107 protein-coding genes, 2 tRNA genes, 1 other RNA gene and 1 pseudogene (1 of these 111 cut by a window edge) are annotated in these 111429 nt (G+C 70.4%); 33 read left to right on the top strand and 78 right to left on the bottom strand.

Going from position 1 to position 111429, the window contains the following annotated elements:
• Positions 1 to 686, top strand: partial view of a sulfatase-like hydrolase/transferase gene (locus ACFV9T_RS06195; protein ID WP_385437012.1) — the final stretch only. Its footprint begins 1303 nt before the window's first position; the window shows 686 of its 1989 coding nt (coding positions 1304-1989); its start codon lies beyond the left edge, outside the window; the stop codon is at positions 684 to 686.
• Between the two features lie 22 nt (positions 687 to 708).
• Here ACFV9T_RS06195 and ACFV9T_RS06190 read toward each other — a convergent pair whose 3' ends face one another.
• The 5 genes from ACFV9T_RS06190 to ACFV9T_RS06170 all read right to left on the bottom strand — a co-directional run bounded on the left by ACFV9T_RS06190 (position 709) and on the right by ACFV9T_RS06170 (position 5092).
• A complete protein-coding gene (locus ACFV9T_RS06190; protein ID WP_385437011.1) occupies positions 709 to 1575 on the bottom strand; it encodes a fumarylacetoacetate hydrolase family protein in 867 nt (288 codons plus the stop codon).
• Between the two features lie 119 nt (positions 1576 to 1694).
• Complete coding sequence (locus ACFV9T_RS06185; protein ID WP_385437010.1) at positions 1695 to 2393, bottom strand: YidC/Oxa1 family membrane protein insertase; 699 nt, start codon at positions 2391 to 2393, stop codon at positions 1695 to 1697.
• 117 nt (positions 2394 to 2510) lie between these two features.
• Entirely contained in the window at positions 2511 to 2831 is a 321-nt protein-coding gene (locus ACFV9T_RS06180) for a DUF6412 domain-containing protein (protein ID WP_385437008.1), read from the bottom strand.
• Positions 2832 to 2879: 48 nt separating this feature from the next.
• Positions 2880 to 3659: a class E sortase gene (locus tag ACFV9T_RS06175; protein WP_385437006.1), complete on the bottom strand. Its 780-nt coding sequence runs from the start codon at positions 3657 to 3659 to the stop codon at positions 2880 to 2882.
• A gap of 86 nt (positions 3660 to 3745) precedes the next feature.
• Positions 3746 to 5092 carry a DUF445 domain-containing protein gene (locus ACFV9T_RS06170; RefSeq protein ID WP_385437004.1) on the bottom strand — a complete coding sequence of 449 codons (1347 nt, stop codon included), beginning with the start codon at positions 5090 to 5092 and terminating at the stop codon, positions 3746 to 3748.
• 275 nt (positions 5093 to 5367) lie between these two features.
• Between ACFV9T_RS06170 and ACFV9T_RS06165 the strand changes: the two genes are divergently transcribed.
• Positions 5368 to 6675, top strand: a complete 1308-nt coding sequence (locus ACFV9T_RS06165) for an SGNH/GDSL hydrolase family protein (RefSeq protein WP_385437002.1) — start codon at positions 5368 to 5370, stop codon at positions 6673 to 6675.
• A gap of 18 nt (positions 6676 to 6693) precedes the next feature.
• Here the strand turns inward: ACFV9T_RS06165 and ACFV9T_RS06160 are convergent, their stop codons facing one another.
• The 4 genes from ACFV9T_RS06160 to ACFV9T_RS06145 form a co-directional block, all read right to left on the bottom strand.
• Positions 6694 to 7446: a DUF1707 domain-containing protein gene (locus ACFV9T_RS06160; protein ID WP_385437000.1), complete on the bottom strand. Its 753-nt coding sequence runs from the start codon at positions 7444 to 7446 to the stop codon at positions 6694 to 6696.
• Between the two features lie 66 nt (positions 7447 to 7512).
• The gene (locus ACFV9T_RS06155) at positions 7513 to 8559 is read right to left on the bottom strand and encodes an ATP-binding cassette domain-containing protein (RefSeq protein ID WP_385436999.1); all 1047 of its coding nucleotides are present in this window, start codon (positions 8557 to 8559) and stop codon (positions 7513 to 7515) included.
• Positions 8560 to 8572: 13 nt separating this feature from the next.
• Positions 8573 to 9337: an ABC transporter permease gene (locus ACFV9T_RS06150; RefSeq protein WP_385437132.1), complete on the bottom strand. Its 765-nt coding sequence runs from the start codon at positions 9335 to 9337 to the stop codon at positions 8573 to 8575.
• An 88-nt stretch (positions 9338 to 9425) separates the two neighbouring features.
• Positions 9426 to 10226, bottom strand: coding sequence for an ABC transporter permease (locus tag ACFV9T_RS06145; RefSeq protein ID WP_385436998.1), 801 nt, complete (start codon positions 10224 to 10226; stop codon positions 9426 to 9428).
• Positions 10227 to 10506: 280 nt separating this feature from the next.
• Between ACFV9T_RS06145 and ACFV9T_RS06140 the strand changes: the two genes are divergently transcribed.
• Positions 10507 to 12798: a transglycosylase domain-containing protein gene (locus ACFV9T_RS06140; RefSeq protein WP_385436997.1), complete on the top strand. Its 2292-nt coding sequence runs from the start codon at positions 10507 to 10509 to the stop codon at positions 12796 to 12798.
• 70 nt (positions 12799 to 12868) lie between these two features.
• Here ACFV9T_RS06140 and ACFV9T_RS06135 read toward each other — a convergent pair whose 3' ends face one another.
• Together ACFV9T_RS06135 and ACFV9T_RS06130 are read right to left on the bottom strand one after the other, a co-directional pair.
• Positions 12869 to 13171: a GroES family chaperonin gene (locus tag ACFV9T_RS06135; protein ID WP_385437131.1), complete on the bottom strand. Its 303-nt coding sequence runs from the start codon at positions 13169 to 13171 to the stop codon at positions 12869 to 12871.
• Positions 13172 to 13258: 87 nt separating this feature from the next.
• Positions 13259 to 13618, bottom strand: a complete 360-nt coding sequence (locus ACFV9T_RS06130; RefSeq protein ID WP_385436995.1) for a DUF3618 domain-containing protein — start codon at positions 13616 to 13618, stop codon at positions 13259 to 13261.
• 187 nt (positions 13619 to 13805) lie between these two features.
• Here ACFV9T_RS06130 and bcp point away from each other — a divergent pair, with 187 nt between their 5' ends.
• A complete protein-coding gene (bcp, locus tag ACFV9T_RS06125) occupies positions 13806 to 14273 on the top strand; it encodes a thioredoxin-dependent thiol peroxidase (protein ID WP_385436993.1) in 468 nt (155 codons plus the stop codon).
• 118 nt (positions 14274 to 14391) lie between these two features.
• Here the strand turns inward: bcp and ACFV9T_RS06120 are convergent, their stop codons facing one another.
• The 6 genes from ACFV9T_RS06120 to ACFV9T_RS06095 all read right to left on the bottom strand — a co-directional run bounded on the left by ACFV9T_RS06120 (position 14392) and on the right by ACFV9T_RS06095 (position 20594).
• A complete protein-coding gene (locus ACFV9T_RS06120; RefSeq protein ID WP_385436992.1) occupies positions 14392 to 14838 on the bottom strand; it encodes a hypothetical protein in 447 nt (148 codons plus the stop codon).
• Positions 14839 to 15444: 606 nt separating this feature from the next.
• Complete coding sequence (locus ACFV9T_RS06115) at positions 15445 to 15888, bottom strand: hypothetical protein (protein WP_385436991.1); 444 nt, start codon at positions 15886 to 15888, stop codon at positions 15445 to 15447.
• A gap of 73 nt (positions 15889 to 15961) precedes the next feature.
• Complete coding sequence (locus ACFV9T_RS06110) at positions 15962 to 17212, bottom strand: helix-turn-helix domain-containing protein (protein WP_385436989.1); 1251 nt, start codon at positions 17210 to 17212, stop codon at positions 15962 to 15964.
• Between the two features lie 460 nt (positions 17213 to 17672).
• Complete coding sequence (locus tag ACFV9T_RS06105; RefSeq protein WP_385436988.1) at positions 17673 to 19415, bottom strand: ABC-three component system protein; 1743 nt, start codon at positions 19413 to 19415, stop codon at positions 17673 to 17675.
• Positions 19393 to 19659, bottom strand: a complete 267-nt coding sequence (locus ACFV9T_RS06100; RefSeq protein WP_385436986.1) for an ABC-three component system middle component 6 — start codon at positions 19657 to 19659, stop codon at positions 19393 to 19395. The genes ACFV9T_RS06105 and ACFV9T_RS06100 overlap by 23 nt, the downstream gene beginning before the upstream one ends.
• On the bottom strand, positions 19656 to 20594 hold the full coding sequence (locus tag ACFV9T_RS06095) for an ABC-three component system protein (RefSeq protein WP_385436985.1): 939 nt from the start codon (positions 20592 to 20594) through the stop codon (positions 19656 to 19658). Before ACFV9T_RS06095 ends, ACFV9T_RS06100 begins: the two co-directional genes overlap by 4 nt.
• Positions 20595 to 20890: 296 nt before the next feature.
• Between ACFV9T_RS06095 and ACFV9T_RS06090 the strand changes: the two genes are divergently transcribed.
• From ACFV9T_RS06090 to ACFV9T_RS06070, 5 genes and pseudogenes are all read left to right on the top strand, one after another.
• Complete coding sequence (locus ACFV9T_RS06090; RefSeq protein ID WP_385436984.1) at positions 20891 to 21007, top strand: CPCC family cysteine-rich protein; 117 nt, start codon at positions 20891 to 20893, stop codon at positions 21005 to 21007.
• Positions 21008 to 21025: 18 nt separating this feature from the next.
• Positions 21026 to 21181, top strand: a pseudogene (locus ACFV9T_RS06085) (CPCC family cysteine-rich protein); the annotation flags it as partial.
• 801 nt (positions 21182 to 21982) lie between these two features.
• The gene (locus ACFV9T_RS06080) at positions 21983 to 22660 is read left to right on the top strand and encodes an HNH endonuclease signature motif containing protein (protein WP_385436983.1); all 678 of its coding nucleotides are present in this window, start codon (positions 21983 to 21985) and stop codon (positions 22658 to 22660) included.
• Positions 22657 to 23400, top strand: coding sequence for an HNH endonuclease (locus tag ACFV9T_RS06075; RefSeq protein ID WP_385436981.1), 744 nt, complete (start codon positions 22657 to 22659; stop codon positions 23398 to 23400). The genes ACFV9T_RS06080 and ACFV9T_RS06075 overlap by 4 nt, the downstream gene beginning before the upstream one ends.
• A tRNA-Leu gene (locus tag ACFV9T_RS06070) sits at positions 23366 to 23449 on the top strand. The genes ACFV9T_RS06075 and ACFV9T_RS06070 overlap by 35 nt, the downstream gene beginning before the upstream one ends.
• Positions 23450 to 23513: 64 nt before the next feature.
• On the opposite strand, the gene rdgB is transcribed toward ACFV9T_RS06070, so the two are convergent.
• From rdgB to ACFV9T_RS06050, 4 genes are all read right to left on the bottom strand, one after another.
• On the bottom strand, positions 23514 to 24155 hold the full coding sequence (gene rdgB, locus ACFV9T_RS06065; RefSeq protein WP_385436979.1) for an RdgB/HAM1 family non-canonical purine NTP pyrophosphatase: 642 nt from the start codon (positions 24153 to 24155) through the stop codon (positions 23514 to 23516).
• A gap of 13 nt (positions 24156 to 24168) precedes the next feature.
• On the bottom strand, positions 24169 to 24579 hold the full coding sequence (locus ACFV9T_RS06060) for a hypothetical protein (RefSeq protein ID WP_385436978.1): 411 nt from the start codon (positions 24577 to 24579) through the stop codon (positions 24169 to 24171).
• A gap of 57 nt (positions 24580 to 24636) precedes the next feature.
• Positions 24637 to 25362: a ribonuclease PH gene (rph, locus tag ACFV9T_RS06055; RefSeq protein ID WP_385436977.1), complete on the bottom strand. Its 726-nt coding sequence runs from the start codon at positions 25360 to 25362 to the stop codon at positions 24637 to 24639.
• Positions 25363 to 25461: 99 nt separating this feature from the next.
• Positions 25462 to 25770, bottom strand: coding sequence for a glucose PTS transporter subunit EIIB (locus ACFV9T_RS06050; protein WP_385436976.1), 309 nt, complete (start codon positions 25768 to 25770; stop codon positions 25462 to 25464).
• Between the two features lie 180 nt (positions 25771 to 25950).
• Here ACFV9T_RS06050 and ACFV9T_RS06045 point away from each other — a divergent pair, with 180 nt between their 5' ends.
• A complete protein-coding gene (locus ACFV9T_RS06045; RefSeq protein ID WP_385436975.1) occupies positions 25951 to 27201 on the top strand; it encodes a PTS transporter subunit EIIC in 1251 nt (416 codons plus the stop codon).
• A gap of 82 nt (positions 27202 to 27283) precedes the next feature.
• Here the strand turns inward: ACFV9T_RS06045 and ACFV9T_RS06040 are convergent, their stop codons facing one another.
• The 8 genes from ACFV9T_RS06040 to clpS all read right to left on the bottom strand — a co-directional run bounded on the left by ACFV9T_RS06040 (position 27284) and on the right by clpS (position 32934).
• Positions 27284 to 28036: an MBL fold metallo-hydrolase gene (locus tag ACFV9T_RS06040; protein ID WP_385436973.1), complete on the bottom strand. Its 753-nt coding sequence runs from the start codon at positions 28034 to 28036 to the stop codon at positions 27284 to 27286.
• A 216-nt stretch (positions 28037 to 28252) separates the two neighbouring features.
• Complete coding sequence (locus tag ACFV9T_RS06035) at positions 28253 to 29203, bottom strand: PLP-dependent cysteine synthase family protein (protein ID WP_385436972.1); 951 nt, start codon at positions 29201 to 29203, stop codon at positions 28253 to 28255.
• On the bottom strand, positions 29203 to 29481 hold the full coding sequence (locus ACFV9T_RS06030; protein ID WP_385436970.1) for a MoaD/ThiS family protein: 279 nt from the start codon (positions 29479 to 29481) through the stop codon (positions 29203 to 29205). Before ACFV9T_RS06030 ends, ACFV9T_RS06035 begins: the two co-directional genes overlap by 1 nt.
• Before the next feature lie 146 nt (positions 29482 to 29627).
• Positions 29628 to 29744 (bottom strand): putative leader peptide, encoded by a 117-nt coding sequence (locus ACFV9T_RS06025; RefSeq protein ID WP_385436969.1) that lies wholly within the window; start codon positions 29742 to 29744, stop codon positions 29628 to 29630.
• 91 nt (positions 29745 to 29835) lie between these two features.
• Positions 29836 to 30258 carry a Mov34/MPN/PAD-1 family protein gene (locus tag ACFV9T_RS06020; RefSeq protein ID WP_385436967.1) on the bottom strand — a complete coding sequence of 141 codons (423 nt, stop codon included), beginning with the start codon at positions 30256 to 30258 and terminating at the stop codon, positions 29836 to 29838.
• Positions 30259 to 30378: 120 nt separating this feature from the next.
• Entirely contained in the window at positions 30379 to 31785 is a 1407-nt protein-coding gene (locus tag ACFV9T_RS06015) for an amino acid permease (RefSeq protein WP_385436966.1), read from the bottom strand.
• Between the two features lie 232 nt (positions 31786 to 32017).
• Positions 32018 to 32623, bottom strand: coding sequence for a DUF2017 domain-containing protein (locus ACFV9T_RS06010; protein ID WP_385436965.1), 606 nt, complete (start codon positions 32621 to 32623; stop codon positions 32018 to 32020).
• Positions 32623 to 32934, bottom strand: a complete 312-nt coding sequence (gene clpS / locus ACFV9T_RS06005) for an ATP-dependent Clp protease adapter ClpS (protein WP_385437129.1) — start codon at positions 32932 to 32934, stop codon at positions 32623 to 32625. Before clpS ends, ACFV9T_RS06010 begins: the two co-directional genes overlap by 1 nt.
• A gap of 82 nt (positions 32935 to 33016) precedes the next feature.
• Between clpS and ACFV9T_RS06000 the strand changes: the two genes are divergently transcribed.
• Together ACFV9T_RS06000 and ACFV9T_RS05995 are read left to right on the top strand one after the other, a co-directional pair.
• The gene (locus tag ACFV9T_RS06000) at positions 33017 to 34351 is read left to right on the top strand and encodes a nicotinate phosphoribosyltransferase (RefSeq protein WP_385436963.1); all 1335 of its coding nucleotides are present in this window, start codon (positions 33017 to 33019) and stop codon (positions 34349 to 34351) included.
• A gap of 85 nt (positions 34352 to 34436) precedes the next feature.
• Positions 34437 to 35021, top strand: coding sequence for an isochorismatase family protein (locus ACFV9T_RS05995; protein WP_385436962.1), 585 nt, complete (start codon positions 34437 to 34439; stop codon positions 35019 to 35021).
• A gap of 91 nt (positions 35022 to 35112) precedes the next feature.
• On the opposite strand, the gene ACFV9T_RS05990 is transcribed toward ACFV9T_RS05995, so the two are convergent.
• Positions 35113 to 35424 (bottom strand): hypothetical protein, encoded by a 312-nt coding sequence (locus tag ACFV9T_RS05990; RefSeq protein WP_385436961.1) that lies wholly within the window; start codon positions 35422 to 35424, stop codon positions 35113 to 35115.
• Between the two features lie 112 nt (positions 35425 to 35536).
• Positions 35537 to 37924: an immune inhibitor A domain-containing protein gene (locus tag ACFV9T_RS05985; protein WP_385436959.1), complete on the bottom strand. Its 2388-nt coding sequence runs from the start codon at positions 37922 to 37924 to the stop codon at positions 35537 to 35539.
• A gap of 249 nt (positions 37925 to 38173) precedes the next feature.
• Between ACFV9T_RS05985 and ACFV9T_RS05980 the strand changes: the two genes are divergently transcribed.
• Positions 38174 to 38437, top strand: coding sequence for a hypothetical protein (locus ACFV9T_RS05980; protein ID WP_385436958.1), 264 nt, complete (start codon positions 38174 to 38176; stop codon positions 38435 to 38437).
• Here ACFV9T_RS05980 and ACFV9T_RS05975 read toward each other — a convergent pair.
• The 5 genes from ACFV9T_RS05975 to ACFV9T_RS05955 form a co-directional block, all read right to left on the bottom strand.
• The gene (locus ACFV9T_RS05975) at positions 38423 to 38929 is read right to left on the bottom strand and encodes an RDD family protein (RefSeq protein ID WP_385436957.1); all 507 of its coding nucleotides are present in this window, start codon (positions 38927 to 38929) and stop codon (positions 38423 to 38425) included. The two genes, ACFV9T_RS05980 and ACFV9T_RS05975, sit on opposite strands and share 15 nt — an antisense overlap.
• A 71-nt stretch (positions 38930 to 39000) precedes the next feature.
• Positions 39001 to 39582: an RDD family protein gene (locus tag ACFV9T_RS05970; protein ID WP_385436955.1), complete on the bottom strand. Its 582-nt coding sequence runs from the start codon at positions 39580 to 39582 to the stop codon at positions 39001 to 39003.
• Positions 39583 to 39691: 109 nt separating this feature from the next.
• Positions 39692 to 41317, bottom strand: a complete 1626-nt coding sequence (locus ACFV9T_RS05965) for an RDD family protein (protein WP_385436954.1) — start codon at positions 41315 to 41317, stop codon at positions 39692 to 39694.
• A 194-nt stretch (positions 41318 to 41511) separates the two neighbouring features.
• Positions 41512 to 42879 (bottom strand): FAD-binding oxidoreductase, encoded by a 1368-nt coding sequence (locus ACFV9T_RS05960; RefSeq protein ID WP_385436953.1) that lies wholly within the window; start codon positions 42877 to 42879, stop codon positions 41512 to 41514.
• Between the two features lie 68 nt (positions 42880 to 42947).
• Complete coding sequence (locus ACFV9T_RS05955; protein ID WP_385436951.1) at positions 42948 to 44012, bottom strand: teichoic acid biosynthesis protein C; 1065 nt, start codon at positions 44010 to 44012, stop codon at positions 42948 to 42950.
• 266 nt (positions 44013 to 44278) lie between these two features.
• Between ACFV9T_RS05955 and ACFV9T_RS05950 the strand changes: the two genes are divergently transcribed.
• Entirely contained in the window at positions 44279 to 45529 is a 1251-nt protein-coding gene (locus ACFV9T_RS05950; protein ID WP_385436949.1) for a mannosyltransferase family protein, read from the top strand.
• A 23-nt stretch (positions 45530 to 45552) separates the two neighbouring features.
• On the opposite strand, the gene hppD is transcribed toward ACFV9T_RS05950, so the two are convergent.
• Positions 45553 to 46698 (bottom strand): 4-hydroxyphenylpyruvate dioxygenase, encoded by a 1146-nt coding sequence (gene hppD, locus ACFV9T_RS05945; RefSeq protein ID WP_385436947.1) that lies wholly within the window; start codon positions 46696 to 46698, stop codon positions 45553 to 45555.
• 126 nt (positions 46699 to 46824) lie between these two features.
• Between hppD and ACFV9T_RS05940 the strand changes: the two genes are divergently transcribed.
• Positions 46825 to 47292 (top strand): Lrp/AsnC family transcriptional regulator, encoded by a 468-nt coding sequence (locus tag ACFV9T_RS05940; RefSeq protein ID WP_385436945.1) that lies wholly within the window; start codon positions 46825 to 46827, stop codon positions 47290 to 47292.
• Between the two features lies 1 nt (position 47293).
• The gene (locus ACFV9T_RS05935; protein ID WP_385436943.1) at positions 47294 to 47683 is read left to right on the top strand and encodes a hypothetical protein; all 390 of its coding nucleotides are present in this window, start codon (positions 47294 to 47296) and stop codon (positions 47681 to 47683) included.
• A 124-nt stretch (positions 47684 to 47807) separates the two neighbouring features.
• On the opposite strand, the gene ACFV9T_RS05930 is transcribed toward ACFV9T_RS05935, so the two are convergent.
• The 9 genes from ACFV9T_RS05930 to ACFV9T_RS05890 all read right to left on the bottom strand — a co-directional run bounded on the left by ACFV9T_RS05930 (position 47808) and on the right by ACFV9T_RS05890 (position 56388).
• On the bottom strand, positions 47808 to 48608 hold the full coding sequence (locus ACFV9T_RS05930; RefSeq protein WP_385436941.1) for a S16 family serine protease: 801 nt from the start codon (positions 48606 to 48608) through the stop codon (positions 47808 to 47810).
• A gap of 79 nt (positions 48609 to 48687) precedes the next feature.
• Positions 48688 to 49329 carry an IclR family transcriptional regulator gene (locus tag ACFV9T_RS05925; protein WP_385436940.1) on the bottom strand — a complete coding sequence of 214 codons (642 nt, stop codon included), beginning with the start codon at positions 49327 to 49329 and terminating at the stop codon, positions 48688 to 48690.
• A 255-nt stretch (positions 49330 to 49584) separates the two neighbouring features.
• Entirely contained in the window at positions 49585 to 51381 is a 1797-nt protein-coding gene (locus tag ACFV9T_RS05920; protein ID WP_385436938.1) for a DEAD/DEAH box helicase, read from the bottom strand.
• Between the two features lie 114 nt (positions 51382 to 51495).
• Positions 51496 to 51870 carry a type II toxin-antitoxin system death-on-curing family toxin gene (locus ACFV9T_RS05915; protein WP_385436937.1) on the bottom strand — a complete coding sequence of 125 codons (375 nt, stop codon included), beginning with the start codon at positions 51868 to 51870 and terminating at the stop codon, positions 51496 to 51498.
• The gene (locus ACFV9T_RS05910) at positions 51870 to 52067 is read right to left on the bottom strand and encodes an Arc family DNA-binding protein (protein WP_385436936.1); all 198 of its coding nucleotides are present in this window, start codon (positions 52065 to 52067) and stop codon (positions 51870 to 51872) included. Before ACFV9T_RS05910 ends, ACFV9T_RS05915 begins: the two co-directional genes overlap by 1 nt.
• Before the next feature lie 33 nt (positions 52068 to 52100).
• Positions 52101 to 53570 carry an MFS transporter gene (locus tag ACFV9T_RS05905; RefSeq protein ID WP_385436935.1) on the bottom strand — a complete coding sequence of 490 codons (1470 nt, stop codon included), beginning with the start codon at positions 53568 to 53570 and terminating at the stop codon, positions 52101 to 52103.
• 96 nt (positions 53571 to 53666) lie between these two features.
• The gene (locus ACFV9T_RS05900; RefSeq protein ID WP_385436934.1) at positions 53667 to 54773 is read right to left on the bottom strand and encodes a YeiH family protein; all 1107 of its coding nucleotides are present in this window, start codon (positions 54771 to 54773) and stop codon (positions 53667 to 53669) included.
• Between the two features lie 37 nt (positions 54774 to 54810).
• Positions 54811 to 55371: a cysteine dioxygenase gene (locus tag ACFV9T_RS05895; RefSeq protein ID WP_385436933.1), complete on the bottom strand. Its 561-nt coding sequence runs from the start codon at positions 55369 to 55371 to the stop codon at positions 54811 to 54813.
• Between the two features lie 111 nt (positions 55372 to 55482).
• The gene (locus ACFV9T_RS05890; protein ID WP_385436932.1) at positions 55483 to 56388 is read right to left on the bottom strand and encodes a LysR family transcriptional regulator; all 906 of its coding nucleotides are present in this window, start codon (positions 56386 to 56388) and stop codon (positions 55483 to 55485) included.
• A gap of 161 nt (positions 56389 to 56549) precedes the next feature.
• Here ACFV9T_RS05890 and ACFV9T_RS05885 point away from each other — a divergent pair, with 161 nt between their 5' ends.
• The 4 genes from ACFV9T_RS05885 (at position 56550) to ACFV9T_RS05870 (ending at position 62811) form a co-directional block, all read left to right on the top strand.
• Positions 56550 to 57434 carry an alpha/beta fold hydrolase gene (locus ACFV9T_RS05885; protein ID WP_385436931.1) on the top strand — a complete coding sequence of 295 codons (885 nt, stop codon included), beginning with the start codon at positions 56550 to 56552 and terminating at the stop codon, positions 57432 to 57434.
• A gap of 116 nt (positions 57435 to 57550) precedes the next feature.
• A tRNA-Cys gene (locus ACFV9T_RS05880) sits at positions 57551 to 57625 on the top strand.
• A gap of 315 nt (positions 57626 to 57940) precedes the next feature.
• Entirely contained in the window at positions 57941 to 61957 is a 4017-nt protein-coding gene (locus ACFV9T_RS05875; protein WP_385436930.1) for an amino acid adenylation domain-containing protein, read from the top strand.
• 86 nt (positions 61958 to 62043) lie between these two features.
• Positions 62044 to 62811 (top strand): sulfite exporter TauE/SafE family protein, encoded by a 768-nt coding sequence (locus ACFV9T_RS05870; RefSeq protein WP_385436928.1) that lies wholly within the window; start codon positions 62044 to 62046, stop codon positions 62809 to 62811.
• Between the two features lies 1 nt (position 62812).
• Here the strand turns inward: ACFV9T_RS05870 and ACFV9T_RS05865 are convergent, their stop codons facing one another.
• From ACFV9T_RS05865 to ACFV9T_RS05790, 16 genes are all read right to left on the bottom strand, one after another.
• Positions 62813 to 63574 (bottom strand): SDR family NAD(P)-dependent oxidoreductase, encoded by a 762-nt coding sequence (locus ACFV9T_RS05865; RefSeq protein WP_385436927.1) that lies wholly within the window; start codon positions 63572 to 63574, stop codon positions 62813 to 62815.
• A 41-nt stretch (positions 63575 to 63615) separates the two neighbouring features.
• Positions 63616 to 64005 carry a DUF3592 domain-containing protein gene (locus tag ACFV9T_RS05860; RefSeq protein ID WP_385436925.1) on the bottom strand — a complete coding sequence of 130 codons (390 nt, stop codon included), beginning with the start codon at positions 64003 to 64005 and terminating at the stop codon, positions 63616 to 63618.
• 64 nt (positions 64006 to 64069) lie between these two features.
• A complete protein-coding gene (locus ACFV9T_RS05855) occupies positions 64070 to 65020 on the bottom strand; it encodes a GNAT family N-acetyltransferase (RefSeq protein WP_385436924.1) in 951 nt (316 codons plus the stop codon).
• A 10-nt stretch (positions 65021 to 65030) separates the two neighbouring features.
• Positions 65031 to 67352, bottom strand: coding sequence for a xanthine dehydrogenase family protein molybdopterin-binding subunit (locus tag ACFV9T_RS05850; protein WP_385436923.1), 2322 nt, complete (start codon positions 67350 to 67352; stop codon positions 65031 to 65033).
• Positions 67349 to 69403 (bottom strand): 2Fe-2S iron-sulfur cluster-binding protein, encoded by a 2055-nt coding sequence (locus ACFV9T_RS05845; RefSeq protein ID WP_385436922.1) that lies wholly within the window; start codon positions 69401 to 69403, stop codon positions 67349 to 67351. The genes ACFV9T_RS05850 and ACFV9T_RS05845 overlap by 4 nt, the downstream gene beginning before the upstream one ends.
• Positions 69400 to 70299, bottom strand: a complete 900-nt coding sequence (locus ACFV9T_RS05840) for an FAD binding domain-containing protein (protein WP_385436921.1) — start codon at positions 70297 to 70299, stop codon at positions 69400 to 69402. Before ACFV9T_RS05840 ends, ACFV9T_RS05845 begins: the two co-directional genes overlap by 4 nt.
• A 275-nt stretch (positions 70300 to 70574) precedes the next feature.
• Positions 70575 to 72248, bottom strand: a complete 1674-nt coding sequence (locus tag ACFV9T_RS05835; protein ID WP_385436920.1) for a beta-N-acetylhexosaminidase — start codon at positions 72246 to 72248, stop codon at positions 70575 to 70577.
• Positions 72249 to 72506: 258 nt separating this feature from the next.
• A complete protein-coding gene (locus tag ACFV9T_RS05830) occupies positions 72507 to 73751 on the bottom strand; it encodes a hypothetical protein (RefSeq protein ID WP_385436919.1) in 1245 nt (414 codons plus the stop codon).
• A gap of 716 nt (positions 73752 to 74467) precedes the next feature.
• Positions 74468 to 75535, bottom strand: coding sequence for a glycoside hydrolase family 19 protein (locus tag ACFV9T_RS05825; protein ID WP_385437128.1), 1068 nt, complete (start codon positions 75533 to 75535; stop codon positions 74468 to 74470).
• 227 nt (positions 75536 to 75762) lie between these two features.
• Positions 75763 to 76713 carry a hypothetical protein gene (locus ACFV9T_RS05820; RefSeq protein ID WP_385436918.1) on the bottom strand — a complete coding sequence of 317 codons (951 nt, stop codon included), beginning with the start codon at positions 76711 to 76713 and terminating at the stop codon, positions 75763 to 75765.
• 75 nt (positions 76714 to 76788) lie between these two features.
• On the bottom strand, positions 76789 to 77658 hold the full coding sequence (locus ACFV9T_RS05815) for a carbohydrate ABC transporter permease (protein ID WP_385436917.1): 870 nt from the start codon (positions 77656 to 77658) through the stop codon (positions 76789 to 76791).
• Positions 77655 to 78641, bottom strand: coding sequence for a carbohydrate ABC transporter permease (locus ACFV9T_RS05810; protein ID WP_385436916.1), 987 nt, complete (start codon positions 78639 to 78641; stop codon positions 77655 to 77657). Before ACFV9T_RS05810 ends, ACFV9T_RS05815 begins: the two co-directional genes overlap by 4 nt.
• Positions 78638 to 79966, bottom strand: a complete 1329-nt coding sequence (locus tag ACFV9T_RS05805; protein ID WP_385436914.1) for an extracellular solute-binding protein — start codon at positions 79964 to 79966, stop codon at positions 78638 to 78640. Before ACFV9T_RS05805 ends, ACFV9T_RS05810 begins: the two co-directional genes overlap by 4 nt.
• Positions 79967 to 80146: 180 nt before the next feature.
• Positions 80147 to 80584 carry a hypothetical protein gene (locus tag ACFV9T_RS05800; protein WP_385436913.1) on the bottom strand — a complete coding sequence of 146 codons (438 nt, stop codon included), beginning with the start codon at positions 80582 to 80584 and terminating at the stop codon, positions 80147 to 80149.
• A gap of 145 nt (positions 80585 to 80729) precedes the next feature.
• Positions 80730 to 81026 (bottom strand): DUF3039 domain-containing protein, encoded by a 297-nt coding sequence (locus ACFV9T_RS05795; RefSeq protein ID WP_079152402.1) that lies wholly within the window; start codon positions 81024 to 81026, stop codon positions 80730 to 80732.
• A 15-nt stretch (positions 81027 to 81041) separates the two neighbouring features.
• Complete coding sequence (locus ACFV9T_RS05790; protein WP_385436911.1) at positions 81042 to 82232, bottom strand: MFS transporter; 1191 nt, start codon at positions 82230 to 82232, stop codon at positions 81042 to 81044.
• Between the two features lie 99 nt (positions 82233 to 82331).
• Here ACFV9T_RS05790 and ACFV9T_RS05785 point away from each other — a divergent pair, with 99 nt between their 5' ends.
• Positions 82332 to 83231, top strand: a complete 900-nt coding sequence (locus tag ACFV9T_RS05785) for a LysR family transcriptional regulator (RefSeq protein ID WP_385436910.1) — start codon at positions 82332 to 82334, stop codon at positions 83229 to 83231.
• A 9-nt stretch (positions 83232 to 83240) separates the two neighbouring features.
• Here ACFV9T_RS05785 and ACFV9T_RS05780 read toward each other — a convergent pair whose 3' ends face one another.
• On the bottom strand, positions 83241 to 83831 hold the full coding sequence (locus tag ACFV9T_RS05780) for a YqgE/AlgH family protein (RefSeq protein ID WP_385436909.1): 591 nt from the start codon (positions 83829 to 83831) through the stop codon (positions 83241 to 83243).
• A gap of 240 nt (positions 83832 to 84071) precedes the next feature.
• Here ACFV9T_RS05780 and murA point away from each other — a divergent pair, with 240 nt between their 5' ends.
• Positions 84072 to 85415: a UDP-N-acetylglucosamine 1-carboxyvinyltransferase gene (gene murA / locus ACFV9T_RS05775; RefSeq protein WP_385436907.1), complete on the top strand. Its 1344-nt coding sequence runs from the start codon at positions 84072 to 84074 to the stop codon at positions 85413 to 85415.
• 206 nt (positions 85416 to 85621) lie between these two features.
• Here the strand turns inward: murA and ACFV9T_RS05770 are convergent, their stop codons facing one another.
• Both ACFV9T_RS05770 and ACFV9T_RS05765 read right to left on the bottom strand, forming a co-directional pair.
• Positions 85622 to 85903: an HU family DNA-binding protein gene (locus ACFV9T_RS05770; RefSeq protein ID WP_009717479.1), complete on the bottom strand. Its 282-nt coding sequence runs from the start codon at positions 85901 to 85903 to the stop codon at positions 85622 to 85624.
• A gap of 255 nt (positions 85904 to 86158) precedes the next feature.
• On the bottom strand, positions 86159 to 87580 hold the full coding sequence (locus tag ACFV9T_RS05765; protein ID WP_385436906.1) for an NAD-dependent malic enzyme: 1422 nt from the start codon (positions 87578 to 87580) through the stop codon (positions 86159 to 86161).
• 284 nt (positions 87581 to 87864) lie between these two features.
• Between ACFV9T_RS05765 and ACFV9T_RS05760 the strand changes: the two genes are divergently transcribed.
• Complete coding sequence (locus ACFV9T_RS05760) at positions 87865 to 88071, top strand: cold-shock protein (protein WP_009717477.1); 207 nt, start codon at positions 87865 to 87867, stop codon at positions 88069 to 88071.
• A 209-nt stretch (positions 88072 to 88280) separates the two neighbouring features.
• Here ACFV9T_RS05760 and ACFV9T_RS05755 read toward each other — a convergent pair whose 3' ends face one another.
• The 6 genes from ACFV9T_RS05755 to ACFV9T_RS05730 all read right to left on the bottom strand — a co-directional run bounded on the left by ACFV9T_RS05755 (position 88281) and on the right by ACFV9T_RS05730 (position 95964).
• Complete coding sequence (locus ACFV9T_RS05755; protein ID WP_385436905.1) at positions 88281 to 90752, bottom strand: HelD family protein; 2472 nt, start codon at positions 90750 to 90752, stop codon at positions 88281 to 88283.
• 76 nt (positions 90753 to 90828) lie between these two features.
• Positions 90829 to 91599: an anti-sigma factor family protein gene (locus ACFV9T_RS05750; RefSeq protein WP_385436904.1), complete on the bottom strand. Its 771-nt coding sequence runs from the start codon at positions 91597 to 91599 to the stop codon at positions 90829 to 90831.
• Complete coding sequence (locus ACFV9T_RS05745) at positions 91596 to 92117, bottom strand: sigma-70 family RNA polymerase sigma factor (RefSeq protein WP_385436903.1); 522 nt, start codon at positions 92115 to 92117, stop codon at positions 91596 to 91598. The genes ACFV9T_RS05750 and ACFV9T_RS05745 overlap by 4 nt, the downstream gene beginning before the upstream one ends.
• 232 nt (positions 92118 to 92349) lie before the next feature.
• Positions 92350 to 92967: a CGNR zinc finger domain-containing protein gene (locus ACFV9T_RS05740; protein WP_385436902.1), complete on the bottom strand. Its 618-nt coding sequence runs from the start codon at positions 92965 to 92967 to the stop codon at positions 92350 to 92352.
• A gap of 270 nt (positions 92968 to 93237) precedes the next feature.
• Complete coding sequence (locus ACFV9T_RS05735) at positions 93238 to 94392, bottom strand: uroporphyrinogen-III synthase (protein ID WP_385436900.1); 1155 nt, start codon at positions 94390 to 94392, stop codon at positions 93238 to 93240.
• Positions 94393 to 94563: 171 nt separating this feature from the next.
• On the bottom strand, positions 94564 to 95964 hold the full coding sequence (locus tag ACFV9T_RS05730; RefSeq protein ID WP_385436899.1) for a nitrate/nitrite transporter: 1401 nt from the start codon (positions 95962 to 95964) through the stop codon (positions 94564 to 94566).
• 197 nt (positions 95965 to 96161) lie between these two features.
• Here ACFV9T_RS05730 and ACFV9T_RS05725 point away from each other — a divergent pair, with 197 nt between their 5' ends.
• The 7 genes from ACFV9T_RS05725 (at position 96162) to yicI (ending at position 102570) form a co-directional block, all read left to right on the top strand.
• Positions 96162 to 96434, top strand: a complete 273-nt coding sequence (locus ACFV9T_RS05725) for a hypothetical protein (protein WP_385436897.1) — start codon at positions 96162 to 96164, stop codon at positions 96432 to 96434.
• A complete protein-coding gene (locus ACFV9T_RS05720) occupies positions 96431 to 96787 on the top strand; it encodes a hypothetical protein (protein ID WP_385436896.1) in 357 nt (118 codons plus the stop codon). Before ACFV9T_RS05725 ends, ACFV9T_RS05720 begins: the two co-directional genes overlap by 4 nt.
• Positions 96784 to 97035, top strand: a complete 252-nt coding sequence (locus ACFV9T_RS05715; RefSeq protein ID WP_385436894.1) for a hypothetical protein — start codon at positions 96784 to 96786, stop codon at positions 97033 to 97035. Before ACFV9T_RS05720 ends, ACFV9T_RS05715 begins: the two co-directional genes overlap by 4 nt.
• A gap of 194 nt (positions 97036 to 97229) precedes the next feature.
• Positions 97230 to 98546: an extracellular solute-binding protein gene (locus ACFV9T_RS05710; RefSeq protein WP_385436892.1), complete on the top strand. Its 1317-nt coding sequence runs from the start codon at positions 97230 to 97232 to the stop codon at positions 98544 to 98546.
• Positions 98543 to 99442 carry a carbohydrate ABC transporter permease gene (locus ACFV9T_RS05705; RefSeq protein WP_385436890.1) on the top strand — a complete coding sequence of 300 codons (900 nt, stop codon included), beginning with the start codon at positions 98543 to 98545 and terminating at the stop codon, positions 99440 to 99442. Before ACFV9T_RS05710 ends, ACFV9T_RS05705 begins: the two co-directional genes overlap by 4 nt.
• Positions 99439 to 100260: a carbohydrate ABC transporter permease gene (locus tag ACFV9T_RS05700; protein ID WP_385436889.1), complete on the top strand. Its 822-nt coding sequence runs from the start codon at positions 99439 to 99441 to the stop codon at positions 100258 to 100260. Before ACFV9T_RS05705 ends, ACFV9T_RS05700 begins: the two co-directional genes overlap by 4 nt.
• A 24-nt stretch (positions 100261 to 100284) precedes the next feature.
• Positions 100285 to 102570 carry an alpha-xylosidase gene (yicI, locus tag ACFV9T_RS05695; protein ID WP_385436887.1) on the top strand — a complete coding sequence of 762 codons (2286 nt, stop codon included), beginning with the start codon at positions 100285 to 100287 and terminating at the stop codon, positions 102568 to 102570.
• Here the strand turns inward: yicI and dacB are convergent.
• On the bottom strand, positions 102551 to 104104 hold the full coding sequence (gene dacB / locus ACFV9T_RS05690; protein WP_385436886.1) for a D-alanyl-D-alanine carboxypeptidase/D-alanyl-D-alanine-endopeptidase: 1554 nt from the start codon (positions 104102 to 104104) through the stop codon (positions 102551 to 102553). The genes yicI and dacB overlap by 20 nt on opposite strands.
• Positions 104105 to 104180: 76 nt before the next feature.
• Here dacB and ACFV9T_RS05685 point away from each other — a divergent pair, with 76 nt between their 5' ends.
• The gene (locus tag ACFV9T_RS05685) at positions 104181 to 104588 is read left to right on the top strand and encodes a DUF3592 domain-containing protein (RefSeq protein ID WP_385436885.1); all 408 of its coding nucleotides are present in this window, start codon (positions 104181 to 104183) and stop codon (positions 104586 to 104588) included.
• A 440-nt stretch (positions 104589 to 105028) separates the two neighbouring features.
• Here the strand turns inward: ACFV9T_RS05685 and ACFV9T_RS05680 are convergent, their stop codons facing one another.
• A complete protein-coding gene (locus ACFV9T_RS05680) occupies positions 105029 to 105682 on the bottom strand; it encodes a TetR/AcrR family transcriptional regulator (RefSeq protein ID WP_385436883.1) in 654 nt (217 codons plus the stop codon).
• Between the two features lie 99 nt (positions 105683 to 105781).
• Here ACFV9T_RS05680 and ACFV9T_RS05675 point away from each other — a divergent pair, with 99 nt between their 5' ends.
• Positions 105782 to 106708: a zinc-binding dehydrogenase gene (locus ACFV9T_RS05675; protein ID WP_385436882.1), complete on the top strand. Its 927-nt coding sequence runs from the start codon at positions 105782 to 105784 to the stop codon at positions 106706 to 106708.
• A gap of 41 nt (positions 106709 to 106749) precedes the next feature.
• The gene (locus ACFV9T_RS05670; RefSeq protein ID WP_385436880.1) at positions 106750 to 107451 is read left to right on the top strand and encodes a VOC family protein; all 702 of its coding nucleotides are present in this window, start codon (positions 106750 to 106752) and stop codon (positions 107449 to 107451) included.
• A 58-nt stretch (positions 107452 to 107509) separates the two neighbouring features.
• Here the strand turns inward: ACFV9T_RS05670 and ssrA are convergent.
• The 5 genes from ssrA to ftsE all read right to left on the bottom strand — a co-directional run bounded on the left by ssrA (position 107510) and on the right by ftsE (position 111384).
• Positions 107510 to 107880: a transfer-messenger RNA gene (gene ssrA / locus ACFV9T_RS05665) on the bottom strand.
• Between the two features lie 106 nt (positions 107881 to 107986).
• Complete coding sequence (smpB, locus tag ACFV9T_RS05660) at positions 107987 to 108472, bottom strand: SsrA-binding protein SmpB (protein ID WP_385436879.1); 486 nt, start codon at positions 108470 to 108472, stop codon at positions 107987 to 107989.
• 18 nt (positions 108473 to 108490) lie between these two features.
• Positions 108491 to 109705: a S41 family peptidase gene (locus ACFV9T_RS05655; protein WP_385436878.1), complete on the bottom strand. Its 1215-nt coding sequence runs from the start codon at positions 109703 to 109705 to the stop codon at positions 108491 to 108493.
• 68 nt (positions 109706 to 109773) lie between these two features.
• On the bottom strand, positions 109774 to 110685 hold the full coding sequence (ftsX, locus tag ACFV9T_RS05650; protein WP_385436877.1) for a permease-like cell division protein FtsX: 912 nt from the start codon (positions 110683 to 110685) through the stop codon (positions 109774 to 109776).
• Positions 110686 to 110694: 9 nt separating this feature from the next.
• Entirely contained in the window at positions 110695 to 111384 is a 690-nt protein-coding gene (gene ftsE / locus ACFV9T_RS05645) for a cell division ATP-binding protein FtsE (RefSeq protein WP_201857601.1), read from the bottom strand.
• Positions 111385 to 111429: the final 45 nt, after the last annotated feature.

Here is a 111429-nt window from a genome sequence, read left to right as displayed (position 1 = left end):
CCTGGCGGACGGTCGGCATCATGCCGGGCGTCCAGAAGAACTGGCCGGAGGGCACGTTCTACGGCCTCGACCACGTCTACGACTCGCGCGAACTGGGCTACAAGGGGCCGAAGTTCAGCTGGTCGACCATGCCCGACCAGTACGCGCTGAAGGCGTTCGAGCAGCTGGAGCACGGCAAGAAGCACGACAAGCCGCTGATGTCGCAGATCATCCTGACCTCCAGCCACCAGCCCTGGGCGCCCATCCCGAAGACCATCCCGTGGAGCAAGGTCGGGAACGGCTCGGTCTACAAGGGCATCCAGAAGGCGGGCAAGTCGCCCGAGGACGTGTTCACCGACTCGACCCAGGTGAAGCAGGAGTACGGCAAGTCCGTCCAGTACTCGGTGAACAGCCTCATCGACTACGTGATCAAGTACGGCAGCAAGGACACCGTGCTCGTCTTCCTCGGCGACCACCAGCCGCTCGCCCGGGTCAGCGGCAACAACGCGAGCCGGGACGTGCCGATCTCGATCGTCGCCCGTGACCCGAAGGTGCTGGACCGGATCGCCGACTGGAAGTGGGCAGACGGCCTGATGCCCCGCGCGGACACCCCGGTGTGGAAGATGAACAGCTTCCGCGACCGCTTCTTCAAGGCGTACGGCTCGACGCCGAGCGCCAAGACCAAGGTGCCCACGTCATCTAAGTAGCGGGCGGGCGCCGCCTCCGGCGTCAGGCGTCCTTGAACTCCTGGCGCTGGCGGCCCAGTCCGTCGATCTCCAGCTCCACCACGTCCCCGGCCCGCAGATACGGCTTGGGCTCGGGGCGGCCCATGGCGACGCCCGCCGGGGTGCCGGTGTTGATGACGTCGCCCGGGTAGAGGGTCATGAACTGGCTGAGGTAGCGGACCACCTCGGCGACGCCGAAGATCTGCTCGGCCGTCGTGCCGTTCTGCTTGATCTCGCCGTTGACCCACAGCCGCAGGCCGAGGGCCTGCGGGTCCGGGACCTCGTCGGCGGTGACCAGCCAGGGGCCCAGCGGGTTGAACGTCTCGCAGTTCTTGCCCTTGTCCCACTGGCCGCCGCGCTCGATCTGGAAGGCGCGCTCGGAGACGTCGTGCGCGACCGCGTAGCCCGCGACGGCGGCGAGGGCCGCCTCGTCGGAGTCGAGGTAGCGGGCGGTGCGGCCGATGACGATGGCCAGCTCCACCTCCCAGTCCGTCTTCAGGCTGCCGCGCGGGACCAGCACCGTGTCATCGGGGCCGATGACGGTGTCGGGCGCCTTCATGAAGACGATCGGCTCCTCCGGGAGCGGGGCGCCGGTCTCGGCCGCGTGGTCGTGGTAGTTCAGCCCGATGCACACGATCTTGCCGATACGGCCCAGCGGCGGGCCGACCCGTACGCCGCCGTCCTGGATCACCGGCAGCGCGTCGGCGCCCTCGGCCGAGGCCGCCGCGCGGATGCGGGCGAGGGCCGCCTCGTCGGCGAGCAGGGCCCCGTCGATGTCCGGGACCAGGCCGGACAGGTCGCGGAGGGTGCCGTTCTGGTCGAGGAGGGCCGGGCGTTCCGCCCCGGCCGGTCCGACGCGCAGCAGCTTCATCCTCACAACTCCCTGGGCTCAGGACGGTGGGCAGGGGCGACTCCATGGCCTCTGGCCGCTCGATCCTCCATGAGCCCCTTCCACCCCGCAAGACCCCGTTCACGGACTGGACCGGGGCCTCACCGGCCGCGGAGCAGCAGGGCCCGCTCCACCGCGGTCCAGGTGGTGGTGGTCGCGAGGTAGAGCGCGGCCGCGAGGGGCACCACGGCGGCGGTGAGGAGCGTGCCGAACGAGAGCAGCGGCAGCACCCGCGCCAGCCCGGCCGCCCCGGGGGCCCCGGGGACCGCCGCCACGGGAGCCGCGTCGCGGGCCGCCTTGCGAGCCCGCAGGTACGTCCAGGTCGCGACGGCCGCGATCAGCGCGAACAGGCCGAGGTAGACCAGCCCCTGCTGACCCACGAGCGCCCCGCCCCAGCGGCCGTCGAGCGGCGCTCCGGCCAGCGTGTGGTCGAGCAGGTCCCCGGCGCCGCTGCCGGTGGAGAACACGTGGTACATGACGAAGAAGACCGGGAGCTGGATCAGGGTCGGCAGGCAGCCCGCCAGCGGGGACGCGCCCTCCTTCGTCTGCAGGTCGGCCATCGCGCGGCGCAGCCGCTCGGGGTCGTTCTTGTGCTTGCGGCTCAGTTCGGCGATCTTCGGCGCCAGCGCGGCACGGGCCTTCTCACCGCGCGCCGCCGCCCGGGCGAGCGGATGGAGCGCGGCCCGGACGCACAGGGTGAACAGGACGATCGCGGCGGCCGTCGCCGAGGCGCCGAACAGCGGATCGAGCCGGTCGGCCAGGGTGGTCAGCAGGGTGCCGAGGGATGCGAAAACAGACATGGGAGCCCTCCACGGGTCTCGTCACGGAGAAGAACAGATCGGCGTGACGAGCCGCGTGGGCGCGGCGGAGTGCAGCGGGCACTGCGGGTACTGCGGCGATGCTGCGGGTGCGTGCGCCTACGCGGCCGTCGGAAGGCGACGGCCGGGCGCCCGGGGCCTGGGGCGGCCCGCGGCATCGGGGTCCCGCTGCGGCAGGAACGCGGTGCGGCGCTCCCGGTCCCGTATCGCGGTGCGTATGCGCCCCGGGGGCGCGGGCACCCGGGCCCGGGCGGCGAGCACCGCGCAGGTCAGCAGCGCGGCCGCGACGGCGGCGGTGGCAGCGGTGGTGGCGGCGAGGGCGACGGCGCTGATCAGCCCGGTCTGGGTGAGCAGGGTGCCGGTCAGCAGGAAGAGGAGCACGCCCAGGTGCATACGCAGCGTCTCGACGCGATGGACCATCCGGCTTCCCCCCTTGTTCCGCCGCTTCTCAACTCGGCTGCCTTCAGTCTAGGGGGCACCTCCGACAACGCGCGGTGCGGCCAGCGTCAGCCGGGCCCACACCACCAACCGGTAGCGGGAGGTGTATTCGGGGGTGCAGGTGGTCAGCGTGAGATACGAGCCGGGCTCGGTGAAGCGGTAGCGCGGATGCGCCGAGCTGTACGGCACCTTCGCGATCACCGTGCCGTCGGAGGGCGAGGTGCGCGGCAGGGTGCGCTCGACCACGTACGTATAGCGGGCGTGGTACGTCTCGACGCTCACCTTGTCCCCGGGGCGCAGCTCATCGAGGTGGCGGAACGGTTCGCCGTGGGTATTGCGGTGGCCCGCGAGCCCGACGTTGCCGAGCTGGCCCGGCTGGGCGGTTCCCGGGTAGTGGCCCACGTACCCCCGGTTGAGCACCTTGGACTTGCTGATGCCCTCGGCGATGGGGGCGGTGAGCCCGATGCGCGGGATGCGGAGCACCGCGTACGTCTGGTCGCGGCGCGGGGCCCCGTCGCGCAGGGTCACGGTCACCTCCGCGTCACCCTTCTTACGGGACGTAGCACCCGCATCCCCGGATTCCGTAGGGCGGCGCTCCGTACCGTCCGTACTGGACGAGGCCGTCACCGAGGGCTCCTCGGCGCTCCACCGCCGCTCCAGCTCCACCACCTGGCGCTTCGCGCCCTGCCGCGCCTCCCGGTTGGTCCACCACAGCTGATGGACGACCAGCAGGAGCACGACGAGCCCGATGGTGACGGCGACCTCGCCGCCGGTCCACAGCACCCGGGCCAGTAAACGTCGTCGCCGCACACCGACCTCCCCACCCAGGCCACCGGGAGGGGCACCATAGGCCCTGCGGCGCGCACCTGCCAGAGACGCGCGCCCACGAGCGTCGACTAACCGCCGCCCAGCGCCCGCGAGACGGTGTAGATGACCAGCCCGGCGAGCGCGCCCACCACCGTGCCGTTGATCCGGATGAACTGCAGATCGCGGCCGATATGGGCCTCGATCTTCCGGGAGGTGTGCTCCGCGTCCCAGCCCGCGACCGTCTCGCTGATCAGCGAGGTGATCTCGTTCCGATAGGTCGTCACCACATAGACGGCCGCGTCCTCCAGCCAGCCGTCGACCTTGCCCCGCATCCGAGCGTCCGTCACCATCCGCTGGCCCAGCGACAGGATCGCCGCGCGGGCCCGCAGCCGCAGCTCGCTGCGCTCGTCCTCGGCCGCCGCGACGATCATCGACCGCACCGCGGCCCAGGTGGAGGCGATCAGGTCCTGCACCTCACCGCGGCCCAGCACCTCGCCCTTGAGCCGCTCGACCCGGTTCCGGGTCTCGGAGTCCGACTGGAGGTCCCCGGCGAAGTCGGACAGGAAGCGGTCCACGGCGCCGCGCGCCGGATGGTCCGGCATGTCACGCATCTCACGGACGAACCGCAGCAGTTCCCGGTAGACGCGCTCGCCGACCTTGCGGTCCACGAACCGCGGCGTCCAGCCGGGCGCGCCGCCGGTCACCGCGCCCATCACCGACTCGTTGTGCTCGACCAGCCAGTCGTGGGCGTGGACGCACACCAGGTCGACGGCCCGGCGGTGGCCGCCGTCCGCGACGATCCGCTCCAGCAGCTTGCCGAGCCCCGGCGCGATCTCCTGGGCGTTCGCGCGCCGCGTGATGGCCTCGCCGACCACCGCCTGTACGTCGGAGTCGCGCAGCACGGTGAGCGCGCCGCGCAGCGCGGTGGCCAACTCGGCCGTCACCCGGTCGGCGTGCGCGGGTTCGGCCAGCCAGGTGCCGAGGCGGCTGCCGATGCCGACGGCGCGCAGCCGCAGCCGTACGACATCGCCGGACAGGAAGTTCTCGCCGACGAAGTCGCCCAAAGTCGACCCGAGCTGGTCCTTCTTCGTCGGGATGATCGCGGTGTGCGGGATGGGCAGCCCCATCGGCCGCCGGAACAGGGCGGTGACCGCGAACCAGTCGGCCAGCGCGCCGACCATGCCCGCCTCGGCGGCCGCCGCCACATACCCGGCCCAGCCCCCGGCGCCGGAGTTCTGCGCCCACTTGGCGAGCGCGTACACCAGCGCGACGGCGAGCAGCATGCCCGTGGCGATCGTCTTCATCCGGCGCACTCCGCGCCGCCGCTCCTCGTCGAGCGGGGTGTCCGCGAACGCGACGACGCCACCGGCCGCCGCTCGCGCGCCGGGCGGCGGCGACCCTTCAGGCCCCGTTTCCTCCGTCGTTGTCCGGTTCATACGCTCCACCCGGTCGAGCCGTCCCCACTGCATTGTCTCGTTCCTGTCTCACTCGCTCTCTGAGTGGAACGAACGGCGAGTTCCCGTCGTCTGTCTGGGGGAGCGACCCCGTCCAACCGGGGGCAGGCCGACAGGCGGACCTCTGTCCGGACATGGGATCATGGAGGACCGACCGGACCGCATCGGCGAAGCACCCTCGCTCGCCGTTCCCGTTCACTTTCGGAGCCTCGGGCTCCGGCTGCCCGAGGAGAACTCCGCCCATGAGTGTGCCCCCTATGCCCAGACGCACGGCCTATGCCGTGTTCGCTGCGCTGGCGGCTGTGGTGGTCCTCGTCTCGACCGCGATATTCGTCGGAGTGGGCGGCCGGGACCGGAATGTGAACGAGTCCGCGCAGGGTACCCGTAACTCCGCGGCCCCGGCCTCGTCGGGGTCCTGGGTGGGCACCTGGTCGGCGTCCGCCGCGGCGGCGGAGCCGAACACGCTCCGCGGCCTCTCCGGCATGTCCCTGCGGAACGTCGTCCACACCAGCATCGGCGGCACCGGCGCCCGCATCCAGCTCTCCAACCTGTACAGCGCCCACCCGCTGACGATCACGCATGCCTCGCTGGCGCTGGCGGCCGCACCCAGCAACCCGACGGCCGCGGCCGACACCATGCGGCGGCTCACCTTCGACAACCGCCCCTGGGTGACCATCCCGCCCGGCCAGGCCACCACCAGCGACCCGGTGCGCATGAACATCCCGGCCGCCGCCGACCTGCTGGTCACCACCTACGCCCCGCAGGCGTCGGGCTCGGTGACGTACCATCCGCACGCCCGCCAGACCTCGTACCTGGCGCGCGGCGACCGTACGGAGGACACGGCGGGCGCCGCGTACACCGAACAGACCCCGTTCTGGCGCTACCTGAGCGGCGTGGACGTGTGGTCGAAGGAGTCGCAGGGCGCGGTCGCGGTGCTCGGCGACTCGATCACCGACGGCATCACCTCCACCGCCGGGGCCAACCGCCGCTGGACCGACGTCCTCTCCGAGCGGCTGCGCACCGAGCCGGGAGCACCCCGCCTCGGCGTGCTCAACCAGGGCATCAGCGGCAACCGGGTGCTGAGCGACGGCACCCAGTTCCCGCCGAACAACCCGAGCGGGCTGTCCCGCTTCACCCGTGACGTGCTGGACCGTACGAACGTCAAGGCCGTCATCATCGAGCTGGGCGTCAACGACATCCTGCGCATCCCCCATCAGACCGATCCGAACAAGATCGTGGACGGGCTGCGGCGGCTGACCGAGCAGGCGCACGCCCGGGGCCTGCGGGTCATAGGGGCCACCCTGTCGCCGTTCTACGGGCACCGCGGCTACACCCCGCTGCTGGACTCCGTGCGCGAGCGGGTCAACGCCGAGATCCGGTCCGGGAAGGTCTTCGACGAGGTCGTGGACTTCGACAAGGCGCTGCGCGACCCGGCCAGCCCGCTGCGGCTGCGCCCGGCGTACGACTCGGGCGACCATCTGCACCCGAGCGACGAGGGCTACCGGGCGATGGCGCACGCGCTCCCCCTCGACTACCTCCGGGGGAGCGCGGCCGCCGAGCTGTGACGGGCCCCTGAGAGTCGGCTAGTGGCCGAGGTCGTGCCTGCGGGCGCGGCGCTCGGCCCGCTGGTCCTCCAGCTCCGCACGGCGCGCACGGCGCTCGGCGCGCAGCTCTTCCCGGTGCGCCTCCTTCTCCCGGCGGCGCTCCGCCTTGAGCCGCTTCTGCTCCTCCTTGCGGAGCTTGCGCTCGACGCTGACCCCGCCGAACATCGCCAGGCCCGTGATGGTCACCCGTGGGCCGGTGGGGTCGCCATCGGCCGACCCCCGGTGGTCGAAACCGCCCATGATGCCGATGCCGCTGACATGCGTCTCCAGGTCCGGCGGCACGATGACCTCGATCCCGCCCATGAACGCGAAACAGCGGATCACGATCTCGCGGTCCTCGAAGCGGGCCTCGCGCAGATCGATCTCGCCGCCGCCCATGAGGGTGAAGGCGGTGAAATTGCGGGGCGCGGTCCAGGTGCCCTTGCGCCCGAAGCCGCCCATGATCGCGACGGCCATCCGCGACGTCGGGGCGCCGCCGATCCGCCCGGCCCAGCCCTCCCGGTCGGCGAGCCCCGTGGCGTCCGCTGAGCGAGGCTCCGGGACGGCCACCGCACCGGTCGCCGCGCCGGTCGCCGGGAGGTCGCGGATGAGGGGCTCCAGCTGGGCGTGGGTGCGCGCCTTGTAGGCCGCGTCCAGCCGCTCCTCGAACTCCTCCATGTCCAGGCGGCCTTCGGCGACGGCGTCCCTCAGCACCTCGGCGATGCGCTCGCGCTCGGCGTCGGAGGCACGCATCTGGGACCCGCCCGGAAGATCGGGGGCCGCTCCCTGGGAAGATCCCTCAAAAGTCATACGGACAGACTAATGCGGACCGACCGCCCTGACCGCCCCCCGCGCGGCCTCCCCCTCGGCCTCGTCAGCGGGACCGTCGGGGCCGTTGTCGGGGAACAGCATGCGGGCGATGACATCCTCGATCTCCGGCTCCCGCACCGACAGGTCCACCAGCGGATATCCGTCCGCCACCGCCGCGACCAGGGGCGCCGCGCTGGCGGCGGCCGGGAACGCCAGCCACTGCCGAGGCCCCTCGACCCGTACGGTCCGCGCGCCGGGGACGTCGATCGGCGACAGCTCCCGCTCCAGGTCCACGACCAGGGTGCGTTCACTCCCGCCCACCGCGTGCAGCCCGTCCAGCCCGCCGTCGTAGACCAAGCGGCCATGGTCGATGACCATCACCCGCTTGCACAGCTGTTCGATATCGGTCAGATCGTGGGTGGTCAGCAGCACGGTGGTGCCCTGCTCCGCGTTCACCTCGCGCAGGAAGCCCCGTACCTTCGCCTTGCTGACCACGTCAAGACCGATCGTCGGCTCGTCCAGATACAGCACCTCGGGATCGTGCAGCAGGGCGGCCGCGATGTCGCCGCGCATCCGCTGGCCGAGGGAGAGCTGACGGACCGGCACGTCCAGCAGGTCTCCGAGGTCCAGCAGTTCGACACAGCGGTCGAGGTTCCGCCGGAAGCGGTCGTCGGGAATCCGGTACATCCGCCGCACCAGCGCGTACGAGTCGCGCAGCGGCAGGTCCCACCACAGGGTGGTCCGCTGCCCGAAGACCACCCCGATGCGGCGCGCGAGCCGCGTCCGCTCCCGCGAGGGGTCGATCCCGGCGACCCGCAGGCGGCCGCCGCTGGGCACCAGGATCCCGGTCAGCATCTTGATCGTGGTGGACTTCCCGGCGCCGTTCGGGCCGATGTAGCCGACCATCTCGCCGCGCGGCACCCGGAAGCTGATGCCGTCCACCGCACGTACCTCGCGCCGCTCCCGGCGCAGCAGCCCGGCCCGGCGCCGTACCTCGAACACCTTCTCGATGTCGTCGAGTTCGATGAAGCCGTCCGTCTCACTCATGTCACTCATGGCGCTCCCCTCCTCAGCTTCCCGTGCTCTGATACGCCCGCAGCCCCGCCCGCCAGGCCAGCCCCGCGAGCGCCGCGCAGCCGCACGCGACCAGCGGCGCGGCGAAGCCGATCCAGCCCGGCAGCCCCAGCGGGTTCGGGCGGCCCAGGACGTACAGCGCGGGCAGCCAGTTGACGAAGGCCAGCGGGACCACGAACGTGACGCCGCGCAGCAGTTCGTCGGCGAAGACCGTCGGCGGGTACTGGAGCATCGTCGTCCCGCCGTACGTGAACGAGTTCTGCACCTCCGAGGCGTCCTTGGCCCAGAACTGGAAGGCCCCGCCCAGCACGAACACCGCGCCGAAGATCACCGCCCCGCTCAGCAGCATCAACGGCACCAGCAGCACCCGGTCGGCCGTCCAGCCGATGTCCAGCCGGGTCAGCGACCAGCCGAGCAGCAGCCCGCCCTGGGTGATCCGGCCCAGCCTGCGCAGCGCGAAGCGGTCGGCGGCGACCTGGGCGAGGATCGGCACCGGCCGCACCAGCAGGGTGTCCAGCGTGCCGTCGCGGATGCGCCGACCGACCCGCTCCATGCTGCCGAGCGCCAGATCGGCCAGCCCGAAGGCGGTACTGGACGTGCCGTACAGGAAGGCGACCTCGGCGAGGGTGAAGCCGCCGAGGGTATCGATGTGCGAGAACATCAGCGCGATCGCGGCGAAGTCCAGCGCGGTCACGGCGAAGTTCCCGAACGCCATGATCAGGAACGAGGTGCGGTACGTCATCGTGGAGCGCACCCACATGCCGACGATCAGCACATAGGCGCGCAGCCCGTCGTACGCCCGGAAGCGGGCCCGGGGCTCGGCCACCCTGTCCAACGAGCGTCCGGGCTCACCCACCCTGCACCACCACCTTCCGGGTCGCGACCGACTGCAGCGCCCGCCCGGCCGCGAACAGCACCACCGCCCACCCCGCCTGGAAGGCCAGCGCCCCCGCCACCGCGACCCCCTCGTGGCGCCCCAGGAAGACGTCCGCGGGCACCTGGAGCATCGCCGCCCACGGCAGCGCCCCGGCGATCTCGCCGAGCCGCCCCGGGAACACGTTCAGCGGCAGCACCATCCCGGAGAAGAACATGGACAGCAGCCCGCTGATCAGGGTCAGTCCGGACCCGTCCAGCAGCCAGAACGCGGCCAGCGCCACCAGATAGCGCACCGCGAACCCCACACACACCGCGAGCCCCACCGACAGCAGGAACCACAGCCACGTCAACGGGGAGCCGGGCAGGGTGAGTTCGAAGGCCAGCGCGCCGCACACCATGGGCACGATGCCGCGCCCCAGCAGCTGGAAGGCGGCCCGGCCGAGGTCCGAGGCCAGCCACCACAGCTGGAGGTCGGCCGGGCGGTAGAGGTCGACGGCGATGTCGCCGGACCGGATGCGCTCCTGCAGCTCGTCCTGGAAGCCGCCGCCGAACAGCGCGACGGTCGCCAGCAGCGCCTGGCCGAGCCAGACGAAGGTGAGGGCCTGGGAGAGGTCGTACCCGCCGAGATGCGGCCGCATCTCCCACAGCGCGGCGTACGTGTACGCGACGATGAAGCCGAAAACGGTGTTGGTGAACACCCCGGCCACGGTGGCCACCCGGTACGTCGCGTAGCGTTTGAAAGCACTCACCGCGACGGCCGCGTAGAGCCGCATCAGCCTGTCTCCCCCTCCCCCGTCCGCACCGCGCCCAAAGGCACCAAAGCTTGGGAGCCTAGTCCGCGGGCAGGTGATAGAGCCAGGCATTTTTCACTGGATGGTGTGAGGGGAATCACCCGTTCGGCCGGTCACAGACCAGTCACGGGTGCGTGCCTCGTCCCTGGCCCGGAACGGATGATGCGACAGTGTTTTATGGGGCGTACGACGCGAATCGCCCGACCATGCAAGATTCCGCCGCGGCGCAACCCTCGACGGCGGCCGAGGAGTCTCAGGAGACATGAGCGACGAGCCCCAACTGATCGACGGCGGCGCGGCCGGCGCGGACGACCCGAGCAGCCGCAACGGCTCCGGCAAGGGCGGCACCGCGGGCAGAAACGGCCGCCCCCGCCGCACCGGCTGGCGCCGCCTGCTCCCCACCTGGCGGATGGTGCTCGGCGGCTCGCTGCTGTTCCTCGTACTCGTCGCGGGCGCCCTGGTGAGCGGCTACCTGCTCGTCGACATCCCCGCGGCCAACAAGGCCGCCATCGCCCAGAGCAATGTCTTCCTGTACTCCGACGGCTCCCCGCTCGCCCGCGAGGGCAAGGTCAACCGGGAGAACGTGCAGCTCAGCCAGGTGCCCAAGCGGACCCAGCACGCGGTGCTGGCCGCCGAGGACCGGGACTTCTACTCCGAGTCGGCGATCAACCCCGAGGCGATGGTCCGCGCCGCCTGGAACACCGCCACCGGCAAGGGCAAGCAGTCCGGCTCGACGATCACCCAGCAGTACGTGAAGAACTACTACCTGGACCAGGAACAGACGGTCACCCGCAAGGGCAAGGAGTTCTTCATCGCGATCAAGCTGGACCGCGAGGTGAGCAAGGACAAGATCCTCGAGGGCTACCTCAACACCAGCTACTTCGGCCGCAACGCCTACGGCATCCAGGCCGCCGCCCAGGCCTACTACGGCAAGAGCATCGACAAGCTGGACACCGCCGAGAGCGCCTATCTGGCCACCCTGCTCAACGCCCCCAGCGCGTACGACATCATCGCCCACCCGCAGAACAAGCCGCGGGCCGAGGCGCGCTGGAACTACGTCCTCGACGGCATGGTCAAGAAGCACTGGCTCAGCCGCGCCGAGCGCGCCAAGATGACCTTCCCGGCCCCCACCGAGTCCAAGGCCCCCTCCGGCATGTCCGGCCAGCGCGGCTACCTCGTCGAAGCGGTCGAGGACTACCTGACCAGCAACGGCATCATCGACGAGCAGACCCTGGCCCGGGGCGGCTACCGGATCACCACCACGATCGACAAGGGCAAGCAGGACGCCTTCACGAAGGCCGTCCGCAACCGGCTGATGGACAAGCTGAGCGACGACCGCAAGGTCGACCAGTACGTCCGGGCGGGCGGCGCCTCGATCGACCCCAAGACGGGGAAGGTGGTCGCCCTCTACGGCGGGATCGACTACACCCAGCAGTTCGTCAACAACGCGACGCGCCGTGACTACCAAGTGGGATCCACTTTCAAGCCATTCGTCTTCACCTCGGCGGTGGCCAACGAGTCCACCACCCAGGACGGCCAGACGATCACCCCGGACACCCTCTACAACGGCGACAACAAGCGCGAAGTGATCGGCCCGGACGGCCCCACCGGCTACTCGCCCGCCAACGAGGACGACGTCGACTACGGCGACATCGACGTCACCACGGCCACCGACAAGTCGGTGAACTCGGTGTACGCGCAGATGGCCGAGGACGTCGGCCCCGCCAAGGTCCGGCGGACCGCCCTCGACCTCGGCATCCCCAAGGCCACCCCCGACCTCCACGCCTCCCCGTCCATCGCGCTCGGCCCCGCCACCGCCAGCGTGCTCGACATGACCGAGGCCTACGCGACCCTCGCCAACCACGGCAAGCACGGGCAGTACAGCCTGGTCGCCGAGATGACCAAGGACGGGGAGCAGGTCAAGCTGCCCGACCGGGAACAGCGGCAGGCCATCCCCCGGACCGCCGCCGACACCACCACCTCGATACTGCAGAGCGTCGTCGAGGGCGGCACCGGCACCGCGGCCCAGGGCGCCGAGCGCCCGGCGGCGGGCAAGACCGGCACCGCGGAGGAGGACAAGGCGGCCTGGTTCGCGGGCTACACCCCGGACCTGGCGACCGTCGTGGCCGTCATGGGCCAGGACTCGAACACCGGCGTCCAGAAGCCGCTGTACGGGGCCACCGGGCTGGACCGGATCAACGGCGGCGGCTACCCCGCCGAGATCTGGGCCGACTACGTCTCCGGGGCACTGGACGGCAAGCCCCCGGCCGAGTTCGACCTGAAGCTGGAGGACGGCATCGGCACGCCCGAGCTGCCGCCCGTCCCCTCTCAGGCCCCGCCGTCCGCCCCGACCATCCCCACCACCCCGCCCAGCACGGCGCCCACGGCCCCGACCCAGCCGCCGACGTTCCCGACGGACAACCCGCCGACCGCGCCCACCATCGAGCCCCCGCAGACCCAGCCCACGGACGTCCCGACCGGCCCGCCGACCGACGGCGGCCCCGGCGGGCCGGGTGATCCGGGCGGCGACATAGGAGGCCCGGAGGGCGGCTGAAGCAGCCTGACGTAAAGAAGAGTGGGTGGGGTCGGTATCGTCACCACCCACTCTTCTTTTACATCTACCCCTACAGGTACAACCCCGTGGCGTCCTCCGCACCCTCCAGCCGCTCGGCGGCGACGGCGTGCAGATCGCGTTCGCGCATCAGCAGATAGGCGACCCCGCGGACCTCCACCTCGGCCCGCTCCTCCGGGTCGTAGAGCACCCGGTCGCCCGGCTCCACGGTCCGCACGCTCTGCCCGACGGCGACCACCTCGGCCCAGGACAGCCGCTTGCCGACCGCCGCGGTCGCGGGGATGACGATACCGCCGGTGGACCGGCGCTCACCCTCCGGAATGTCGGTACGGACCAGCACACGGTCGTGCAGCATCCGGATGGGCAGCTTGTCATGGGACGTGTTCGCACTCACGGTCAAGACCGTACCCGCCCGAACGGCGTACCGATGCCACAGGCCGCCTTACTTACGGCGCTTGCAGCTCCTGCGGCCGCCGCTCCTACTGCCACCACCCCGCGTGGACGACACGGCCAGCAGCCCGACCAGCCCCACCACAACGAGCGCGACCGGCACGATCCGCTCCATCCGCGGCGCCCCGTCCTCGGTGACCAGCTGGCCGCGCACATTGGTGACCACCCGGTTCGCGGACACATACGCCCGCCCCGCCGTCCGGTCCACCGCCGACGCCGCCTTCGCCTTGGCGTCGCCCATGATCGTCTTCGGATGCACCCGCACCCCGATCTCGTCGAGCGTCACGGCGAGCTCCTGCCGCCTCCGGGCGATGTCCGCCTCGATCTGCGCAGGATTCCTGGCATCCGACACCGCGCTGCCTCCGTCGTCGTCCCGATGATTCCTGGTGAACAGTCTGTCAGCTTCCCCCCTCCCCCGCCCCACGGCACCCCCGGCGAGGATGCTGGCTAATGTCGTCACGTAACGCCTGCCGCTAACACCTGCCGTTACGGAACGCCTGCCGTTACGAACACCCGAAGCCACGAGGAGCACCCAGACCATGAGCGAGCGACTGCAGCCCGGCGACACCGCCCCCGCCTTCACCCTCCCCGACGCGGACGGCAAGCAGGTCTCCCTCGCCGACCACGCGGGCCGCAAGGTCATCGTCTACTTCTACCCCGCCGCCCTCACCCCCGGCTGCACCAAGCAGGCCTGCGACTTCACCGACCAGCTCGAATTCCTCACCGGCCACGGCTACGACGTCATCGGTGTCTCCCCCGACAAGCCGGAGAAGCTCGCCAAGTTCCGCGACCAGGAATCCCTCAAGGTCACCCTGCTGGCCGACCCCTCCAAGGAGACTCTGGAGGCCTACGGCGCCTTCGGCGAGAAGAAGCTCTACGGCAAGACGGTCACGGGCGTCATCCGCTCCACCGTCATCGTCGACGAACAGGGCAAGGTCGAACGCGCCCTCTACAACGTGAAGGCCACCGGCCACGTAGCCAAAATCATCAAGGACCTCGGCCTCTGAACACCTGGCCCGGCCCCGGGCTTCTCGCCCGGGGCCGTTTGCGTGAGCGGACGAAGAGTTGCCGGTCCACCACGGCAGCCGCCACACACGCGAAGGGCCCTGATCACGCCACCCTCGATCAGTCGAGGTTTCCGGTGTCCTTGAGGTGCTCCATGAACGCGGCGGCAATCCGCGGGCGGGTCGCCTCTGGAACGAGAGTGTCCGGCAGCTCGGCTTCCAGACCCCATTCCGTGTTGAAGGCGACGGCCACGCCCGTCGGCACCACATTGTTCGAGAGCCAGATGGCGAAGGCGGCCGCTGTGTGAACAGTGCAGTCCATGACGGACACGCCCTCTGGGGAGAGCAGTGCCATGCCCTCCAGCTCTTCGTCGTCCAGGGTGATCCCGAAGTGCATGGACGATCCGCTGACCGGACCGTCGGAGCCGTCGTCGACGCGGATGAACTCCTCGGGGTTGCGCTCGCGCAGCAGGGTCTCCAGGCCCTCGTAGGTCAGGCCCCAGCTATGCCCCTCCGGCGGACTGAAGATGTACATGGTGCGGAGTTCGGCGATCTCTTCCGGTTCCATCGTGGCGCTGTGCTTCCTGTGCGGCGAAGCAGCGGTGGTCAGGGTACGTAGCGGGCGTGGCCTTTGGACGCGTCAGGGAGGCCTTCTCACGTCTGGATACCGCATCGCTAGATGAGCACGACGGTGCAGCGCCCGGCCAAGCCCTCCGCCGGGGCCGGAGCCCCGTCACCTGCAGCCGACCGCAGGCAGGGGGCAGCCGCTGTCGACATGTCCGGACGAGGGCCCGGACATCAGCGCCCGCCCGGTCACGGTGCCGTGGCGCGTGCCGCGCATCGGGCAGCATCGTGCAGGCGCTCACCGTCCGGACATCGCTGGCTGGTGCGGCAGTCGGGGCAGACCAAGGCATGGTCGAGGAACCGGCTCCAAGGCGTCCGGTCTATGACGGGCTCTCGGCGAGCCTTCCTCCAGAAGCTCTTCACGGCTGCCGCCACACGGGATCGCGTCGGGCGAGAAGGCTGCCGTCGAACGGGTCCCGCTGCTGCGGAAAACTGGGCGCGCAGTCAGGGCAGGCATAAACCGTCCCCCCACCGCCGCTCGCGCCGTACCCGATCGCGACCACGACCGGCTGCCCGGTGGTCGTCTGGCAACGGGCGCAGACCTGAGGCATCACCGGGCCGTCGCCCCCTCGACGGACTCGGCGCCGATAGCCCGCACCAGGGCCTCGCGAAGCCGCCCGGGGTCGGTCAGGTACCGGTCGGGACCCACGGGCACGCGCCAGTGCAGACGCGGACCGCCCCTCCAGTGCGCGGGCGGTACGCCGACGTACGTAACCTCGGCGCCCTGCGCGCCCAAGGCATGGATCCCCTCACGGATGCGTCGCCAGTCCTGGGCATGCCCCGCCGGGATGAGCCAGTACATCAATCCGTAGTCGGCGATGACGGCGCCGGACGCGTCGCCGAGTAACTCCAGCGCCCGTTCGCCGATCTCAGCGGGCGCGCGCAGGACGTCCCAGTGAAGGCCGACCTTGACCATCTCGACGTCACTGCCACGCGGCGGCGTCCATGGAGCGGGTGTTCTGTGTTGCGTCTGCACGGGGCCTCCCGGCGTCATCGGTGATCAGGTGATGACCGACCGTAAGAGCGCCGGGAGCAGGGCAGGGGCAGGAATCCTGCCCCTCGAACATTCAGGCGGCCAATACGCCAATCTTCACGGCGAGTTCGGCGGCGCGGCGGCGATGCGTTGGGAACTTCGACTCGGTCTCTTCCAAGATGATGCGGCGGGCGTAGCCGTTGTACCGGATCGTCTCCGGCGCAGCCTCGTACGCCTTGTCCAGCGTCGCCAGCGCGGCCTCCGGCTGCCCGTCCAGCTGGTAGCCCCGGGCTTCCTCGATCCGGTGCCGGGCTCGCCGCGGCCGCGAGGGAATCGTCCTGGCGTCCGCCTTCGCGGCCTGCCGTACGGACTCCCCGCCCGCGTGCAGCTCGACGGCGACCGTGACCGCGTGCGCCCCCATGACGGCCCGGGAGAACGAGGTCGCCGGGTGGTAGTAGTCGGCGGGCAGTCGCTTGGCCATCTTGCGGGCGATGTCCCAGCGGTGCCAGGCGGTGCCCGTGTCCCCGCGACGGGCGGCGGTGTACCCGGCCTCGAACTGCAGGGCGCCAGCGATGGCGCGTACGTCGTCCGACGCGTCCGGCAACAGCGGGGTCAGGTGATGCAGCGTCTTGAGGGTGACCGCGTCGGCCGCATCGAAATGGGCGGGCCCGCTGTCGCGGTGGGCCTGCGCGGTGAGCCAGGCGGCAAGGCCGATGGCGTGCGGGTTCTCGCTCTCCTGGGCGGCGACCATGCCGCGCTCGGCCGCGCGCCACAGGAGGGCGGAGTCGGGCTGGTAGGCAAGGAAGAACTGGCTGAGGCCATAGACCTCGGCAAGCACGGCCTGCGCCGCACGCCGCTCGGGGGCCCGGTCGGCCTGGCGGACGGCGAGCTGCGCATCCCGGATGAGGCCCGGCAGGAGACCACCGATCACCTCACGGTGGTTGGGCGCGGAATGGCGCGCGGACCAAGCGCTTGCGAGGCGAGCGCTCAGGTGCGCGGCCGAAGGCGCTTCGCGATCGGTGGCGAAGGGGAAGTCGTCGATCGCGTCCCGCACGGCAGGCAGCTTGGCGTGGCCGGGGCCGATGAAGAGGTCGACGGGCATGGTCTGATCCCCCGTGAGTTCACCGAGGTTACGAACACGCAGCACCTCGGCGACACGCAGGATCATGGGCAGCCCCGGGGTGTGGAGCGTGCCGTTCTCCACCTGCTTCACCCAGCTCGGAGACTTACCGAGCAGACCGGCGAGAACGGTACGGCTCATGCCTCGACGCGTACGGAAGACCTGCATGCGCTGACCGAAGACCAGCGGGTGATCCATCGGGTCCGGAGTGACATCAGATGGCATGACCTTGCCCCTCTCTGTGCCCAGCTCGTCACCGCCAGGGTATGGGCCAAGGCCCCTGTCATGTGAGGCCGTTCACCCGCAGGCCCAACGAAAGCCCCGAAGACAACAAGGAGACACAGCCCAGCACCAAGAGCCGAGCTACAACCGTCCCCACAGGTTCAAGGCGTCTCGCTCCGCTCCCCGCACGCGGCCCAGCCCCCGCCCGTGCCGCGCACACAGCGATCAGCCACCTGATGTCAGAGAAGGAGTACGTCGTGGCCGGGGCGGTCGACCCCACGGCCTTCCCCAGCCACTTGGGGCGAGCCTCGAAGATCACGGCCCCAACGTCGCGCTTTACCGGGCAGATCCACAGACTGCCCGACGCGTCGGAAGCCTACGGGGCCATGATCACTCGCCCCAAAGCAGCCCCAGCCCAAACCCGTTCCACCGACCTCCGCGAGCGAGCAACTGCCGTATTAACTCAGAAGCGGAATCCGAAAAGGCCACCATCTTCCAAATCATCCGTCAGACGTGGTTCGCGCACAAATGGAGAAGCGTCGAACCCCAAACGAACGGCCTTAGCAAGATCGTCGGAGTTGATCGTCGCAATATACTGCATTCCCTCCTCTGCGCTCACCTCGACAGCTAGCGCAAAAGCCTTAGCCAATTGCCGCTCGTCAACACCATCGAAGAGATGACTATCATGCACAAGGAAATCCGGGCCACGTCCGTGCCGATGCGCTAGAACAGAAATTGCGAGATCGAAACAGAAAATCACCATGTTCCCGATCCCGCGACTATTGTCGCTGCGAATGTACGGCGTGATTTGGAGATTTTCGCGACCCGCCTCAATGCGCAGGTAGGCCTCTCGCTCGCCGTACAACTCTCGCGCAAACCTGGAGAATAGCAGAGTTGCCTCTGCTTGCTGCTCACGTCGCTCATTAAGATCAGTTGCGACAGCCTGCTGTTGTTGCAAACGTTGGGCGGTGATTTGCCGCGCGCTTGCTTCCAGTGCTTGAGCTGCCTCGTATCTGTGGCGCAGCGCCTCGACGTTCGCCTGTTCGCGAGCCAGAGCCTGCTGAAGGGCCGTCAGCGCTTCGAGAGCGCCACCTTCATTCAACATACGCAAAAGCTGAGCTTGCTGCTCGCCAATCCTAGCTCGCTCATCCCGCCGTTCAGCCAATCGACTTGTTAGGGTCTCGATTTCAGCTTCAAGGAATACACGGCGGTTGCGCACCACAGATTGATGAAAGGTTTGGACATCGTCAAATCGTCGCCTAACCTGATCTCCCAGCAGAACACCTAGTTCACGGTAAGCCGATTCCAGGTAATCCACTGCAACATCACTGGCCTCCGTGACAGCCTGCTGCAACTCTTCGAGGTTGCTTTGGTCAATGACGTCTTCCTGCGCAAGCTGCTTAATTCGTCGAGCTAGTCCGTCCGCTTCCTGCTTGACACGCTCGTACTCTGGCACCACTTGGAAATTTGAAATCTGGCCTTCCAGGCGGCGCAATTGTGCTTCAGCGAGGGTGATCTGACCGCGCAGGTCTGCTGTTGAACCAACAATACGCCCCCAGACCGGATCATTGACTGCCTTACGCAGCTGCGTACGGGTAGCCTTCTGCGCGGCAAGTCTGCGATATTCATCCGCAAGCTGATAATCCAGACCCAGAAGATAGGCCAGGTTAGTTGCTGCGTCAGCTTTCCTCTGCTTGGAAAAACTCTCGGTTGGTTGATTGAAGCCATGCGCGGATGCCCGCCTCGCCAAGAAGGACAACATGGTGCGACCACTCACGCCAGAAGCATCTGCGCGGACACCAAAGAGATCCTTCTCGATCAGCTTGTTCCACTCATCAAGCGAGACTTCTGCCGAGCCCTCGACCGGGAAGATCTCCTCTTGCCTACGAGGACGAACGTCCGGATCAAGGTGTACTACGTTAGGCCGACTGGCCTTGCGTCCCACAGCAAGGACGCCATGACCGGGCCAATCCATATTCAGCCAGAAGTTTACATTTCGAAGATTCTTGTCACTTACTAGAGACCGCTTGTCTACGCGTGCACCTAGAAGGAAGTGGATAAGCTCAATAAGACTCGATTTACCAGCACTATTGCGACTGTCAGTCTCAGCAGAGGAAGTCCTTTTTTCGGCCACGATCAAGTTCATTCCGCTGACGAACGATGCGGTTTTGAACCGCGGGTCATCAGCGGTGAGCTGATGCAGCATGGATCCTCCTCGGTACAAGCAAGTCCTGGCGAAGCTCCACCACGCCCAAGCTAAACAGCATATCCAAAGCCAGCACGAACCATTCGAACGACACCGCAGAAAAGTGTTCATTCTCAATCCGCCACGCCTTGAGTCGCGCCCAGGCCTGACTCACAGTGCGCGGCTCTTCAAGTTGCATGAGGATCTGCGCCCCCACTGCCAATAGGCAACGGTCGGGGGAAATTCCTTTCGTGGGAGTAATCATGCAGATTCCTCGAGGATGTGCGAAGTCCATCCCGGCGGAGGGACTTCGAAGATGTCACACCGGTCGAAGAAATGGGCTAGAACTACCCACGCTGCCCGATGCACCTTGGGATGCTGTCGTTCGTTCCCGAGCACGTACATTTCCAGTTGCCAGAGTACCTCCTCAGGTTGTTCCCACTCCACTTTCAGTTGCTCGTAATAAACCCGGAATCCCTCTGCAACCTCGTCATGTTCGACCTCGCGCAATGATCCGGAATAAAAGGCCTCGACGAGATGGGCCTGCCGCCTACCCTTCTGCAAGTCTTCTCGGGCCTCTTCATCCAGGCGGTTATAATCCATCTTGGTCGGCGGCACGCCCTCCAAAGGCATCAAGGGATCAGATTTCGTTCTGAGTTCCCTCAGATGCTTCAGCAAGGGGGCAAGGTCATCCATTCCAATGCCATACACCACGGGGCGTACGGGAATCTCGCAGTCGAGGACATCTTCCGCAGACTCAAGGTCTAACCGCATAAATTCTTGCCAGAGATGCCGGATCCCCATCTGTTCGAATGCCAGAGCAGGATTCGCACTCTTCGCGTCAGCCAGAAGTGTCGTTATCTCCGGATGCATGCCCTTGCGATCGTTATGAACGAAGACAAATACGTCGAATTGCCCTGACCGCTTTTCCTTGGCTTTCTTTAAATCCGAATTGAACTTAGCCTTGACGTCAGCCGCATTGAAGGCTTGAGGCGCGAAACTGGCGTACAATTTCCTACCGTGAAGCCTTAGTCCGTCCGCCCCCTGATCTCCCAAATTTCCGTGAGTGCGCACGTCCAGAAAATCGCGATAGCGTGCGCACATCAAATCGTGGAAAAAATCCTCGAACGCGGCCCCGGCCAGCTCACCCATACGTTCAAGAAATCGAACACGCGCGAACAGTCGTTGTTCGTGACTCATCCTCATGCGGCCCCCTCACCCCTACACATAACGGTATCTCTTCGTGATACCCGCTGGAACCAGCTACGCACAACTTGTCACGAGCTGAGGTCACCTCACTCGGCTGCGGCCCCAGCCCGGCATCCGAGGAAGCCATTCCCTCTGTGCCCTGTGTGCGACTCGCTCGGGTGGCCCGACATGACGCTGAGCGTGACTCAGGCACCCTTCCTTGGCGATGTCATCGCAACACGCGTTGGTCCGCACTTCGGCGTCTATGAGGTCGCGGTCGGCGGCCCGCAGCAGGGCAGGATGCCGTCGTGGTTACTCCGTTCTTCGACGTCCACGGGAAGGCCGAGAACGGCCCGTACCGTTGTCCCTGCTGCGGCTTCGTGACGCTCGACGAGCGTGGCAACTACGAGATCGGTCAGGTCTGATATTGAGAGGACGACGGGCAGGACGATCACGATGCCGATGAGGTTCGAGGTGGTCCCAATCGCGGGCTGAGCCTCACCGAAGCGCGACGGAACTTCCATGCGATGGGGGCCTGTGACGAGCGGTGCATACAGTTGGTACGTGCCCCTCTGCCGGAGGAACACCCTTCGATCTGACATCACCAGCTGACATCGACGTCGCTGGACGGCGATGGATCAGGGCGGTCGCAGGTTTGCCGTCCGCTTCCGAGGGTGTCCTGCAGATGATGTGCGCGTACGCGTCGTCTGGGTGCGGGTGGTGGAGGCGTGACCGGCTCCACGGGCTGCTCCGCGGAAGGCCCGATTCGCCGGAACTTACGGGGGTGTGGTCGTTCTGCCGACCTTGCCGGACGCCGTGTCCGCCTTGTCTTCCCGAGGGGTGGGGAATATCAGGTGGGTGGCCAGGACGATGACGCCCAGGGACCCCCATGCCAGGCCATGATGAAGCCACCGCATGCCGCCCTCCCAGTCCTGCGGAGGGCCGAAGCCAGCCAGAGCGTAACTATGCTGCCGACCAGCGCACTTGCTACGCCAGCCATGCGACGTATTACAGGTCTCATGATCCCAGGATCTCCGGTAGCCCTCCAACTCACAATCGCTAAAGCGGCGAGTTCGGACCGCTCGGCTTGGGGGCAGTGCCGTCGCCCGCGTTCGCGCCGTGCCCGGTCGCGACCACGACCGGCGGCCCGGTAGTCGTTCGGCAACGGGCGAAGTCCTGAACGCTCACCGGGCCGTCGCCCCCTCGGCGGGCTCAACGGCGATCGCCCGCACCAGGGCCTCGCGGAGCCGTCCGGGGTCGGTTAGGCGCCAGTGCAGGCGTGGACGCCCCTCCGGTGTGCAGGCGACAGCGGACATGGGCAGCCCGGCACGTAACCGGTGGGCGAGTGATTCGTTACTCAGTGCGAGGATGCGACATGCAGTCGCATAGGGGAGGGAAGCGTGCCAGTTAGCCCGTATACGCGAGAACGCCTTGCCGAAGTCGCAGCAGCCTCGACGACGCTGTCGGAGGCCTTGGCCAAGCTCGGGGTCGCTCCCGAGAGCACGACCCGCCGCTATATCCACGGGCGCATGAAGAGAATGGGCATCGACACGTCGCACTTCGAACGAGAGGGCGGCCGCTGGACAAGGGAGATCCTCGAACCCGCCGTGGCCGCATCGACAAGCGTGTACGACGTGCTGCGGTACCTCGGCATCGAATTGGTGGGTGGCCATCACACCAACATCAGTCGTCGGATCAAGGCATACGGCATCGATACGTCGCACTTTGTCTCGCAGCGCCGCACCGACGCGATGAAGGACAACCGTCGACGCCGCAGTCCGGCAGAGTTGCTGGTGGAGATGGCCCCCGCTCATGCGCGCCGCGTGCCCAGCGAGCGGCTGAAGCGGGCGATGCTGACGCTCGGCGTGATCGAGCGCTGCGTGCTGTGCGGAACCGGACCACGCTGGCGTGGCGGCCGACTGCCGCTTGAGGTGGACCACATCGATGGCGACTGGCGCAACAACCGCCCCGCCAACCTGCGTATCCTCTGCCCGAACTGCCACTCGGTGACGGACAGCTACCGAGGGCGCGGCAAGGGGCGGCGGCCTCGCACCACCCATGTCGGCGCAGCTGCATGAGCCATCGTGTCCACTACACGCGGGAGCTCCTGGCCGAGGCCGCCGAGAGTTGCTCCGACATGGACCAAGTCATCGCCTTCTTCGGCACTCGGCCCTACGGTCGCCTGCGTCGCTACCTCTACCAGCGTTTCGATCACTTCGGCATCGACATCTCCCACTTCGCGCCTCTCAGACGCCGCAGTACCAAGACACGTCCGGCGGGGGAGGAACTTCGCCGTGCCGTCGCCGAATCCACATCCATAGCGGGCGCCTTGCGGCAGCTCAACCGGCCGGACAACATGCGCTCACGGGCCCTGTTCCGCCTCTGGACGGCCGAGGAAGGCATCGACACCGCACACTTCCTGGGGCAAGCACACCAACGCGGAAAGCCCGGCACAACGCCCCGGAAGACACCCGAGCAGATCCTGGTCAAGCACAGCGGCCAGCAGCGCACGAGGACAGTGCTGCTGCGGCGAGCCCTCAGCGACATCGGCGTGCCCGAGCGGTGCGTGGAATGCGGGACAGGCCCCCTCTGGCACGGGCGGCCGATGACGTTGGAGGTGGATCACATCAACGGCGACTGGAGCGACGATCGACCCGAGAACCTCCGACTGCTCTGTCCGAACTGCCACGCGGCCACGAATACCTGGTGCCGGGGCGGCCGTCGCGCAGCGTCGATGCGAAGTGACCGTTCCGATGTCAGCCCGCTACCATGGTCGGAAGCGAGCGGCGGTGGCGCAACGGCGACGCAGCAGACTTAGGATCTGTGGCCCGTGACAGGGCTTGAGGGTTCGAATCCCTTCCGCCGCACCGCATACGGCCTGCGATTCATGACTCGAATCGCAGGCCGTTATACGTAGCCGCAGCGCGGCAGCTACCCCAGCAGTTCGCGCACCACCGGGGCCATTGCGCGGAAGGCCTCGCCTCGGTGGCTGATGGCGTTCTTCTCGTCGGGGGTGAGTTCGGCGCAGGTGCGGGTGTCGCCGTGGGGTTGGAGGATCGGGTCGTAGCCGAAGCCGCCGCCGCCCGTGGGGGCGTGGCGGAGGGTGCCGGTGAGGCGGCCGGAGACGACGCGTTCGGTGCCGTCGGGGAGGGCAAGGGCCGCGGCGCATTCGAAGTGGGCCGTGCGGTGCTCGTCGGGGACGTCGCGGAGCTGGCCGAGCAGCAGGTCGAGGTTGGCGCGGTCGTCGCCGTGGCGGCCGGACCAGCGGGCGGAGAAGATGCCGGGGGCGCCGCCCAGGACGTCGACGCACAGGCCCGAGTCGTCGGCGATGGCCGGGTGGCCGGTGGCCTGGGCCAGGGCGTGGGCCTTGAGGAGGGCGTTCTCGGCGAAGGTGACGCCGGTCTCCTTGACGTCCGGGACCTCCGGATAGGCGTCGGCGCCGACGAGTTCGACGTCGAGCCCGGCGTCGCCCAGGATCGAGCGCAGCTCGGTGATCTTGTACGCGTTGCGGGTGGCCAGGATCAGGCGGCGGGGGTGTGCGCTGTCCGCCGCTGCGGAGTGCTGTTGCTGCATGGATGCGATTACATCAGGGTGTGCAGACCTTGGTCAGTTCGCCGGTGGCGTCCTTGACCGGGGTCAGGTCGGGGCGGTTGCCGTTGTCGACGGAGGTCTGGACGTTGTCCAGGGCCTTTTGGAGGTGGTCGACGGCCTTGCCGACGTCCGTGTTGTCGGTGCGGTCGCCGACCTTGTCGATGTCCTTGTCGAGGGCGTCGAGGACCTTGTCGGCCTCGGTGGGGTCGAGGGCGGCGCCGGTGACGGCGTCCTGGAGGTTGTCCACGTCGTTGGATATCTCGACCGCGAGCCGGCCGCAGTCGAGCGCCTTGTCCACGGCGTCGCAGCCGGTGGTGAGCGGGATCAGGATGGCTGCTGCGGCGAGCGTGGCCATGGCGGTGAAACGGTGACGGTGGCGGTCGCGGTGGGTTTGGCGCGGCGTCATGGACGGTCCCCCTGGGGTCGGATGCGGGCGCGCGGATCGCGCGCGCCCGTCATCTGACTAAACGCCAAGCGCCGCCCGCTGGTTGCCCGCCAGGTCGACACAGCCGCCGACGGCGAGGTCGAGCAGGCTGTTCAGCTCCTCGCGGGCGAAGGGCTCGCCCTCCGCGGTGCCCTGGACCTCGACGAAGCGGCCGTCGCCGGTGCAGACGACGTTCATGTCGGTTTCGGCGCGTACGTCTTCCTCGTAGCAGAGGTCGAGCAGCGGGACGCCGCCGACGATGCCGACGCTGACGGCCGAGACGGTGCCGGTGAGCGGCTGGCGCCCGGCCTTGATCAGCTTCTTGCCCTGGGCCCAGGTGATGGCGTCGGCGAGGGCGACGTAGGCGCCGGTGATGGCAGCGGTGCGGGTGCCGCCGTCGGCCTGGAGGACGTCGCAGTCGAGGACGACGGTGTTCTCGCCGAGGGCCTTGTAGTCGATGACGGCGCGCAGCGAGCGGCCGATGAGGCGGGAGATCTCGTGGGTGCGGCCGCCGATCTTGCCGCGGACGGATTCGCGGTCGCCGCGGCTGTTGGTGGCGCGCGGGAGCATCGCGTACTCGGCGGTGACCCAGCCCTCGCCGCTGCCCTTGCGCCAGCGCGGGACACCCTCGGTGACGCTCGCGGTGCACAGGACGCGGGTGTCACCGAAGGAGACGAGGACGGAGCCCTCGGCGTGCTTGCTCCATCCGCGTTCGATGGTCACGGGGCGGAGCTGGTCGGGCGTACGGCCGTCGATACGAGACATGGGATGAGCCTATCGGGAACCCGGGAGGCCCCGTTCCGGTGTGGAAGGGGCCGGGCCGCACGGCCATAGAACTGCGCGCGTCCGCGCGGGCGCGCGTGCCTACATCAGGTCTTCGATCTCGGCCGCGATGGGGTCGGCGTCCGTGCCGATGACGACCTGGATCGCGCTGCCCATCTTCACCACGCCATGGGCGCCGGTGGCCTTCAGGGCGGCCTCGTCGACCAGGGAGGGGTCCTTGACCTCGGTGCGGAGACGGGTGATGCAGCCCTCGACCTCGACGATGTTGTCGATGCCGCCGAGCCCCGCGACGATCTTCTCAGCCTTGCTGGCCATGTCCACTCCCTGTTGTCCTGAGCTGTCCTGTGTTGTCCTGTTGTCTCGGCCCTTCCGGATACCGGGTGAACGCATCCCTACGGTAACCACGCGGGCCCGGCAGCGCAGGATCGCCAGTGGTTCAGACCACATCGGAATGAAAGATTCCTTTATCCGATCCTCACGTGCTACAACAGGTCTACACCACATGTGGTGTAGACCATATCGCGGGCCGTCCCCAGTATCCCGAGCGCCCGCCTCACCAGGAGGAATCCGATGAGTACGGCCACCGCCTCGGCGGCGCCCGCCCAGAAGAGGGGCGCCGGTCTGATCAAGGGTATGCAGAAGATCGGACGCAGTCTCCAGCTGCCCGTCGCCGCCCTGCCCGCCGCGGGCATCCTGAGCCGACTGGGCCAGGACGACGTCTTCGGCAAGGCGGGGCTCGGCTGGAACAAACTCGCGGAGATCTTCGCCCACGCGGGCGGTGCGCTCTTCGACAACCTCGCCCTGCTGTTCTGCCTCGGCGTCGCCATCGGCTTCGCGAAGAAGTCGGACGGCACGACGGCGTTCGCGGCCCTGGTCGGGTTCCTCGTCTACAAGAACGTCCTGACCGGCTTCGTCAGCGACGTCACCGGCAAGCCGCAGGACCCGGGCGTCCTCGGCGGCATCGTGGTCGGCATCACCGCCGCCGTGCTGTGGGAGAAGTACCACCGCACCCGGCTGCCGGACTGGCTGGGCTTCTTCAGCGGCCGCCGCTTCATCCCGATCCTGATGTCCTTCGCGGGCGTGCTGTACGGCGTCGCCTTCGGCTATCTCTGGGGGCCGATCGGCGACGGGCTGAACAGCTTCTCCGAGTGGCTCTCGGCCAACGGCGCGATCGGCTCCGGGATCTTCGGCCTGGTCAACCGGCTGCTGATCCCCGTCGGCATGCACATGCTGCTGAACTCGTTCGCCTGGTTCCAGTTCGGTGACTTCAACTCCGGCGGGCAGACCTGGCACGGCGACATCGCGCGCTACTTCCACGACGACCCGTCGGCCGGAATGTTCATGACCGGCTTCTTCCCGATCATGATGTTCGCCCTCCCCGCAGCCGGTCTCGCGATCGCGCACTGCGCGCGCCCGGAGCGCCGCAAGGCCGTGATGGGCATGATGCTCTCGGTCTCGCTGACCGCCTTCGTGACCGGGGTGACGGAGCCGATCGAGTTCTCGTTCATGTTCATCGCGCCGGTGCTGTACGGGATCCACGCCGTGCTGACCGGTGTGTCCATGGCGCTGACCTGGGCGCTCGGCATACGCAGCGGCTTCACGTTCTCGGGCGGGCTCTTCGACTATCTGCTGGGGTGGTCGCACAGCGAGCAGGCCTGGATGATCATCCCGATCGGACTGGCCTTCGCCGTCGTCTACTACGTGGTGTTCCGCTTCGTGATCACGAAGTTCAACATCCCGACCCCGGGCCGCGAACCCGAGGACACCCTCGACGACGCGGCCGCGGTGGATACGGCCAAGGGCGCCGCCGCCAAGAAGTAAGGCCTACGGGCATACGACGGGACGGGCCGGATCTGCGGGGGCAGATCCGGCCCGTCCTCGTATCAGCGCCTGAGAAGAAAGCTCAGACCTCGTAGACCGCGCCCGCGCGCGCCAGGGTCACCGGGCCGTCGAAGACGGCCTCGGCGTCGCGCTGGTTGAGGTGCGGGTCGGTCCACGGCGGGATGTGGGTGAGGACCAGCGCAGCGGCGCCCGCGCTCCGGGCGTGCTCACCGGCCTGGCGGCCGTTGAGGTGCAGCTCGGGGATGTCTTCCTTGCCGTGGGTGAAGGCCGCCTCGCAGAGGAAGAGGTCGGCGCCCTGAGCGAGGTCGGTCAGGGCCTCGCAGGGGCCGGTGTCACCGGAGTAGACCAGGGTGCGGCCGCCGTGTTCGATACGGAAGCCGAAGGCCTCCACGGGGTGGCAGACCCGGGCGGTACGGATCGTGAAGGGGCCCAGTTCGAAGGTGCCCGGGGTCAGCGTGCGGAAGTCGAAGACCTCCTGCATCGACTTCTCGTCGGGCACGTCGTCGTACGCCTGGACCAGGCGGCGTTCGGTGTCCTCGGGCCCGTAGACCGGGATCGCCTCGGCGCGGCCTCCGTCGTGCCGGTAGTAGCGGGCGACGAAGTAGGCGCACATGTCGATGCAGTGGTCGGGGTGGAGGTGGGAGAGGATCACGGCGTCGAGGTCGTAGAGACCGCAGTGGCGCTGCAGCTCGCCAAGGGCGCCATTGCCCATGTCGAGGAGCAGCCGGAAGCCGTCGGCCTCTACGAGGTAGCTCGAACAGGCCGATTCCGCGGACGGGAACGACCCCGAGCATCCGACGACGGTGAGCTTCATGGAGCAGGAACCTCCTTGAGGGGTCCCCCCATGCCGAGGGCCATGGGCGAGGCGGCGGGTGCGGGGTCATACGGGGTGCCCACGAGCGTAAGGCGCTAAAGCCCTGGTAGCTCCTCCACGGGCCCGCGTTGTGGGCGGAATCACCAGGACGGAGCCCCGGGCAGCCCCGTATTCCCCGCTCCCGCGCCGCGCGGGAGCCGTACGGCCGGACAGGGCCTACGCCCAGAGCTGGCCGTGCAGCGTCTCGACCGCCTCCTCGGTGGTGGCCGCGGTGTAGACGCCGGTCGACAGGTACTTCCAGCCACCGTCCGCGACGACAAAGACGATGTCAGCGCTCTCCCCGGCCTTGACGGCCTTGCGTGCGACGCCGAGGGCCGCGTGCAGCGCGGCGCCGGTGGAGACACCCGCGAAGATGCCCTCCTGGGCGAGGAGTTCACGGGTACGGGCCACCGCGTCCTCCGAGCCGACGGAGAAGCGGGTGGTGAGGACGGACTCGTCGTACAGCTCGGGGATGAAGCCCTCATCCAGGTTGCGCAGCCCGTATACGACGTCGTCGTAGCGCGGCTCCGCGGCGACGATCTGCACCCCGGGCTTGTTCTCGCGCAGGAAGCGGCCGACGCCCATCAGGGTGCCGGTGGTGCCGAGCCCGGCGACGAAGTGGGTGACGGAGGGCAGGTCGGCCAGGATCTCAGGGCCGGTGGTGGCGTAGTGGGCGCCCGCGTTGTCCGGGTTCCCGTACTGGTAGAGCATCACCCAGTCGGGGTGCTCGGCGCTCAGTTCCTTGGCCACCCGGACGGCGGTGTTGGAGCCGCCCGCGGCGGGCGAGGAGATGATCTCCGCGCCCCACATGGCGAGCAGCTGGCGCCGCTCCTCGCTGGTGTTCTCCGGCATAACGCACACGATGCGGTAGCCCTTGAGCTTGGCCGCCATGGCGAGCGAGATACCGGTGTTGCCGGAGGTCGGCTCCAGGATGGTGCAGCCGGGCGTCAACCGGCCGTCCTTCTCGGCCTGTTCGATCATATGGAGCGCGGGGCGGTCCTTGATCGAGCCGGTCGGGTTGCGGTCCTCCAGCTTCGCCCAGACCCGGACCTCCGGGGAGGGCGAGAGCCGTGGCAGCCGGACGAGCGGCGTATTGCCGACGGCTGCCAGGGGGCTGTCGTAGCGCATCAGTACATTCCGCCCGCGACGGCCGGGAGGATCGTCACGCTGTCGCCGTCCGAGAGCTTGGTGGTGATGCCGTCGAGGAAGCGGACGTCCTCGTCGTTCAGGTAGACGTTGACGAAGCGGCGCAGCTCGCCTCCGTCGACCAGGCGCTCCTGGATGCCGGTGTGCCGGGACTCCAGGTCGGCGAACAGCTCGGCGAGCGTGGTCCCGCTGCCCTCGACCGCCTTCTGGCCGTCGGTGTAGGTGCGGAGGATGGTCGGGATGCGGACCTCGATGGCCATTCTCAATCTCCTGTGGGAGGGCGGGGTGGACTTCCGGACCATGATCGGGCCGGGTGGGCGTCGTCGAAGGACTGTCGTCGAAGGACTTCGAGCTTCGGGCTTCGCTTGCGGGCTTGCGGGCGGGCTTCGGCGCCGGAGACGCGCGCTCAGACGGCCTCGGCGCCGCGCGGACACATCGCGCTGGCGAGCCGGCACAGGTCGACGTGGAGCCGCGCCACGAGCAGCATGCCCGGCGCCTTCTCGCTCACGTCATCGAAAACCATGAACTCATCGTATCGATTCCCGATCCGCCCCCCGGAAGCTCATCCCGTGATACGGACGGGTAACACCCACGATGCGAGACGACATCAGGGGTCAACCCGGGATGATCTCGACTTCTTCCTCGGTGACCTCACCGTCGATGATCCGGTACGAGCGGAACTGGAAGGGTCCCTCTTCGTTGCCGCAGTCGGCGGTGGACACGAGGACGTAGTGGGCGCCGGGCTCATTGGCGTAGGTGATGTCCGTACGCGAGGGGTACGCCTCGGTGGCGGTGTGCGAGTGATAGATCACGACCGGCTCTTCATCGCGGTCGTCCATCTCGCGGTAGAGCTTGAGCAGATCGGTCGAGTCGAACTCGTAGAACGTGGGGGAACGGGCCGCGTTCAGCATCGGGATGAACCGCTCGGGGCGGCCGCTTCCGGCCGGGCCCGCGATGACGCCGCATGCCTCGTCGGGGTGGTCGGCCCGGGCGTGCGCGACGATCTGGTCGTGGAGGACCTGGGTGATGGTCAGCATGGACCACACAATAGGAGGCGGGCTCCGGACGTCGGTCCGGAGCCCGCCTGCTGAGACGACGCGCCCAAGGGGCGGAAGGGGTCAGTCCCGGGCGTCAGGCCCAGGCGCCAGACCCAGGCATCAGTCCCGGGCGTACTCGACCTCGCGCTCCTCGGCGGCGACCTGCGGCGTGCGGTTCTTGAGCACGAACCAGCCGATCACCAGGAACACGGCCCAGACGGCCCCGACGTACAGCGAGATCCGGGCGTCCTTGTCGTACGCGATCAGACCGGTGACGCCGATGAGGAAGATCAGCGCCACCCAGCTGAAGGCCGAACCGCCGGGCGCCGGGAAGGACGAGGCGGGCAGCCGCCCGGCCACGACGGCGCGGCGGTAGCGGATGTGGCTGACGAGGATCATCGCCCAGGCCCAGATCCCGGCCGCGGTGGCCACCGAGGTGACGTAGAGGAAGACCTTGTCCGGGACGGTGTAGTTCAGCACCACGCCGATGCCCATGAGGAAGGCGGAGAGGGCGATACCGGCGAACGGGGTCTTACGGGCGTTGAGCTTGCCGAAGACGCTCGGCGCCTCGCTGTTGGAGGCCAGGTCGCGCAGCATCCGGCCGGTGGAGTACATGCCGGAGTTGCACGAGGACAGGGCCGCGGTGAGGACGACGAAGTTGACGATGCCCGCCGCGAAGGGGATGCCGATCACCGAGAAGGCGTGCACGAAGGGGCTCTCGCCCGCGGAGAACTCGGTCCACTTCACGACGGAGAGGATGACGAGCAGGGCGCCGACGTAGAAGACGATGATGCGGAACGGCAGGGTGTTGATCGCCTTGGGCAGGGTCTTCTCGGGGTCCTCGGACTCGCCCGCGGTGACGCCGACCAGCTCGACGGCGAGGTAGGCGAACATGACGCCCTGGAGCGTCATCAGGCTGTCGCCTATGCCATTCGGGAAGAAGCCGCCGTGCGACCAGAGGTTGGAGGCGGCCGCGGTGTCTCCGGCCTCCGAGAAGCCGAGGGTCAGCACGCCGAGACCGATGACGATCATGCCGATGATCGCGGTGACCTTGACCATCGAGAACCAGAACTCGACCTCGCCGAAGATCTTCACCGAGATCAGGTTGACGCCGAAGAGCACGACCAGGAAGACCAGGGCGCTGACCCACTGCGGGATCGACGGGAACCAGAAGTGGATATAGATGGCCGCGGCGGTCAGCTCGGCCATGCCGGTGACGACCCACATGAGCCAGTAGGTCCAGCCGGTCACATAACCGAAGAACGGCCCCAGGAACTCACGGGCGTACTCCGCGAAGGAGCCCGAGACAGGGCGGTACAGGAGCAGCTCTCCGAGCGCTCGCATGATGAAGAAGATGACGACGCCCGCGAGGGCGTACATCAGGATGATGCTGGGGCCGGCCTTGGCGATGTTCGCCCCGGCTCCCATGAACAGACCGACACCGATGGCACCGCCGATGGCGATCATCTGTACCTGTCGGCTGCCCAAGCCGCGCTCATAGCCTTCTTCAGGCGCCGCTGAGGTCATGTGATGTGCCTTTCTCCCTGTGCGGCTGGCGATCGTGAAGATTTATCACGAGAGCAACGCTGATCGACTCAGCCGACTGTGAGGCACGCCACAGGGAGAACTGGACAAATGTTGTCACGTACAACAAAGCGAGTGATCGCAGTGATGCGATCGTTATCCGGAGTTGAGCACTCTCTAAACGAACACTCAGTGATCAGAGAGAGTGATCAGAGAGGGGGATAAGGGATGGCGATCAGAGAAGAGTCTCGATCAGCGTCTCCTGCAGCCCGCCGAGCCAGAAGTACGCCATCACCATCGGCTTGCGCGGATCGGAGTCGGGCAGCCCGAGCAGCTCGCCGCCGTCGTCATCGTCGGTGACCTCCAAACGGGTCCCGATCGCCAGCCGCAGGTCGTTGAGGGCGCCGAGCCACTGCCGGGACTTCTGCGGGGGCAGCTCCAGCACCGCCGGTTCCTTGGCAGCCGCACCAGAAGAGAGCGAGTCCAGGTCGCGCACCATCGCCAGGGCGTCATCGCGCTTGCGGGCCCGCAGGTCGTTCTCGGTGTACCGGCGGAACTCGGCCGAGGCGGCCCGCGCCTCCTTCTCCGCGTCCCCCTCCAGCTTCTCGTCCGGCGCCCCGTAGGCGTCCGGGAACAGCCGGGCCAGCACCGGGTCGCTCGGCGGCCTGGTGGGCCCCTCGGCGAACAGCGCGTCCAGCGGGTCCTCGGCCCCGGCGGGCTGGTCGCCCGGCCCGATCAGCTCCGCGAGCTGCACGGCGAGGCTGCGCAGGATGGAGATCTCCACCTCGTCCAGGGCGACGGCGGCACCGCCGCCCGGCAGCGGCTCGAAACGTCCCGACATCAGCGCTCCTGCGTGAGCGTCGCCCACAGCCCGTACCCGTGCATCGCCTGCACGTCGCGCTCCATCTCCTCGCGGCTGCCGCTGGAGACGATCGCGCGCCCCTTGTGATGAACGTCGAGCATCAGCTTGTGCGCCTTGTCCTTGGAGTAGCCGAAGTAGCTCTGGAACACGTACGTGACATAGCTCATGAGATTGACGGGGTCATTGTGGACCACCGTCACCCAGGGAACGTCCGGCTCAGGCACCTCCATCGGCGCCTCGCTGGATTCTGGACGTTCGATCTCCACCGGACTGACACTCACACCCCCAATGCTGCCACCCGGTAGGGCCGGTCGCCTAAACCGGCACCCAGATCTCGTCACTCTGACGAGTATGCGAGGTAACATCATCAACATGGACACTGCGGACTTGGGACTGCCGGTGGACGTGCCATCGACTGCCCTGTTCACCGACCGGTACGAACTCACCATGCTGCAGGCCGCGCTGCGGGCGGGCACCGCCGACCGCCGCTCGGTCTTCGAGGTCTTCACCCGGCGCCTGCCCGAGGGGCGGCGCTACGGCGTCGTCGCGGGCACCGGGCGGGTCCTCGACGCCGTCGAGAACTTCCGCTTCGACGGCGGCGTCCTGGACTTCCTCGCGCAGCACCGGATCGTGGACGAGCCGACGCTCGCCTGGCTCGCCGACTTCCGGTTCCGCGGCGACATCTGGGGCTACCCGGAGGGTGAGGTCTACTTCCCCGGCTCGCCGATCATGCGGGTGGAGGGCACGTTCGCCGAGGCCGTGCTGCTGGAGACGGTGATCCTCTCCATCCTCAACCACGACTCGGCGGTCGCCGCCGCCGCGTCCCGGATGTCCGTCGCCGCGGGCGGCCGTCCGCTGATCGAGATGGGCGCGCGCCGCACCCATGAGCTGGCCGCCGTGGCCGCCGCGCGGGCCGCGTACGTCGGCGGTTTCGCCACCACCTCGGACCTCGCGGCCGGATTCCGCTACAACATCCCCACCGTCGGTACCAGCGCCCACGCCTTCACCCTGCTGCACGACAACGAGCGCGACGCCTTCACCGCCCAGGTCGCCTCGCTCGGCAGCGACACCACCCTGCTGGTGGACACCTTCGACGTCGCCGAGGCGGTGCGCACCGCGGTGGAGATCGCGGGTACGGAGCTGGGCGCCGTCCGGATCGACTCCGGCGATCTGCTGCTGCTGGCCCACCGGGTGCGGCAGCAGCTGGACGACCTGGGCGCCAAGGGCACGAAGATCGTGGTCACCAGCGATCTGGACGAGTACGCGATCGCCTCGCTCGCCGCGGCCCCGGTGGACGCGTACGGGGTCGGCACCCGGCTGGTGACCGGCAGCGGCCATCCGACCTGCTCGATGGTCTACAAGCTGGTCGCCCGCGCCCAGTCCGACGCGGCCGACGCGCCGCTGGTGCCGGTGGCGAAGAAGTCAATGGGCGCGAAGACCTCGATCGGTGGCCGCAAGTGGGCCGCCCGGCGGCCGGACGCGGACGGGGTGGCCGAGGCCGAGGTGATCGGCAGCGGCCCCGTCCCGGAGGCCCTGGCGGAGCACATGCTGCAGATCGAGCTGGTGCGCGGCGGCGAGATCGTGGCCCGGGAGCCGCTGGACGCGGCGCGCGACCGCCATGCGGCGGCGCGGGCGGGGCTGCCCCTGTCGGCGACACAGCTGTCGCAGGGCGATCCGGTGCTGCCGACGGAGTACTCCCAGGCGTGAGGGGTACGTCCATGACGACCATGGCGTCGATTGCCGCCGCCGCTACTGCTGTGACCACCACGGGCCGAGCCGGAAGGCGTGCGCGATGCACCGGGCACTGATCGTCGTCGACATCCAGAACGACTTCTGTGAGGGCGGAAGCCTCGCGGTGACGGGCGGCGCGGACATCGCCGCCGCCATCACCGACTACATCGGGGAGGCGTCGCCCGGTTACCGCCACATCGTGGCCAGCCGCGACCGCCACATCGACCCGGGCGATCACTTCTCCGAGCACCCGGACTACGAGCGCACCTGGCCGCCGCACTGTGTCGCGGGCACGGAGGGGGTCGGCTTCCACCCGAATTTCGCGCCCGCGGTGGCGTCGGGCGCGATCGACGCGGTCTTCGACAAGGGCGCGTACGCCGCGGCGTACAGCGGCTTCGAGGGCGTCGACGAGCACGGGACGACGCTGGCGGCGTGGCTGCGGGAGCGGGCCGTGACGGAGGTGGACGTGGTCGGGATCGCCACCGACCACTGCGTACGGGCCACCGCGCTGGACGCGCGGCGCGAGGGGTTCGTGACCCACGTGCTGCTCGGGCTGACCGTGGGCGTGGCCCCCGTGACCACCCAGCGGGCCCTGGAGGAGTTGCGGGACGCGGGCGTCCGGCTGAGCGGGCAGCCGGTGGGCTGAGAAACGGCTGAGAAGCGACGGGGAAACGGCTGAGAAGCGCTCCGGGGCCCGGTCCGCGGTGGACCGGGCCCCGGAGGCGTTCAGACGTCCGTCAGGCGGTCGCCTTGGGCCGCAGCAGGGCGGCGATGGGGTGCCACAGCTCGCCGCCGATGTCGGGGGACGTGCGCCAGATGAGGCCGTCGGGGTGGTGGAGCACCGCCGTCACCTCGTCGGGCGTCGGTGGCGCGCTGTTGCCGCGCAGATACACGGCGCGAAGCCCCAGGTTGCGCAGCCTGGTCAGGGCGCGCGCCCGGTTCGCGGCGTGGACCAGGACGCGGACGCCGCCCTCGCCCAGCGGGCGGGGCAGGGTCAGTGCCACCACCACATTGCCACCCGGCAGCTTCGTGAATCCTCCATCAGCCATACGGTTCATGTCCCCCGTGAGACGTCGTGTCAATAAGAAGGTCTAGGTGCATCTAAACGCGAACGGCCGTCGCCCGCTAGTGGGTGACGGCCGTCACGGCTTTGACCTGCGGCTATGACGAGGGACCCACCTGGACGGTCATCGTCTGGCCGTCCGGGCGCTCCCGGAGGATCGAGATCCGGGTGTTGGTGTCAGCAACCTGGACCCCGGCGGTGGGGTTCGACTTGTCCCAGTACGTACCCTTGCGGTCGTCGAAGACCGGTACGCCCCGCTTGCCCTTGATCTTCGCGGCCTTCCCGTCCTTGTGGATCGTGAAGCCGTCGGCCCGGTACCAGCTGAAGGTCGAGTCGTACGCCTGGATGCGGTTGCGCATCAGCGTGCCGTCCGCCCACTTCTCCGGCGCGGCGTGCGCGTCGACCGGGAGGATCAGACCGGAGCCGGGGTGGACGCCGACGTTGTTGTCCGGCTGCGAGGTGTCCCACTGCCAGATCAGCAGACCGTTCTGGTACGGGAAGTGCTCGACCCAGGACGGCCGGGTGGAGGCCCAGCCGAAGTTGTACGGGCCGGTCTTCAGGGTCTTGTCGTAGCTGACGTACTGGCGGTTCTCGGCGAGGTAGTACTGCGGGTAGTCCTTGGTGAAGGACTTGCCGACGCGCGAGAAGCCGTCCGCCGTCCAGCCGTTGTCGTCGCCCTCGGCGCCATCGGTGACGACGGGCTTGCCGTCCGCGGTCAGGGAGATGGCGTCGGCGGTGAAGCCCTTCTGCGCGACCCCGCTGTCCGTCTGGTAGCGGAAGCGGAGGTCGATCTTCTTGCCCGCGTAGGCGTCCAGCGGGAAGGAGAGCTTCTTGTACGCCCCGGAGACGCCGGTCAGCGCGGGCTTGTCGCCCGCGTCGCGCGGGATGGCCTTGCCGTCCGCGGTGCCGTCGACCGGCGTCCAGTTGGCGCCGCCGTCCGTGGAGACCTCGGTGTAGAGGTAGTCGAAGTTCTCCTCGATGTCCCACCAGCCCTGGAGGTCCAGGCTCGCCTTGGCCGCGCCCGTGAGGTCGACGGACCGGGTGAGGGTGTTCTTCAGGTCGTCGCCCATCCCGGACCACCACTGCTTGGTGCCCTCGGCGGGCGCGGTGATCTCGGTGGTGACGGCCTTGTCGGGGAGGCTGACGACCAGCGCCTGCTTGTTCTTGGTGTTGTACTCGGCGACCCCGAGGGTGTGCCGGGACTTCGTACCGGCCTTCGCGGTGCCGTAGTTGAGCCAGCCGAGCTGGAGCTTGTCCCAGGCGTTCATGTCGCCGGGGAGGTCGCCGATGGAGTCCTTCCCGGTGCCCAGCCAGGAGCCCGCGGACATCAACGACCAGTAGCCGACGGACGATTCGCCCTTGCCCGTGGTGTCGTACTCGTCGGGCAGGCCGAGGTCGTGGCCGTACTCGTGGGCGAAGACGCCGAGGCCGCCGTTCTCCGGCTGCATGGTGTAGTCGCCGACCCAGATGCCGGTGTCGCCGATCTGGGTGCCGCCCGCCTTGTTGGCGCCGGGCCCTGTGCTGCCCGCGTCGCTGCCGTACGCGTACCAGCGGTGCGCCCAGATCGCGTTCTCGCCCTCGGCGCCGCCGCCCGCGGACTCGTCCTCACCGGCGTGCACGATCTGGAAGTGGTCGATGTAGCCGTCGGACTCGTTGAAGTTGCCGTCGCCGTCGAAGTCGTAGCGGTCCCACTGGTCGTACTGGGCCAGGTCCGCCTTGATCTGCGCGTCGGTACGGCCCGCCGCCTTCTGGTCCTTCGCCCACTGGTTGACGCCGTCGCGTATCAGGTCCCAGGCGTTGGCGCAGTTGGTGTCGCCGCAGTAGTTGGAGCCGTAACGGGCCTCGTTCCAGTCGACCTTGACCCAGTCGGAGACCTCGCCGTCTACCGAGTAGCGGCCCGAGGACTGCTTCTCGTAGTACTTCTTCAGCGACTCCTTGCCCTTGGCCTCGGAGAAGTACAGGTCCTGGAAGTGCTTCCGGTTGTAGTCCTTCTGCCAGGCGGTGCTGTTGTCCTGGGCGCGGTCCGGCTCGGCGATCGTGTTGTGCGCCGGGCCCGGGTCGCCGCCGTACTTCTTCACCGGCGGCTCGGGGCCGTCGGCGCCGTCCGGGTCGTACATCGTGGTGTCGTCGACCTTGTCGCCGAACTCCACGAGCACGGTGAAGATCTTGTCGGTCTTCTCCCGGGCCAGCTCGACGTACTTGCCCTTGCCGAGCTTCACCACCTCCGACGCGCCGCGCCGGGTGGTCTCCTTGTCCCCGGATATGACCTGGCGCAGCGCGTCCTGACGCTGCGCCTCCCGCTGCTTGCTGAACGGGCCCTGCAGATCGTGCTCGACGTCCGTCTTCGCGGGCGCCGGGTCATGGCGTTCGACACGCGTAGATGGTGCGTCCGCCTGGGCGACGCCCGTTGACAGCGCGGCCGCGCCGAGCGCGGCCACCACCGTGGCGACCGCGGCCGATCTGGCCGCCCTCCGTTGGCTGTTCACTTGTTCCTCCCCTTCCACACACCGGTGCCGCACATTTGACCGGAGTGGCAGGAGAAAAGACAGTCCTTGACTTTGCATGTGACGGGTCAGTACATGACTCCGTGCGCCCCCGTGCTCCTCCCCCGTGGGTGAGGTCACGCTTAGTCCCGCTCCCCATCGGGCATCCAGGACCGTAGAGTCATTTTGACGGCGCACATCAGCCGGACTCATACCCCCGCATATCGATGCCCCCTGAGGACGGATCCCGCCATGCCGCGTCCGACTTCTGCCCAGCTCGCCTACGGATCGGCCACCGTCGTCCTGTCGACACTGGCCATGCTGCTGCTCTCCGAAACCCGCTCGGGGCTCGGGGTGGGCATGGTGACCGTGGCCGGTCTCGCGCTCGGGCTGCTGGTAGCCCTCACCGTGCCGGTGTCCCGTCCGTCCCGTTCCCGCCGCCCGGTGCGCGGTCACCGCCCGCTGGCGGGGTCCGCGGTGGCCGAGCCGACGCGGGAGCACTCACTGCACGGCTGAGACCACGACCGTCCGCGCGACCTTGTCGTGCAGGCAGCGCTGGAACGGCTTGTCCCACAGCAGTGAGACGGCGTTGACCACCCAGAACAGGGTGCCGACGAGCACCGGGATCAGCAGTCCCGGCAGGGTGTAGACCGCCGCGCGCACCCAGCCCTGGCCGCCCGGAATGTTCCCGTCCGAGAGCATGGCCACCCGGATGCGCATCGCCTTCTTGCCAAGCGTCTGACCGCTGCGCGCCAGCATGGCGCCCTCATAGCCGAAATAGACCGCCATGGTGATGAGCAGCCCGCCCATCACCTTGCCCAGGTCCTGCTCACCCGGGTGCTCCATGCCGTACTGGAGCGCACCCGTCATGCCGAGCGCCACGGTCCAGATGGCGCCGAGCACGAGGCCGTCGATCAGCCGGGCGACGAAACGCTGGCCGGGCGTGGCCAGCGGGGGCATCCCCGCGAGGTCGGGGTACGGGGGCGACGACAGCTGGTCGGGGCTCATGCCCCCGATTACATCAGCAGCCCTCCGGACCGCTCGCGGCGGGCCGAGGGCTCAGAGGGGGTCCGGCGGCGTCACGGCTCGGCCGAGACGACGACCGTTTTGGCCGCCTTGTCGTGCAGACACTGCCTATACGGCCGGTCCCAGGTGCACCACAAGACGTTGACCAGCCAGAAGACAGCGCCGCAGCAGGGCACGATCTCGGGCAGCGCGTACACGGCGGCGCGCACCCAGCCGGGCCCGCCCGCCGGGGTCTCGCCGGTCTCCAGGATGGCCACCCGGATCTTCATGGCCTTCTTGCCGAGGGTCTGGCCGTAGCGGGTCAGCATCAGCCCCTCGTAGACGAAGTAGACCAGGACGTAGACGAGCGTGAACACGGACGAGCGGGCGTCGCTGCCGTCGCCCATCGGGTAGTAGGTGCCCAGGATCAGCGCCATGATCACGCCGATCGGGATGCCGATGATCAGCCCGTCGAGGATCCGGGCGGCGAGGCGGCGGCCGAGGTGGGCGAGCGGGGGCATGCCCGCGAGCGGGTCGTCGCCGCCGTCGTGGTCGCCGTAGGGGGAGCCGTTCGCCCGGGGCGGCGGCTGCTGCTTGGCGAACGGATCCCGGTCGCGGGGCTCGTCCCCGGATGGCGGCGGCTGGTCGGTGCTCATCCCCCGAGTCGACCGCCGATCGGGGACAACCGCATCCGGCACGCCCCATTCGGGCGATCCGGATGCCCCCTTTGGGGCTCGCTTCGGGTCCGGATCGCCCCGGGGCGGCTCAGTCGGCCGTCGCGACGAACGTGCGGGCGGCCTTGTCGTGCCAGCACTGCCGCCAGGGGCGGTCGAACAGGCACCAGACCACGTTCACCACGCCGATCACCAGCACGCCCAGCACCCCGTACACCAGCCAGCGGCGCAGGGCGGAGCCGAACGACGGGGTGTCGTGCTCCTCGATGTCCAGGACCCGCACCCCGCACAGCTTCTTGCCGAGCGTACGGCCCCACAGGGACGTCGGCAGCGCCTCCAGGAGGACCCCGGCGAGCAGCAGCACGCCCAGCACGATGGCGAGATAGCCGCTGGTGGTGCCGTCGAGCAGATAGACGGTCACGGTCTCGCCGGACTGCTTGGCCGCCTCCACCTTCTCGTCGATGTGGTCGGTGGCCTTCCCCCACAGCGGGAACCCGGCCGCCCCGGTGATGGCGAGCAGCACGACCATGTCGATCAGCCGGGCGGCGAAGCGGCGGCCGAGCCCGGCGGGCCGCCCCTCGGCCTGGGCGGCCGCGAGGAACGGGTTGTCGACCGGCGGCTTCCAGGGGATGACGCTCTCGGGCGCGCCCTGCTGGGGCTGCTGCGGCTGATGCGGCTGTTGTGGCTGCTGGGGCTGCTGGGGCTGCTGGGGCTGCTGGGCGAGCTGGTGCACCTGCTGCTGCCAGCCGCCGGGGGCGCCGCCGGGGGACGGCTGGGCCGGGATGCCGCCGTAGGGCTGCTGCGGCGGGGATTGCTGCTGCTGGGGCGGCTGCGGAGGCTGGTGCTGCTGAGGCTGGTGTTGCTGGGGCTGGGGCGGCTGCTGGGGGCCTTGCGGGGCGTCGCGGTCGAGCGTACGGAACGTCATCGTGCCCTCGTCGCGGCCGGTCGGCCGCAGCGCGCGCATCGCCATCGTGCCCTCGGGCTGCTCCGGGGCGCTGGGTACGGCGGGGAGGGCGTGGGTGGCGCGATCCTTGCGGTCGCCCGTGGCGCCCGTACCGCCCGTACCGCCCATGCCGTCGCCGCGCATGGTCAGCGTGCCCTGGTCGCGACCGCCTTCACCACGGCCACTCCCGACGCCACCGGTCTCGCCGTCCGCCGCGCCGCGCGGGTCGGGCAGCCCCGCCCGTGGGTCGTCCGGCTCCGGGGAGCCCCAGGAGATCCGGCGGTCCGGCTCACCGCCGAACCCGGCCTGGTGGGACGCGTCGGCCTGCCAGGCGGTCCCGGCGCCGGGGCGGGTGCCGTGCAGCCGCTGCGGATCGTCCCAGTCCACCGGGGCGGCCATGCCGCCGGGCGGCACCGGCTCGGTGCCCATGACGCCGCCCGGGGCGGGGTCGTGGACGGCGGAGTCCCGTACGTCCATCTCGGCACGGGCCCGCAGCTCGGGCAGGGCCCCGCCGGTCTCCGGCGCGGGCAGCGCCTGTGGGTCCTCGTCCAGGAACATCGGGCCGGTCTCGTCCGGCACCGGCGCGGTGACCTGGGTGTGGGTGACCCCGGGCGGCGCGGCGGGCATGGCCTCGCCCTCCGCCGGAGCAGGCCGACTCGTCCCGGGCACCCATGCGGCGCCGTTCCAATACCGGATGTAGTTGGGAATGGACGGATCCGGATAAAAACCAGGAATGGAGCTGCCGTCAGCGGATCCTGAGGAAGGGGCGCTCATGATCTCCGATGTCCCGTATCTGTGCTCGCCGTGCTGCTGTACTGCTGTCCTGCGCTGCCGCAGTGCAACCCGGAGCGCGATGTCAAGGTCTATCAGACGGGCCCGCGGCCCGTATCTACTGTGTCACCGGCCCGTGCCGTTTTGGCGGGCAATGAGGGAAGCCATGACAGCGGGCATCCCGGGGCGCTATGCCCCTAGAAGAGCTTTCCCGGGTTGAGCAGTCCCAAGGGGTCGAAGACCTGCTTGATGCCCTTCTGCAACTCCACCCCCACCGGTCCCAGTTCACGCGCGAGCCATTCCCGCTTCAGCACGCCCACCCCGTGCTCCCCCGTGATCGTGCCGCCGAGCGCCAGCCCCAGCGCCATGATCTCGTCGAACGATTCGCGCGCCCGCCGCGACTCGTCCTCGTCCGCGGGGTCGAAGCAGACCGTCGGATGGGTGTTGCCGTCGCCCGCGTGGGCCACGACGCCGATGGTGAGGGCGTACTTCTCGGCGATGGCGGCCGTGCCGTCGATCATCTCGGCGAGGCGGGAGCGCGGCACGCACACGTCGTCGATCATCGTGACACCCTTGACCGCCTCCAGCGCGGTCAGGGTCATGCGGCGGGCCTGGAGCAGCAGATCGGACTCGGCCGCGTCCTCCGCCGGGACCACCTCGGTCGCCCCGGCGGCCGTGCACAGCTCGCCCACGGCGGCCAGGTCGGACGCGGGGTCCGGGGTGTCGAAGGCGGCCATCAGCAGGGCCTCGGTGGACTCGGGGAGGCCCATGCCGCCCAGGGCGTTGACCGCGCGCACGCTCGTACGGTCCATCAGCTCCAGCAGCGACGGCACATGGCCGCGCTCCATGATGCGGCAGATCGCGTCGCACGCGGCCGCGGTGGAGGGGAACTCGGCGGCCAGGACGAGCTGTTCGGGCGGGGCGGGCTTGAGCGCGAGGACGGCCCGTACGACGATGCCGAGGCTCCCCTCGGAGCCGACGAAGAGGCGGGTCAGGTCGTAGCCCGCGACGCCCTTGGCGGTGCGGCGGCCGGTGGACAGCAGCCGCCCGTCGGCGAGGACGACGTCCAGGCCGAGGACGTACTCGGCGGTCACGCCGTACTTCACGCAGCACAGCCCGCCCGACGCCGTGCCGATGTTGCCGCCGATGGTGCACTGCTCCCAGCTGCTGGGGTCCGGGGGGTAGTACAGCCCCTTCTCCAGCACCGCGCGCGACAGCGTCGCGTTGACCACGCCCGGTTCGACGACCGCGATCCGGTCGACCGGGTTGATCTCCAGGATGCGGTCCATCTTGATCAGGGACAGCACGACGCAGCCGTCGGACGCGTTGGCCGCGCCCGACAGGCCGGTGCGCGCGCCCTGGGGGACGACGGGGACTCGCAGCGCCGTGGCCGTACGGCACACGTGCTGCACCTGCTCGACTGTGCGCGGGAGGACGACCACGGCGGGCGCGCCCGCGTCGCAGAAGCTCGCCATGTCGTTGGCGTACGCCGCCGTGACATCGGGGTCGGTCAGCACCGCCTCCTCGGGGAGGCCCTCCCGCAACGACTCGATGAGGTCGGTCATACGTCCAGGCTCGCACTCGGCGGGGCGCCAGGGAAGATCGGCGCGGCGAGTGGGTTATCGCGCTCCGGTCACTGCGGCTTGTAGTAGACGCTCAGTTCGCGGGCGCCGGACGCGCCGGACGCGAAGCCCATGCACAGCCTGCGGGGGCTGGTGAGCTGGACGGCCATGCCCTCGGGCTCGCGGTAGCCGAGCGAGTATCCGGCCTCGGTGCGGGAGCGCTGGACCAGCTGGCCGGTGCGCAGATCGACGCACGAGACATGGGCGTTGCCGTGGCCGGAGGGCGGGTTGGAGCCGTCCTCGTCGGTGTAGTTGGTGCCGGTGAGCTGGTACACGTAGTCGCCGAGCAGCGTGAAGCCCTGGAAGACCTCGCCCTCCTCGATCCCGGCCTGGGCTATGTCGTCGTACACCGCGGTGTAGTCGCCCGCGGTGACCGCGGCGAGGCTCATCAGCCGGTAGCGGACCTGGTCGCCCTGGCGGTAGCGCAGCAGCAGCCGCTTGTTGAGCATGTCGACGGCGGGCTGGTTGCTGGTCGAGCCGGGCACCGGGCGGTGGGTGGCCAGGCCGGACGAGCCGCTGTCGAGGACGGCGCCGTCCTTGAAGGCGAAGCGGCTGATGGCGCGCCCGTAGCCGGAGTCGGGGTTGGCGTCCGACTCGGCCCACAGATAGGCGGTGGCGCCGACCGGCTCACAGCCGATGGAGACGCCGTGGCCGAAGCCTCTGACGTACATGTGGCCGAGCTTGGTGCCGGTGAGGGACAGCTTCGTGACGCACATGTCGCCGCGCTTGGCCCGGTCGGCGCCGGAGACGGGGGCGGATTCGCCGCTGAGCCGGAGGCCGCCCTGCATCATCTGGATCGTGTAGAGGTGGCCGTTGGCGTCGTCGAACGCGAAGGACTGCAGCACGGTGTTGTTGTGCGGTGCCTTCTCGCGGATCAGCTGCGTGGAGGGCACCGAGAGGTCGAACCGGCCACCGGCGGCTTCAGCGACCCCTGTTTCGGCCTGAGCGACCTGAGCGGCCTCGGCTTCGGTGGGCCGTACCGCGAACGCCCCGAGCGCTCCCGCGGCGGCCGCGCCACCGGCCAGGGCGAACCTGCGCCTCGTCAACCGACCCGTCTGGTACTTGTCCGTCTGCATGCGAACTCAACAACTCCCAAGAGAACACACCGTGTTGGGGTGAACAGGAAATGCCGAGAGTGTAGACGGTGGGATTCTCCAACCGAGCTGGTGTTCCATTTTTCTGGCACGAGCGGCGCATTGTGTGCTGTATCACTCCGATTCTTCCCGGTTGGGTAACCCGAATGTCGTACCGCAGGTGAATATAGGAGCGACGACGTGACGTACCCACCCGAGACGACGTCTCCCCCAGGAGGCAGCCTCACGTCTACGCGAAAGATCCCTGTATGTCAGTCGCACCTCCCGAGCCACGCCACCCCGCACCCCGCCGCCCCGCGTGGGCCGCCGCGGCGCGGGAGCGGCCCGCGCCGCGCCTGTCCGCCAAGCTGCGCGACCGGCTGCCCGGCTGGCTGGGGCCGGGCGACCGCGAGGTGCTGTGGCTGTATCTGCTGACCCGGATATCCATCTGGATCACGGCCTACTGCGTCCGCTGGATGTTCCCCGGTGACGGCCGCGCGCACGAGCCCTCCCGCCTCCTCGAACCCTTCGAGCGGTGGGACTGGGGGCACTACCTCCACATAGCGCGCGACGGCTACTTCCCCGGGGAGAGCGGGCCCTGGGACAAGAAGTGGGACAGCCGGGAGGCGTTCTTCCCCGGCTTCCCGCTGCTGCTGCGCGCCCTGCACACCGTCATCCCGAGCTGGGGCGCGGCGGGGCTGCTGATCTCCTTCGTCGGCGGGGCCGTCGGGGTCGTGGCGCTCGCCCGGATCGCCCGGCTGCGGCTGCCCGGCACGGACGGCGACCGGCGCACCGTCCTGTTCTTCCTGCTCTCCCCGTGCGCGGTCTTCCTGGCCGTCGGCTACACCGAGGCGCTCTTCCTCGCGTTCGCCCTGCCCGGCTGGCTCGCCGCCCAGCGGCAGCGGTGGGCCGCCGCCGCGCTGCTGACCGCGCTGGCCACGACCGTGCGGATCAGCGGCCTCTTCCTGGCCGCCGCCATCGCCGTCCACTTCGCCCTCACCGCCGTACGCACCCGTGGGCACTGGCGGTCACTGCCGTGGCTGGCGCTGCCCGCGCTGCCCCCGGCCTTATACGGCTGGTATCTGCAGGCTCACACCGGCGACTGGATGGCCTGGAAGCACGCCCAGGAGCGCGGCTGGTCGCGCACGTTCGAGACCCCGTGGAAGAGCTGGTCCCAGACCTGGGACGCGGCCTTCGGCGGCGGCCAGTCCACCGGGTTCGCCGCCATGTTCCAGGCCGAGCTGGTGGCCATGGTCCTCGGGCTCGTCCTGCTCGGCGTGCTGCTGTGGCGGCGGCGGTGGGCCGAGGCCGCCTACATCGCCCTCACGCTGTGGGCGCTGGGCACCTCGTACTGGTTCATGTCCATCCCCCGCTCCACCCTGCTGTGGTGGCCGCTGTGGATCGGGCTGGCGGGGTGGAGCGTGCGTTGGCCGCAGGTCAGGACGGTCTACCTCTGTCTTGTGGCGCCCTTGAGCACCGTCCTGACCCTCACCTTCCTGTCGGGGCGGTGGGCGGGATGATCAGCGGGGTGATCAGATGTTGATCAGAGGTTGCCGCGCTTTTCCTGCTCGCGCTCGATCGCCTCGAACAGCGCCTTGAAGTTCCCCTTGCCGAATCCCATGGACCCGTGCCGCTCGATCATCTCGAAGAAGACCGTCGGCCGGTCCTGCACCGGCTTGGTGAAGATCTGCAGCAGGTACCCGTCCTCGTCCCGGTCCGCCAGGATCTTCAGCTCGCGCAGGGTCTCGATGGGCACCCGGGTGTCCCCGACCCACTCCCCCAGGGTCTCGTAGTACGAGTCGGGCGTGTCCAGGAACTGGACGCCCGCGGCGCGCATCGCGCGGACCGTCGCCACGATGTCGTTCGTGGCGAGGGCGATGTGCTGGACGCCCGGGCCGCCGTAGAACTCCAGGTACTCGTCGATCTGCGACTTCTTCTTCCCCACCGCGGGCTCGTTCAGGGGGAACTTGACCTTCCGGGTGCCGTCCGCGACGACCTTCGACATCAGGGCGGAGTACTCGGTGGCGATGTCGTCGCCGACGAACTCCTTCATGTTGGTGAAGCCCATGACCTTGTTGTAGAAGGCCACCCACTCGTCCATGTGGCCCAGTTCGACATTGCCGACGCAGTGGTCGATGGCCTGGAACAGCCGCTTCTCCGGCGCCTGGACGATCGGCGCGGCGGCGACGTACCCCGGCAGGTACGGGCCGTCGTAGCCGGAGCGCTCCACGAAGGTGTGGCGGGTGTCGCCGTACGTACGGATCGACGCGAGCACCACCGTTCCGTGCTCGTCCTTGACGTCGTGCGGCTCCTCGATCCCGGTGGCGCCGTGCTCGACCGCGTACGCGTACGCGGCCCGCGCGTCCGGGACCTCGACGGCGAGGTCGATCACGCCGTCGCCGTGCTCGGCCACGTGGTCGGCGAGGAAGTGACCCCAGGGGCCGGACGGCTTGATGACGGAAGTGAACACGAAGCGGGCGCTGCCCGAGACGAGGACGTAACTGGCGGTCTCCCGGCTGCCGTTCTCCGGTCCGGAGTAGGCGACGAGCTTCATGCCGAAGGCGGTGGCGTAGAAGTGGGCGGCCTGCTTGGCGTTGCCGACGGCGAAGACGACCGCATCCATGCCCTTCACCGGGAAGGGGTCTGCCTGCCGCGCGGTGGTCGGGGTGGGGTTCAGGATCTCAGTCATGGGGGCAGCGTCTCTCCGGGACTCAGGGTGCGCAACAGTTGCGGAAATCGCTGCGCAGGTTGCATAGCCATGCCTCGAATCAGGGCAGCATTCTGCACAGAGTGACCACCATCACAGGGAGGCCCCATGGGGATCGACGCGCTCGACGCCCGCCTGATCGAACTGCTCGCCCGGGAGCCCCGCATCGGCGTCCTGGAGGCCTCCCGCCGCCTCGGCGTCGCCCGCGGCACGGCCCAGGCACGGCTGGACCGGCTGCGCACCCAGGGCGTGATCCGCGGCTTCGGCCCGGACGTCGACCCGGCGGCGCTGGGCTACCCGGTCACGGCCTTCGCCACCCTGGAGATCAAACAGGGCCAGGGCCCGGACGTCCGCACCCACCTGGCGAGCGTCCCCGAGGTCCTGGAGCTGCACACCACGACGGGCGAGGGCGACATGCTCTGCCGCCTGGTCGCCCGCTCGAACGCGGACCTCCAGCGGGTGATCGACCGCGTCGTGGGCATCGAGGGCATCGTGCGCGCGTCGACGGCGATCGTCATGGAAAACCCGGTCCCGCTCCGGATCATCCCCTTGGTACAGCAGGCCGCCGAGGATTGACGTGCATGATCTGACCGGCCCGGGGGGCGTGCGGCAGCTGGCCGCGTATGGGTTCGTCGCGGACGACCCGGAGCGCGGCAAGGGGCGGGAGCGGTGGTGGAAGGCGGCGCACGGTACGACGAAGCTGGCCACCGACGAGCTGCTGCGCCACCCCGACCCGTCCGTGCGCGGCGCGATGAACACCCTGCTGCACGAATGGCCCGCGGAGTGGCGCGCGAACGCGGACATCAGCGACTACATGCTGCGCCTGACGCCGGAGCTTGCCCGGGAAATGCTCGACAAGGTGCACGAAGTGATCGAGAGCTACCGCGAGAAGGGGGTCGGCCCGGACGCCGAGCACTCCGCCCGGTACCGCGTCCATCTGCACGGCTTCCCGCGCGACGAGGACTGACCCAAGACCCGACCCTTGGGGGAGAGCGTATGCACGGCGACCACGTCCACCACGTACTGCACCACTTACGCGCCGAGCAGCTGCGGCTCGCGACGCCGCGTGTACCCCACGTACCGCGCTTCGATTAGCAGCTCGGGACCGCGCCGCCCGACTGGAGGTTGTTCAGGGCCTTCACGGCGCCGTCGAGGGTGGTCACGGGGATCAGCCGCAGGCCCTTCGGCTGCTCGGTCTCGGCGTCCTTACACTCGTCCTTGGGGACCAGGAAGACCGTCGCGCCGTCCCGCTTGGCGGCCTGGGTCTTGAGGGGGACGCCGCCCACCGGGCCGACCTTGCCGCGGGCGTCGATCGTGCCGGTGCCCGCGATCGTGCGGCCGCCGGTCAGGTCGCCGCCGCGGCCGTCGCCGTCCAGCTTGTCGACGATGCCGAGGGAGAACAGCAGCCCGGCGCTGGGGCCGCCCACGTCCGCGAGGCGCAGCTTCACCTTGACGTCGCCCGGCGACCTGTTGAGGTAGCCGAGGGCGGCGCTGGTGGCCGTGTTCTGGGACTTCCGCATCTCGTCGGCGTTGTGCTTCTCGATGTCCTTGGTCGTGTCGCCCACGTACACCGCCTCGCGCGGCAGCACCGCGCGGTCGGTGCGGAACCAGCTGCTGACCACGTCGCCCAGCCGGACCTTGGCCTCCGGGCCGGTCGCCGCGATCGTCGTCATCCGCAGCTGGCCCTTGGTCTTACGGGTGTCGCTCCCCGAGACGGTGATCACCTGCTTGCCGCCGTCCGCCCCGAGGACGTTCACGGTGGTGCCCGGCTGGGCCACGGTGAACGGCAGGGGGGCGAGCGCGGCGACCGCGAGCAGGGCGATGACGAGCACGGCGCAGACGGCGAGGATCCGGGCGCGGGGGGAGGCGGCGCGGAGGGAGACGGCAGGCATGGGAATGAATTTAGTTGACCGGCGGGACGGCCGACGCGCCGCCCTGGTCAGCCCCCGTCACCGCAGGGCGCCCGCCCCGTCACCGCAGGGCGTCCGCGACCTCCCGGGCCGCGTCCACGACCCGCGGGCCGACCCGCTCCGGCACCGCGTCGCACAGCATGACCACGCCCACGCTGCCCTCGATCCCGGTCACCCCGACCAGCGGGGCGGCCGCGCCGCTCGCGCCCGCCTCCAGCTCACCGTGGGTGAGCGCGTACCCGGGGTCGTCGGGGCGGCCCGCGCGGGCGGCGAGGATCGCGCGCCCGGCGGCGCCCCGGTCCAGCGGATGGCGGAAACCGGGCCGGTAGGCGACGTGGTAGTCGGTCCAGGTCGGCTCGACGACGGCGACGGCCAGCGCCTCGGTGCCGTCGACCAGGGTGAGGTGGGCGGTGGCGCCGATGTCCTCGGCGAGGGACCGCAGCGCGGGCAGCGCCACCTCCCGCACCAGCGGATGCACCTGGCGGCCGAGCTGCAGCACCCCGAGCCCGACCCGGGCCCGGCCGCCGATGTCCCGGCGGACCAGGGAGTGCTGTTCGAGGGTGGCCAGCAGCCGGTAGACCACGGTGCGGTTGACGCCGAGCTTGGTGGACAGCTCGGTCACGGTCAGCCCGTGGTCGGTGTCGGCGAGCAGCTTCAGGACGCGCAGTCCCCGGTCCAGCGTCTGGGAGGTCTCCGCGGTCACGACGCCCCCTCCTCGGTGATGGGTGGCGGCTCTCCGCGAGGGTGCTCCGCCGGTCGCGGTGGTACGCAACGGCTGCACTCCGGGGCGACGCTGCCACGGGGCGTGTGCGTGCACGAACGGTAGCGAGCGGGTCCGCTCAGCGGAAGACTTTGTCCAGAATCCGAGCAGATCCCTCGCTCACCGCGTCACCGCAGGTGCGCAGCCGCGATCGCGTCACCCCGCGTGCGTCACCGCGCGTGCGTCACCGCGTCCGCGTCACCGCATCCGGGTGGCCCACTCCTGCACCTTCTTGATCCGCTCCCGGAGCTGCCCCGCCGTCGCCTCCGCGCTCGGCGGCCCGCCGCAGGTCCGGCGCAGCTCGGTGTGGATCACGCCGTGCGGTTTGCCGCTCTGGTGGACGTACGCCCCCACCAGCGTGTTCAGCTGCTTCCGCAGCTCCAGCAGCTCCTTGTGGGTGACCACGGGACGCCGCTCGGCGGGCATCTCCAGCAGATCCGCTTCCGCGTCCGGCTTCTTGCGGCTGTGCGCGATCTGCTTGGCCTGCCGCTTCTGGAGCAGCATCTGCACCTGGTCGGGTTCGAGGAGCCCGGGGATGCCGAGGTAGTCCTGCTCCTCCTCGCTGCCCGGGTGCGCCTGCATGCCGAACTCGGCGCCGTCGTACAGCACCCGGTCGAAGACCGCGTCCGACTCCAGCGCCTCGAAGGGCAGCGCCTCCTGGTCGCCGGTGTCCTCGTCCTGCTGCTTCTCGGCCTCCGCGAGGAGCTTGTCCTCCTCAGCGTACGGGTCCTCCTCCTCGCCGTCCTTCTTCGGCTTGTCGAGGACGTGGTCGCGCTCGACCTCCATCTCGTTGGCGAAGCCGAGCAGGTTCGGGATGGTGGGCAGGAAGACGGACGCGGTCTCGCCGCGCCGCCGCGACCGTACGAAACGGCCGACGGCCTGGGCGAAGAACAGCGGCGTGGAGATCGTCGTCGCGTACACCCCGACCGCGAGGCGCGGCACGTCCACGCCCTCCGACACCATGCGGACCGCGACCATCCAGCGGTCGTCGGAGTGGGTAAAGTCCTCGATGCGCTGCGAGGCGGCGTCCTCGTCGGACAGCACCAGGGTGGGCTTGGAGCCGGTGATCTCGCGGATGAGCTTGGCGTACGCGCGCGCCGAGTCCTGGTCGGAGGCGATGACGAGGGCACCCGCGTCCGGGATGGCCTTGCGGACCTCGGACAGCCGGTTGTCGGCGGCGCGCAGCACGTTGGGCATCCAGTCGCCGCGCGGGTCGAGCGCGGTGCGCCACGCCTGGGAGACCGCGTCCTTGGTCATCGGCTCGCCGAGCCGCGCCTCGATCTCGTCGCCCGCCTTGGTGCGCCAGCGCATGTTGCCGCTGTAGGAGAGGAAGATGACGGGCCGCACGACGCCGTCGTTCAGCGCGTTGCCGTAGCCGTACGTGTAGTCGGCGGAGGAGCGGCGGATGCCGTCGTTGCCCTCTTCGTAGGTGACGAAGGGGATGGGGTTGGTGTCCGACCGGAAGGGGGTGCCGGTGAGCGCGAGCCGCCGGGTCGCGGGCTCGAACGCCTCCAGGCAGGCCTCGCCCCACGAGCGGGAGTCACCAGCGTGGTGGATCTCGTCGAGGATGACGAGCGTCTTGCGCTGCTCGCTCCGGTTGCGGTGCAGCATGGGCCGCACGCCGACGCCCGCGTAGGTCACGGCGACGCCGTGGTACTCCTTGCCCACCGGGCCCGCGCTGTACTCCGGGTCCAGCTTGATCCCGATGCGGGCCGCGGCCTCCGCCCACTGCTTCTTCAGATGCTCGGTGGGCGCGACGACGGTGATCTGCTGGATGACGTGGTGGTGCATCAGCCAGGAGGCGAGCGTCAGCGCGAACGTCGTCTTACCGGCGCCGGGGGTCGCGACCGCGAGGAAGTCCCGTGGCTGCTCCTCGATGTACTTGTCCAACGCGCCCTGCTGCCAGGCGCGCAGCTTGCTCGCGGTACCCCAGGGCGCCCGTCCGGGGAAGGCGGGCGAGAGGTGATGGCTGGTGGAGGCGGCAGTAGTACTCACGGTCTCCGTCGCGGGCTGACTCGGCGGGGTCGATGGGGAACCGCGTCAGCCTACCGGTGCCGCCCGTCACGCTTCGGGGGTACGCCCCGATCCCACCCACGGGTGGGATCAGGCTCACACCCGGACCGCGAAGCGGGGCAGCTGCTCCACGATCTTGGGCACGTCCAGCTCGCCCTGGCAGACGCCGAGCACGAACCGCTCCGCGTCGTCGACGTCGAAGTCCGCGCTGAGCGGGTGTCCGTTGACGTGCAGGAAGACCCAGGTCGCGTACCACGCGAGGCGCTTGTTGCCGTCCACCAGGCCGTGGTTACGGGCCAGCGACTCCATCAGTGCCGCCGCCTTCTGCCATACGTCCGGGTAGGCGTCCTGGCCGAAAACACTGGCCTGCGGGCGAGCCAGCGCGGATTCCAGCAGCCCGTAGTCGCGCACCTCGTCGGTCCCGAGCCGCTCGGCGAGGTTCAGCAGCTCGGGCAACGTGAGGTAGTGCATCAGGCGAGCCTCCGGTTCAGCTCTTCGCTGACCTTCAGCACATGGGCCGCGGCCTCGTTGAAGAGCCGCGAGTGCTCGTTGATCGCCGCGATCACCGCATCGTGCGCGAACGACTGCATGCTCCGGCCTTCCGCCTCGGCGCGCTTGCGCAAGGCGTCCAGCTCTTCGTCGGTAAAGCGTAGATTCAGGGCAGCCATGAACCCGATGGTACCGCGTGGTACCACACGGTGCTACCGCGATACGGGCTGCGGCCGCAGGCGCGTGGTCAGCCAGGCGCCTGCCAGGGCCACCGTGGCCATCGCGGCGTAGACGGCGGCGAAGGCCGTGGGGTGGGAGGTCGTCGCGGCGTGGGCTGTCCCGGCGTGGGTGGGGGCTGTCGCGGCGCCGCCGAAGGCTACGAAGAGGACGCCGCTCAGCCCGACCAGGGTGATGTTGCCGAGCGCGTCGGAGGCCTGCAGCGAGGAGGAGTTGCTGCCCGCCTCCTCGGGCCGGGACAGCGTCAGCATCAGGACGCTCGCGCTGGAGATGGTGATCCCCATCCCGTAGCCGCCGACCGCCCACGCGACGGCGACGGTCCACACCGGGACGGCGTCGGCGAGCGCCAGCGGAACCAGGGCGATGGACACGGCGATCAGCAGCATGCCCAGCCCCATCAGCCGTTCCCGGTACGGCTCCAGGCGGGGGCGGCTCTGGGTGTACGAGCCGAGCGCCCAGGTCAGCCCGCCGCCCGTGAGGGCCAGTCCGGCGGCGGTCGCGGACAGGCCGCGCTGGGTGACCAGCATCAGCGGAACGAAGCTCTCCGCACCCAGGAAGGACCCCGCCGCGACCCCGCGCAGCAGCACCACCGACGGCAGCCCACGGGCGGCGCGGAAGGTGCCCGGGGGGAGCAGCCGCAGCACGCACGGGACGAGCAGCGCGAGCCCGGCGGCGGCCGGGAGGAGGGAGGGCCAGGCCAGGTCCTGGGCCGCGTACTGGAGCAGCCCGGCTCCGGCCGCGACGGCCAGCGCGAGCAGGATGCGGCGGCGGTTCATGGCCGGGGAGCGGCCGCCGGGCGGCAGGGTGCGCAGGGCCGGGAGCATCACCGTGAGCGGCAGCAGCACCAGCAGCGGGATGGACAGGAACACCCAGCGCCACCCGGCCTGTTCGGTGATGGCCCCGGCGACGACCGGCCCGACGATGACGGGCAGCACCCACGCGGCGGAGAAGGAGGCCAGCACGGCGGGCTGGAGCCGCCGTGGAAAGGCCCTCCCGACGACGACGTACAGGGCGACGATCACCAGACCGCCGCCGATGCCCTGGACGGCGCGCCCGCCCACGAACATCCACATCCGCTGCGCCGTCCCCGCCACCACCAGCCCCGCGCCGAACGCCACGATGCCGGTGAACAGCGGCGGCAGCGGCCCCTTGCGGTCGCACCACTCCCCCGACAGCGCCATCGCGAACAGGCTCGCGGTGAAGTAGGCGGAGAAGGCGTACGCGTACAGGGCGACGCCGTCCAGCGCGCGGGCCGCGACCGGCATGGCGGTGTTGACCGCGCTCGCCTCGAAGGCGATGAGGGAGACGACGGCGATGATGCCGAGGGTCAGCGCGCGGTAGCGGCGGCCGAGGATGGTGTCGTCCCCGGGGTCCGTGCCCGTGTCCGGCTCGGGTGCGCGGGAGGAAGTGCCGCGTACGGCATCAGAGGGGTCGAGAGCGGTCATGGCGGTCAGAGTAAGAGCCGTCGGGCGGGGTGGCACCTGTCTGAGGTCGGGTATTCGCCTCGGCCATGAGGCGTACGCCGCAAGGTCCCGGCCGCGTCACGTGGTGAGCAGGACGCCCGCGTACGAGACCCCCGCGATCACTCCCCACGCGCACAGCCCCAGCGCCGCGACCCGGCCGCCGGTGCGAGTGAGGGAGGGCAGGTGGACCGCGCTGCCGAGGCCGAATAGGGCGGCGGCGAGCAGGAGTTCCTGCCCGGTGGCGGCGGCGTCGAGCGCGGCGGCGGACGGCAGGCCGGTGCTGCGCAGCACGACCATGGCGAGGAACCCGGCCACGAAGAGCGGCACCAGCGGAGGCCGCTTGGCCGCCGTCCGGGCCGCCGACGTACGGGCACGGGCCCGCGCCCGCGAACGTACGGACACGGCCAGCGCGGCGACGAGCGGGGCGAGCAGCGCCACCCGCATCAGCTTGACCAGCACCGCGTCCTTCAGCGCCGCGGGCCCGGCGGTCTGCGCGGCCGCCACGACCTGGCCCACGTCGTGCACGCTCGCGCCCACCCAGCGGCCGAACTGGGCGTCGCCCAGCCCCAGCGGCTGCTGGAGCAGGGGCAGTACGGCGATGGCGAGCGTGCCGCACAGCGTCACGAGCGCGACCGAGGTGGCCACGTCCCTCTCGTCGCTCTCGGACACCTCGCTGACCGCGCCGATCGCGGACGCGCCGCAGATCGAATAGCCGGTGGCGATCAGCAGCGGCTGGTCACCGGGCAGCCCCATCCGGCGCCCGAGCCACCAGGTGCCGCCGAAGGTGGCGGCGACCACGCAGAACACCATCGCGACGGTGGCCCAGCCGAGGCCGAGGACGTCGTTCAGGCTGAGCTTCAGGCCGAGCAGCACGATGCCGAGCCGCATCAGCCGCTTCCCGGCGAGGGAGAGCCCGGCCCGGCAGCGGCCCCGTACGAGCCCCCGGGCGCCGGGCAGATGGGCCGCGCCGATGCCGAGCACGACGGCGGCGGTGAGCAGGGGGACGGCGGGCACGGCCCGGTGGACCAGCCACGCGGCCGCGACCCCGCAGGCGGCCAGCCCGAGCCCGTACGCGGTGGCCGGTATGCGCTGCCGTAGCCGCTGCCGTATCCGCTGCCGGGGAGCCGCGATCGTCGCGGCGGGCGTCCCGGCGGGTGCCCCGGCGGGTGCCCCGGTCACCGCCATGCCGTCACCGCCGTCGCGCGTATGACGGAGGCCCCGGTCACAGGTCGTCCACCGCGGGGGCCTCGTACACCCGCCGCACGCTGCTGCCCAGCCGCACGATGTCGGCGCCGTAGACGTGGATCGAGATCGCCTTGGTGCCGCAGGCGTTCCACACCCTGTGGATATCTCCGGGCGGCGCGAAGCCGCAGACCGCGCCCTGCGGGTTGATCACGTCCTCGACGGCGACCAGCCGCGAGGTGGGGCCGTCCGGGACGAGGCGGTAGCGGCGTTCATGCTCCTCGCCCTCGTGAACACCGGTGACGCACCAGGACACATGGTCGTGCACGCCGGTGCGCTGGCCGGGCAGCCACACCAGGGCGACGACGGAGAAGCTGCCGTCGGGCTCGGCGTGCAGGACGTGCTGACGGTAGTGATCGGGGTCGCCCTCGCGCTGGGCGGGGGTGAGCAGATCGGGCACGCCGAGGTAGGGGGCGAGGCGTTCGCCCACCAGATAGGCGGTCACATCGGGCGGCAGGCCGCGTCCGACGGCCTCGCGGACGCCGTCGACGAAGGCGCCGAGGGGGGCCGTGACACGAGAGGACGGATACGCGGTGGTCATATCGGCAGCGTGCGGACGGACCGTCCATCACGTCCAACGACAGATTGTTGGGCGGGGGTCAACCTCCGCTTATAGGTGTGCCGTTGTGCAGACTCTCGTACGAAGGGGGCGTCAGCAGCCGACCCGATTCCCCGCCACGGTCCGCAGCTCCTCCAGCACCCGCGCCGTCGCCGGGATCTCCAGGTGCTCCCGCAGCACATACGCCGAGACGTGGCGCCGCGACGCCGGATCGAGGGCGCGCCCGGTGACCTTCTGGTGGCACAGGAAGGACAGCACCAGACCCGGCATCATCGCGACGCCGAGCCCGGCCGCGACCATGCTCTGCACCACCAGGTTGTCGTCGGTGGTGAAGGCGATGTCGGGCGCGAAGCCCTGCTCGGCGCATTCGTGCAGGAAGTTGGCGCGGCAGCGCAGGCATCCGGCGATCCACCGCTCCCCGCTCAGCTCGGCGAGCTTGACCGCGCGCCGCCGGGCCAGCGGGTGCCCGGTCGGCAGCAGGACGGTCAGCTGGTCCTCCATCAGCGGGATCTCGACCAGGTCGGGGGGCGTCTCCTCGCGCAGCCCGGGATAGGTGAAGGCGAGGGTGATGTCGCATTCGCCGCGCACGACGCGGTCGAGCGAGTCCGGCGGCTCGCCCTCCAGCAGGTCGACCCGCACCCCGGGGTGGGCGGCGGCGAGCCGGGCCATGGCCTCGGGGATGAGGGTGGCGTTGGCGCTGGGGAAGGCGCACACCCGCACCCGTCCGGCGCGCAGCCGGGTGATGGCGTTCATCTGGGCCTGGGCGGCGGAGATGGAGGAGAGGATGGTGTCGGCGTGCCGGGCGAGCGTCTCGCCCGCCTCGGTGAGCCGCATCCCCCGGCCGACGCGGATGAACAGCGGGCTGCCCACGCTGCGTTCGAGCGCCTTCATCTGCTGCGTTATGGCGGGCTGCGTATAGCCGAGGGCGCGGGCGGCGGCCGAATAGGAACCGGCGCGGACCACCTCGTGGAACGTCCTGATGTGCCGTGAATCGAACACACGAGCATCATAGAGGGAAACCATAAGCGCGTTTTGGGGGAACGGAACATCACCCCTCCCGACGCTTTGAGTCACCCCAGATGAGTCACCCCGGCCCACCCGCCCCACCCGATATCCCACGTCACGCTGCCGATGCCCCACTGATCAGGCAGGCTGGCCTTATGCCGCACTACACGTCGTACGACCAAACGGAGCTGGCCTACCGCGTCCTGGAGGCCCGCGACGGGTCCGCGCGGCCGCCGCTCATCTGCCTGGCGGGCGGGCCCGGGCGGGACGCCGCGTACCTCGGCGACCTCGGCGGTCTCGACGCGAACCGCACCCTGGTCATCCCCGACAGCCGTGGCACCGGGGACTCACCACCCGCCGCCGACCCGAGCGGCTACGCGTTCCCGGGCCTTGCCGAGGACCTGGAGGCGCTCCGCCGCCACCTCGGGCTCACCCGCTTCGCGCTGCTCGCCCACGACGCGGCGGCGGCCACGGCCCAGGCGTACGCGGCGGCCCACCCGGAACACCTCAGCCATCTCGTCCTGGTCTGCCCGGGCGCGCGGATGCAGGGCGAACTGCCCGAGGACGCCCGGGAGATCTTCGAGTCGCGCGCCGACGAACCGTGGTGGCAGGAGGCGTACGTGGCGATCCAGATGCTGCCCGACACCACCGACCTCGCCGAGGTGCGGGAGCTGCTGCTGAAGGCCGCCCCGATGGCGTACGGCCGCTGGGAGGAGCCGCAGCGGGCGCACGCGGCGGCCGAGGGCGAGCAGCTGGGCCCGGTGCCGCGCGCGGGCTTCTGGCAGGGCGTGGACGAGGCGGGCCGCCGCGCGGTGCTGGCGCGGCTGCGCGAGGTGCCGTGCCCGGTGCTGGTGATCACCGGCGACCGGGACGCGGTGACCGGCGTACGGGCCGGGGAACTGGTCGCCGAGTCGTTCCCGGCCGGGCGCGCCCGGCCACTGCACGGCGTGGGCCACTACCCCTGGGTGGACGAACCGGAGCTGTTCCATCCGGTGGTGGAGGATTTCCTGGAACACCCGCACGCACCGGGCCGCCCCTGAGAACCGCCGCGCAGGAGCAACTATGAACGGCGTATGTCAGTCGTATGGCAGCGCCCGCCGAACCGTTGATGCCCCCGGAACCCCTGCCTAAGGTCGTATGCAACGAGCACGACATTGGCCGTGTGCCCGAGTGGTTCAGGGGCTCGCCTGCAAAGCGAGTTACGTGGGTTCGAATCCCGCCACGGCCTCCACAGCGCCCCGCGCTCCCGCACTCCCCCGGGCCGCTCTCCCCACTGTCCGGTCTCTCCCCTCGTGAACTACCGGACACCCTCTGGACACATTGGCCTTACGAGGCGCATGCTCAGAATCGCGAACGGCGTTCACGCAACTGGTCACCTGACCTTTTTCACATTCTCCCCACTAAATGGTCTCCGACCCCCCGCAGTGAGCGCGTTTTCGGCGCATAGGCTCCTTGAGGTGCCTGCAGTCCCCGACGGAGAACCCGCCGTGACTGAACAGGCACCCTTTGTTTCGACCTGCGATCCTGTGTTCCGTCTGGGGGAAATGTGCAGCCCGCCGTACCGGCCACCCGTCTGCCACTGTCGACCGGCCAGAGCGAGATCTGGTTCATTCAGCAGCTGGAGCCGCCGGAGAGCACGACGTTCAAGGTCGGCGAGTACCTTGAGATTCAAGGCCCCATAGACGCCGAGATATTCGAGAGGGCGCTGCGTCGGACGATCGCGGAAGCCGAGCCGTACAACATCCGGGTCGGCGAGGACGACGGAGTGCCCTGGCAGGTCCTCGACCCGGTGACCGACTGGGACTTCCCGGTCCTCGACCTGAGCGGCGAGCGCGATCCGCACACCGCCGCCGTCCGCTGGATGAAGCACGACCTGTCCACCAAGCTGGAGTTGGACGACCACCCGCTGTTCTCGTTCGCCCTGCTCAAGCTGAGCGACGACTGCTTCTACTGGTACCAGGGCAGCCACCACATCGTCTCGGACGCGGGCAGCGCCGCCCTGCTGGGCCGTCGCGCCGCCGAGATCTACACCGCGCTGAGCGAAGGCGGCGACCCGGCCGCCGGAGAAGCCGGGGAAACCGTCTTCGGGTCCCTCCGGACGCTGCTCGACCGGGACGCGGAATACCGGTCGTCGGAGGATTTCGCCAAGGACCGCGCGTACTGGACGGAACACTTCGCGGATTCCCCGGAACCGGCCCGGCTTTCCGGCCGCCCCGGCGACGACCTCTCCAGCGTGCTGCGCGAGACCGCGTACCTGACCGAGGCGGAAGCGGTCGAGCTGCGGGCCGCGGCGCGTAAATACGCGACCCACTGGTCGGCGATGATTATCGCGGCGACCGCCACCTATCTGCATCGATTGACCGGTAAATCGGACATCATTCTGACGCTGCCGGTCACCGCCCGCACCGATGCCACCCTGCGCGGGATTCCCGGGATGTTCGCCAATGTGGTGCCGCTGCGCATCCAGGTGCGCTCGGATATGCGGATACGCGATCTCGTACGACAGGTCTCGCGGGAAGTCCGGCAGGCACTGCGCCATCAGCGCTACCGCCATATCGACCTGGCCCGGGATCTCCACCTCCCGGACGGCGGAAACGGCTTCCTCGGCCCGCACGTCAACATCATGACGTACGACTACGACTTCGACTTCGGCGGACATCGCGTCGTCGGGCACAACCTGTCCAACGGAACCGTCGAAGACCTCTCGATCATGGGTTACGACCGCTCCGACGGCAGCGGTATCCGCATCGACCTCAACGCGAACTCGAACCTCTACACCGCCGACGGTCTGGCCGCCCACCGCGAGCGGTATCTGAACCTGCTGCGCACCCTCGCCGACACCTCGGACAAGGAGCGCACGGTCGGCGCCATCGAGCTGCTGACCGCCGAGGAGCGGCGGCGCGCGGCCGAGGAGTGGAACGACACGGCGCACCCCACCTCGGGCACCACCCTGCCCGCGCTGGTCGCGGCGCAGGCCGCCCGTACGCCGGACGCCGAGGCCGTGGTCTTCGGCGACACCCGGCTGAGCTACGCCGAGCTGGACCGCGCCGCCGACCGGCTGGCCCGCCGCCTGACCGCGCGCGGCGCGGGCCCCGAGCGCACCGTCGCCGTCGCCCTGCCGCGCTCCCCCGAGCTGGTCGTCGCGCTGCTGGCGGTGCTCAAGTCGGGCGCCGCGTATCTGCCGCTGGAGCTGGACTACCCGGCCGACCGGCTGGCGTTCATGCTCGACGACGCCGCGCCCGCGCTGCTCGTCACCCGCGCCGAGCACGCCGAGCGGCTCCCGGCTGCGGACGACGTGGATCGACTGCTGCTGGACGACACGTACGCCGAAACGGGTACGGAGGACGCACCGGAGGTGACGCTCGACCCCGAGCACCCCGCGTACGTCATCTACACCTCCGGCTCCACCGGCCGCCCCAAGGGCGTCCTGGTCCCCCACCGCGCCATCGTCAACTGCCTGGAGTGGATGCAGGGCAGCCACCCCCTCACCCCCGAGGACCGGCTGCTCCAGAAGACCCCGGCCGGATTCGACGCCTCGGTGGCGGAGTTCTTCTGGCCGCTGGTCAGCGGCGCCGCACTGGTGCTCGCTCAGCCCGGCGGCCACAAGGACCCCGCGTACCTGGTGCGCACCGTCCGCGAAGAGCGCATCACCACGCTCCAGTTCGTACCGTCGATGCTCCGCGCGTTCCTCGCCGAGCCGGATGTCGCCGAGCGCTGCGCCGACAGCCTGCGGCAGGTGTTCTGCGGCGGCGAGGCGCTGCCACGCGAGACGGCCGACCGCTTCCACCGCCTGCTGCCCGGCATACCGCTGCACAACGTGTACGGGCCCACCGAGGCCACCGTCGACATCAGCGCCCACACCTGCGAGCCCGGCGCGACCGGCCCGGTCCCGATCGGCGCCCCGGTGTGGAACAGCCGCCTGTACGTCCTCGACTCCGCCCTGCGGCACGCCCCCGCCGGGGCCGTCGGCGAGGTCTACCTTGCCGGGCCGCAGCTGGCCCGCGGCTACCACGACCGGCCGTCGCTGACCTCCGAGCGCTTCGTGCCCGACCCGTACGGCCACGCCTTCGGCGCGCCCGGCGCCCGGATGTACCGCACCGGCGACCTGGCCCGGCGGCTGCCGGACGGCGGCGTCGCCTACCTGGGCCGCTCCGACGACCAGGTCAAGCTGCGCGGCTTCCGCATCGAGACCGGCGAGGTCGAGGCCGCCCTGCGCGCCCTGCCGGACGTCGCGGAGGCCGCGGCCATCGTCCGCGAGGACCAGCCGGGCGACCAGCGGCTGGTGGCCTATCTGACGGCCGAGGGCGACACCGCGCCGTGCGTCGCCACCGCCCGCGAGATGCTGCACCGCGATCTGCCCGAGCACATGGTGCCCACCGCGTTCATGGTGCTCGGCACGCTGCCGCTGAGCCCCAACGGCAAGCTGGACCGGACCGCGCTGCCCGTCCCCTCCCACGAGGCCGCCCGGGGCGGCCGCGCGCCGCGCACGCCCCGCGAGGAGGCGCTGTGCACGCTGTTCGGCGAGGTGCTGGGCGTCCCCGACGTCACCATCGACGACGACTTCTTCCTGCTCGGCGGGCACTCCCTGCTCGCGTCCAAGCTGGCCAGCCAGGCCCGTGCCGCGCTGGACACCGAGCTGTCGATGCGTGACCTGTTCGAGGCCCCGACCGTCGCCCGCCTGGTGGCCCGCCTCGACGAGGCGACGCCCGCCGACGCGGCCCAGCTGCACCCGCTCGACACCCTGCTGCCGCTGCGCGGCGAGGGCGGGCGCGCGCCGCTGTTCTGCGTCCACCCCGGCGGCGGCCTCGGCTGGTCGTACACCGGCCTGATGCGCCACCTCGCCCCGGACCAGCCCGTGTACGCCCTCCAGGCGCGCGGACTGACCGAGGCCGACGTGCTGCCCGCCAACGTCCAGGAGATGGCCGCCGACTACCTGGACCAGATCCGCACCGTCCAGCCGACCGGCCCGTACCACCTGCTCGGCTGGTCCTTCGGCGGGCTCATAGCCCACGCCATGGCCACCCGGCTGCAGAGCGAGGGCGAGGAGGTCGCCACCCTCACCGTCATCGACGCCTACCCGGACAACGACCAGGCCCTCCCCGACCTCCCGGACCTGGGCAAGCGCCAGTGGCTCGGCGTCCTGCTGGACAACATCGGCGGCGGCGACATCTTCGCCCCCGGCTGGCTGGAGGCACACCCCGACGGCCTCGACGACGGCGACCAGCTGATCGCCGACCTCAGTCAGGAAACCGGCCTGCCGCAGCGGCTCCTGGAGGGCGAGCACAGCTTCCCGCTGCTCGACATCTTCCTCAACGACCAGGAGCTGATGCGCAAGTTCGCCCCCGACCGCTTCGAGGGCGACATGCTCCTGTTCACGGCCGACGAGGAGATCCCGGGCTACGAGCGCGACGCGCTCCACGTCCCCGAGTCCTGGCAGCCGTACGTCTCCGGCGCCATCAAGCACCACGGCGTCCCGGCCCACCACTACCACCTGCTGCACGAGGAAGCCCTCAACCAGCTCGGCCCGGTAGTGGCCCAGTCCCTGGACGCCACCCACCGCTGACCAAGGGGCGGGGCACCCCACCGAGGGGCGCCCCGCCTGGCTTACCGTCGTCGCATGCGAATAACGAACATGTCGGAGGCGACCGCGTGACGCCGTGGGAGATGGTGGCCGTCTTCGCGGCGGGGGTGGGGGCGGGCGGGATCAACTCCGTCGTGGGGTCCGGGACGCTGATCACGTTCCCCGTGCTCCTCGCCACCGGGCTGCCGCCCGTCACCGCCACGGTGTCCAACGCGCTCGGGCTCATACCCGGGTCGGTCAGCGGGGCGATCGGGTATCGGAAGGAGCTGGCGGGGCAGGGCCCAAGGGTGCTGAAGCTGAGCGCCGGGGCCCTGGTCGGCGGGCTCGCGGGGGCCACGCTGCTGCTGACGCTGCCCAGTACGGCGTTCGAGCGGATCGTGCCGACGCTGGTCGGGCTGGCGCTGGTGCTGGTCGTGCTGCAGCCGGTGATCTCCAAGAGGGTGCGCGCCCGGCGGGAGAAAGCGGAGGGGCGCGCCAAGCGGGATGGTGGGGTGGGGCTGCTGGTCGGGCTGACGCTCGCCAGCGTCTACGGCGGCTACTTCGCCGCCGCCCAGGGGATCATCTACATGTCGCTGATGGGCATGCTCCTCGACGAGCCGATGCAACGCCTCAACGGCATCAAGAACGTGCTCGCGGCCGTCGTGAACTCCGTCGCCGCGCTGTTCTTCCTCTTCGCCGCCGACTTCGACTGGACGGCCGTCGTCCTCATCGCGGTCGGCTCCGCCCTCGGCGGCATGACCGGAGCAGCGGTGGGCCGCCGCTTCAGCCCGGCCGCGCTGCGGGCGCTGATCGTGACGGTGGGGACGGCGGCCATCGTGCAGCTGGTACTTCGCTGACTCAGCGGAGGGTGATCGTATTGCCGGTGATGAGCGCGGCCGCCTCGGAGGCGAGGTACGCGATGGTCTCCGCGACCTCGGCCGGTTCCGCGACGTGGAAGTGGGTGCTGCTCGACGCGACGAACTCCCGCACCTCGTCCGTCACCCAGCCGGTGTCGGTGACGGGCGGATGCACCACATTCGCGGTGACCCCGAGGTCGGCCAGCTCCACGGCTGCCGACAGGGTGTAGTTGACCTGGGCGGCCTTCGCGGCGCCGTACGAGACCTCCCCGGGGAAGCCGAGGTCCCCGCCCGACGTCAGCCCGACGATCCGTCCCCACGCCGCGCCCCGCGCCCGGTGGCGCCGGGCCAGCTCGCCGATGAGTAGGGCCGGGGCCATCGCGTCCACCGCGAACTGCCGCGACCATGTCTCCGCGGTGACGGGCTGCAACGGCCGCCCGAAGCGGTCGGCCGGATCGGGAGTGAAGGTGTCCTGAATCCATCCCGAGGCGTTGTTGATCAGGATGTCGACCGGGCCGAGGCGTTCCTCGGCGCGGTCGAAGAGCGCCCCGGGAGCGGCGGGGTCGCGGAGATCCGCCTCGAAGGCCTCGGCCCGTCCGCCCGCTCGGCGGATCTCCTCCGCCACCTCCTCGCCGCCCGGCCCGAGGTGGGCGCAGAGCACCGCGACGCCGCGCGCGGCGAGCGCGGCGGCGGTCGCCGCCCCGATCCCGTGGTTCGCTCCGGTCACGATGGCGACATGGTCCGTCCGCGGTGTCTCCGGCATACCGATAGGAGTAGCAAACGGGAGCGGCCGCGCGGAAGCGATTATTGGAGGTGCGGCACCAGCGCCGTCATCCACATCACGCCCAGCAGCAGGAAGGCCAGGTACGAGCGGGTCGCACGCCAGGTGTACGACAGCATCCGGGCCTCCTCCGGACGGTCGGCGGGGTAGCCGACCGGGACGCGGGTGCCGACCAAAGGGGCGGACCTCGTGGTCAGCATGCGGGTCTCGAACTCGCGGGGGCGGCCGTCGTGGTCGGTGAAGGTCAGGGTCAGCTCCGTGTGGTGGTCCTCGCCGCGGTCGACCACCCGGCGGCCGGTCACCCGCGCCTCCGCCTGCCGACCGGTCCGCCGCAACCAGTGCGCCCGGGCGGGGGTCCAGAGCGCGGTGGCCAGGAGGAGGACCGTACTGATCGACATGAGCAGGAGGGGCACGAGCCGACACCTTCCGAAACCGCGGCCAAGAGGATCACCGTGAAGGACGCGCCCCCTTGGCGGATCAGTTGCTCCGGCGGTAGCGGACGTATTCGTTCAGGCGCCGGAAGCCGACGCTTTCGTAGAGGTCGTACGAGCGGTGCGGGTTGGCCGTGCCCGTGTAGAGGCGGGCGGTCGTCGCGCCTTGGGCGCGGAGGGCGCGCAGTCCGGCGAGCAGGACGGCCCGGCCGAGGCCCAGGCGGCGGAAGTCCGCGTTGACGCTCAGCTCCTCGACCTCGCCGACCGTACGGTCGTGACGGCGCAGCGAGCACAGGGCGACACCGGCCGTCCGGTCGCCCTGCCGGACGGCCCGCCAGCAAGCCGGGGCGGCGGTGGCGAGGAAGTCCTCGAAGGCCCAGGTCTCGGTGAAGGGGGCGTTCGCGTAGGAGTCGACGACCGTCTGCCAGGCGGCGCGGTAGTCGGACGGTTCGATGGGGCCCAGCGTGAAGCCGGACGGCAAGGAGCGGCCGGGGTCCGGCAGTTGGCACAAGTCGGGCAGCTCCAGTTCGACGAGGCTGAAGACCCGCCGGTAACCGGCGTCCAGCAGCAGCGCCGTGGCGTCCCGCTCGGTGGCCATGGCGTTCGCGCCGATGACGGCCGCCCTCGCGGTCCCGTGCCGTCCGACAAGGTGACGGATGCGGGTCTCGGCCCAGTCCAGCATGGCCGTGCCGACGCCCCGGCCACGGTGCTCGGGAAGGAGGTGACCGCGGTGCAGGTACAGCCACGTACCGTCCCGCTCCTCCCACCACCTGAGCGTCACATACCCGACGACGCTCCCGTCGTGCGTCACCAGAACCTGGTCGCGCGACGGGTCGTCCAGTGCGGCGGACGTCTCGGCGATCTCGGCCGCCGTCGGTACGCCCTCCACGACCGAACGGGCGTCGCCCCCGTCCCGTGCCGCACAGCCGCGCCGTACCGCGGCCATGGCCTCGTGGTCGTCGGCGCCGCGATATGGCTGTAGCGCGTAGGGGGCCATGAGCATGTGGCTACGTGCGGTTGACCACGGCCGCCTGGGGGCGGATCGGGAGGCGGTTGACCGGGCGGCCGGTGGCCGCGCGGACGGCTGCCGCGACCGCCGCCGGGGAGGTGACGACCGGGACCGCGCTGGCCGCCTTCGCGCCGAAGGGGGCCACCACGTCGCGCTCCTCGACCAGTTTGACGATGCGGATGTCGGGGACGTCCACAGCGGTCGGCAGGGCGTAACCGGTGAGGTCGGGGTGGCGGATGACGCCGCGCGAGGTGCGCAGGTTCTCGGTGAGGGCGGCGCCGATGCCCTGGGCGATGCCGGACTCGATGCGGGTACGCAGCTGGCGCGGGTTGAGCACCCGGCCCACGTCCTGGGCGACCGTCATCTCCACGACGCGGACCGCGCCGATCTCGACGTCGACGTCCACCACGGCCCGTACCGCGCAGAAGGCGAGCCCCACGAAGGCGTCGCCCTGGCCGGTGTCGTCCAGCGGTTCGGTGGGGTGCGGGCGGCACTGGGCGGTGGCCCACAGCTCCTTGCCCTCAAGGGCCTCCTCGACGGTGGTGCTGAGGACCCCGTCGTACGAGGTGATCTTGCCGTCGGCGATGGTCAGCAGCTCGGTGGACATGCCGAACTTGTGCGCCAGCGGCTGGAGCAGCTGGGTGCGGACCATCTTGGCGGCCCGCTCGACCGCACCGCCCGAGACCCAGGTGTGGCGGCCGCGCGAGGCGGGTCCGGCCGGGGGCTGGTCGGTGTCGACGGGGGCGACGTGGACCTCCTCGATACCGAGGACGTCCTGCACGATCTGGCGGGCCAGGGTGGTGAAGCCCTGGCCGGTCTCGACGGCCGCGCAGATGACGGTGGCGACCGGTCCGGTGACCTTGACGGTCGCGGTGGACACCTCGTCGGTGCCCTCGGCGCCCAGCATGTGCACCATGCCCAGCGCGTAGCCGACGCCGCGCCGCACCGCGGCCGGGTCGCCCGCGCCCTCGGGGCCGCCGGGCAGCAGCCAGTCCTCCTCGGCGTCCTCGGCGGGGAGGTCGGGCAGCGGGGCGTCCCGGACGGCCTCCAGCACCTCGGCGACCGGCGCCGGGCAGGTGACGGTCTGTCCGGTGGGCAGCAGATCGCCGGTGGCCAGGGCGTTGCGCATCCGGATCTCGGCCGGATCGATGCCGAGCTTGGCCGCGAGCTTGTCCATCTGGCCCTCGTACGCGGCGCACACCTGCATGGCGCCCTCGCCGCGCACATGGCCGGAGGGCGGGTTGTTGGTGCGGACCGCCCAGCCCTCGATGAAGGCGTGCGGGACGACGTACGGGCCGCAGGCGAACGAGACGGCGGCGGCCAGGGTGTCGGCCGAGGCGTCCGCGTACGCGCCCCCGTCCAGCAGGATCTGCGCCTCGACCTTCACCAGCTTGCCCTGAGCGTCCGCGTGGTGGCGGTAGCGCAGCAGGGTGGGGTGGCGGTGGGCGTGGCCGAGGAAGGACTCCTCGCGGGTGGCGGCGAGCTTGACCGGATGGCCGGTGCGCAGCGCGAGCAGCCCGAGCGGCAGCTGCATCCCGGGATCCTCGCGCTCGCCCATCGCGCCGGGCACGCCGGTGACGACGACCTTGACGCGCTCCGGCTCCAGGCCGAAGCAGGCGGCGGCCAGATCGCGGTCGGCGTGCGGGTCGGTGGAGGCCGTGTAGATCTCCACGCCGCCGTCCGGGCGCGGTACGGCGAGGCCCGCCTCGGCGCCGATGGGCGCCGGGTCCTGGCGGCCGATCCGGTACAGGCCCTCGACGATGACGTCGCCGATGACCTCCGGGTCGCCGAAGGACAGCGGGATGTGGCGGACCAGGTTGCCGTCGGGGTGCAGCGGTTCGGCGGAGAAGGCCTGCTCGGGATCGGTGACCGGCTCCAGCACCTCGTACTCGACGGCGATGGCGGCCGCGGCCAGCCGGGCCGTGTCGGGGTGGTCGGCGGCGACCGCCGCGATGGGCTCCCCGTGGTGGCGCACCAGGTCCTTGGCGAAGACCGGCCGGTCGGCGACCCGGCGCCCGTGCGAGGCGTCCCCGGGGACGTCGGCGTGGGTCACCACGGCGTGCACACCGGGCATCCCGGCGGCCGGGGAGGTGTCGATGGAGACGATGCGGGCGTGCGGATGCGGTGAGCGCAGTACGGCGGCCCACAGCAGCCCCTCGGCCCACAGGTCGGCCGCGTACGGGAAGGTGCCGGACGCCTTCGCCGACACGTCGGCGGGCTGGAGCGACACGCCGAGGCCCATGTGGGGCGGCGGGGGGACGGGCGTTCCGGCGGAGGGGGTTGCGGTGACGGCTCCCGCGCCGTCCGCGATTCCGGTCATGATGCCCTTCCCATACCGCTGCCGTTGCCGCCGTCGCCCCGGTTGCCGGTGCCGGGCGGACCCGCCTGCCGGGGGATGCGGGCCGGGTCGTGCGCCGCCGCCTCGTCCTCGGCGGCGTCCGCGGCGTCCGCCGCCTCGTCGGCCGCCTCACGGGACGCGACGACCTCGCGCACGGCGTCGACGACTCCGCGGTAGCCGGAGCAGCGGCACAGGTTGCCGCAGATCGCCTGGCGGGTCTGCTGGTCGGTGGGGGCGTGGTTGCCCTCCAGCAGGTCGTGCACGGTCATCGCGAGACCGGGCACGCAGAAGCCGCACTGGACGGCGCCGCACTCGGCCAGCGCGCGCTGGACGTCGGAGGGCTGGCCGTCCTGGCCCAGGCCCTCGACCGTACGGACCTCCGAGCCCGCGGCGGTCGCGGCGGGCACCAGGCAGGAGGCGACGAGCCGCCCGTCGACCTGGACCGAGCAGGCACCGCACTCGCCCTGCGAGCAGCCGTCCTTGGCACCGGCGAGGCCGAGCCGCTCGCGCAGCACGTACAGCAGCGACTCGCCGATCCAGGAGTCGGTGACGGGCCGGTCGGCGCCGTTGACGTGCAGCACGTACGAGGCCTGGGGGTGCTCGCTGTGGGCCGGGTCCACCGCATCGGCGGCGGCCTCCGGGGCCGCCTCGTCCTCGGCGGGGGCGGCAAGGGGTTCGACGGGGGCGTCAGGCGCCTCGGGGGCGTCCGCCGGGGCCTCGGGGGCCTCGGGCTGCTCCGGGGCGTCTGTGAACGCCTCGTCGGGCGCGGGCTGTTCGGCCTCGGCCGGGGCGTCGGCCTCGGGCCCGCCGGGTCCGCCAGGTCCGCCGGAGGGGGCGGGGCTGCCGTGCGGCGGGGTGTGCGCGCCGGGGTGCCCGGCGTCCATCACGAACTCGCCCGAGTCCCCTGCGGAGGGGCCGTGAACCCCGGTGTCGTCCGTGAACTCGCGCTGCCAGGCCGCCCCTTCGGGCTCCCGCTCCCGTACGAACGCGCCGGAGTCCCCGGCGGCCGCACCGTGCCAGCCGTGGCCGTCCGTGCCGTGCGCGGGCGTGCCGTGCGCGGGCGTGCCGTGCGCGGGCGTGCCCTGCGGCGGGGTGCCGTGCGGCGGGGTCGCCGGGGCGGAGTGCTCGCGCGGCGTGTCGTCGTCGGGCATCCGCAGCGGACGGCGCGCCGGAGCGCCCGGCCGGGCGGCCGGGCCGGGGTGGCCCTCGACCACGTACTCCCCGGAGTCCTCCACGCCCTCGTCGGCGGCCGGGACCGACCACTGGCCGCTGTGCCCCGCCTGGTCACCGGAAACCGGCTGGTCGGCATGGGGCTGCCGCGACTGCTGCTGGTACGGGGCGGCGGTCTGCTGCTGCCGCGCGTTCCGCCCGAACGGCAGCCGCAGCTGGGCGGTCTCCTGCGGATCGCCGACATCGCCGGGGTCGCCCGGGGCGATCGGGCCGCCGTACGGCGGGGCCGCCGGGCCGGGGTGGTCGTCGACCCGGTACTCACCGGTCTCGTCCACGCCCTCGTCGCCCGCGACCGGGATCGTCCACTGACCGGCCTGCACCGGGGTGCCCTCGCCGTGGGTGGCCCCCTCGGGCAGCGGCCAGTCGTCGACCGGCTCCTCGGTCCGCACCGGCCAGTGACCGGTGTGCGGCACATGTCCGCCGTGCCCCCCGGGGTCCTCGGCGGGCACGGGCCACTGCGGAGTGCCGTGCGGCTCCTGGTGGCCACCGTAGGCGTAACCGCCGGTGTCCGTGTGGGGCATGGTCCAGTGGCCGGTACCGGAGTGGTCCTGTCCGGACGTGCCGTACGGACCGCCCCACTGACCGTCCTGGGACGGCGCGCCGGGCATCGGCGGCGGGGTGTAGCCGGTGCCGGGTGCCGCGAGCGGGTCCCAGCCACTGGCCGGATCGCCCGGCTCCGGGAACTGGAAGTCGGGCGGAAGCTGGACGAAAGCCGTCGACTCGGCGTCGTACTCCGGGCCGTGCGGCATCGGCTGCCACCCGCTCCCCGGGTCCGGCCGGTGCGGCTGCTGTTCGTCACTCACGCGAGTGCCCTCCCCAATGCTCGGCGGGCCAGGGCTGCCACCGTACGCCTCAGATGGATCGCCGCGGGCGGCAGGGTGACCTGCTCGGAGCCGTCCTCCGGCGGCGGCGGGTCGGGGATGCAGGCGGCCGCCACGTACTCGCCGAACGCCGTGGTGACCTGCGGATCGAGGTGGCCGCGCTCGCCGTCCCAGTCGATGAGCGAGGCGACCCAGCGCTCGGCCTCCAGCGGGCGCAGCGGCATCGGCGCGACCGCCCCCACCGCGCAGCGCACGCCCCGGCGCGCCGGGTCGAGGACGACGGCGACGGACGCGGTGGCCCGGCCGGGGCCGGTGCGCCCGGTGGCCTTGAGGAAGGCCTGCGGGGCGTGCAGCAGCGGAACCCGGACGAATCCGACGAGTTCACCGGGGCTCAGCATCTCGACTCCGGCGAGCAGATGACTGACCGGGATCTCGCGGCGCGCGCCCTCCGGCCCGGCGATGACGAGGGTGGCCTCCAGGGCGGCGAGCACGGGCAGCGCGTCGCCGGTGGGGGCGGCGCTGACAATGTTGCCGCCGAGCGTTCCGGCGTTGCGGATCTGCGGGGGACCCGCGGCGCGCGCGGCCGCGGCCAGGGCCGGGATGAGCGCCGCGAAGTCGGGGCGGCCCATCCGGGCGTGGGTGAGTCCGGCGCCGAGCAGGGCGTGTCCGTCCAGGTAGCGCCAGCCGCGGATTTCGCTGATCCGGCCGAGCCCGACGAGGGCGGCGGGCCGCAGCAGGCCGGAGTTGACCGCGGCCATCAGATCGGTACCGCCGGCCACGGGCACGGCGGCGGGCATGGCGGCCAGTGCCGCCACGGCCTCATCCAGCGAGCCCGGCAACGTCACCGTGTGCGCCGCCTGCGGTGCGTGCGTGGTCAACCCAGCTGCCCCTTCCCCGGTGTCCCGGCTGTTGCGCCGTACGGTACGTGCTCACAGCCCGGACGTGGCAACTCTGGCACATCTCGCACGCCTGCCGTCGCGAGGGTCCAGGAAGCGCGGTTCCGTCCCTGACCTGGGGGATGGTACGGGTTTCTGGTGACGTCTCCGTCGGGTGTGGATTGCCACGTTTCAGGGACCCTTGTACGAACTTGCGTAGCGGCCGGACGTCCACCGTCCCAGGGGCGGGGCGCGGAGGCGAGCCCCTTGCGCGGGGCTCACACGATCGGGGGCGCTCCCTCGATCGGACGTCCGAGCAGGCCGGGGCGGCGCTGCCAGGGGCGCGGACCGGAGGGCGGCCGGTAGCTCACGCCCAGCGCGTCCAGGCGGGCGTAGTGTGCTTCCATGCGCCCCTCGAATTCCGCGAAGTCCCGCTCGGGCGGCGGCGGAAGGGCGGACCATACGGCCTCGGCGAAGGCGGCGAGACGGGGGAAGGTCTGGTAGTCGACCCGTCGCCGGTCCTCCATCACCTCGGTCCAGACGTTGGCCTGGGCGCCCAGGACGCGTCTCGCCTCGTCCTCGGTGAGCGACTGGGGAACCGGCTCGAAGCGATAGACGTCCTCCAGGGTGCGGACGTAGCCGATGGGGACCGGCTCGTCCTCGCCCGGGGCCTGCCGGTGGTCGAAGTAGACCTGTTGTTCGGGGCACATGACGACGTCGTGACCGGCCCGGGCCGCGGTGACGCCGCCCGCGTAGCCGCGCCAGGAGGAGACGGCGGCGCCGTCGGGCAGCGGGGCGTGCGGCGCGCCGCCCTCCAGGATCTCGTCCCAGCCGATCAGCCGTCGGCCGCGGGCGGCGAGCCAGCCGCCGAAGTGCCGGATGAACCAGCTCTGCAGCTCGTCCTCGTCCGCCAACCCCAGCTCCCGGATGCGCTCCTGGGCGGCCGGGGAGGCCTTCCACTGCTCCTTGGGGCATTCGTCGCCGCCGAGGTGGACGAAGGCGCCGGGGAAGAGGTCCAGCACTTCTTCGAGCACGTTCTCGAAGAAGCGGAGCGTGGTGTCGGTGGGGGAGAGTACGTTCGGATTGATGCCCCAGGTGGTCCAGACCCCGAGGGAGGCGGTGTCGATGACGTCCGTGTTGCCCAGCTCCGGGTAGGCGGCGATGGCGGCCTGACTGTGCCCGGGGATGTCGATCTCGGGGACGACGGTGATGTGCCGTTCGGCGGCGTAGGCGACGATCTCGCGGATGTCGTCCTGGGTGTAGTAGCCGCCGTGGGGGCGTTCGTCCCACAGCGGGGAGGCACGGTGGCCGAGCTTGGTGCGGGTCCGCCAGGCGCCGGTCGCGGTGAGTTCCGGGTAGCGGAGGATCTCCAGCCGCCAGCCCTGGTCGTCGGTCAGATGGAGATGGAGCACGTTGAGTTTGTGGGCGGCGAGCAGGTCGATATAGGCGAGCACGCCGTCCTTGGGCAGGAAGTGGCGGGCCACATCCAGCATCAGCCCGCGCCAGCCGAAGCGGGGCGCGTCCTCGACGCTGAGCGCGGGCAGGGCCCATTCGCGCCGGTCGGGGTCGAGGGGCGCGCGCCGGAAGGCGTCCGCGCCGAGTAGCTGGCGCAGCGTCTGGGCGCCCCAGAACAGGCCCGGCTCGCCGCCGCCCTTGATGACGGCCGTGCGGCCGTCGACCACGAGCCGGTACCCCTCGGGGCCCAGCCGCTCCCGGAGCCCGGTGTCGAGGCCGAGCACGATGCCGCTGCTGCCGCCGCCGTCGCCGGTGTGCGGGGACAGCGGCAGGCCGGTGGCGGCCCCGACGGTGGCGCGCAGCCAGCGGGCCACGCGCTCGGTACCGGGCCCGGCGTCGATCCGGCTGCCCTCGTCCAGGACGCAGCCCTCGCCGGGGCCGGTGCGCCAGGCCTGGCGCGGGGCCGGGATCAGGGCCGTGACGGGCTGCTGTCGCAAGGCGCCACTCCTTACTCCTCTTACTCTTCTTGCACCTCTGCCGCTCCGCCGAGACCGGAGACCGGACGACGCTTTACGAGTACGAACATGACCAGCGCGGAGGCGACCTTGGCAACCCCGGCGGCGATACGGCCGCTGCCCCCGTGACGGCGAGTGCGATCGGGACGGGCGACCAGTCCGCTACCGCTCACGCCTGTGCCGCGGGGCACGGGCGGTATCCGGCGGCACGCCGCCACCATCCCGGCCTGCCGCTCACCGCTACTTCCCCCTCCCCATACTCCGCTGAGTCGGCGCGCCGTATGTCACGCCGCTGCCCTGCGGCGAGGTCGCGGACTGCTGCTGGCCGTACCCGCTGGTCGATGGGGTGAACTGTCTCGCCGCCGCCGCCCACTGCCCAGCCGGGGCCTGATATGGCTGCCCGTCGTTTGTGAAGCTGGGCACGGTGGCAGACGCAGCCCCCATCAGCGAGTTCTGCTGCTGCGCCGACAGATCCGGAAATGGCCCATCTCCGGGCGCTAACTCCCTTGCACGCCTCACAATCTCACGCACGGGGTCTGGTGGATTGTTCATAGAAATTCTGTGGACCACCTCCCCGTTCTTACGCCGAATTTCTTCCGTCTCGAGATTCCCGACCCCGGTCACCACAGTGTATTCCGAAGCACTCAGCGCCCCAGTACGGCTAGTACCACTGAGACCGCAAAGTCGATTCACTCCATGCTTCAGCGAGGCAGGCACGTCTTGGCCACGGATATAATCACTTGGCCTGTACCCGGGGCGCACTATTCCCCGCCTGAACAAGAAGTCGAGAATTATTGCATTTTTGTCGCGTATTTCGACTACAGCATTCTCACGGCCCCGCTGATAGTCGGGATGAATATATAAGCCCCCCACCTCCCCTCGCTCTAGACGAATACGCTTATCAATCAGCGCCCACGCTACCGGAGGGCTCAGCGCTTCGGCCAGGCCTGCGGAAGCTCTATAAAGGAATCTCCTAGTTGTCTTCGACCATTCATCCTCTGAGGGCGGACAATACCCGCTCGGTACCGTCCCTTCCTCCACTCCGCGCTCCGTGTAAAGTCTCACAACATTGCGAGCGCGTTCAAGAGAATCGGGATCTCCCCATTTTTCGCGTTGCGCATTGGTGAGCACACTCGGGTGAATGTACCATGCACCAAATCTCAGCCCCTCCACGTTCTCGCCCATCTCCTCCACGTACTCGACGGGGACCTGCATCTTCTCCAGCGCATCTTTCGTATGCACCTCCAGTCCACGATTTTGGGGATCAAGGAACCTGTACAGCAAGTGCCCGATCGGAATCTTCTGGGATGCAGGGGCTGTTTTCGGTCCGTATACGGGCTTTATTTCCACCTGCACTTCGGGGTCCGGCAGTCTTCTCCTTCGGTCTTCGCCTGCCTGATTCCCTTCCTGGAGCCAGGTGACGTATCCGGCCATGATCTCGGCGTCACTGTATGTATTGAGGCCGCGGACTTCGGGGTCTGGCACGATACCCTCCATCGAATCGGCAGGCTGCTGTCTTCACCTCCCATAACGTCGGCAGAACCCAGCCGGTTCACTCACCTGCCCGGGCGTCCGGCGCGTTGGCGGAAGGCGCACGAGGTGGCCATGGAGCAGATCACGGGCCTGATCGCCCTGGTCGAACCCCGTCTGCGGGCCGGGTGATTGGTACTGGGCCTGCTGTCGGTAGTCGACAGACCGGTGACGTGGCGAAGAGCACCGGTCGGAATCCGGCGCCAATCCCGGCACCGCCGTGCGAATCAAAGACTCCCAGGCCGCCGTCTACCTCTGTTCCATGCCAGCGCCTGCGGCCACGCGGCGGTGGACCGTGAGCTGTACATCCCGCGCTCTTGGACAGCGGGCCCGGACGCCGCAAGGCTGCCGGGCTCGACGCAGGCACACCACCGGTGAACTCTCCTACGACCGCCGCTATTCGCCAAATTCTTGCCGCCGACCACGCTGGTGCGGGCCGCGGGATCGAGCTGGCGGATCGCTTCGCGGTGCTCGTCCTGACCTTCCTGGCTGGATCGGCGCCGAAGAACACGCCCGCCGCCCCACCTCTGAGGGCCATCCGACGATCATCGGCGCCCGAGGCGGGGCGACGATCTCCGCAGATGGCGCGAAGGCCGTATGCATGCCGTGCATACGGCCTTCGCTTACACCACAGCGGCCGGACAGCCGGACGGGGAATTGCTTCCCCTACCTCAGCAGGAGAGCTTGTCGCCCGGTGCGACGCCGAGGATCTCGGTGAAGCGGAGATAGGAATCCACTCGGCTCTGGACCTGGGCGGGGTTCTTGCCGTCGCATTCCAGGCTGCCGTTGATGGAGCGGATGGTCTGGCCGAAGCCGGCCTGGTCGACCATGGCGTCGTGCGGGGTCATGGTGCCGGGGCCGGACTGGGTGTGCCAGTACCACAGGCCGGTCTTCCAGGCCACCGCCGCGTCGTTCTGCACCAGTCCGGGGTCGCCGAGCAGGTCGATGCCCAACGCGTCGCCCGCGGCCTTGTAGTTGTAGTTCCAGCTCAGTTGGATCGGGCCGCGGCCGTAGTAGGCGTCCTGTCCCGCGGGGCAGCCGTACGCCTGGTTGGGGTCGCAGTAGTGGGAGTAATTAGCCGTGTTCTGCTCGACGACATGCGCCATGCCGCCGGTCTCGTGGCCGACGTCGGCGAGGAAGGCGGCGGCCTCCTGCTTCCGGACGGTGTCACTGCCGGTGGTGGCGAACTGAGGGAAGGCGCTCAGCGCCGCTGTCAGCCCGCTATAGGTGTAGAAGGAATTCCGGTTCGGGAACATCTCGTTGAACTGCTTCTCGCTGACGACGAAGTCGGCGTTCTGCGGCGTGGTGTCGTCAGCCGTTTGCCCGGCCGGCGCCGTGGCGGTCCACTTCTGGTTCGCGGCTCCGGAGCAGGTCCATATCTGCAGGCGGGTGCGGTTGGCGCTGTTGTTCTCGCGCACGTCCACGCACTTGTCCGCGGCCGGGTTGACGATGTCGTGGGCCTCGTTGACCACCCACTGCTGGTTGGGGCCGCCGTTGCAGTCCCACAACTGGACCGAGGTCCCGTCGGCGGTACCCCTCTCGACAGCGTCCAGACACTTGCCGAGTACGCGCAGGGTCCCGTCACCTGGGGTGGACACACGCTGGGCGTCGGTGCCGTTGCAGAAGAAGAGCTGCACGGCTGTGCCGTTGGCGCTGTTCGCGTCCGCCACGTCGAGACACTTGCCCGCCAGACCGGTGATTTGTGTATCCGACGTGGAGGCGTTGGCCGCGGGAAGCATGGTGCCGGGCGCGACGCCGAACAACGCGGCGCCAACGGCCGCCGAAACGACGCCAGTCGTAAGAGCGGCGCGGATGGGCCGCCTGAGGAAGCGCCATCTGGCGCGGGGTGCGGTGGACATCATGGGCTCACTCCTTGGGTCTGTCACCCAGGCACCACGGCCACGAGCCATCAACGGTTCTATGGCGCCGTCACGCGCTTTCGCGAAGATCCCCCTCGCCGTGGAGGTCAACGGGAGTTCCTGCGGGGCCTGGACCGGGCTGGGCCGGTGTCGGGCCGGGAGGCGAGCCCACTGCCGTCAGGCGCCGAATGCCGCCTACCCGCCGGGCCATTCGGCACGTACTGGGTTCCCGCCGCGAACGCGTTGGCAGGGACGGCGCTCGCCTGGGGTGAGGGGCCAGCCGTGGAGGCGGTGCTGTGCAGCGGGAGAATGGGCCCGCTATCGGACTGTTGCGGGTTTTTCGGCGCGTATTTCTCATAGACGATATAGAGGAGCTGCGCGGTCGTCGCGCCCGCGGCTACCGCAGCCCCAATGGTCTCCAGCAGAGGGTTTTTCCCCCCGGCCCCCGCAGCCCACGCGACCTTGGCCGCCCCATTCATCAGGGAGCTCTTGTCCGATCTGGCATCGTAAAAATCCGCCGCGGCCGCACTCCCAAATGCCATCGCTCGAGCCATGGGGCTTCCCGTGTATCCAGCAACCGCGAATGCGAGCATCTCGGCAGCACCAATCAACCCTTTAGGCCAATCCTCCTCTTTCTGACCACGCAGAATTTCCGCGGAAGCAGCATTTGCGGCACAGTTGAGAGCCGGGCCTACGATCTTCAGGGCCTTACTGCTGGCCACTATCCCGCCTGTCCACACAGCGGTACCGACAAAATTAACCCCATGCGCCGCGGCCATCTCAAAGTCTTTGTCCAGAAAGCTCTTCAGTGAATTTTTCGCATGGTTGGCGGAAAGCAAGCCGAAGCCGATCCCATGCAAGAGGGCGCTCTGCCATGGTGTCCTGTATCCAGCGGCGAGAAAACTCATGGCGCCTCCCACGAGGCCCTTGCTCGACGCGTCCCAGTAAGTTCCGCTTTTTTCGGGGCTCGCATCATGCCGCGCCTCTGCCGAATCGGCCCGAACGGCCTCCTCTTCTCCCTGAGGCGCTCCTTGCGATCGGCTGGTCGCGTCCGTCATGTGATGCCTCCCTGCTCCGGGGATGTTCGCGACACACAACGGATTCACGCCACCAACGGTTCAACCGGCATCGCGTCAGTCCTTTACCGCTCCGCCGAGGCCGGAGACCAGGCGGCGCTGTACGAGTACGAAGAAGATCAGCACCGGGATGGTCATGATGGTGGACGCCGCCATGATGCCTCCCCAGTCGTTGCCCTCGTCCTTGAAGAAGACGAGGAGCGCCATCGGCAGGGTGGAGTTCTCGGTCGCGCTGATGATGAACGACTTGGCGAACAGGAAGTCGTTCCACGCGGAGATGAAGGAGAAGACGCTGGTGGCGACGAGCCCGGGGAGCACCAGCGGGAACAGGATCTGCCACAGGAAGCGGGCGCGGCTCGCGCCGTCCAGATAGGCCGCCTCCTCCAGGGATTCGGGGACGGCCTTGACGAAGCCGCGCAGCATCCAGATGGCGAACGGCAGCGAGAAGGCGATGTGCGGAAGGATCAGCGAGCCCAGGGTGTTGAGCCCGACCCCGGGCACGGCGTCGCCCAGATCCCGCATCAGGAAGAACATGGGGATGGTCAGTGCCTCGATCGGCACCATCTGCGCGACCAGGAACATCACCAGCAGCGTGGTGCGGAACTTGAAGCGGAAGCGGGTGACGGCGGTCGCGGCGAGGAAGGCGATGATGCCCGAGGCGATCACCACCGCCCCGGCGACCAGCAGGCTGTTGAGGAAGTAGCGGCCGAAGTCGTGCTGTTCGAAGACCCGCCGGAAGGAGTCCAGCGAGGGTGCGGAGGTCCACGGCCGGGGGTGGGCGGACTGGATCTCCCCGGCCGGTTTGAAGGCCGAGAGCACCATCCAGTAGAGCGGGAAGGCGACGACGACGGCCACGGCCAGGGCGGTGACCTCGGCCGCCAGCCGCCAGGGGCGGCGGATGCGCGGCCGTACGCCGAAGAGGCTCACAGTTCTTCTCCCTGCCGTCGCAGCAGCCGCAGATAGACCAGGGTGACGGCGAGCAGGATCAGCAGCATCACCACGCCGATCGCCGAGCCGAGTCCGTACTCGGAGGACGCGAACGCCTCCTGGTAGGCGTAGACGTTGAGCACCATGTTCTGGCCCGCGGTGCCGCCGCCGTTGGTCATGACGTAGATCTGGGTGAAGACCTTGAAGTCCCAGATGATGGACTGGATCGTCACCACGACGAGGATCGGCCGCAGCATCGGGGCCATGATCCCGCGCCAGATCCGCCACGCGGAGGCGCCGTCGAGGGCGGCGGCCTCCAGCACCTCCGCCGGGATGGCCTTGATGCCCGCGTACACGGTGACCATGACGAACGGGAACGAACACCACACGATCTCGAACAGCACCAGGGCGAAGGCGCTGTAGCGCTCGTACGTCCAGGAGTAGTCATGGAAGCCGGAGAGTCCGACCCAGGTCAGGACCCGGTCGACGGGCCCGTAGTCGGGGTCGAACAGGAACAGCCAGACCGTGGAGCCCGTGACCGCCGGGGTGGCCCAGGCGCCGAGCGCGGCCAGCATCAGCGCCAGCCGCGGTATCGCCCGGACCCGGGTGAGCAGCACCGCGAGCGCGCAGCCCACCGCGAGGGTGGAGACGACGCACACGGCGGCGAAGACGACGGTGGTGAGGGTGACGCTCCAGAACTCGCTGTCCCGGAACAGCTCGGCGTAGTTGGCGAAGCCCTGGAAGCTGGTCGGCTTACCCCCGCTCACCTGGGCCTGGGTGTACTCCAGGAACGAGATGAGCCCGAGCTGGTAGATGGGATAGATCAGCAGCCCGCCGAGGACGACGAGGGCCGGGGCGAGGTAGAGCCAGGGCGTCCGGCTCCCCCGCCCGGCCCGCCGCCGGGCGGCGCGCGCGGTCCGCCGGGGCGGAGGATTGCGGGCCGGTTCCGGCCCGGCGTGCTGGGTGATGGTCCCCGAGGTCACTTGCCGAATGCCTCGTCCATCTTCTTCGCCGCCTCGGAGGCGGCGGCGTCGACGCTCTTACGGCCGCTGATGATCTGCTGGAACATGGTCGGCAGCACCAGCTGGGAGTCGATGGCCGACCAGCCGGGCGAGGCGGGTACGAAGGTGGAGCTGGTGTCCAGCGTCTTCACGAAGGGCTTGACGAACGGGTCCTGCCGCGCGATGTCCCCGCGCACATCGGTGAAGGTGGGCAGGAAGCCCATGGCGTCGTACAGCTTGGCCTGGGTCTTCTTCCCGGCCAGCCGCTCCAGCAGGTCGACGGAGAGCGAGCGGTGGGTGCTGCTCCTGAGCACGCCCAGGTTGTTCCCGCCCGCGAACGCCGGAGCGATGCTGTTCGGCTTGACGCCGGGCAGCGGCACGACCGCGTACTTGCCCTTGACCGACCCCGCCTCGATCGCCTGGTGGTTGAAGTCGCCGCCGATCGTCATGCCCGACTTGCCCGCGGCGAAAGCGGCCACGCTGTCGTTGCCGCCCCACTGGGCGCACTTGGCCGGGGGGCAGTTGTCGTCGGTGATGAGCGAGGTGTAGGCCTTTATGCCCTTCTTGGCCTCGGGGCCGTCGATGGCCGACTCGTACTCGTTGGAGCCGAACGCGCCCTTCTCGGTGGCCAGCTCGCCGCCGCCTGCCCAGATGAAGGGCAGCGCGCCGTAGGTGTAGGCGCCGCCGACCGAGAGGCCGTAGAGATCGGGCCGCCGCTCGCGGATCTCCTTCGCGGTCGCGATGAGTTCCTTCTGGGTGGTGGGCGGCTTGAGGCCGAGGTCCTTGAAGACGTCGGTGCGGTAGTACAGCGCCCGTACGCCGACGAACAGCGGCACGCCGTACACCTTGCCGCCCACGGTCACCGAATTCTTGGCGGTGGAGTCGGTGTTGGCCGCCTCGTCCCAGGCGCCGAACTCCTTGCTGATGTCGGCGAGTCCGCCGTCCTCCACGTACCCGGCCGTGTCGGTGTTCCCGTACTCGATGATGTCGGGGGCGCTCTTCGGGTCGTTGAAGGCCGCCTTGATCTTCTGCGCCCGGGTGTCGATGGGGATGTAGGTGACGTTCACCTTGACCCCGTCGTGCTGCTTCTCGAAGGCGGACACGACGCCGTCGACGACCCGCTGCTTCGGCTTGTTGTCGACCTCCTGGAAGAGCCAGACGCGCAGATTGCCGCTCTTGTCGTCTTCCTTGGCGCTGTTGTCGGAGGTGGAGGGCGCGCAGGCGGTGGCGGTGAGCCCGGCGACGATGAGCGCCACGGTGGGGGCGGCGAGGCGACGGGAGAGAGGGAGGGGTCTGGAGAGCTTCATGGAAACGCACCCTTAGGCAAGGGCGTTGCATATCATGCAACGCGTGTTTCGCACAGCACAATATGCGGCAGGCTAGGGTGCGTTTGCGGCCCGGACAAGAGGTCTCGACCAATCTTTGGCCCGGAAGCCCCGGCCAGAAGTGAAGCCTTGGCCAGAAGTTACGCGCCGGAAAAGCCCGCGCTACAAGTGCGTCAGCTTCTCCCCCGGATAGGCGGGCTCGGCATACGGCACGGCCTCTACCCGGGCGCCCGCCGCGGCCAGCCGCTCCACCACCTGGCCCCACTCCGGCCAGGTCTTCTCGATATGCCCCAGGATGCGGGCGCTCGGCACGAGGACGATCTCGCACCCGGGGTCGTCCGCCCACTCCAGCAGCCGGGGCAGACCCGGCTGCGCGGCGGAGACCACACAGCTGCCCGCGGGCCGGTAGCCGCGCTCCCCGGCCAGCCGCCCGCACTGCTCCAGCTGGGCGTCCCAGTCCTTGTCGAACTGGCGGTAGAGCCCGGCGCCTTCCCCGTCCGGCTCGTCGACCTCGCGCGCGCCGAAGACCAAGTACGCCGCCCGCGGCGCCCCGTCGTCCTCCGCCGCGCCCTGTGCCCCGTTCTCCGTACGCCCGCTCATGGGGCCGACCCTACTGGGATCACCCGCCGCGCGACACGGGGCCGAACGAAGCCGGACAGCACGGCACGTCCGACCCGCGGCCCCTCTCGGGCCACGGGTCGGACGTGCCGTCTACGCGAAGCTCCGGCGCGGCCGGACGGGCGGGCTACTTCTTGCCGTCGCCGCCCTTGCCGTCCTTGTCCTTGTCACCGCCGGCGCCCATGCCCTCGAAGATCTCCTTGCACATGGGGCACACCGGGTACTTCTTCGGGTCACGGCCCGGGACCCAGACCTTGCCGCACAGTGCGACGACAGGAGATCCGGAGAGCGCGCTCTCCATGATCTTTTCCTTCTGTACATAGTGGGCATAGCGCTCGTGGTCGCCGTCACCGTGCGACACCTGAGGTGTCGGCTCAACGAGGGTCCCCGTGCCTGCCCCGCGCTCGGGCTCAAGAGTGCTCATACAGCCCTAGGGTACTCATGCCCGCGATGTGGAGCGGGTGCGCTCCCCGGCGGCCGACCGGCCCCGGACCGCCGTCAGATGCCTGGCCAGACCGGCGGCCGCGACCCCGGCCGCCGCCCAGGGCAGCACGCGCCCGGACAGCCCCGCCGAGAGCGCGGCGCCGCCCAGCGCCGAGCCGACCGCGCTGCCCAGGTAGAGCGCCGAGTTGTTGAGGGCCAGGGCGACGGTGCCGCGCTCCTCCTTCAGCGCCAGCAGCCGGTGCTGCTGCGGGACCTGGAGCGCCCACCCCGCGGCACCCCAGATCACCAGGGCCGCCCCGGCGAGCAGCGGTACGGGGGCGAGCGCGGGCAGCACCGCCTCGGCGGCCGTGATCACGGCCATGAGCACGCCGACCAGCGCCGCCACCCGGCCCGCACCGGCCGCCCGGGCCGCCCGGTCTACGAGTCGCCCGATGAGGAGGCTGCCCGCGACCCCGCCCAGGCCCCAGGCCCACAGATACGGCGCCACCTCGTGCGCGCCGCCCGCCGACTCCAGCACCGGGGCGAGGTAGGTGTACAGGCCCAGGCTCGCGACCGCCGCGAGGAACGACACCTGGACGACCGGGGCCACGGCCCGGTCGCTGACGGCCGTCAGCCGCGCCCGTACCGACACCGCGGGCGCGGCCGGAACGGTCGGCAGCAGCGCCGCGAGCCCGGTCAGCGACACCGCGCCCAACCCGGTGACCAGCCACATCGTGGCCCGCCAGCCGGTGTGCTCGGCCAGCAGGACGCCCAGCGGCACCCCGAGCACGGTGCCGGAACTCATGCCGCCCATCACCACGGCCAGCGCCCGGCCGCGCCGCTCGCCGGAGACCAGCGCGGAGGCGGCGGCGGTGGACATCGCCGAGTACACCCCGGCCCCGGCGCCCGCGACCAGCCGCGCGCCCAGCAGCGCGCCGAGCGAGGGCGCGAGGGCGGTCAGCGCGTTGCCCGCGGTGAAGACGGCGAGCGCCACCAGCAGCACCAGCCGCGGCCGGGCCCCGTGGAGCAGCCCCGCGACCAGGGGCGCGGAGATCGCGTAGGCGAGCGTGAAGACGGTGACCATCTGCCCGGCCAGGGACACCGTCGTCCCGATGTCGTCCGCGACGACGGGCAGCAGCCCCGCCATCACGTATGCGTCGAGGCCCAGGGTGAACGACCCCAGGGCCAGCAGCCAGACCTTACGCACGGCTCAACTCCCCTGATCAACCACAGTGACGCCGGAAACGTAGGCACTCTCCGGTTCACCGGGGAAATGCCGCCCGGGACCGATCTATGCTCGATCGACATGAGTGAACGGCACAGCGAACGGAACGCTGAACGGGACATCGACGCGATCCGCCTGCGTCAGCTGCGCGCCTTCCTCGCGGTCGCCGAGGAGCGCAACTTCACCCACGCCGCCGACCGGCTCGGCATCGGCCAGCCCGCGCTGACCCGTACCGTCCGGGCGCTGGAGGAGACCGTGGGCGCGCGGCTGCTGGAGCGCACCACCCGCCGCGTCACCCTCACCGAGGAGGGCAGGGCGCTCCAGGCGGACCTCGGCCCGCTGCTGGCCCGGCTGGACGACGCACTGCGCGCGGTGGGCGGCCGGGCCCCGCTGCGGCTCGGCTTCACCTCGCTGCTGCCCGACCGCTGCGCCGCGCTCACCAGCGCCTTCGAGGCCGCCACCGGCGCCGGGGTGCGGCTGGTGCGCCGTGACGCGCCGCTGGCGGGGCTCGCGGCCGGGGCGTGCGACATCGCGGTCGTACGGGGCGAGGCGCCGCTCGGGGACGAGGTGCGCGCCCGGGTGCTGCTGCGTGAGGCGCGGGTCGCCGCGGTGGCGCGTACGGCGGCGGGCGCGGCGCTGGACGCGGTCGCGCGCAGGCGGGTCCTGGACTGGGCCGAACTGGCGCGGTTCCCGCTGGTGGTGAACACGGTCAGCGGCACCACCCGGCCCGAGCTGTGGCCCGAGGACCACCGGCCGCAACTGGCGTGCACGGCGGACAACTTCGACGAGTGGCTGGAAGCGGTCGCCGCGGGCCATGGCATCGGCGTGGTCTCCGAGGCCGCGGCGCGGCGCCACAGCCACCCCGGCATCCGGTTCCTGCGGCTGAAGAACGCGCCGCCGGTCACCGTGCGGCTGGCCATCCCGACCCGTAGCCCGCACCCCTTGGCGGAGCGCTTCTTCGCGATGGCGGAGGCCTCGTAACGCCGCGAGCTAGTTGAGCGAGGGGTCGTCCGGGTACGTCGCGACCATCGCCAGCTCGCTGCGCTGGCGGCGCAGCACCGCCCGCCACAGCCGCTCCGGGGAGGGCGACGAGACGTCCCCCGGCTCGGACTCCACCACGTACCACGCGCCGTCCGACAGCTCGTCCTCCAGCTGCCCCGGGCCCCATCCCGCGTACCCCGCGAAGATCCGCAACGAGCCCACCGCGGCGGCCAGCAGCTCCGGCGGCGCCTCCAGGTCGACCAGGCCGATCGCCCCGTGCACCCTGCGCCAGCCGAGTGGCCCGGCGTCCTCGCCGCGCGCCGGGGTCCGGCCCGACTCCCCCGGCACCACGGCCACGCCCAGCGCCGAGTCCAGCGACACCGGTCCGCCCTGGAAGACCACCCCCGGCTCACCGGCCAGCTCGGCCCAGGACTCCAGGATGTCCCCGACGCCCACCGGGGTCGGACGGTTCAGGACCACGCCGAGGGAGCCCTCCTCGTCGTGGTCGAGAAGCAGCACCACCGCGCGGTCGAAGTTCGGGTCAGCAAGCGCCGGTGTCGCGACAAGCAGCCGTCCTGTGAGGGAGGACACCTCGGTCATGGCCACATGATCCCGCATATCCGGTCCGGACGGGGAGTGGAAGACGAGACCCGAATGAGAGCAGGTCGGGGCGTACGACAGCAGGAGCGGCGCACGTGACGGTCGGTTTTGGGACCGGAACGGAGTGTGGTACGACACATTCCGATCGGTTTAATCGGTGCAACAGCCTTACGGAGGCGGCCTCACGGGCCATTAGTCTTGCCTTTTGCCCCCTTGCCCGTCACAGGAACGCGAGACCAGATGACCCGCTCGAACGATGTCCTGCTCGTCCACGGTGGCACCCCGCTGGAGGGCGAGATCAATGTCCGCGGCGCGAAGAACCTCGTGCCGAAGGCCATGGTCGCCGCCCTGCTCGGCAGCGGCCCGAGCCGGCTGCGCAACGTCCCCGACATCCGCGACGTGCGGGTGGTGCGCGGGCTGCTGCAGCTGCACGGCGTCACGGTGCGACCAGGTGACGAGTCCGGTGAACTGGTCATGGACCCCACGCATGTGGAGAGCGCCAATGTCGCCGACATCGACGCGCACGCCGGTTCCTCGCGCATCCCGATCCTCTTCTGCGGTCCGCTGCTGCACCGCATCGGCCACGCCTTCATCCCGGGCCTGGGCGGCTGCGACATCGGCGGCCGGCCGATCGACTTCCACTTCGACGTGCTGCGGCAGTTCGGCGCGACGATCGAGAAGCGCGCGGACGGCCAATACCTGGAGGCTCCGCACCGGCTGCGGGGTACGAAGATCCGGCTGCCGTACCCGTCGGTGGGCTCCACCGAGCAGGTGCTGCTCACGGCGGTGCTCGCCGAGGGTGTGACGGAACTCTCCAACGCCGCCGTCGAACCGGAGATCGAGGACCTCATCTGCGTGCTGCAGAAGATGGGCGCCATCATCTCCATGGACACCGACCGGACCATCCGGATCACCGGTGTCGACAAACTCGACGGCTACAACCACCGCGCCCTCCCGGACCGCCTGGAGGCCGCCTCCTGGGCGAGCGCCGCCCTGGCGACCGAGGGCAGCGTCTACGTACGCGGTGCCCGCCAGCGCGAGATGATGACCTTCCTCAACACCTTCCGCAAGGTCGGTGGCGCCTTCGACATCGGCGACGAGGGCATACGGTTCTGGCACCCGGGCGGCAAGCTCAACGCGATCGCCCTGGAGACCGACGTCCACCCCGGCTTCCAGACCGACTGGCAGCAGCCGCTGGTGGTGGCGCTGACCCAGGCCTCGGGGCTGTCCATCGTCCACGAGACGGTGTACGAGTCGCGGCTGGGCTTCACCTCCGCGCTCAACCAGATGGGCGCGCACATCCAGCTCTACCGCGAGTGCCTGGGCGGCTCCGCGTGCCGCTTCGGCCAGCGGAACTTCCTCCACTCGGCGGTCGTGTCAGGGCCCACCCGGCTCCAGGGCTCCGACCTGGTCATCCCCGACCTGCGCGGTGGCTTCTCGTACCTGATCGCGGCCCTCGCCGCCCAGGGCACCTCCCGGGTCCACGGCATCGACCTGATCAACCGGGGCTACGAGAACTTCATGCACAAGCTCGTGGAGCTGGGCGCCAAGGTGGAGCTGCCGGGCGGCGGCGACGCCGTCTGACGGGCTCTCCCGCGCTGTGTGGCGCGCCGCCCGGGCCACAGGCCCGTGAGCGGCCGCCACAAGCCGCCACAGGCCTCTGAGCAGCCGCCACAGGCCGCCACAGGCCCGTGAGCAGCCACCACAGGCCGTGAGAGACGGCGAAGGGCGGCCACCCGCACCGGGTGGCCGCCCTTTTGTTTGTCGCCAGGCGTGAGGCGCCAGGCGTCTTACTTGCCCTTGGCGGCTTCCTTCAGCTTGGAGCCCGCGGAGACCTTCACGCTGTAGCCGGCCGGGATCTCGATCGGCTCACCGGTCTGCGGGTTGCGCGCGGTGCGAGCGGCACGGTGAGTGCGCTCGAAGGTCAGGAAGCCGGGGATGGTGACCTTCTCGTCGCCCTTGGCGACGACCTCACCGGTCACCTCGGCCAGGGCCGCCAGAACGGCGTCGGCGTCCTTGCGGGTCACCTCGGCGCGCTCGGACAGAGCGGCCACCAGCTCACTGCGGTTCATGTTGTACTCCCGTGTTCATCTTGCCATTAGGCGTGAGATCGAAGCCGATGCTGCCAGGGCCCTCGGACAGTCCCCGGACCCGGGTCTGCTGTTTCAGACCCTCGCGCCCGGAACGCATCCTGCCCCCACCTGTGGCGGGAAAGCCAATCCGGAACCCCGGAGAGTCACACGAAAAGCGCCGTGGCGGTCGTTTTTCTGCCCGCCACCCTATGGCGGCCCCAGGTAGCCCAAGGGCCGCGACGCGCCGTGCCAGGCTCAGACCGCGGTGGTCCCGGTCACAGGCTTCGCCGCTTCACGCACGGCTCCGGCGACCGCCCCGGCGACCTTGTCGTTGAAGACGCTCGGAATGATGTAGTTGGCATTCAGTTCGTCGTCGTGGACGACATCCGCGAGCGCTCCGGCCGCGGCCAGCATCATGTCGGTGTTCACCGTACGGGACTGGGCGTCCAGGAGGCCACGGAAGACACCCGGGAAGACCAGCACGTTGTTGATCTGGTTCGGGAAGTCGGAGCGGCCGGTGGCCACGACGGCGGCGGTCTGGCGGGCGATCGCCGGGTCCACCTCGGGGTCCGGGTTGGCCAGCGCGAAGACGATCGCGTCGTCCGCCATGGCGGCCACGTCCTCGCCGGAGAGCACGTTCGGGGCCGACACGCCGATGAAGACGTCCGCGCCCCGCACGGCCTCGCGCAGGGTGCCCGTGACGCCGTCCGGGTTGGTGTTGTCGGCGATCCAGCGCAGCGGGGAGTCCGGGTCGGCGGAGACCAGGTCCTCGCGGCCGGCGTGCACCACGCCGTGGATGTCGGCGACGACCGCGTGCTGGACGCCCGCGGCGTTCAGCAGTTTGAGGATCGCGGTGCCCGCCGCGCCCGCGCCGGACATCACCACCCGGACGTCACCGATCTTCTTGTTGACGACCCGCAGCGCGTTGGTCAGCGCGGCGAGCACGACGATCGCCGTGCCGTGCTGGTCGTCGTGGAAGACCGGGATGTCCACGGCCTCGCGCAGCCGCGCCTCGATCTCGAAGCAGCGGGGGGCGGAGATGTCCTCCAGGTTGATGCCCGCGAAGCCGGGGGCGATGGCCTTGACGATCTCCACGATGGCGTCGCTGTCCTGGGTGTCCAGGCAGATCGGCCACGCGTCGATCCCGGCGAAGCGCTTGAACAGGGCCGCCTTGCCCTCCATGACCGGCAGCGCGGCCTTGGGGCCGATGTTGCCAAGACCCAGCACCGCGGAGCCGTCGGTGACGACCGCGACGCTGTTGCGCTTGATGGTCAGGCGGCGGGCGTCCTCGGGGTTGTCCGCGATGGCCTGGCAGACCCGCGCCACGCCGGGCGTGTAGACCATGGAGAGGTCGTCACGGTTGCGGATGGGGTGCTTCGACGACATCTCGATCTTGCCGCCGAGGTGCATCAGGAACGTACGGTCCGACACCTTGCCGAGCGAAATGCCCTCGATACCGCGCAGCTTCTCGACGATCTCGTCGGCGTGCGCGGTGGAGCTGGCCGCGATGGTGACGTCGATACGGAGCTTCTCGTGGCCGGAAGCGGTCACGTCGAGGCCGGTGACGGAGCCACCGGAGGACTCCACGGCCGTGGTCAGCTGGCTGACCGCGGTACCGCTCGCGGGGACCTCCAGCCGGACCGTCATCGAGTACGAGACGCTGGGCGCCGTTGCCATGACCGTCTTCCTCTGCTTTCCCTTGTGCCAGGTGTTCCGGGCCCGAACGAACGGGCCACGCCCTCGCATCGTTGCACCTACCTTCTGGTACGAGGTAACCCGGCCCGACTTTCGGACATATTGTTCTGACATACCAGGGGTGGGGTCAGCCGAGTGGAAAGCCCCACTCCTTCGCGGGAACGCCGGGCGAGGCGGGCCGTTCCCGCAGCCCACGCCCCTAGGCTCTGGCGCGCACAGCGCCGAACGACGTCCACCGGCGTCGAGGAACACGAGGAGCAGCGGGCATGGCTCAGGGCACCGTCAAATGGTTCAACGCCGAGAAGGGCTACGGCTTCATCGCCCAGGAGGGCGGCGGGCCGGACGTCTTCGTCCACTACAGCTCGATCAACGGCAACGGCTACCGCAGCCTTGCGGACGACCAGCGGGTCGAATTCCAGATCGTGCAGGGCCGCAAGGGGCCGCAAGCCGAAGAGGTCCGCGTCCTCGGGTGAGAACGCGGACCTCTTCGCTATGACGTTGTAGGTGGCACCGACCCGCCATGCTCGCCTCGCGGCAAGTGGTCGCTCGTAGCGACGATGGTTGGGCCCGGGGGCTTGGATCGAGCCGGTGCCACAGCAAGGCTAACAAACCATGCCCGGAAGCGATTCCCCGCCGGACGGCCCGATTTCGCGCCGTCCCCCGGTCGGCCGTCGGACGACCGTCAGTCGGCCCTGAGCAGGTCCGGGACGCCGTCGCGGTCCGGGTCGTCGCGCTCGCCCGGGACGACCGTCAGCCGCTGGGTCGCCCGGGTGAGCGCCACGTACAGCACCCGCAGCCCGGCCGGTGACTCGTCGGCGATCTCGGCGGGCGAGACCACCACCGTCGCGTCGTACTCCAGCCCCTTGGCCTCCAGGCTGCCCAGCGCCACGACCCGGTCGCCGAGCCCGGCCAGCCAGCGGCGGGCCTGCTCGCGGCGGCTCATGGCGACGACGACGCCGACGGTGCCGTCCACCTCGTCCAGCAGCCGGGCCGCCTCGTCGCGGACGTGGCTTCCCAGGTCGCCGTCCGCCTGCTCCGGGAGCGGCGCGAACCGCGGTACGGCGCCGGTGGAGCGGACCGCGCGGGGCGCGGGGGTGCCGGGCATGGCGAGCGCCAGGACCTTGGTGGCCAGGTCGGCGATCTCCGCCGGGTTGCGGTAGTTGACGGTCAGGGTGAAGCGGCGGCGCGGACGGGTGCCCAGCGCCTCGTCGCGGGCCTGGGCCGCCTCGTCCGGGTCGGACCAGGAGGACTGGGCCGGATCGCCCACCACCGTCCAGGTGGCGTGGCGGCCGCGCCGCCCCACCATTCGCCACTGCATGGGCGTCAGGTCCTGGGCCTCGTCGACGATGATGTGCGCGTAGTCCGCGCGCTCCTGCTCGGCCCGGTCCGCGCGGTTACGCCGGGGCGCGCTGCGGTCGGCGAACGTGGTCAGCTCGTCCAGCCCGGTCAGCTGGTCCAGCGGATCGACCTCACGGGGCCTGGCCGGGCGGGCCGGGGCGCCGAGGATGGTCTGCAGCTCGTCCAGCAGCGCCACGTCGTGCACCGACAGCGGACCCTGCCCGTCCGGGCCCAGCCGGTTCAGCGAGCGGGCCACCTGACGGGCCTCGCGCGGGTTCAGCACCCGACGTGACCAGCGGCCGAGCCGCTTCTCGTCGGCCATCGCGGCGAGCACGGAGCGCGGGGTCAGCTCGGGCCACCAGGCGTCCAGGAAGTCGGTGAACGCGTCCTCGCTCGCGATGTCCTCGTCGAACCCCTCGCGCGCCTCGGCGGCCAGTTCCGGGTCCGTATAGCGCCGGGGGCCGCCCGTACGGGACCACAGCGCGTCCAGCAGCAGGCGGCGGGCGCGCGGGCGCAGCAGGTTGACGGGGGCGGTGCCGCCCAGCGCGCTCTGCCGGATGCCGCGCAGCTCTTCGGCGTCCAGCTCGACGCGGGCGCCGAAGGCGACGACCCGCAGCCGCTCGGGCGGCCCGCCGGGTCTCTGGCCGCCGGGCGCCTCGTCCACGTCGTCCAGGCTCAGCTGGCCGTCGGCGGCGGAGGCGGGAGGGGGCAGCTCCAGGGCGCCGCGGGAGGCCTTGCGCAGGACCCTCATCATGCGCGAGGAGCCCTTGATCCGGGCCACGGCCGGGGTGTCGTACGTGGTGGCCTCGGCGCCCTCGACCAGGGAGCCGACCGCGCGGATCGCCACCTGGCCCTCCTCGCCCAGCGAGGGCAGCACGCCCTCGGTGTAGGCGACGAGCAGCGGGGTGGGGCTGACGACCAGGATGCCGCCCGCGTACCGCCTGCGGTCCTGGTAGAGCAGATACGCCGCGCGGTGCAGCGCGACCGCGGTCTTGCCGGTGCCCGGGCCGCCCTCGACCTCGGTGACGGAGGCGGCGGGGGCGCGGATCACCAGGTCCTGTTCGGCCTGGATGGAGGCGACGATGTCGCGCATGGTGTGGCCGCGCGCCTGGCCGAGCGCGGCCATCAGCGCGCCGTCGCCGACCACGGGCAGGACCTCGCCGCCGAGGGTCGCGGTCAGCTCGGGGCGCATCAGGTCGTCCTCGACACCGAGCACCCGGCGCCCCTTGCTGCGGATCACGCGGCGGCGCACGACCCGGCCGGGGGCGACCGGGGTGGAGCGGTAGAAGGGGGCGGCGGCGGGCGCCCGCCAGTCGATCACCAGCGGGGCGTAGTCGGCGTCCAGCACCCCGATGCGGCCGATGTGCAGGGTCTCCGCGATCTCCGCGCGGTCCCCGGCGCCGTTCTCCCCGTCCTCGCCCGGCCGGATGGCGTCGTCGGCGGGTTCCACGGAGGTGTACGCACCGTCCGGGCCGCGCTCGCCGTCCTTGCCGAGGAGCAGATCGATGCGGCCGAAGAGGAAGTCCTCGAACTCGCTGTTGAGGCGGTTGAGGTGGACCCCGGCCCGGAACACCTGCGCGTCGCGCTCGGCGAGGGCGCCCGGGGTGCCGACCTGGCCGCGCTGGGCGGCGTCGTTCATGAGGAACTCCGCCTCGTGGATCTTCTCCTCGAGACGGCGGTACACGCGGTCCAGGTGGGTCTGTTCGATCCGGATCTCGCGGTCCCGGACCCCGTCCCCACCGTCACGCGGCGGGGCCGTCCGGCTTTCGTGCGTGACGTTCCGCGTGGCGTTCTGCGTGGCGTTATGCGCGGCCACCCAAGCCCCCTTCTGTGTACATAGGGCAGCCGTCAACCGTACACCCACCTGTGCGCGCCACTCAGATACTGACCACTCAGATGTTGACTTCGGCGAGCCGCTGGCCGTCGAGGGTGCGGACCTCGAAGCGGGCGATGTCGATCTCGTTCATCGCCGCGCCGCCCTGCGCGTACAGCGGCTCCTTGTTCCAGCGGGAGCCGTCGCCGTCCTTGATCCCGTAGCCCGCGCTGGGCACGGCCCAGGTCGTCACGGTCTCCTCGTGGCCGTCCTTGCCGATGGCGATCAGATCGCAGCTCTTGGGCCCCTTGAGGTTGCCCAGCTTGAGCGCGATGGAGGTGCCCCAGCCCTTCTGGGCGAGCGAGACCGAGGCGTCCACCTTGGTCTCGGGGTCCACCGAGCTGAACTTCTTGCCCTGGTCGTAGGCCGTCTGCGCCGGGTTGGCCGCGGCGACCGGGGGGTTGGCGCCGCCGCCGTCGTCGGAGCCCGAATTGACCGCCGCGCCCGCGAGCGGGCCGCCGACGATCATGAGGCCCGCGGCGGCGACGAGGAAGAGCCGCCTGCGGTTCTTCGTACGGCGGCTGACCGTCACCTCGTCGAGCAGCCGCCCCAGCAGCTCGGGCCCGGGGCGGGCGGTGAGGGTGGCGGGGTCGCGGACGGCCGTACCGTCCGTGTTGGTCGCGTAGTCCGACAGCAGTGGTGGGATGCCCATCAGCCCGTCCAGCTCTGCCGCACACCGCTCGCACCCGATCAGGTGCTCCTCGAAACGCGCCGCGTCGGGCGCGTCGAGGACGCCGAGCGCATAGGCGCCGACGGCGGTGTGCTGCTGGTCGTCCGCTGTCGGCATCATGCCGAGACCCCCCGTTCCTCAAGTGAGAGCTTGAGCGAACGCAGCGCGTAGTAAACCCGGGATCGTACGGTCCCGGGCGGCACGCGCAGCACTCCCGCAGCCTCACTCACCGTCCGTCCCTTGAAGTATGTCTCGACGAGGGCCTCTCTGTGCGCATCGGATAGGTCATTCAGGGCATCGGAAATAGTCATCTGACGGAGCGCCCGGTCGATGTCATCCGCTGCGGGCATGACATGCAGGGGGGCCGCGTCGACCTCATGGGGGCGGGCCCGGCGGCTTCGGTGGCCATCGATGACGATGCGGCGTGCCACGGTAACCAGCCACGGGCGTACGGAGTTTCCGCTGCGCTGCAGCTGGTCGGCGTTGCGCCAAGCCCTTAAAAGCGTCTCCTGGACCACGTCCTCGGCGCGGTGCCGGTCGCCTGCGACCAGGCGCAGGACGAAGGCAAGAAGCGGGCCCGCATGCTCCGCATAGAGCGCGCGCATCAGCGCGTCGTCCGGTGTCGTCCTCTCGGTCACGAGGGCATCTTTGCGTACGCAAGGCGCTGGGTCGAGGGGCGTACGGGCTGGAATGATCCGCAGTTCATTCACAACCCTGTGACATTCCTCCCACTTCCGCACTGAACATTTCCCTAGACCCGACACGTACTTGAGGCCGAGAACCCGGCGCCGGGCGGGCGTCGGCCACCATAAAGGGCTCCCTCCCCAAACACCGCCCCGCAGGCCCCGGTCCCCCCATCCGGGGCCTGCGTCATGTCTGAAACTCGTTCATGTTTTGCTCGTGCTTTGGGTTTAAACGGCGTCTGTGGCGCGCCACGCGCTCCCGGTTGCCGCACAACTCGCTGGAGCACCAGCGGCGTCGGCGGCCCCGCGAGGTGTCCAGGTACAGCAGCGAGCAGCTCTCCCCCTCGCAGCGCCGCAACTGCCCGCGCGCGACGGGGTCGGTGAGCAGCGCGACGGCGTCGCGGGCGATCTGGGCGAGCAGCGCCCCGCAGTCGGGGGCGGCGGCGAGCCGGGGGACGAGGGTGCCGTCGGTGGCGCGTACGGCCCGTACGGCGGGCGGGGCGGTGGCGGCGAGCGCGTTCACCCGCTCCAGGTCCGGGCCCGCCGCCCGCCCTTCCACCTCCGTGTGCACGATGCGGTGGAGGAGGTCGCGGGCGGCGCGGAAGCGGGTGAGCCAGGCGGTGTCGACCGCGTCGAGCGCGGTGCCGCCGGGGATCAGGCCGGTGCCGAGCAGCCAGGCCCTGAGGGGTTCGACGCCGTCGAGGCGTTCCACGGGGGTCTCGGTGAGGCGTCCGTCGACGGTGGCCACCAGGTCCAGGCAGATGCGGCCGGAGTCGAACCGCAGGTCGAAGGCGTCCGCCGCCATGTTCCTGTCACCTCCAGGTGGACACCCACCCAGAGTGCCCGCCCGGGCCGCGCCCCGGTAGAGCGCGTCATGTCCCCCACCCCGCCCCTTCCCGAAACCGGGGCTCCACCCCGGCCCCCGCTGGGGCTGCGCCCCAGACCCCCTTCGGGGGCTCCGCCCCCGCACCCCGCTCCTCAAACGCCGGAGGGGCTGGGATGTGGTTGTGGGCAATCGTCCCGCTGGGCGGGACGGGTGGGCACAACCCACCCACCGGCCCGCACCCAGCAACCGCTACGCGTCCGCGTACTTGGCGTCGGCCGCCGGGTCCAGGGCCAGCCGATAGCCCCGCTTCACCACCGTCTGGATCAGCTTGGGCGAGCCAAGAGCCGTCCGCAGGCGAGCCATCGCCGTCTCCACGGCGTGCTCGTCGCTCCCCGTGCCCGGCAGGGCCCGCAGCAGGTCGGCGCGGCCGACAACCCATCCCGGGTGGCGGGCCAGGGCCCGCAACAAGGCCATCCCGGCGGGCGGCACGGTCCGCAGCTCGCCGTCCACGACCACCGCGTGGCCCCGGATCTCCAAGCGCTGCCCGGCGACGGGCAAGGGCCGGGCCCGCGCGGGAAGTTCGGCGGTGAGCAGCTGCACCAGGGGCCCCAGCCGGAAGCGTTCGGGCTGGCGGGTGGGGATGTCCAGGGCCTCCAGCGGCTGCGCGGTCACCGGCCCGACGCACGCGGCCAGCACATCCCGCCGCAGCGCCTCCAGCAACTCCTCCCGCAGCCCGCGCCGCTCGGCCCGCTCCAGCAGACTCACGGCGGCCGGGGCGCTCGTAAACGTCACGGCGTCCACGGCACGCGCGACCGTCGCGTCCAGCAGCCGGTCGACCGGCCCGATATCCTCCGGCGGCATCCACCGGTACACCGGCACGCCCACCACCTCCGCACCTCCGGCCCGCAGCGACTCGACGAAGCCGGGCAGCGGCTCGCCGTGCAGCTGGACGGCGATGCGGCGCCCGTCGACGCCCTCCTCCAGCAGCCGGTCGAGCACCTCGGCCATCGACTCGGAGGCCGGGGACCACTTCTCGGTGAGCCCGGCGGCCCGCACGGCGCCCTTCACCTTGGGCCCGCGCGCCAGTAGTTCGACGTCGCGCAGCCGGCCCAGCAGGGCGTCGCCCAGCCCCCAGCCGTCGGCGGCCTCGACCCAGCCACGGAAGCCGATGGCGGTGGTGGCGACCACCACATCGGGGGCGTGATCGATCAACTGCTTGGTCGCGGTGAGCAGTTCGGAGTCGTCGGAGAGCGGCACGATCCGCAGCGCGGGCGCGTGCAGGACGGCCGCGCCGCGCCGCAGCAGCAGGGCGCCGAGCTCATCGGCGCGGCGCGCGGCGGTGACGCCGACGGTGAACCCCGCGAGGGGTCCGACGGTCGGCGCCTGGTTGTGGTCTCGCTCCATGTGGCTCTGGCTCTCGTCCCGGTTCGGTGTCGTATGCGCGCCTTGAGGTGAGTCGTCATCCTGGCGCCGTCCCGTGACGGACGCGGTTCGCGGAGGTTTCCCGGGTGTAACGGGACGTACGGTCACGGGCACGTCTTACGACCGTACGCCCCTGAGACAGGTACGGACTGCTCACACATCCGCGTACGCGGGCTCCCGCGCCGTCCGCGCCTCCGGCGCCCCCGCACCCGCCCCCGTGGGCCTGGCGGCCGCCGGGGTGCGGCGGAGGTATACGGCCCAGGTCACGGCCGAGCACAGGGCGTAGAAGGCGAGGAAGGAGACGAACGCCGGGGTGCCGGAGTGGGCGCTGCCGAAGGACTGCCGGAAGGCCAGGTTGATGCCGATCCCGCCGAGCGCCCCGACCGCCCCGATCAGCCCCATCGCCGCCCCGGACAGCCGCCGCCCGTAGGCCGCGGCCGCCTCGCCGGTGAGCCCCTGCGCCACCGCCTTGGCCTGGAATATGCCGGGGATCATCTTGTACGTGGAGCCGTTGCCGAGCCCGCTGAGGACGAAGAGGACGATGAAGCCGGTGAGGAAGACGGGCAGCGACCGCTGCGCGGAGGCGTAGACGACCACGAGCGTGGCGGCGGCCATCCCGGCGAAGTTCCACAGCGTGATCCGGGCGCCGCCGTGACGGTCGGCCAGCCGCCCGCCGACCGGGCGGATGAGGGAGCCCAGCAGCGGGCCGATGAAGGTCAGCGAGGCGGCCTGCAGCGGGGTGCGGTCGAACTGGTTCTGCAGCACCAGACCGAAGGCGAAGCTGTAGCCGATGAACGAGCCGAAGGTGCCGACGTAGAGCAGCGACATGATCCACGTGTGGGCGTCCCGCGCCGCCTCCCGGGCCGCCCCGCCGTCGTTCTTCACCGGCGCCAGGTTGTCCATGAACAGCGCCGAGAGGACCGCCGCGACCACGATCAGCGGGATGTAGACGGCCAGCACGATCCGCGGGTGGGAGGCCCCGGCCGTGCCGATGACCAGCAGACCGATCAGCTGGATGACCGGCACGCCGATGTTGCCGCCGCCCGCGTTGAGCCCGAGCGCCCAGCCCTTCTTGCGCAGCGGGTAGAACGAGTTGATGTTGGTCATGGACGACGCGAAGTTCCCGCCGCCGACCCCGGTGAGCGCCGCGACCACCATGAACGTCGTGTACGAGGTGCCGGGCTCCATCACCACGGCCGCCGCGATCGCGGGCACCAGCAGCATCGCGGCGCTGATGATCGTCCAGTTGCGCCCGCCGAAGCGGGCCACGGCGAACGTGTACGGCACCCGGAGCACCCCGCCGACCAGGGTGGGCATCGCGACCAGGAAGAACTTCCCGGCCGGGTCGACCCCGTACTCCGGCCCCATGAACAGGACCATCACCGACCACAGGCTCCAGATGGAGAAGCCGATGTGCTCGGAGAGGATGGAGAAGACCAGGTTCCGCGTCGCGATCCGCTCCCCCTTCTCCCGCCAGAACGTCTCGTCCTCCGGATCCCACTCCTCGATCCAGCGGCCTCCCTTACGGGCGGCGGTGGTGGTCGGGGCAGTCATCACGCCTCCACGGTGCTCGATGTCGTCACCGACCCTAGGGACGGCGGATTACCGCCCTGTGGCCAGAGGTGACCGCCACGAAACCTTGCTCTCACCCGGGGGACCGGGGCGCGGTGAGGGGTCCGACACCCACCCCGTGTCGTACGTTCCCGGTACCGTAAGCCCTGCAAGCCCCGCCCGCGCCGCCGGAGGACCGCATGAGCACCCAGCCGGATCACTCGTACGACCCGGTCATGGCGGCCATCGCGCGTCATCCCGCGCGCGCCGCCCGTCTCCGCGAGCTGGAAGCGCTGGCCGCGAACACGGACGACATCGTCCAGGCACGCGAGGCCATCGCGGAGATCGGCCGCATCCTGGACGCCGCGTTCGCCGAGGCCGGGGTAAAGCGAGGGGCAGGCGTGAGCGGAGCCGTGCCCCGGTGCAGCCCCAACGGTGCATCCGTACACCGACGTGCCCGGAGGACCGCATGAGCGCACATCCCGTCGAACCGCCTTTCGGTAGCGCCATCCCCCGGCCGGAGCGGACCCCGGAATCGCTGCGCCTCGCCCTCGCACGGGTCGCGCCCCACCGCCTCGGCGAGATGGAGACGCAGAAGAACGAGGCGTTCGCGCTGGCGGCCGAGCACAACAACCTGGGCCCGATCCACCAGTGGCTGACCATCTGGGCAGGCGAGGTCGAGATCGAGCGCCGCCCGGACCTGGCCGCGCGACGTCGCAATGCCGAGCACGCCGTCCACACCCTGGACAGGGACGCCCCCGCGTGGCGCTCCGCCATGAAGGAACTCCTGGCCGTCGTGAACGAAGCCCGGGAAGCGACCGCGTGAGCTGGTCGTGGGAGTACGAGCCCAGCGAAGAGCACGTCGCGGGCGGCGCCCCGCCCGCGCTGATCGCCGAAGTGGAGAAGAAGGCGGACGAGCTGGTCCGAGCGGCCGCCGCCCTGTACCTGGACGGCACTGCCTACCAGGGCTCATCGCCACGCGGCGAGAACCACCTCGTACCCGGCGGCATGTTCGTCTGCCAGGTGATCCCGCGGCTGGAGCGCGTCTTCATCCTGCAGGTCACGGCCTGGTGATCGTCACCGCCTGACCTGCCGCCCGGCCGGGGCGGCAGGTGGGCTTCCGCCCGTGCGCCTGATCCACGGGCTTTCCCAGCATTTTGTCAACGCCATTGACATACCTCTCCGCGCCCACCTATACCTCTGCCCATCGAAGCGCTTCGACGAACGTTGCACGTGCACATTCCTCCCAACCCTCCCGGAGGCAGTGGATGTTGACGGCACGGACACGGACGAGACGACGGACGGGACGGACGGTGGCCGGGATCGCGGGCGCGGTCGCGGGGGTCCTGGTCCTGGCGGGGTGCGGGGGCGGTGGGGATGAGGCCGGGGACGGCAAGACGCTCACGCTGTGGCACTACGAGGCGCCCAACGGCGCCATGGGCGCGGCCTGGAGCCAGGCGATCGAGGAGTTCAAGAAGAGCCATCCGGGCGTGACGGTGAAGTTCGAGGAGAAGGGCTTCGAACAGATCCAGAAGACCGCCTCGATGGTGCTGGGCTCGGACAGCGCGCCCGATCTCATGGAGTACAACAAGGGCAACGCCACCACCGGGCTGCTCTCCAAGCAGGGGCTGCTCACCGACCTCTCCCCGGAGGTCACCAAGCGCGGCTGGGACAAGCCGCTGAGCGCCGGGGTGCGCACCACCAGCCGGTACGACGCGCAGGGCGTGATGGGCTCCGGCAAGTGGTTCGGGGTGCCGAACTACGCCGAGTACACGATGGTCTTCTACAACAAGACCCTGTTCGAGAAGCACAAGGTCAAGGTCCCGGCCACCTTCGCGGAGTTCTCCGCCGCGCTGAAGGCGTTCCAGAGCAAGGGCGTCACCCCGCTGGCCAGCGCGGGCGCCGAATACCCCGCCCAGCAGTACGTCTACCAGCTGGCCCTGTCCAAGGCGGACCGCGCCTGGGTGGACGCGTACGAGCAGTACAAGGGCAAGCCGGACTTCCACGACGCCGCCTGGACCTACGGCGCCACCACCTTCGCCGACTGGGTGAAGAAGGGCTACATCGCGAAGAGTTCCAGCGGCGCCAAGGCCGAGGACGCGGGGGCGGCGTTCATCGCGGGGAAGTACCCGATGTTCTTCTCCGGCAGCTGGTGGTTCGGCCGCTTCAAGTCGGAGATCAAGGACGAGTGGGGCACGTTCCCCTTCCCCGGCTCGAAGCTGACCCTCGGCTCCGGCGGCAATCTGTGGGTCGTCCCCAAGGGCGCGAAGAACAAGCGGCTCGCGTACGACTTCATCGACATCACGATGAAGAAGGGCATCCAGAACACCCTGGGCAACAAGGGCGGCGTGCCCGTGGCCGCCGATCCGGCCGCGATCACCGACCCCAAGGCCAAGAGCCTGATCGAGGACTTCACCGCCTATTCCGACCGCGGCGGCCTCGCCTTCTACCCGGACTGGCCGGTGCCCGGCTTCTACGACACCCTCGTCTCCGAGACCCAGAAGCTGATGACGGGCGACGCGAAGCCCGGCGCCTACCTGGACGCGCTGGAGAAGGCGTACGAGGCGGGCGCGCCGAAGGGATGAGCAGGCAGCGGCGCGAGTATCCGTACACGCTCTTCCTGATCCCCGGCGCGCTGGCCTTCCTCGCCGTCATCGTCGTACCCAGCCTGATGAACACCGGGATCAGCTTCACCCACTGGCAGGGCGTCGGCACCCCGGAGTGGGCCGGGCTGGCCAACTACCGGGCCCTGCTGGACGACGACGCCTTCTGGGAGTCCTTCCGGCACAGCCTCGCCATGGTGGTGGCGATGGCGGCGATCCCGACCGCGCTCGGCCTGGTGCTGGCGGCCGCGCTGTTCGACTTCGTCGGCAAGCACTTCGGGGCCCGCACCGCGAGCGTGCTGCGCGCCTGCTTCTACCTCCCGCAGGTGCTGCCGATCGCGGTGGCGGGCATCGTCTGGAGCTGGATCCTGGCCCCCGAGGACGGCGCCCTCAACGATGTGCTGGCGGCGGTCGGCCTCGGCTCGCTGCGCCACGACTGGCTGGGCGACCCGGACCTCGCGCTGTACAGCGTGATGGGCGTGATGGTCTGGGTCCAGCTGGGCTTTCCGCTGGTGGTGTTCATGGCGGGGCTGCAGCGCGTCGACCCGTCCCTGTACGAGGCGGCCGAGCTGGACGGCGCCTCGTGGTGGCGGCGGTTCTGGCACGTCACTCTGCCGCAGATCCGCCCGGAGATCTCCGTCGTGCTGCTGTGGTGCACGATCGCCGCGCTCAAGGTGTTCGGCGCGGTGTACGTGCTCACCAAGGGCGGGCCGGGCGGGGCGACCAATGTCCCCTCGTACTTCTCGTTCCAGTCGTTCTTCGAGAAGACGCAGGTCGGGTACGGCTCCGCGGTCTCGACCGTGCTCACCGTGATCATCCTGGCGCTGGCCCTGGTCGCCCTGCGCCTCCAGACGAGGGCGGAGGACCAGGAGCGATGAGGGCTCTGCGGCGATATCCGGTGCTGGCCGCGCTGATCGCGGCGGCCGTCCTCATGGTGCTGCCGTTCCTGGTGGTCGCCCTCAACGCGGTCAAGTCGCCCGCCGAGTACTCCGCGAACGGGCCGCTGAGCCTCCCGAAGGGGCTCTATCTGGACGGGATCACGGACTTCTGGGAACGGGTCGACTTCGGGCAGAAGCTGATCAACTCCGTACTGATCTCGGGCTCGGTCGCGGTCGGCGCCGCCGTGCTGTCCGTCCTCAACGCGTACGCGATCGGCATCGGCCGGGTGAAGGGCCGCCCCTGGGTGCTGGCCTTCTTCGTGCTGGCGAACATGCTGCCGCAGGAGGCGCTGGTCTACCCCGTCTACTACCTGTCGAAGGAGGCGGGGCTGTACGACACCCGGCTGAGCGTGATCCTCGTCTTCATCGTCGTCCAGGCCGCGTTCGGCACGTATCTGCTCGCCTCCGTCCTCGGCGCCTTCCCCCGGGAGATCATCGAGGCGGCGCGGATCGACGGCGCGAACAAGTGGCAGGTGCTGTGGCGGGTGGTGGTGCCGGTCAGCCGCCCGACCATCGGGGTGCTGTTGGTGTTCTTCTTCATCTGGACCTGGAACGAGTTCCTGCTGCCGCTGGTGATGCTGATCTCCAACGACAACCAGACGGTGTCGGTCGCCCTCGGCGTCCTCCAGGGCCAGCGGCTGATGGACGCCACCATGACCAACGCGGCCGCCCTGCTCGGCGTGATCCCCGCGGTCGTCTTCTTCCTGATCTTCCAGCGGACCCTGACCCGGGGCATCGCCGCGGGCGCGGTCAAATGACTCATATGACGAGGAGCGCCCCGCATGAAGTTCAGCGACGGCTACTGGCTGCTGCGCGAGGGCGTACGCGCCGCCCACCCCACCGGGGTCCTCGACGTGGAGACCGGCCCCGGCCACCTCACCGTGCACGCCCCCACCCATCCGGTCCAGCGCCGCGGCGATCTCCTCAAGGGGCCGGTCCTCACCCTGACCTGCACCGCGCCGCTGCCGGGCGTGATCGGGGTCCGGCTCACCCACTTCGCGGGCGGGGCCGACCGGGGCCCGTCGTTCGAGCTGGCCAACGGCTCATATGGGGAGGTGAGCTGCGACGAGGACGAGGCCCGGCTCACCTCCGGCGCGCTCACCGTACGCATCGCCCGCACCGGCCCCTGGCGCGTCGCCTTCGAGGCCGACGGGCGCCCGCTCACGGGCAGCGGGCCCAAGGACACCGGCATCATGGAGACGGCCGACGGCCACCACTATCTGCGCGAGCGGCTGCTCTTACGCGTCGGCACCTCCGCGTACGGCCTCGGTGAGCGCTTCGGCCCGCTGGTGAAGAACGGCCAGACCGTGGACATCTGGAACGCGGACGGCGGCACCGCCACCGAACAGGCCTACAAGAACGTCCCCTTCTACCTCACCGACGCGGGCTACGGCGTCTTCGTCGACCACCCCGGCGAGGTCTCCTTCGAGGTTGGCTCGGAGGCGGTGTCCCGCGTCCAGTTCAGCGCCGAGTGCCAGGAGCTGACGTACTACGTCATCCACGGGCCCACCCCGAAGGACATCCTGCGCACCTACACCGCGCTCACCGGCCGCCCCGCGCTGCCGCCCGCCTGGTCCTTCGGGCTGTGGCTGTCCACCTCCTTCACCACCTCCTACGACGAGGAGACGGTCACCGGCTTCGTGGACGGCATGGGGACACGCGAACTGCCGCTGTCCGTCTTCCACTTCGACTGCTTCTGGATGCGCGAACACCACTGGTGCGACTTCACCTGGGACCCGCGCGTCTTCCCCGACCCGGAGGGCATGCTGCGGCGGCTGCGCGAACGGGGCCTGCGCGTGTGCGTGTGGATCAACCCGTACATCGCGCAGCGCTCCCCGCTCTTCGCCGAGGGCAAGGCGGCCGGTCATCTGCTGAAGCGGCCGGACGGCTCGGTGTGGCAGTGGGACCTGTGGCAGCCGGGCATGGCCCTGGTCGACTTCACCAGCCCCGCCGCGCGCGCCTGGTACGCGGAGAAGCTGACCGCGCTGCTCGACATGGGCGTGGACTGCTTCAAGACCGACTTCGGCGAGCGGGTGCCGCTGGACGTGGTGTACGCGGACGGCTCCGACCCCGAGCGGATGCACAACTACTACACCCACCTCTACAACCGCACCGTCTTCGAGGCGCTGCGCGAGCGGCGGGGCGAGCGCGAGGCCGTCGTCTTCGCGCGCTCCGCGACCGCGGGCAGCCAGCAGTTCCCGGTGCACTGGGGCGGCGACTGCGAGTCCACGTACGAGGCGATGGCCGAATCGCTGCGCGGCGGGCTCTCCCTCGGACTGTCCGGCTTCGGCTTCTGGAGCCATGACATCGGCGGCTTCGAGGGCACCCCCGACCCCGCGCTCTTCAAGCGGTGGATCGCCTTCGGGCTGCTGTCCTCGCACAGCAGGCTGCACGGTTCGTCCTCCTACCGCGTGCCGTGGCACTTCGACGAGGAGTCGATCGCGGTGCTGCGCTTCTTCACCCGACTGAAGCTGCGGCTGATGCCGTATCTGTACGAGGCGGCGCGGCAGGCGCACGGCGAGGGCCTGCCGGTGATGCGCGCGATGGTCCTCGAATTCCCCGGCGACCCCGGGTGCGCGGGGCTTGAGCGGCAGTACATGCTCGGTGGAGATCTGCTGGTCGCGCCGGTATTCGACGACGAGGGCGAGGTCGCGTACTACGTCCCGGAGGGGGTGTGGACGCACGTACTCAGCGGCCGGACCGTGCGCGGCCCGCGCTGGGTGCGCGAGCGGCACGGCTTCCTGAGCGTCCCGCTGCTGGCCCGGCCGGGCGCGGTGATCCCGTTCGGCGCGGCGTACGACCGCCCCGACGCCGACTGGGCGGACGGCATCACGCTGCGAGTGTACGAACCCTCCGCCCTGCCCGGCACCGGGGTCACCGTCCGCGTCCCGGCCCCGGACGGCTCGACGGCCGTCGCGTTCACCGTCGTACGGGACGGGGACGCGCTGCACGCCGAGGCCGACCGGGCGCCGGGGGCGTGGCGGGTGGAGGTGGTGGGCGGTCCGTCCGCCGACGCGGAGGCGGGGACGGCCGCCCTTGCCCTGCCGCTCAGCAGCGACGGGGCTTGACCCAGGAGCACTCCAGGTCCGCCGCTTGCGCGCTCTTCGCGCCGCCCCGTACGCCCTGGGGGCTGCCCTTCGCCAGCGTCACCACGATCGCGTCCTCCAGGCTCTTCACGGAGGGGGCGAGATAGTTGTTGAGAACGATGCTGTAGACCAGCTCCCGGCCGTCCGCGTCGGTGACGTACCCGGAGAGCCCGGACGCGCCGGTCAGGGAGCCGGTCTTGCCGCGCGCGTTGCCTGCGGCGGGGGTGCCGCACATGCGCGAGCGGAGCGTGCCGCCGGTGAGGCGGTCCGGGGCGCAGGCCACCGGCAGGGAGGCGTACCAGTCCGCGTACCAGGGCTGCTGACGGGCCGCCAGCAGCAGCTCGGTGAGCTGCCCGGCCGCGATGTTGTCCATCCGGGACAGCCCGGACCCGTCGACCTGCCGCACCGCCCCCGTGTCCACTCCTTGTTGCTTCAGCCAGTCGGAGATGGCGGCCAGCCCCGCGCTCCAGGTGCCGCGCCCGGCCGTCTCGTGGCCGATGGCCTTGGTGAGGGCTTCGGCGTGGATGTTGTTGGAGAGCTTCATGAACGGAACCAGCAGCTTCTTGAGCGGCATCGACCGATGCGAGGCGAGTGGCCGCGCCTCCTGTGGCGTCCCCTCCCCAAGCCTCGTGTCCCCCGCGACCCGCACCCCATGCCGCTTGAGCGCATCGGCGAACACGGCGGCGGCGTACCCGGTGGGCTCCCAGACGCTGACCCACTCCTTGGCGGTCTGCGCCCCGGCCGCGATGGCGCCGCTGACGGTGATGGTGTTGGTGCCGTGCCGCCGCTCGACGGTGAGACCGCCGCCGCTCCCGGTGGTCGCCCGGTTGTCGATCCGTACGTACCGGGTCGAGGGCGTGACGGTGACCTTCGGCCGCTCCCCCTTGGTCGCCCCGGGCGCGACCTCGACGATGACGCTGCCCGCGTCGTAGTCGGTGTCGGGGGCGACGGTGAGCGCGGAGATCCCCGCCGCGTAGTACGAGGACTCGTCGTCGGCCGCCCAGGAGCGGCCCGCGCGCTGTGCGTCGAACCGGGTGTCGTCGGCGATCAGCCGCCCCGTGACCCGCCGGACCCCCGCGTCGGCGACGCCCTTCGCCAGCCGGTCGAAGTCCGAGGCGAGCAGGGTCGGATCACCGGTCCCCCGCAGAAACAGATCGCCGCGCAGGGTGCGCCCATGGCGGGTGCCCTCGCCCAGGACATCGGTCCGGAAGGTGTGGTCGGGCCCCAGCAGCCCCATGGCGGCGGCCGAGGTGAACAGCTTGGTGTTGGAGGCGGGCATCAGCCGGTCGTCGGCCCGGTGCCGGTACAGAACGTCGCCGGAGTCGGCGTCGGCCACCACCACCCCGGCCGCCCCACCCCGCAGCAGCGGATCGTCGAGGACTTTGTCGAGTGCTGTGTCGGTCCCCCCACGCGAGGCATCGGCCCCGGCGGGTGAACTCCAGGTGAGGGTCGCGACCAACCCGATGACGAGGGGCCAGGCCCAGGCGCGCGCACGGCGGTTCACGGGTGTTCTCATGGCACGGCAGGATCCCGCACCCGGCCGCCGCGCGACAGAGCGCCGCGGAGGGCACACGACGAGAGGTGAACCACCGATGGATCACGGCATGCCCGGCGCCGACCTGCTGTGCATCGCGATCGGCCTGCTCGCCTACGGATACGCCCTGCGCGACGCCCGACTGGTCCTCCGGCTGCGCCGCGAGGGGCTGCGTACGGAGGGAATCGTGGTAGCCAACGTCGCCGACCGCCGCGACCGGAACCCCATCCAGACGCCGGTCATACGCTTCCGCGACCACCAAGGCCACGACGTACGGTTCACCCCCGCGGCCTCGGGCATCGGCCTGGGCCTGGCGACCGGGCGCCATGTGGACGTGGTGTACCTCCCGACCGACCCCCAGAAGGCCCGGGTACGGATGCGACGCCACATGATGGCCCCGATGGCGGGCCTGACCCTGTGCGGCACGCTCTTCCTCGGCTTCGGCCTACTGATCGCCTTCGCCTGACACCCCCGACGCGGCCCCGCAGCCCCGACCCCGCCGGGCGCCCGGAAGCACGGCGCCCGGCTCGCCGCCCGGCGGCACCCGGGCCGCGTGCGGCGGTGCGCGGCGACCGGCACGAGCGCCGCCAAGCGGGTACGCCATGAGCGGCACGGGGTCCACGGCCATCGGCCGCAGTCGGCACGCGGCCGCTGACGGGCGAGCCGCCCGGGCATCAGCCGCCGACCACGCGCGGCACAGCGTGCTGGACCAGCCGGGACCAACGCGCCACGGCCATCGGCCATCGTCGCCGCACGGCGCACGGCGCACGGCGCACGGCGCAGGGCGTACGGCCGCCAACCCGGTGGGCGGCAGCGCAGGGCCGGGGCACCAACCGCCTCCACACCGCACGCGGCGCGGGCAACACCCACACCCCGCGCAGGCGCAGGCGCAGCAGGGCGATGGCGTCAGCCGTTCTCCGCCGGGCGGCCCGCCGTCAGCGTGAGGCTGGCGGGGAGGGCCGCTACCGCCTCGTGGAGGCGGGCGGCCAGGGCTCGGGGGGCCGGGGGGTCCGCCCGGGCCACCCAGGCCGCCATCGCGCAGCGGTGCGCGGCGATCAGCATGTCGACGGCCAGCCGGGGCCGTGGGTCGCCCGGTTCCCCGAGGCCGAACCTGCGGTGCAGTATGTCCAGCGCCTCCCGCGTCGTGGACTCGCAGAACTGCAGGCCGTGCGCGGCCATCGAGGGCGTCTGCTCGGCCAGTCGGCGGCTGAGCAGGACCCGGCGGGCCCAGCCCTCGTCGGCGATCCGGTCCAGCGCGGCCAGCAGCGCGTCCCGCCCCAGCTCCACCACCAGCGGCGGCAGCGCGCCCGGTTCCGCGCTCTCCAGCTCCTCCAGGAAGGCCCGCCAGAGGTCCTGTTCGGGGGCCATCGCGACGTCTTCCTTGCTGCTGAAGTTCCGGAAGAAGGTGCGCTTGGAGACCTCCACCTCCTCGCACAGCTCATCCAGCGTCACGCCGCCGAAGCCGCGCTCGGTGAACAGCTCCAGCGCGGTGTCGATCAGCGCCTGACGGGTGCGCCGCTTCTTGCGTTCGCGCAGCGACGGGGTGGGGGCGGCAGTCACGACGACGAGTGTAACGCGAAAGCGAATGCCACTTGCGCGCTTACGCCACTCAGTGGCATAAATAAGCCCTCACTCCACTCCCCGAAAGGCCAACGCCCCATGCGCGCCCTGATCGTCGACAGCTCCGCCCCCTCCGGTCTCCGCCTCGGCGAGACGGAAGACCCCACCCCCGCCGCGCACGAGGCACTCGTCCGGGTGACCGCGACCTCCCTCAACTACGGCGAGACCGCCCACCGCAACGAGGCCCCCGACGGCACGGTGCTCGGCTGGGACGCCGCCGGGGTGATCGAGCGTGCCGCCGCCGACGGCTCCGGACCCGCCGCCGGGACGCCCGTCGTCACCATCGGCGAGGCGGGCGGATGGGCCGAACTGCGCGCCGTACACACCGGCATGCTCGGCACCGCACCCGCCGAGGCGGACCCGGGCCCGCTCAGCACCCTCCCGGTCGCGGGGGCGAGCGCGCTGCGCGCCCTGCGCCGGGTCGGCGACACCCTCGGCCGCCGCATCCTCGTCACCGGCGCCACGGGCGGCGTCGGCCGGTACGCCGTCCAACTCGCCCGCCTCGGCGGGGCGTACGTCATCGCCACCACCGGCGACCCGGCGGCCCACGGCGACGGCCTGCGCGCACTGGGCGCGGACGCGGTGATCACGACCCCGGACGAGATCACCGAACCCGTGCACGGCGTGGTGGACCTCGTCGGCGGCCCGCAGCTCGTCCAGGCCTTCGACACGCTCGCCGCACACGGCACCCTGGTCTCGGTCGGCCATGTGACGGGCCAGCCCGAGACGTTCCCCTTCGGCGCCCTCTACGGCAACGCGGGCCGCCACGAGCGCTCTATCGTCACCTTCCACCTGCTGGAACACCCGGACCTCACCCCGGACCTGACCTGGCTCGCCGAACGCCTCACCACGGGCGCCCTGGACCCGCAGATCGCCTGGCGCGGCGGCTGGGACCGCGCCGAAGAGGCCGTAGCGGCCCTCCTGGAACGCCGCCTCCACGGCAAGGCCGTCCTCGACATCGGCTGACCCACTCCCCCCTCTAGTCAACTTTGACTAGACTGTCCCGCATGGGCGAGAAGACCATTCCGATGCTGCCGTGCCGGACCCTCCAGCCGGTCCTCGACTTCTACACCGTCCTCGGATTCGAAGCGACCTTCCAGCAGAAGAGCCCCAACCCGTACGCGGTCGTGGAGCGCGGCGGCATCCAGCTCCACTTCTTCGGGATGAAGGGATACGAACCAACCGAGTCGTACAGCACGTGCCTCATCTACACCGACGACATCGACGGACTGCACGCCGCCTTCCGGACCAGCCTCAAGGCGGCGTACGGAAAGATCCCGACGCGCGGCCTGCCGCGCATCGGGTCACTGCGCGACACCTCGCACGGCGTACGGCAGTTCCTCATGTCCGACCCCGGCGGCAACTGCCTGCGGATCGGGCAGCAGACCAGCCAGGAACACCACCACCGCGCCGCCCCCAAGGAGACCTTCCCCCGAGCCCTGCACCACGCGCTGCTCTTCGCCGACTCCCGGGACGACCCGGCGGCCGCCGCGAAGATCCTCGACCGGGCGCTGCGCAGGGAGGACGAGCGCCCCACGCCCCTGCAGTCGCTCCGCCTCCTCGTCCTGCGCGCGGACGTCGCCAGGCGCCTCGGTGACGAGGAGACCGCGACATCCGCCCTCACCCGGGCCGCCGCGGTCGACCTCACCGCGCAGGAGCGCGCATCGGCTCACGACGACCTCGAACGCCTGGCGGAGCTACGGGACTAGGGGGCGCGGACACGACGAAGGCCCCGCCGGGTGGCGGGGCCTTCGTCGTACATGGGATGAGTGGAGATGGCGGGAATCGAACCCGCGTCCAACGGTGCGGAATCAGGGCTTCTCCGAGCGCAGTCCGCTGTGATTTTCTCGGCCCCGGAGATCACGCGGACAAGTCTCCGACGGGCTCAGTCACTGTTTGATTTCCCACTACACCCCGTGACCGGGTCTAGTGGTTTAGTTCCCTAGTCGATGCCAGGATCCGGGTCGGGAACAGCCCCGGGCTGACACTTCGCAAAGTCGCTACTTAGGCAGCGAGGGCGAAGGAATCGCGCTTGGTGTTGGCGATTATTGGTTGCGACATATGGTTTACGAGATCATTGCCGCTTCCTCGGCTCGCTTCCCCTGCTTCGACAGCCGCTGTCGAAACCGATCATCCCCATGTCTTTTTATCAAGGTGGTGCCGCGCCCTCGAAGGGGCGCATCGCCATCATAGGTGAACAACCCGCTACGGGGCCACATCATTCCCGCCGGGCGTCGCCCGAGGTCAGACCCGGCCCCGCTCGCGGCGGCGGACGGCCGAGATCGCCCGCTCGGTCTCGCGGCGGTCCTGCTTCTCGCGGAGCGTCTGGCGCTTGTCGTAGTCCTTCTTGCCCTTGGCGAGCGCGACCTCGACCTTGGCGCGGCCGTCCTTGAAGTACAGGGACAGCGGCACGATCGTGTGGCCGGTCTCCTGGGTCTTGTGGACCAGCTTGTCGATCTCCGCCCGGTGCAGCAGCAGCTTGCGGCGGCGGCGCGCCGAGTGGTTGGTCCACGTCCCCTGGCTGTACTCGGGGATGTGCACGTTGTGCAGCCACGCCTCACCGTTGTCGAGCTGCGCGAAGCCGTCGGCGAGCGAGGCGCGCCCCTGGCGCAGCGACTTCACCTCGGTGCCGGTCAGCACCAGGCCGCACTCGTAGGTGTCGATGATGTGGTAGTCGTGCCGCGCCTTCTTGTTCTGCGCGATCAGTTTGCGACCCGTCTCTTTAGCCATAGCGAGGCCATTCTCGCACTAGGACCCGCCCCCGAGGCCACTCAATACTGTCCGCGCGCGCGTCTCGGCGCTCTGTCCGTCGTCGCCGTGGACGGTGAGGTCGGGCGCGATGCCCTCGCCGTCGACGTTGCGCCCGGCGGGGGTGCGGTAGTGGCCCACGGTCAGCTCGGCGACCGAGCCGTCGGCGAGCTTGCTGGGCATCTGCACCGAGCCCTTGCCGAAGGTGCGGGAGCCGACGACGATGGCGCGGCCCCGGTCCTGGAGGGCGCCGGCGAGCAGTTCGGCGGCGCTCATGGTGCCGCCGTCGACGAGGACGACCAGCGGGCTGCGGATGTCGCCGCCGGGCCGGGCGTCCAGGACGCGCTGCTCACCCCGTACGTCGTACGTGGCGACCAGCCCGCCGTCGAGGAAGGACGAGGCGGTGGTGACGGCCTCGGTGACCAGGCCGCCGGAGTTGCCGCGCAGGTCGAGGAGGATGCCGTCGCCCGGGGGCACCTGCCGCACCGCGCGCCGCACCTGGTCGCCGGAGCCCTTGGTGAAGGAGTCGACCTTGATGCGGACGGCGCGCGGCCGCTGGTCGCCGACGCGGTCGACGGTGACCGGCTCGGTGGTCAGCCGCGTCCGGTGCAGGGTCTGCCGCCACCGGTGGCCGTCGCGCTCCAGCCCGAGCGCCACCGGCGTGCCCGACGAGCGCCCGGCGTGTCCGCGCAGCCGGGCGACGACCTCGGTGACGGGGCGGCCGGTGGCCTTCGTACCGTCGACGGACAGCAGCCGGTCCCCGGCCCGCAGCCCGGCCCGGTCGGCGGGGCTGCCGGGCTGGACCTCGTCCACTTCGATCCGGCCGCCGGTTCCGACCCGCGCGGAGACCCCGACGCCGACGTAGGCGCCGTCGAGGTGCTGGCGGAATCCCTCGTACTCATGGGCGCTGTAGACCGCGCCCCACCGGTCGCCGCTGCGGCTCACCACGTCACGGGCGGCCTGCGAACCGGACTTCCCGTCCTTCTCGGCCGCTGCCGCTGCCGCCTGGACCTGATCGCTCTCGACGGAGCCGGCGGCGACCGGGCGGATCGGTATCCGCGCGGCCGACGAGCCCCGGTCGGCGGCCCGGGCGGGACCTTCCGCGCCCCACGAGCCGGTGGCGGCGCCGGTGGCGAGCACGCTCACGAAGACCAATGTCAGGGCGGCCCCGTGGCGAATGCGGCGGGGATGGACGAACAAACACGGGCCCGACATGCCGGTGAGTGTAGGGCAAGCCCGGGCGCCGTACGGCTGGTTGTGAGGTACGGCGCCCCAGGCGAATGTCACACCTTGAGGTACTTGCGGAGCGCGAAGAAGGCCGCGAGGGCGGGCATGAGGAGCCCGATCGCCAGCACCAGCGGCAACTTGGCCAGCACCGCGTCCCAGCCGATGAAGTTGATCACGTCGATCTTGCCCGCGAGCCAGTTGTCGACCAGGAAGTACTGGCCGCTGACGAGGAGTACGCAGGCGAAGCCCGCCCCCATCAGCCCCGCGATGGCGGCCTCCATGATGAACGGCATCTGGATATAGAAGCTGGACGCGCCGACGAGCCGCATGATCCCGGTCTCCCGGCGGCGGCTGAACGCCGACACCCGCACCGTGTTCACGATCAGCATCAACGCGACCACCAGCATCAGCGTCATCACGCCGAGCGCCGCGTAGTTCATGCCGTTGAGCAGATTGAAGAGATCGTCGACCAGGGCCTTCTGGTCCTGTACCTCCTGCACCCCGGGCCGGGCGGCGAAGGCGGTGGAGATGACGTCATACCGCGTCGGGTCCTTCAGCTTGATGCGGAAGGACTCCTGCATCTGGTCCGGCGTCAGCGAATCGGCGAGCGGTGAATCGCCGAACTGCTCCTTGTAGTGCTTGTACGCCTGCTCGCTCGTCTCGAACTGAACCGAGTCGACGATGTTCATCTGATTCAGTTCGGAGCGGATCTCCTTTTTCTGGACCTCGGTGGCCGCGCCTTTCGCGCAGTTGGCCGACGACTCCTTGTCGTTCTTGTTGCAGAGGAAGATCGAGACGTTGACCTTGTCGTACCAATAGCCCTTCATCGTGCTCACCTGCTGGCTCATCAGCAGGGACCCGCCGAACAGGGCGAGGGAGAGGGCTACGGAGACGATCACCGCGAAGGTCATCGTGAGATTGCGGCGGAGACCGACGCCGATCTCCGACAGGACGAACTGGGCGCGCATGGCGTCCTTTCAGTGCTGGTAGCCGTAGACGCCGCGGGACTGGTCGCGGACGAGACGGCCCTTCTCAAGTTCGATCACGCGCTTGCGCATCTGGTCCACGATCTGCTGGTCGTGCGTGGCCATGACGACCGTGGTGCCGGTCCGGTTGATCCGGTCCAGCAGCTTCATGATCCCAACGGAGGTCTGCGGGTCCAGGTTGCCCGTCGGCTCGTCGGCGATCAGCAGCATCGGACGGTTCACGAACGCGCGCGCGATGGCCACGCGCTGCTGCTCACCACCGGACAGCTCGCCGGGCATCCGCTCGTCCTTGCCACCCAGCCCCACCAGGTCGAGCACCTCGGGCACGGTCTTGCGGATCGCGCCGCGCGGCTTGCCGATCACCTCCAGCGCGAAGGCGACGTTCTCCCCGACCGTCTTGTTGGGGAGCAGCCGGAAGTCCTGGAACACCGTGCCCAGCTGGCGGCGCATCTGCGGCACCTTCCAGTTGGACAGCCGCGCGAGATCCTTGCCCAGCACATGGACCGCGCCGTGGCTCGCCCGCTCCTCCCGGAGCAGCAGCCGGAGGAAAGTGGACTTACCCGACCCCGAGGAGCCCACCAGGAAGACGAACTCGCCCTTCTCGATCTCGAGCGAGACATCCCGGAGTGCGGGACGGGTCTGCTTGGGGTAAGTCTTGGATACGTTGTCGAATCGGATCACTGATGCACCACGGTGACCTGGGTAGCGGTACGGGCTGCCGCCGGA

The organism is Streptomyces sp. NPDC059850, assembly GCF_042731515.1.
Lineage (GTDB): Bacteria > Actinomycetota > Actinomycetes > Streptomycetales > Streptomycetaceae > Streptomyces.
The sequence above is the reverse complement of the archived record's forward strand: the minus strand, read 5'-3'. Positions and strand labels throughout refer to the sequence as shown.

Excerpts from the sequence above, each read along its gene's own strand:
- ACFV9T_RS06190 (WP_385437011.1), bottom strand. The coding sequence starts at position 1,575 with ATGAAGCTGCTGCGCGTCGGACCGGCCGGGGCGGAACGCCCGGCCCTC.
- ACFV9T_RS06185 (WP_385437010.1), bottom strand. The coding sequence starts at position 2,393 with ATGTCTGTTTTCGCATCCCTCGGCACCCTGCTGACCACCCTGGCCGAC.
- ACFV9T_RS06180 (WP_385437008.1), bottom strand. The coding sequence starts at position 2,831 with ATGGTCCATCGCGTCGAGACGCTGCGTATGCACCTGGGCGTGCTCCTC.
- ACFV9T_RS06170 (WP_385437004.1), bottom strand. The coding sequence starts at position 5,092 with ATGAACCGGACAACGACGGAGGAAACGGGGCCTGAAGGGTCGCCGCCG.
- ACFV9T_RS06165 (WP_385437002.1), top strand. The coding sequence starts at position 5,368 with ATGCCCAGACGCACGGCCTATGCCGTGTTCGCTGCGCTGGCGGCTGTG.
- ACFV9T_RS06160 (WP_385437000.1), bottom strand. The coding sequence starts at position 7,446 with ATGCGTGCCTCCGACGCCGAGCGCGAGCGCATCGCCGAGGTGCTGAGG.
- ACFV9T_RS06155 (WP_385436999.1), bottom strand. The coding sequence starts at position 8,559 with ATGAGTGACATGAGTGAGACGGACGGCTTCATCGAACTCGACGACATC.
- ACFV9T_RS06150 (WP_385437132.1), bottom strand. The coding sequence starts at position 9,337 with ATGTGGGTGCGCTCCACGATGACGTACCGCACCTCGTTCCTGATCATG.
- ACFV9T_RS06145 (WP_385436998.1), bottom strand. The coding sequence starts at position 10,226 with ATGCGGCTCTACGCGGCCGTCGCGGTGAGTGCTTTCAAACGCTACGCG.
- ACFV9T_RS06140 (WP_385436997.1), top strand. The coding sequence starts at position 10,507 with ATGAGCGACGAGCCCCAACTGATCGACGGCGGCGCGGCCGGCGCGGAC.
- ACFV9T_RS06135 (WP_385437131.1), bottom strand. The coding sequence starts at position 13,171 with ATGCTGCACGACCGTGTGCTGGTCCGTACCGACATTCCGGAGGGTGAG.
- bcp (WP_385436993.1), top strand. The coding sequence starts at position 13,806 with ATGAGCGAGCGACTGCAGCCCGGCGACACCGCCCCCGCCTTCACCCTC.
- ACFV9T_RS06120 (WP_385436992.1), bottom strand. The coding sequence starts at position 14,838 with ATGGAACCGGAAGAGATCGCCGAACTCCGCACCATGTACATCTTCAGT.
- ACFV9T_RS06115 (WP_385436991.1), bottom strand. The coding sequence starts at position 15,888 with ATGACGCCGGGAGGCCCCGTGCAGACGCAACACAGAACACCCGCTCCA.
- ACFV9T_RS06110 (WP_385436989.1), bottom strand. The coding sequence starts at position 17,212 with ATGCCATCTGATGTCACTCCGGACCCGATGGATCACCCGCTGGTCTTC.
- ACFV9T_RS06105 (WP_385436988.1), bottom strand. The coding sequence starts at position 19,415 with ATGCTGCATCAGCTCACCGCTGATGACCCGCGGTTCAAAACCGCATCG.
- ACFV9T_RS06100 (WP_385436986.1), bottom strand. The coding sequence starts at position 19,659 with ATGATTACTCCCACGAAAGGAATTTCCCCCGACCGTTGCCTATTGGCA.
- ACFV9T_RS06095 (WP_385436985.1), bottom strand. The coding sequence starts at position 20,594 with ATGAGTCACGAACAACGACTGTTCGCGCGTGTTCGATTTCTTGAACGT.
- ACFV9T_RS06075 (WP_385436981.1), top strand. The coding sequence starts at position 22,657 with ATGAGCCATCGTGTCCACTACACGCGGGAGCTCCTGGCCGAGGCCGCC.
- rdgB (WP_385436979.1), bottom strand. The coding sequence starts at position 24,155 with ATGCAGCAACAGCACTCCGCAGCGGCGGACAGCGCACACCCCCGCCGC.
- ACFV9T_RS06060 (WP_385436978.1), bottom strand. The coding sequence starts at position 24,579 with ATGACGCCGCGCCAAACCCACCGCGACCGCCACCGTCACCGTTTCACC.
- rph (WP_385436977.1), bottom strand. The coding sequence starts at position 25,362 with ATGTCTCGTATCGACGGCCGTACGCCCGACCAGCTCCGCCCCGTGACC.
- ACFV9T_RS06050 (WP_385436976.1), bottom strand. The coding sequence starts at position 25,770 with ATGCGTTCACCCGGTATCCGGAAGGGCCGAGACAACAGGACAACACAG.
- ACFV9T_RS06045 (WP_385436975.1), top strand. The coding sequence starts at position 25,951 with ATGAGTACGGCCACCGCCTCGGCGGCGCCCGCCCAGAAGAGGGGCGCC.
- ACFV9T_RS06040 (WP_385436973.1), bottom strand. The coding sequence starts at position 28,036 with ATGAAGCTCACCGTCGTCGGATGCTCGGGGTCGTTCCCGTCCGCGGAA.
- ACFV9T_RS06035 (WP_385436972.1), bottom strand. The coding sequence starts at position 29,203 with ATGCGCTACGACAGCCCCCTGGCAGCCGTCGGCAATACGCCGCTCGTC.
- ACFV9T_RS06030 (WP_385436970.1), bottom strand. The coding sequence starts at position 29,481 with ATGGCCATCGAGGTCCGCATCCCGACCATCCTCCGCACCTACACCGAC.
- ACFV9T_RS06025 (WP_385436969.1), bottom strand. The coding sequence starts at position 29,744 with ATGGTTTTCGATGACGTGAGCGAGAAGGCGCCGGGCATGCTGCTCGTG.
- ACFV9T_RS06020 (WP_385436967.1), bottom strand. The coding sequence starts at position 30,258 with ATGCTGACCATCACCCAGGTCCTCCACGACCAGATCGTCGCGCACGCC.
- ACFV9T_RS06015 (WP_385436966.1), bottom strand. The coding sequence starts at position 31,785 with ATGACCTCAGCGGCGCCTGAAGAAGGCTATGAGCGCGGCTTGGGCAGC.
- ACFV9T_RS06010 (WP_385436965.1), bottom strand. The coding sequence starts at position 32,623 with ATGTCGGGACGTTTCGAGCCGCTGCCGGGCGGCGGTGCCGCCGTCGCC.
- ACFV9T_RS06000 (WP_385436963.1), top strand. The coding sequence starts at position 33,017 with ATGGACACTGCGGACTTGGGACTGCCGGTGGACGTGCCATCGACTGCC.
- ACFV9T_RS05995 (WP_385436962.1), top strand. The coding sequence starts at position 34,437 with ATGCACCGGGCACTGATCGTCGTCGACATCCAGAACGACTTCTGTGAG.
- ACFV9T_RS05990 (WP_385436961.1), bottom strand. The coding sequence starts at position 35,424 with ATGGCTGATGGAGGATTCACGAAGCTGCCGGGTGGCAATGTGGTGGTG.
- ACFV9T_RS05980 (WP_385436958.1), top strand. The coding sequence starts at position 38,174 with ATGCCGCGTCCGACTTCTGCCCAGCTCGCCTACGGATCGGCCACCGTC.
- ACFV9T_RS05975 (WP_385436957.1), bottom strand. The coding sequence starts at position 38,929 with ATGAGCCCCGACCAGCTGTCGTCGCCCCCGTACCCCGACCTCGCGGGG.
- ACFV9T_RS05970 (WP_385436955.1), bottom strand. The coding sequence starts at position 39,582 with ATGAGCACCGACCAGCCGCCGCCATCCGGGGACGAGCCCCGCGACCGG.
- ACFV9T_RS05965 (WP_385436954.1), bottom strand. The coding sequence starts at position 41,317 with ATGAGCGCCCCTTCCTCAGGATCCGCTGACGGCAGCTCCATTCCTGGT.
- ACFV9T_RS05960 (WP_385436953.1), bottom strand. The coding sequence starts at position 42,879 with ATGACCGACCTCATCGAGTCGTTGCGGGAGGGCCTCCCCGAGGAGGCG.
- ACFV9T_RS05955 (WP_385436951.1), bottom strand. The coding sequence starts at position 44,012 with ATGCAGACGGACAAGTACCAGACGGGTCGGTTGACGAGGCGCAGGTTC.
- ACFV9T_RS05950 (WP_385436949.1), top strand. The coding sequence starts at position 44,279 with ATGTCAGTCGCACCTCCCGAGCCACGCCACCCCGCACCCCGCCGCCCC.
- hppD (WP_385436947.1), bottom strand. The coding sequence starts at position 46,698 with ATGACTGAGATCCTGAACCCCACCCCGACCACCGCGCGGCAGGCAGAC.
- ACFV9T_RS05940 (WP_385436945.1), top strand. The coding sequence starts at position 46,825 with ATGGGGATCGACGCGCTCGACGCCCGCCTGATCGAACTGCTCGCCCGG.
- ACFV9T_RS05930 (WP_385436941.1), bottom strand. The coding sequence starts at position 48,608 with ATGCCTGCCGTCTCCCTCCGCGCCGCCTCCCCCCGCGCCCGGATCCTC.
- ACFV9T_RS05915 (WP_385436937.1), bottom strand. The coding sequence starts at position 51,870 with ATGCACTACCTCACGTTGCCCGAGCTGCTGAACCTCGCCGAGCGGCTC.
- ACFV9T_RS05910 (WP_385436936.1), bottom strand. The coding sequence starts at position 52,067 with ATGGCTGCCCTGAATCTACGCTTTACCGACGAAGAGCTGGACGCCTTG.
- ACFV9T_RS05905 (WP_385436935.1), bottom strand. The coding sequence starts at position 53,570 with ATGACCGCTCTCGACCCCTCTGATGCCGTACGCGGCACTTCCTCCCGC.
- ACFV9T_RS05900 (WP_385436934.1), bottom strand. The coding sequence starts at position 54,773 with ATGGCGGTGACCGGGGCACCCGCCGGGGCACCCGCCGGGACGCCCGCC.
- ACFV9T_RS05895 (WP_385436933.1), bottom strand. The coding sequence starts at position 55,371 with ATGACCACCGCGTATCCGTCCTCTCGTGTCACGGCCCCCCTCGGCGCC.
- ACFV9T_RS05885 (WP_385436931.1), top strand. The coding sequence starts at position 56,550 with ATGCCGCACTACACGTCGTACGACCAAACGGAGCTGGCCTACCGCGTC.
- ACFV9T_RS05865 (WP_385436927.1), bottom strand. The coding sequence starts at position 63,574 with ATGCCGGAGACACCGCGGACGGACCATGTCGCCATCGTGACCGGAGCG.
- ACFV9T_RS05855 (WP_385436924.1), bottom strand. The coding sequence starts at position 65,020 with ATGGCCCCCTACGCGCTACAGCCATATCGCGGCGCCGACGACCACGAG.
- ACFV9T_RS05850 (WP_385436923.1), bottom strand. The coding sequence starts at position 67,352 with ATGACCGGAATCGCGGACGGCGCGGGAGCCGTCACCGCAACCCCCTCC.
- ACFV9T_RS05825 (WP_385437128.1), bottom strand. The coding sequence starts at position 75,535 with ATGCTTCCCGCGGCCAACGCCTCCACGTCGGATACACAAATCACCGGT.
- ACFV9T_RS05820 (WP_385436918.1), bottom strand. The coding sequence starts at position 76,713 with ATGACGGACGCGACCAGCCGATCGCAAGGAGCGCCTCAGGGAGAAGAG.
- ACFV9T_RS05805 (WP_385436914.1), bottom strand. The coding sequence starts at position 79,966 with ATGAAGCTCTCCAGACCCCTCCCTCTCTCCCGTCGCCTCGCCGCCCCC.
- ACFV9T_RS05800 (WP_385436913.1), bottom strand. The coding sequence starts at position 80,584 with ATGAGCGGGCGTACGGAGAACGGGGCACAGGGCGCGGCGGAGGACGAC.
- ACFV9T_RS05795 (WP_079152402.1), bottom strand. The coding sequence starts at position 81,026 with ATGAGCACTCTTGAGCCCGAGCGCGGGGCAGGCACGGGGACCCTCGTT.
- ACFV9T_RS05785 (WP_385436910.1), top strand. The coding sequence starts at position 82,332 with ATGAGTGAACGGCACAGCGAACGGAACGCTGAACGGGACATCGACGCG.
- ACFV9T_RS05780 (WP_385436909.1), bottom strand. The coding sequence starts at position 83,831 with ATGACCGAGGTGTCCTCCCTCACAGGACGGCTGCTTGTCGCGACACCG.
- murA (WP_385436907.1), top strand. The coding sequence starts at position 84,072 with ATGACCCGCTCGAACGATGTCCTGCTCGTCCACGGTGGCACCCCGCTG.
- ACFV9T_RS05770 (WP_009717479.1), bottom strand. The coding sequence starts at position 85,903 with ATGAACCGCAGTGAGCTGGTGGCCGCTCTGTCCGAGCGCGCCGAGGTG.
- ACFV9T_RS05765 (WP_385436906.1), bottom strand. The coding sequence starts at position 87,580 with ATGGCAACGGCGCCCAGCGTCTCGTACTCGATGACGGTCCGGCTGGAG.
- ACFV9T_RS05760 (WP_009717477.1), top strand. The coding sequence starts at position 87,865 with ATGGCTCAGGGCACCGTCAAATGGTTCAACGCCGAGAAGGGCTACGGC.
- ACFV9T_RS05750 (WP_385436904.1), bottom strand. The coding sequence starts at position 91,599 with ATGATGCCGACAGCGGACGACCAGCAGCACACCGCCGTCGGCGCCTAT.
- ACFV9T_RS05740 (WP_385436902.1), bottom strand. The coding sequence starts at position 92,967 with ATGGCGGCGGACGCCTTCGACCTGCGGTTCGACTCCGGCCGCATCTGC.
- ACFV9T_RS05735 (WP_385436900.1), bottom strand. The coding sequence starts at position 94,392 with ATGGAGCGAGACCACAACCAGGCGCCGACCGTCGGACCCCTCGCGGGG.
- ACFV9T_RS05730 (WP_385436899.1), bottom strand. The coding sequence starts at position 95,964 with ATGACTGCCCCGACCACCACCGCCGCCCGTAAGGGAGGCCGCTGGATC.
- ACFV9T_RS05725 (WP_385436897.1), top strand. The coding sequence starts at position 96,162 with ATGAGCACCCAGCCGGATCACTCGTACGACCCGGTCATGGCGGCCATC.
- ACFV9T_RS05720 (WP_385436896.1), top strand. The coding sequence starts at position 96,431 with ATGAGCGCACATCCCGTCGAACCGCCTTTCGGTAGCGCCATCCCCCGG.
- ACFV9T_RS05710 (WP_385436892.1), top strand. The coding sequence starts at position 97,230 with ATGTTGACGGCACGGACACGGACGAGACGACGGACGGGACGGACGGTG.
- ACFV9T_RS05705 (WP_385436890.1), top strand. The coding sequence starts at position 98,543 with ATGAGCAGGCAGCGGCGCGAGTATCCGTACACGCTCTTCCTGATCCCC.
- ACFV9T_RS05700 (WP_385436889.1), top strand. The coding sequence starts at position 99,439 with ATGAGGGCTCTGCGGCGATATCCGGTGCTGGCCGCGCTGATCGCGGCG.
- yicI (WP_385436887.1), top strand. The coding sequence starts at position 100,285 with ATGAAGTTCAGCGACGGCTACTGGCTGCTGCGCGAGGGCGTACGCGCC.
- dacB (WP_385436886.1), bottom strand. The coding sequence starts at position 104,104 with ATGAGAACACCCGTGAACCGCCGTGCGCGCGCCTGGGCCTGGCCCCTC.
- ACFV9T_RS05685 (WP_385436885.1), top strand. The coding sequence starts at position 104,181 with ATGGATCACGGCATGCCCGGCGCCGACCTGCTGTGCATCGCGATCGGC.
- ACFV9T_RS05675 (WP_385436882.1), top strand. The coding sequence starts at position 105,782 with ATGCGCGCCCTGATCGTCGACAGCTCCGCCCCCTCCGGTCTCCGCCTC.
- ACFV9T_RS05670 (WP_385436880.1), top strand. The coding sequence starts at position 106,750 with ATGGGCGAGAAGACCATTCCGATGCTGCCGTGCCGGACCCTCCAGCCG.
- smpB (WP_385436879.1), bottom strand. The coding sequence starts at position 108,472 with ATGGCTAAAGAGACGGGTCGCAAACTGATCGCGCAGAACAAGAAGGCG.
- ACFV9T_RS05655 (WP_385436878.1), bottom strand. The coding sequence starts at position 109,705 with ATGTCGGGCCCGTGTTTGTTCGTCCATCCCCGCCGCATTCGCCACGGG.
- ftsX (WP_385436877.1), bottom strand. The coding sequence starts at position 110,685 with ATGCGCGCCCAGTTCGTCCTGTCGGAGATCGGCGTCGGTCTCCGCCGC.